Source organism: Streptomyces tanashiensis (assembly GCF_014648895.1).
GTDB lineage: Bacteria > Actinomycetota > Actinomycetes > Streptomycetales > Streptomycetaceae > Streptomyces > Streptomyces tanashiensis.
The window spans coordinates 173,014-285,779 of sequence record NZ_BMRZ01000010.1 but is presented as its reverse complement, the minus strand read 5'-3'; the positions used below and the strand labels follow the sequence as shown (position 1 = coordinate 285,779).

The following is a 112,766-nucleotide window of genomic DNA, read 5'->3' as shown; positions in this document are numbered from 1 at the left end:
TTTCAGCGCCGATGGTACTGCAGGGGGGACCCTGTGGGAGAGTAGGACGCCGCCGAACACCCGCCCTTTTAGCTCAGTCGGTAGAGCGTCTCCATGGTAAGGAGAAGGTCAACGGTTCGATTCCGTTAAAGGGCTCCGAAATGAAAAGGCCCCCGCCTCTTGGCGGGGGCCTTTTCGCGTTTCCGGAGTGTGTGCGGAACAGTGGCCGGCGCCCCCCAGAGGGGGCGCCGGTGGGGGTCAGCTGGGGTCCGGTTCGCGGAGGCGCATCGCCAGGATGGCCATGTCGTCGGAGGCGGGGGCCTGGGCGAAGCGCTCGACCGCGCGGAGGACACGGGAGGCGACCGCGCCGGCCGTCAGGCCCGTACAGGTCCTGAGGACTTCGGCCAGGCCGTCGTCGCCGAGCATGCGGGTGCCTTCGCGGCGCTCCGTCACGCCGTCCGTGACGCAGAGGAGGACGTCGCCCGGGTCGAGCGTGACCGTCTGCTCGTACAGCTCCAGGTCCTCCATGACGCCCAGGAGCGGCTGCGGTTCGGCCGCGGGCTCCACCGTGCCGTCCGGGCGGAGGCGCAGCGGGAGGGGGTGGCCGGCGCAGACGACCTTGAGGATCGCCGAGCCGTCCTCCTGCGGGCGCATCTCGCCGTAGAGGAGGGTCAGGAAGCGGCTGCGGGCGCCCTCGTCGAGGATCGCCGCGTTCAGTCGCTCCAGGACGGCCGGGCCGCCGAAGCCCTCGCGGGCCAGGAGGCGCAGGGCGTGGCGGGCCAGGCCGGTGACGGCGGCCGCCTCCGGTCCCGTACCGCAGACGTCGCCGATGGCGAATCCGTACGCGCCGTCCCGGATGGGGAAGAGGTCGTAGAAGTCGCCTCCGACCTCGTTGCCCTCGCCGGCCGCGCGGTAGATGACGTCGACCTCGACGCCCGGGATCGTGGGGAGGCCGGGCGGGAGGAGGCTGCGCTGGAGGGACTGGCTGATCGCCACGCGCTCCGAGTACAGGCGGGCGTTGTCCAGGGCCAGGGCGGCCCGGCGCGAGAGGTCCTCGGCGAGTTCCAGGATCTCCTGGCGGAAGTGGTCCTCCGAGGGCCTGCCGAGGGTCAGCATGCCGATGACCCGGTTGCGGGCGACCAGCGGCAGGACGACCGTCTCGCCGGCGACCGCGCTCGCGGTGGCCAGCGTGGTGTCGATGCCGGAGGAGAGCGGGCTCGTCGGGTGGTCGAGGGCGCGGACCGAGGCGGTCAGCGCGGCGCGGTGCGCGGCGTCGCCCGGGGCGGACCAGACGCGGGCGCCGAGGGTCGGCACCGGGTCGGGCGGGGCGATGGAGGAGAGCAGTTCCTTGAGGCCGTCGATGCGGTCCTCGTCCTCGTGGAGCACGTAGGAGAGGTACGGGTCGGAGGCCTGGTCGGCGATCGTGTAGACCGCGCACCAGGTGGCGAGGGTGGGGACCGTCATCTGGGCCATGAGGGCCAGGGTCTGGTCGCGGTCGAGGGTGCCGGCCAGGAGGTCGGAGGCCTCGACGAGGAAGCTGAGGGAGCCGCGGCGGAGCCGTTCGAGTTCGCCGAGGCGGGCGGATTCGACGGCCAGGGCGATGCGGTCGGCGGCGAACTGGAGGCGCAGGGCCTCCTCGTTGGAGTAGCGGTTCGCGGACTCGGCGGCCACGCCGAGGGAGCCGGTGAGCCGGCCCTCGACCTTGAGGGGGACGGTGACGACCGAGCGCATGCCGGTGCCTTCGAGGAGGGGGACGGCGCCGGGGACGGCGGCCAGATCCTCGTGGACGGCGGGCATACGGGCGGAGCCGTAACGGCTGGCGCCGGTCTCCACGGGCACGCGGGCGAAGCGCTGGCGGGCGGCCGGGAGTCCGGTGGTGGCCCGCACCTCCAGTTCCGTCTCGTCGTCGGTGGCGAGCAGCAGGAAGGCGGCGTCGCCGTCGAGCATGTCGCGGGCGCGCTCGACGGTGCGCTGGAGGAGGCCGTCGAGGTCGTCGGGGGCCGGGGAGCCGATGAAGACCTCGAAGGGGTCGGCGGCGGTGCGGCTCTCGGCGCCCGGCTCGGCGACGGGGCGCTGGGGGGGTCTGGAGGACGGCGCGCTCGTGCTCCCGTACCAGGAGGCAGACCGTGGAGGGTTCGCCCTGGGCGTCGCGGACCCGGAGGTGGGAGGCGTAGACGGGGATCACCCGGCCGTCGGCGCAGCGGATGCCGTAGCTGCCCTCCCAGCGGGAGAGGCGGAGGGCCTCGGCGAGGCCGGTGCCGATGCCGGGGGTGTGGGGCCAGGCGGCGAGGTCGCCGAGGGGTTTGCCGGTGACCTGCTCGGAGCCGTAGCCGAAGAGTTCCTCGGCGTCCTCGTTCCACGCGGTGATCGTGCCGCCGCGGTCGATCTGGGCGACGGCGACGCGGACGCGGGTCTCGGCGACCGGGAGGAGGGCGTCGGGGAGGACGGGCCCGGCGGAGCGGGTGCCGACGGGGCGCTGGGGGAGGTCGAGGTGGAACCAGACGTGCTTGCGGGTGGGGGAGTAGTCGACGCCCCAGCGGTGGGCGAGGGCGGCGCAGAGCAGCAGTCCGCGGCCGTTCTCGCGGTCCGGGCTGCCGAACGAGCGGCCGCTCTGGACGGGGATCTCGCGCTCGGGGTAGCGGTCGGCGACCTCGACGCGGACGCTGTCGTCGGAGCGGAGGCAGAGGACCTCCGCGGCGGTGCCGGCGTGGATGACGGCATTGGTGACGAGCTCGCTGGTGAGGACGACGGCGTCGTCGACGAGTTCGGGGTGTCCCCAGCCCTGGAGGGTGTCCCGGACGAAGGCGCGGGCGGCCGCGACGGACCGCCCGACGGGCTCGAAGCTGGCAGTCGCCCGCGCGGTGATCACAGCACTCCTCGTACGCGTCTCGACGCCCGGCTCTGCCATGCTCGGTCTGTCCCTCCCGCTGCCCGGTGGTCGTGCGCGCACCACGCCGCCCCCGCCGGGCGGACCGGGGCGGTTGGACAGCCGGATGCCAGGTTACTTACCTTCGCTGTCCGAGCGGATGCCGGTCACCGCTGATTCCGTCCCCCGGGGGTAGGGACGCTGTGTGAAGCTGCCGAACTGTTATCGCCTGGTTCGGTCGCGGTGAAACACTGGGCAGGCTGACGGCGAGAGCCGGAGCGGTACGGTCGACCCCTTTCGGGAGGGACACGGTGGAGTCTGGCACGGCGGCGCGGCGCGGCGGAGGCAGTGGCACGCGCGCGAGGGGCGGGCGTTCCCGTGGGGGGACGGTCCAGGTGGACGCGGCGGCACTGGAGCGGCTGTTGGCCGCGCTGGTGTCGATGCGGGACGGGAACTTCCGCAGACGGCTGACGGTGTCCGGTGACGGGGTCATGGCGGAGATCTCCGCCGTGTTCAACGAGGTCGCCGACCGGCAGATGCATGTGACGGGTGAGCTGTCGCGGGTCCGGCGGGTGGTCGGCCGCGAGGGCAAGCTCTCCGAGCGTCTTGAGGCGGGGGCCAGTGAGGGGGCGTGGGCTGCGGCGATCGAGGCCGCGAACGCGCTCGTCGACGATCTGGCCCGGCCGGTGTCCGAGGTGGGGCGGGTCCTGTCGGCGGTGGCCGAGGGTGACCTGGACCAGCGGATGGACCTGCGTTCGGAGGGTGCGGACGGGACCGTCCGGCCGCTGCGAGGGGAGTTCCTGAAGGTCGCTCGTACCGCCAACAACCTGGTCGACCAGCTGTCGGTGTTCGCCTCCGAGGTGACCAGGGTCGCCGTCGAGGTGGGTACGGACGGCAAGCTGGGCGGTCAGGCGCAGGTGCGCGGGGTGTCCGGTTCGTGGAAGGACCTCACGGACTCCGTCAACACCATGGCGAACCGGCTGACGGCCCAGGTGCGGGACATCGCGCTCGTGACGACGGCGGTCGCGGACGGCGATCTGTCTCAGAAGGTCACGGCGAACGTGGCCGGCGAGATGCTGGAGCTGAAGAACACCGTCAACCGGATGGTGGACCAGCTGTCGTCGTTCTCCTCCGAGGTGACCCGCGTCGCGCGTGAGGTGGGTACGGAGGGTGAGCTCGGCGGTCAGGCCGAGGTGGCCGGGGTCGCCGGTGTGTGGAAGGACCTCACGGACTCCGTCAACACGATGGCGGGCAATCTCACCAATCAGGTGAGAGGGATCGCCGAGGTGACGACGGCGGTCGCCAACGGTGACCTGTCGCAGAAGGTTCGGGTCTCCGCGCGCGGTGAGATCGCCCAACTCGCCGACACCATCAACCAGATGACCGAGACGCTCCGGACCTTCGCCGACGAGGTGACCCGTGTGTCGGGTGAGGTCGGCGCGCAGGGTCTGCTCGGTGGTCAGGCGCAGGTGCCGGGTGCGGCGGGGACGTGGAAGGACCTCACGGACTCCGTCAACACGGTCTTCCGGAACATCACCACGCAGGTGCGGGACATCGCGCAGGTGACGACGGCGGTCGCCAACGGTGATCTGTCGCAGAAGGTCACGGTGGACGTGGCCGGCGAGATGCTGGAGCTGAAGAACACCGTCAACACGATGGTGGACCAGCTCTCGGCGTTCGGTTCCGAGGTGACCCGGGTGGCCCGGGAGGTCGGCGTCGAGGGTCTGCTCGGCGGCCAGGCCGAGGTGCCGGGTGCGGCGGGCACGTGGAAGGACCTCACCGACTCGGTGAACACGGCCTTCCGCAACCTGACCGGTCAGGTGCGGGACATCGCGCAGGTGACGACGGCGGTCGCCAACGGTGATCTGTCGCAGAAGGTCACGGTGGACGTGGCCGGCGAGATGCTGGAGCTGAAGAACACCGTCAACACGATGGTGTCGCAGCTGTCGTCCTTCGCGGACCAGGTGACCCGGATGGCCCGGGACGTGGGCACGGAGGGCCGGCTCGGCGGTCAGGCGCGGGTCGACGGGGTGTCCGGGCGCTGGCGGGAGCTCACGGACTCCGTGAACTTCATGGCCGGCAACCTGACCTCGCAGGTGCGGCAGATCGCGCAGGTGACGACGGCCGTGGCCCGTGGTGACCTGTCGCAGAAGATCGACGTGGACGCGCGGGGCGAGATCCTGGAGCTGAAGAACACCATCAACACGATGGTGGACCAGCTCTCCGCGTTCGCGGACCAGGTGACCCGGGTGGCCCGCGAGGTGGGCACGGACGGACGTCTCGGCGGTCAGGCGCAGGTGCCGGGTGTGGCCGGCGTGTGGCGCGACCTGACGGACTCGGTGAACGGCATGGCCGGCAACCTCACCACCCAGGTCCGCAACATCGCGCAGGTCGCCACCGCGGTGGCGCGCGGTGACCTGTCGCAGAAGATCGACGTGGACGCGCGGGGCGAGATCCTGGAGCTGAAGAACACCCTCAACACGATGGTGGACCAGCTCTCGAACTTCGCGGAGCAGGTGACCCGGGTGGCCCGCGAGGTGGGCACCGAGGGCATCCTGGGCGGTCAGGCCGAGGTGCAGGGGGTCTCCGGCACCTGGAAGGACCTCACCCAGTCGGTGAACTTCATGGCGAACAACCTCACCATCCAGGTGCGGAACATCGCCGAGGTCACGACGGCGGTCGCCATGGGCGACCTGTCGAAGAAGATCACGGTCGACGCCAAGGGCGAGATCCTGGAGCTGGTGACGACCGTCAACACCATGGTCGACCAGCTGTCGAACTTCGCCGACGAGGTGACGAGGGTGGCCCGCGAGGTGGGCACCGAGGGCATCCTCGGCGGCCAGGCCCGGGTGCGCGGGGTGACCGGCACCTGGAAGGACCTCAGCGACAACGTGAACCTGATGGCCAACAACCTGACCAGCCAGGTGCGCAACATCTCCCGGGTCTCCGCGGCCGTCGCCAACGGCGATCTGACGAAGAAGGTCACCGTCGAGGCGCGCGGCGAGGTCGCCGAGCTCGCCGACACCGTGAACACGATGGTGACGACCCTGTCCTCGTTCGCCGACGAGGTGACCCGGGTGGCCCGCGAGGTGGGCACGGACGGCATCCTGGGCGGCCAGGCGCGGGTGCCGGGGGTGTCGGGCACCTGGCGGGACCTGACGGACTCGGTGAACGGCATGGCCGACAACCTCACCGGTCAGGTGCGTCAGATCGCGGCCGTCACCACCGCCATCGCCAAGGGCGATCTCACCAAGAAGATCGACATCGACGCGCGCGGTGAGATCCAGGAGCTGAAGAGCACGATCAACACGATGGTCGACCAGCTGTCGAACTTCGCCGAGGAGGTCACCCGGGTCGCCCGTGAGGTGGGCACCGACGGCCAGCTGGGCGGTCAGGCCCGCGTCCGTGACGTGGACGGCACCTGGCGGGACCTGACGGAGTCCGTGAACGAGATGGCCGGGAACCTGACCCGTCAGGTGCGGGCGATCGCGGCCGTCGCCACGGCGGTGACCCGCGGCGATCTCAATCTCAAGATCGACGGTGTCGACGCGGCGGGCGAGATCCAGGCCCTCCAGGAGAACATCAACACCATGATCGCCAACCTGCGCGACACCACCCTCGCCAACGAGGAGCAGGACTGGCTCAAGGGCAACCTGGCCCGCATCTCCGGCCTCATGCAGGGCCGGCGGGACCTGGACGACGTGGCCTCGCTCATCATGAGCGAGCTGACCCCGGTGGTCTCGGCCCAGCACGGCGCCTTCTTCGTGGCCATGCCGACGGGCTCCGCCCACAGCGACGCCGAACTCGTCGGTGAGGGCGAAGGCTCGTACGAGCTGCGCATGCGCGGGAGTTACGGATACTCCAGCGGGTCCATGCCGACCTCGTTCCGGCCGGGCGAGACCCTGATCGGGACGGCGGCGGAGGAGAAGCGGACCATCCAGGTCAACGTGCCGCCGGGCTATCTGAAGATCTCGTCCGGGCTCGGCGAGGCCGCTCCGGCGCACGTGATCGTGCTGCCGGTCCTCTTCGAGGGGAAGGTCCTCGGTGTGATCGAGCTGGCGTCGTTCCAGCCGTTCACGCAGATCCAGCGCGACTTCCTCAACCAGCTCGCCGAGCTGATCGCGACCACGGTCAACACCATCAGCGTCAACACGAAGACCGAGGTGCTGCTCCAGCAGTCGCAGGAGCTCACCGAGCAGCTCAAGGAGCGGTCGGCCGAGCTGGAGCACCGGCAGAAGGAGCTGCAGGGATCCAACCTGGAGCTGGAGGAGAAGGCGGAGCTCCTCGCCCGGCAGAACCGCGACATCGAGGTGAAGAACACGGAGATCGAGGAGGCCCGGCAGGTCCTGGAGGAGCGGGCGGAACAGCTCGCCGTCTCCATGCGGTACAAGTCGGAGTTCCTCGCCAACATGTCGCACGAGCTGCGCACCCCGCTCAACTCGCTGCTGATCCTGGCCAAGTTGCTCGCGGACAACGCCGAGACCAACCTGACGCCGAAGCAGGTCGAGTTCGCGGAGACCATCCACGGCGCGGGGTCGGATCTGCTCCAGCTGATCAACGACATCCTCGACCTGTCGAAGGTCGAGGCGGGCAAGATGGACGTCTCGCCGACCCGTATCGCTCTCGTCCAGCTCGTCGACTACGTGGAGGCGACGTTCCGGCCGCTCACGGCGGAGAAGGGGCTCGACTTCTCGGTGCGGGTCTCGCCCGAGCTGCCGGCCACGCTCCACACCGACGAGCAGCGGTTGCTCCAGGTCCTGCGCAACCTGCTGTCCAACGCGGTGAAGTTCACCGACACGGGCGCGGTGGAGCTGGTGATCCGGCCGGCCGGCGCGGACGTGCCGCAGTCGATCAGGGAGCAGCTCCTGGAGGCCGGCTCGCTGCGCGATCCGGAGGCCGACCTGATCGCGTTCTCGGTCACGGACACCGGCATCGGGATCGCGGCGAGCAAGATGCGGGTCATCTTCGAGGCGTTCAAGCAGGCCGACGGCACGACCAGCCGGAAGTACGGCGGTACGGGTCTGGGGCTCTCGATCAGCCGGGAGATCGCGCGGCTGCTCGGCGGCGAGATCTTCGCCGCGAGCGAGCCCGGCCGCGGTTCGACGTTCACGCTCTATCTGCCGCTGAGCCCGACGGAGCTGCCGTCGGGCGGCTACGGGCAGGGCGCGCAGGACGCCGACGATCCGCATCAGGGGACCGAGGAGGGTGCGGCCGGGGCCATGCACCCGTTCCCGCACTTCCCGCCGCCGCCCGTGCGGACGGAGGCGCGGTCCGGGGCCGGGGCGCTGTTCCGGCACCGGCGGAAGGCCGCGGCGGAGGCGACCGGGGTGCGCGGGGCGGTTCCCGGGCAGTTCGGCCAGCAGACCGCGGCCGAGCGGGAGGAGCCGGAGGCCGAGCCGCGCCGTACCTTCGGCTTCTCGGGCGAGAAGGTGCTCATCGTCGACGACGACATCCGCAACGTCTTCGCGCTCACCAGCGTCCTGGAGCAGCACGGGCTCGCGGTGCTCTACGCCGAGAACGGGCGGGAGGGCATCGAGGTCCTGGAGCAGCACGACGACGTGACGGTCGTGCTGATGGACATCATGATGCCGGAGATGGACGGGTACGCGACGACGACCGCGATCCGGCGCATGCCGCAGTTCGCGGGGCTGCCGATCATCGCGCTGACGGCGAAGGCGATGAAGGGCGACCGGGAGAAGGCGATCGAGTCCGGTGCCTCGGACTACGTGACGAAGCCGGTCGACCCCGATCACCTGCTGTCGGTCATGGAGCAGTGGATGCGGGGGCAGTGACTCCGTGCCGGGGGTCCGCGCCGGTCGCGGCCGGACCCCCGGGCTCCGCCGGCGCGCACTGACGGACTGTCGCCAGGGGCGTGTGAGAGGCCGGGATACGGGGAACCTTCTGGTCTCCCACCGCGTTTCCGGTACGTGCACAGTGACATCGCGGTGACAGGGTGTGGCGACGGGCGGGGTGCGGCTACGATGACCGGCACAAGGACGGACGGCGCTAGGGAGTCGTCTTCTGGGGCGGCGCCCGGTGCTTCCCCCGGTTCGGGGGTCCGGGGAGAGCCGTTGCCGGGACGAGGAGGACGGGGCATGGTGCAGAAGGCCAAGATCCTCCTGGTCGATGACAGGCCGGAGAATCTGCTGGCGCTGGAGGCCATTCTCTCCGCGCTCGATCAGACGCTGGTGCGGGCATCGTCCGGGGAGGAAGCGCTCAAGGCGCTGTTGACGGACGACTTCGCGGTCATCCTGCTCGACGTCCAGATGCCGGGCATGGACGGTTTCGAGACCGCCGCCCACATCAAGAGGCGCGAGCGGACACGGGACATCCCGATCATCTTCCTCACCGCCATCAACCACGGCCCCCACCACACCTTCCGGGGGTACGCGGCGGGAGCGGTCGACTACATCTCCAAGCCGTTCGACCCGTGGGTGCTGCGCGCCAAGGTCTCCGTCTTCGTCGAGCTCTACATGAAGAACTGCAAGCTGCGCGAGCAGGCCGCCCTGCTGCGGCTGCAGTTGGAGGGCGGCGGCGAGGCCGGTCACGGCAAGGAGTCCGCCGGGCTGCTCGCCGAGCTCTCCGCGCGGCTCGCGGCCGTCGAGGAGCAGGCCGAGGCCCTGTCGAAGCAGCTCGACGACGACTCCGCCGACGCGGCGGCCGTGGCCACCGCCGCGCACCTGGAGCGCAAGCTCACCGGGCTGCGGCGGGCGCTCGACGCGCTGGAGCCGGGTACGGGCGCCGCGCCGACGCTGCCCGCCCAGAGCTGACGCAGGGGCTGTCCCGAGCCGGCGTACCGGGCGCGCCCGGAGCAGGCGTTCCGCCCCGCCCGGCCGCCGTATCGGCCCCTCCGGAGCTGACGTGCCGTCATGGCCTGTTCCGTGCGGCGCGGGTCGTCGTGAGGGGGCGTCAGCATCGCGCCCCGGCACGGACGACACGAACGGGTGAGGCGGACAGCCGGTCTCCACACCGGTAACCTCGGCATCATGGCTTCACGTACGTCCGGCAAGGGGTCCCAGGGCACGGCGAACACCGCAAAGCCGCGCGCCGGCCGGACGACGGGCGCCGCGAAGAAAGCGGCACCCGCGAAGTCCCCCGCCAAGCCGCCCGCGAAGAAGGCACCGGCCAAGAAGGCCGCGCCCGCCAAGCGCGCGCCCGCGCGGAAGACCGCGGCCAAGAAGGCCGCGCCCCGGCCCGCACCGTCCCCGACCGGGGGCGTCTACCGGCTCGCGCGCGGGGCCTGGCTCGGCCTCGCCCACGGGATCGGGGCGATGTTCCGGGGGATAGGGCGCGGCGCCAAGGGGCTCGACCCCGCCCACCGCAAGGACGGGCTCGCGCTGCTCCTCCTCGGCCTCGCACTGATCGTCGCCGCCGGAACCTGGTCCAACCTGCGCGGCCCGGTCGGCGACCTCGTCGAGATGCTCGTGACCGGGTCCTTCGGCCGGCTCGACCTGCTCGTGCCGCTGCTCCTCGGCGCGATCGGCATCCGGCTGATCCTCTACCCGGAGAAGCCCGAGGCCAACGGCCGCATCAGCATCGGCCTCTCCGCACTCGTCATCGGCGTCCTCGGCCAGGTGCACATCGCCTGCGGCTCCCCGGGGCGCGGCGACGGCAGCGCGGCCATGCAGGACGCCGGCGGGCTCATCGGCTGGGCCGCGTCCCAGCCCCTCGTCTTCATGATGGGCGAGGTCCTCGCCGTACCGATGCTGGTGCTGCTCACCGTCTTCGGGCTGCTCGTGGTCACGGCCACCCCGGTCAACGCGATCCCGCAGCGACTGCGCGCGCTCGGCGCGAAGCTGGGCATCATCGAGCTCCCGTACGACCCGGCCGAGGCCGAGGGGCACCAGGGCGGGCCGGACCGCGAGGGGTACGACGAGGAGTGGCGGGACGCGGGACCGCGCCCGGCCCGGCCCGTCCGGCGCCGCGCGTCCGGGCCCGCGGAGCCGTACGACGTCGAGCGGGCCGAGGCGGAGATGCTGGAGCGGCGCGGCCGCCCGGCCCGCCGGACCTCCGGGCGGGACGACTTCGACTCCGGTCTCGACCCGGTGGACGTCGCCGCGGCGGCCGCCGCCGCGCTCGACGGCGCCGTGCTGAACGGCATGCCGCCCTCGCCGATCGTCGCCGACCTGACCAAGGACGTCACCGCCGAGCGGAACGCCGCCGTGGCCGCCTCCGCCGCGGCCGCCGCCGAGGCCGGTGCCGCCAAGGCGGGGCCGGCCGCTCCCGTACCGCCGGCCCGTGGGGGAGCCCGCCCCGGTGGCGGCGTACCCGATCTGACGAAGCCGGCGCCCGAGCCGACCGACCTGCCGCCCCGGGCCGAGCAGCTCCAGCTCGCGGGCGACATCACGTACTCCCTGCCCTCGCTCGACCTCCTCGAGCGCGGTGGCCCCGGCAAGACCCGCAGCGCCGCCAACGACGCCGTCGTCGACGCGCTCACCAACGTCTTCACCGAGTTCAAGGTCGACGCGGCCGTCACCGGCTTCACACGCGGCCCCACGGTCACGCGGTACGAGGTCGAGCTCGGCCCGGCCGTGAAGGTCGAGAAGATCACGGCCCTGACCAAGAACATCGCCTACGCCGTGGCCTCGCCCGACGTGCGGATCATCTCGCCGATCCCCGGCAAGTCCGCGGTCGGCATCGAGATCCCGAACAGCGACCGCGAGATGGTCAACCTCGGGGACGTGCTGCGGCTCGCGGCCGCGGCGGAGGACGACCATCCGATGCTGGTCGCGCTCGGCAAGAACGTCGAGGGCGGCTACGAGATGGCCAACCTGGCGAAGATGCCGCACGTCCTGGTCGCCGGTGCCACGGGCTCCGGAAAGTCCTCGTGCATCAACTGCCTGATCACGTCGATCATGATAAGAGCGACCCCCGAGGACGTCCGGATGGTGCTCGTCGACCCCAAGCGGGTCGAGCTCACCGCCTACGAGGGCATCCCGCACCTGATCACCCCGATCATCACCAACCCCAAGAAGGCCGCCGAGGCGCTCCAGTGGGTCGTCCGCGAGATGGACCTGCGCTACGACGACCTGGCCGCCTTCGGCTACCGGCACATCGACGACTTCAACCAGGCCATCCGGGACGGCAAGATCAAGCTGCCCGAGGGCAGCGAGCGCGAGCTCAACCCGTACCCGTACCTCCTGGTGATCGTCGACGAGCTGGCCGACCTGATGATGGTCGCGCCGCGTGACGTCGAGGACTCGATCGTCCGGATCACCCAGCTGGCGCGCGCCGCCGGCATCCACCTCGTGCTCGCCACCCAGCGGCCGTCCGTGGACGTCGTCACCGGCCTGATCAAGGCGAACGTGCCCTCGCGGCTCGCCTTCGCCACCTCCTCGCTCGCCGACAGCCGGGTCATCCTCGACCAGCCGGGCGCCGAGAAGCTGATCGGCAAGGGTGACGGTCTCTTCCTGCCGATGGGTGCCAACAAGCCCGTCCGCATGCAGGGCGCCTTCGTCACCGAGGACGAGGTCGCGGCCGTCGTGCAGCACTGCAAGGACCAGATGACGCCCGTCTTCCGGGACGACGTCACCGTCGGCACCAAGCAGAAGAAGGAGATCGACGAGGACATCGGCGACGACCTCGACCTGCTGTGCCAGGCCGCCGAGCTCGTCGTCTCGACGCAGTTCGGTTCCACCTCGATGCTCCAGCGGAAGCTGCGCGTGGGTTTCGCGAAGGCCGGCCGGCTGATGGACCTCATGGAGTCGCGGAACATCGTCGGGCCGAGCGAGGGCTCCAAGGCGCGGGACGTGCTCGTGAAGCCCGACGAGCTGGACGGGGTCCTCGCGGTGATCCGGGGGGAGTCGGGGGAGTAGGACTCCGGGCGGTGCGGAGTGGCCGGCGCGAGGCGGGGTACCCGGTTCGAGACCGGGCCGAGACTCACTCGTAAGGGAACGGTGGGCAACCGTTTCCCCTGGCCGTACGTCAAGTTGGAGGGAGGGACAGAAGGATGTCCCAGCCTCATGGCGTACAAACAGCACCCGCCCGGTTGCCCCACCCTTTCGTACCACCCATAGACTGAACGTCCAGCAGGTGGCTACACGCTCGAAAGGCGCTCTCGTGTCCATCGGCAACTCCCCCGAAGACGACCGGACCTTCCCGGCAGACGACCGGGATTCGATCGGTCGCGCTCTCCAGCAGGCCCGTATCGCCGCCGGTCTCACCGTCGAAGAGGTCAGTGCCTCCACCCGTGTCCGGATTCCGATCGTGCAGGCGATCGAGGAGGACGACTTCTCGCGCTGTGGCGGCGACGTCTACGCCCGCGGCCACATCCGTACCCTCGCGCGCGCCGTCGGTCTCGATCCTGCCGCGCTGATCGAGCAGTACGACGCCGAGCACGGTGGCCGTCCCGCGCCCACCCCCGCCGCCCCGCTCTTCGAGGCGGAACGTATCCGCCCCGAGCCGCGCAGGCCCAACTGGACCGCCGCGATGGTCGCGGCCATCGTCGCCGTCGTCGGTTTCGTCGGCTTCACGATGTTCAACGGGAACGAGGCCCCGAAGGGGACCGCCGTGGCCGACGGCGGCCCGGCCCCCGCCCCGGAGAAGGCGAGCTCCGCCGCCAAGCCGAAGCCGGTCAAGCCCGCCGCGCCCAAGCCCACCGAGAGCGCGATCGCCGCGGTCCCGCAGGACAAGGTCACGGTCAAGCTCTCCGCGGTCGACGACAAGAGCTGGATCTCGGCCAAGGCCCACGACGGAAAGCTCCTCTTCGACGGGCTCCTCCTCAAGGGCGAGTCCAAGACCTTCCAGGACGACGAGCGCGTCGACCTCGTCCTCGGCAACGCCGGCGCGATCGAGCTCTACGTGAACGGCAAGAAGCTCGATGACAAGTTCGAATCCGGCCAGGTCGAGCGGCTCAGCTACACCAAGGGCGACCCCGAGGCCGGCTGAGCCCCGCTGTGAGGCGGGCCCCGCGGCCCCCGATGTGACCTCTGTCGCGCAGGTGAACCCTGCGCGACGGGGGAACGGCCGGGACGAAGTAGTCTTGAGTCCATGCCCGAACGCCGTACCGTCGCCCTTGTCACTCTTGGCTGCGCCCGTAACGAGGTGGACTCGGAGGAGCTCGCAGGCCGCTTGGCAGCGGACGGCTGGGAGCTCGTCGAGAACGCCGAAGAAGCGGACGTCGCCGTCGTCAACACCTGCGGATTCGTCGAAGCCGCCAAGAAGGACTCCGTCGACGCCCTGCTCGAAGCCAATGATCTGAAGGACCACGGCAGGACCCAGGCCGTCGTCGCCGTCGGCTGCATGGCCGAGCGGTACGGCAAGGAGCTCGCCGAGGCCCTCCCGGAGGCCGACGGCGTCCTCGGCTTCGACGACTACGCCGACATCTCCAACCGCCTCCAGACCATCCTCAACGGTGGCAGTGTCGAGGCCCACACCCCGCGTGACCGGCGCAAGCTGCTGCCGCTGTCGCCCGTGGAGCGCCAGGAGGCCGCCGCGACCGTGGCCCTGCCGGGACACGGCTCCGTGGACGCCCCCGAGAACGTGCCCAGCGACCTTCCCGAGGGCCTCGCGCCCGCCTCCGGGCCGCGCGCGCCGCTCCGCCGCCGCCTGGACACCAGCCCCGTCGCCTCCGTGAAGCTGGCCTCCGGCTGCGACCGCCGCTGCTCCTTCTGCGCCATCCCCTCCTTCCGAGGCTCCTTCGTCTCGCGCCGTCCCTCGGACGTGCTGAACGAGACGCGCTGGCTCGCCGAGCAGGGCGTCAAGGAGGTCATGCTGGTCTCCGAGAACAACACCTCCTACGGCAAGGACCTCGGCGACATCCGGCTCCTGGAGAGCCTGCTGCCCGAGCTGGCCTCGGTGGACGGCATCGAGCGCGTCCGCGTCAGCTACCTCCAGCCCGCCGAGATGCGCCCCGGCCTGATCGACGTCCTCACGTCGACCGAGAAGGTCGTGCCCTACTTCGACCTGTCCTTCCAGCACAGCGCCCCGGACGTGCTGCGCGCCATGCGCCGCTTCGGTGACACCGACCGCTTCCTGGAGCTTCTGGAGACCATCCGCTCCAAGGCCCCCACGGCCGGTGCCCGGTCCAACTTCATCGTCGGCTTCCCCGGCGAGACCGAGGCGGACTTCGCCGAGCTGGAACGCTTCATCACCCACGCGCGCCTCGACGCCATCGGCGTCTTCGGCTACTCCGACGAGGACGGCACCGAGGCCGCCACGTACGAGCACAAGCTCGACCAGGACGTCGTCGACGAGCGGCTCGCCCACCTCTCCCGGCTCGCCGAGGAGCTCACCGCGCAGCGCGCGGAGGAGCGGATCGGAGAGACCCTGGAGGTACTCGTCGAGTCCGAGTCGGACGACGAGGACGAGGAGGGCGGCTGGATCGGCCGCGCGGCCCACCAGGCGCCCGAGACCGACGGACAGGTGCTGCTGCTCACCACGGACGGCGGTGCGGGCCCCGGCCTCGCCCCGGGCCGTATGGTCAGGGCGAAGGTCGTCGGCACGGAGGGCGTCGACCTCGTGGCCGAGTGTCTTTTCGAGGAGGCGGGCAGATGACCGGAGTCCCGGCATCCGCGACGGGCGGGACCGGTAGGCCGGCGCCCCGCGGCAAGCTGGGCACGGCGGCCGTCAACCAGGCCAGCCTGTGGAACATCGCGAACATCCTCACCATGATCCGGCTCGTCCTCGTGCCGGGCTTCGTGGTGCTGCTGCTCCAGGACGGCGGGCACGACCCCGTGTGGCGGGCCTGGGCCTGGGCGGCGTTCGCGGTGGCCATGATCACGGACGTCTTCGACGGGCACCTCGCCCGTGCGTACAACCTGGTCACCGACTTCGGGAAGATCGCCGACCCCATCGCCGACAAGGCGATCATGGCGGCCGGACTCATCTCGCTGTCCGCGCTCGGCGACCTGCCCTGGTGGGTGACCTCGGTCATCCTGGCCCGCGAGCTCGGCGTCACCCTGATGCGGTTCTGGGTCATCCGGCACGGGGTCATCCCGGCCAGCCGCGGCGGCAAGATGAAGACGCTCGCCCAGGGCACCGCCGTGGGCATGTACGTCCTCGTGCTCACCGGCCCGCTGGCCACCCTCCGCTTCTGGGTGATGGCGGTGGCCGTCGTGCTGACGGTCGTCACCGGTCTGGACTACGTACGGCAGGCGGTCGTCCTGCGGCGCCAGGGGCTCGCGGCGGAGCGGGCGGCGGCGCGGTCGGAGACGGCGACGCGATGACCGAGGCCGCCCGGGTGCTGGCGCTGCTCGCGGAGCGTGATCAGACGCTGGCCGCCGCGGAGTCGCTCACGGGTGGTCTGGTGGCCGCCGAGCTCACCGGGGTGCCCGGCGCCTCGGTCTCCTTCCTGGGGTCGGTCACGGCGTACGCCACGGCCCTGAAGCGCGAGCTCCTCGGCGTCGACGGGGCCCTGCTCGCGGAGCGCGGAGCGGTCGATCCCGAGGTCGCGCTGCAGATGGCGGCCGGTGTACGGGACCGGCTCGGCGCCGACTGGGGGGTCTCGACGACCGGGGTCGCGGGGCCCACACCACAGGACGGCCAGCCCGTCGGGACCGTCTACGTGGCGATCGCCGGACCGGCGGCGACGAGCGCCCGCGCCGGGAAAGTGGTGTCGTTGAGGTTGAACGGCGATCGTACGGAAATCCGTAGAGAGAGCGTACGGAGCGTGCTGGAGCTGCTCCATGAGGAACTCTCGGGAAATGCGCGGGCACAGGATACGGAACACAACGGGGGGAATTGATGTTTGCAGCCCTGAGTGAACACGACATCGCTCCCCGCACGGCCGCAGCGCGAGGCGGTACGGTGGGGCGTGAAGGATGCGGCTACGCGGTCCGAGGAGGGAGCCACCGATGATTCTGCTCCGTCGCCTGCTGGGTGACGTGCTGCGTCGGCAGCGCCAGCGCCAGGGCCGTACTCTGCGCGAAGTCTCCTCGTCGGCCCGAGTCTCGCTCGGCTATCTCTCCGAGGTGGAGCGGGGGCAGAAGGAGGCTTCCTCCGAGCTGCTCTCCGCGATCTGCGACGCGCTGGACGTACGGATGTCCGAGCTCATGCGCGAAGTGAGCGACGAGCTGTCGCTGGCCGAACTGGCCGAGTCGGCAGCGGCGAGCGAACCGGTGCCGACGCCGGTACGCCCGATGCTCAATTCGGTGTCGGTGACGTCGGTGGCCGGTGTGCCCACCGGGCGGGTGACCATCAAGGCGCCCGCGGAAGCGGTGGACGTCGTCGCTGCCTGAACCGAAGTGGGGCGAGGCCCCGGTCGGTGCCCTGTTCACGGGGCGCTGACCGGGGCTTCTCTCATGCCGGGGGGTCCGGGCCGTTCGGCTGGAGATGCCGGGTTCCGGTGCGGCTGCCATGGTGGGAGGGACGTACGACTGGGCCGTGTGCGCCGGGTTTGCCTCCGGTGCGCCCTCCCGCAGGGTGATCCTGCCGGTCTAGCGTCGACCGCAGGAGGCGGCCATGGTACGGCGACGGGTTCCGCTGGTGACGCTCGCGCTGCTCGTGTGCGGCCTCGCCGCCGGAGGGCTCTGGTGGTGGGCGGTGCTGCGCCTGCTCCTCGTGCCGGCGGAGACCGGGCCGGTCGAGGGAGCGGTGGCCGCGGGCGGCTGGGGCTTGAGCCTGCTGCCGGTGCATGTGGCGGCTTCGTCGCGGCGGCGGGGCGCGGTCCCGGCCTCCGGACGGCCGGGAGCGCTGGTCGTCGCGTCGGGGCTTCCGGGGGAGGTCGCCCGAAGGGTCACCAGGGCATCGCGACGCCGCCGTTGGGGCGGAGGATCTGGCCGGTCGTGAACGCGGAGGCGTCGGAGGCCAGGTGCAGGACCGCGTGCGCGATGTCCTCGGCCTCGCCGACCCGGCCCAGCGGCGAGTGACGGACCATCGCCGCCTCGGCCTGCTGCTGTGCGGCCGGCTCGTGCCGGTCCGTCATCGGGGTGCGGATCCAGCCCGGGGCGATCGCGTTGACCCGGATGCCGTGCGGGCCCGCCTCCGTCGCCAGCGTCTTCGTCAGCTGGACGACGGCCGCCTTGGTGACGCTGTAGCAGAGCAGGCCCGGGCTCGCGGTGTCCATCGCGCCCGAGGCCATCGTCACGATCGAACCGGGCACGCCGGAGGCGATCATCGAGCGGGCCGCTTCCTGGCACGCGTACAGGACGCCCTTGAAGTTGACGGCGAGGACGCGGTCGAGGTCCTCGTCCCGGGTCTCCAGAACCGTGCTCGTGTGCATGATCCCGGCGATGGCGGCCATGACGTGGAGCGGGCCGGCGGCGCTGACGGCCGCGGCCAGCGCGAGCCGGTCGGTGACGTCCAGGGCGTGGGTGTGCGCGGTGCCGCCCTGTCGGGCGACGAGGGCCGCGGTCTCCTTCAGGCCGTCCTCGTCGCGGTCGGCGCAGTGGACGGTGGCACCGGCCCGGGCCAGGAGCGCCGCGGTGGCGCGGCCGATGCCGCTCGCGGCGCCGGTGACGAACGCGGTGCGGCCGGTCAGGTCGTACGCCGGAAGAGTCGTGGTCGTCATGTCCGGACCGTACGACTGGATCTGACGGGTCGTCAATTGTCGTGGGAGTTTCCGTCTTCTCCGTCCAGGCCCCGTTGGCAGCCCGGGCACCAGTACGTGACGCGGTCGGCGAGCTCCGCCCTGCGGATCGCGGTCCCGCAGCGGAGGCAGGGACGGCCCTCCCGGCCGTAGACGTGGAGCGGGGTGCCCGGGCGGCGCGTGGTCGTGGTGCGCCGGTCGGGACGGTCTTTGTTCGCGTCCAGCAGGCGGTGGGCGGTGGCGACCAGGCGGGCAGGGACCTCCTGGGCGAGCTCGCCGACCGGGAGCCAGGGGGTGACGGCGGCGAGGAAGGCCAGCTCCGACTTGTACACATTGCCGATGCCGGCCAGGTTGCGCTGGTCGAGGAGGGCCTCGCCGAGGGGGCGCGCGGGATCGGCGACGAGCCGCCGTACGGCCTCCTCGGGATCCCAGTCGGGGCCGAGCAGGTCCGGGCCCAGATGTCCCACCGCGTGGGACTCCTCGGCGGTACGGATGAGCTCCAGGACGGGGAGACGGTAGCCGTACGCGGTGGACTCGGCGTTCCCGAGGATCGCCCGGATCTGGTGCTCGGGGCCGCCGCGCGGACGCTCCCCGGTGGCGTACACCCGCCAGGCTCCGTCCATCCGCAGATGCGAGTGGAGGGTGAGCCCGCCCTCGATCCGGGCGAGCAGGTGCTTGCCGCGCGGGGTGACGTCGAGGAGCGTGCGGCCGGTGAGGTCGGCGGTCGCGAAGCGGGGCACGCGGAGGTCCGCGCGGGTGAGGACCTGACCGGCGAGTGCGGTGTGCAGACGATGGGCGGTCTGCCAGACGGTGTCTCCTTCGGGCACGGGTCCATTGTGCGGGGCCCGGACCCCGCACGCGGGTGCTCTAGGGGTGTCCCGTCGATCAGGCCAGGCGCCGCGAGCCCGGCCTGATCGACAAGACACCTCCTAGGGCCGCAGGCGGAGGCCTCGGGGGGTGGCCAGGAAGCCGGAGGCTTCCAGGGGGCGGGACAGGGGGGACGTCAGGGACGTGGCGCCGTTGATCCGTTCCACCGTGACCGTGCCCAGCGCGCCCGCCTTGGCCGACGCCGCCAGCTCCTCCGCCGCCGCTCTCAGCGCCGGATCGTCCGGGTCCGTCGGCCAGGAGAGGAGCGTCTTGCCGCCGCGCTCCATGTAGAGCGTGAGCTCGCCGTCGACCAGGACCACCATCGCGCCCGCCTTGCGGCCCGGCTTGTGCCCGGCGCCCGTCGGCGGTTCCGGCCAGGGCAGGGCCGCGCCGTAGGCGTTCGCGGGGTCGGCGGCGGCGAGGACGACGGCGCGGGGGCCGGCGGCGGCCTCGGCGCCGCGATCGCGGGCCGTCGCCGCCGCCCGCAGCCGGTCCACCGCCCCGTCCATCGCGAACTGGGCCGCGCCGAGCCCCTCCACCACGTACCCGCGCCGGGCCTGCCCACTGTCCTCGAAGGCGGCCAGGATCCGGTACGTGGCCGAGAAACCGCCCTCCACGCCCTCGGCGGCCACCGCGCCCCGGGTGACCACCCCGTGCCGGTCCAGGAGGGTGCGGGCCAGGGCGTGCGCCCGGTGCGTCGGCTCCGGTTCGGGGGGCGGGAGGAGGGACCAGCGGCCGGACACCGTCGGCGGGCCCGTGCGGGACACCGGGCGGGCCGACGCCGTCAGCGTGCCGTACCGGCCGCGCGGGACCGTGCGCCGCGCGCGGTGGGCGGTGGAGCCCGCCGTGCGGCCCGAACCGAGGAGCGCGCGCAGCGGGGCCAGGGTGTCGTTGGTGAGCCGGCCCGACCAGGCCAGGTCCCAGAGGGCGTCGGCGAGCTGCGGGTCGGTGGCGTCCGGGTGGGTGGTGGCCCGGATCTGGTCGGCGATCTGCCGGAAGAACAGGCCGTACCCGCCGGAGAGGACCGTGAGGACGGACTCGTGCAGCGCGGACAGTTCCAGGGGGTGCGGGGGCGGGAGCAGCAGGGGGGCCGCGTCCGCCAGATAGAGCGAGACCCAGCCGTCCTTGCCGGGCAGCGAACCCGCACCCGCCCAGACGACCTCGCCGGTGGTCGTCAGCTCGTCCAGGAGCGCCGGGGAGTAGTCGCGGACCCGGGACGGCAGGATCAGCTTCTCCAGGGCCGAGGCCGGGACCGGTGCGCCCTGGAGCTGCTCGATCGCGCGCGCGAGGCCGTCGATGCCGCGCAGGCTGCTGCTTCCCAGGTGCTGCCACTGCGGCAGGAAGGTGGCAAGGGCCGCCGGCGGCACCGGCTCCAGCTCGTGGCGCAGGGCCGCCAGGGAACGGCGCCGCAGCCGGCGCAGGACCGTCGCGTCGCACCACTCCTGGCCGATGCCGGAGGGGTGGAACTCGCCCTGGACGACCCTGCCCGAGGCGGAGAGGCGCTGGAGGGCGCCGTCGGTGACGGCCGCGCCGAGACCGAAACGGGCGGCGGCCTGGGAGGAGGTGAACGGGCCGTGCGTGCGGGAGAAGCGCGCGAGCAGGTCGCCCAGCGGATCCTTGACCGGCTCGGTGAAGGCCTCGGGCACGCCGACCGGCAGGGCCGTGCCCAGGGCGTCCCGGAGCCGGCCCGCGTCCTCGATCGCGGCCCAGTGGTCCCGGCCGCCGATCCGCACCCGGATCGCGCGGCGGGCCGCCCCCAGCTCGGGCGCCCAGCCCGGCTCGGCGCCGCGCTCGGCCAGCTCCGCGTCCGTCAGCGGGCCCAGGACCCGCAGCAGGTCGGCGACGCCCTCCACGTCCTTGATCCGGCGGTCCTCGGTCAGCCACTGGAGCTCCCGCTCCAGCTCCGTGAGGACCTCGGGGTCGAGGAGCTCGCGCAGCTCGGCCTGGCCGAGGAGCTCCGCGAGCAGCCGGGAGTCCAGGGACAGCGCGGCCGCCCGCCGCTCGGCGAGCGGGGAGTCGCCCTCGTACAGGAACTGCGCCACGTACCCGAAGAGCAGCGAGCGGGCGAAGGGCGACGGCTCGGGGGTGGTGACCTCGACGAGCCGGACCCGGCGGGCCTCGATGTCCCCCATCAGCTCCGTCAGGCCGGGGAGGTCGAAGACGTCCTGGAGGCACTCGCGGACGGCCTCCAGGACGATCGGGAACGAGCCGAACTCGCTCGCCACCTGGAGGAGCTGGGCCGCGCGCTGCCGCTGCTGCCACAGCGGGGTGCGCTTGCCGGGATTGCGCTTGGGCAGCAGCAGGGCGCGGGCGGCGCACTCGCGGAAGCGGGAGGCGAACAACGCGGAGCCGCCCACCTGGTCGGTGACGATCTGCCCGATCTCGCCCTTGTCGAAGAGGGCGTCGGCCGCGCCGACGGGCGCCTGGTCCGCGTCGTACGCCGTGTCCAGGTGCCGGCCCGGGTCGACCGGCTCGTGGTCGAGGAGGTCCAGGCCCATGTCCAGGCCCATCAGGTCGGCGTCCGGCAGGCGCAGCACGATGCCGTCGTCCGCGTGCATCACCTGCGCGTCCATGCCGTACCGCTCGGCGAGCCGCGCGCCGAGCGCCAGCGCCCACGGGGCGTGCACCTGCGCGCCGAACGGCGAGTGGATGACGACCCGCCAGTCCCCGAGCTCGTCGCGGAACCGCTCGACCAGGATCGTCCGGTCGTCCGGCACGTGCCCGCAGGCCTCGCGCTGCTCCTTGAGGTACGCGAGGACGTTCTCCGCGGCCCAGGCGTCCAGGCCCGCGGCGAGCAGCCGCAGGCGCGCGTCCTCGTCGCCGAGGGCGCCGACCTCGCGCAGGAACGCGCCCACCGCCCGTCCCAGTTCGAGCGGGCGGCCCAGCTGGTCGCCCTTCCAGAACGGCAGCCGGCCGGGCACGCCGGGCGCGGGGGAGACGAGCACGCGGTCCCGGGTGATGTCCTCGATGCGCCAGGAGGTGGTGCCGAGCGTGAAGACGTCGCCGACCCGCGACTCGTACACCATCTCCTCGTCGAGCTCGCCGACCCGGCCCCCGCCCTTCTTGGGGTCCGAGCCCGCGAGGAAGACTCCGAACAGACCGCGGTCGGGGATCGTGCCGCCCGAGGTGACGGCGAGCCGCTGCGCACCCGGCCGTCCCGTCACCGTCCCGGCGACCCGGTCCCAGACCACGCGCGGGCGCAGCTCGGCGAAGGCGTCCGACGGATAGCGGCCGGCCAGCATGTCCAGTACGCCGGTGAACGCCGACTCCGGCAGTGACGAGAACGGGGCCGCGCGGCGCACCACCGCGAGCAGGTCGTCCACCTGCCAGGTGTCGAGCGCGACCATCGCGACCAGCTGCTGAGCGAGGACGTCCAGCGGGTTCGCCGGGATCCGCATGGACTCGATCGCACCGGAACGCATCCGCTCGGTGACGACCGCCGCCTGGACGAGGTCACCCCGGTACTTGGGGAAGACCACGCCCGTGGAGACCGCTCCCACCTGGTGGCCCGCGCGGCCCACGCGCTGGAGGCCGGAGGCCACCGAGGGCGGCGACTCGACCTGGACGACCAGGTCGACCGCGCCCATGTCGATGCCCAGCTCCAGGCTGGAGGTGGCCACCACGGCGGGCAGCCGGCCCGCCTTCAGGTCCTCCTCCACCTGGGCGCGCTGCTCCTTCGACACCGAACCGTGGTGGGCCCGGGCGAGGAGCGGCGGGGCGCCCTGAGCCGCCCCGGACTGGGCCATGACCTGGGCCGGGGGAGCCCCCTCGGGGAGCGGCTCGCCGGTGGCCCGCTCGTACGCGATCTCGTTGAGCCGGTTGCACAGGCGCTCGGCGAGCCGCCGCGAGTTCGCGAAGACGATCGTGGAGCGGTGGGACTGGACGAGGTCGGCGATCCGCTCCTCGACGTGCGGCCAGATCGACGGCTTGTCCCCGCCGTCCTTGCCCTCGGACGCGGGGGAGCCGCCCAGCTCGCCCATGTCCTCGACGGGGACGACGACGGAGAGGTCGAACTCCTTGCCCGACGGCGGCTGCACGATCTCCACGGCCCGACCCGGGGAGAGATAGCGGGCCACCTCGTCGACCGGGCGGACCGTGGCCGACAGGCCGATCCGGCGCGCCGGGCGGGGCAGCAGCTCGTCGAGCCGCTCCAGGGAGAGCGCCAGGTGCGCGCCCCGCTTCGTGCCCGCGACCGCGTGCACCTCGTCCAGGATGACCGTCTCCACGCCCGACAGGGCCTCGCGCGTGGCGGAGGTCAGCATCAGGAACAGGGACTCGGGGGTGGTGATCAGGATGTCCGGCGGCCGCGTCGCGAGCGCCCGGCGCTCGGCCGGCGGGGTGTCCCCGGACCGGATCCCGACCCGGACGTCCGGCTCGGGCAGGCCGAGCCGCACCGACTCCTGCCGGATGCCGGTCAGCGGCGAGCGCAGGTTCCGCTCGACGTCCACGGCGAGGGCCTTCAGCGGCGACACGTACAGCACGCGGCAGCGCTTCTTCGCCTCGGCGGGCGGCGGAGAGGACGCGAGCCGGTCCAGGGAGGCGAGGAAGGCCGCCAGGGTCTTGCCCGAGCCGGTCGGCGCGACGACGAGCACGTCGGAGCCCGCGCCGATGGCCTTCCAGGCGCCCTCCTGCGCCGCCGTGGGCGCGGTGAAGGCCCCGGTGAACCAACCACGGGTCGCGGGGGAGAACGAGTCGAGCGCGGACCTGACCATGCCCCCCATCGTGCACCCGACCACTGACAACCGTCCGGACCTGGGGAATCCCGATCGTCGTGGGGCGGCGACGGAGCGCAGAATGGGGGAATGGCGAGGGGAACGGCGAGGCACGGAGAGAGCGGGGAGCGGGCACACTACTGGCAGTACGCCGAGCTGCCCGGGGTCGACCTGCTGCACGCCCACTACATCCGCAAGGCCTTCGCCCGGCACACCCACGAGACCTTCGTCTTCGCCGCGATCACCGAGGGCGTCGAGGCCTTCCACTACCGCGACCAGCTCGTCCAGGCCGGGCCCGGACAGATCGCCCTGGTCAACCCGGACACCCCGCACACCGGGCACGCGGGCGTGCCCGAGGGCTGGACCTACCGGACGATCTACCCGGACGCGGAGATCGTCCGGTCGATCGCCGCCGACACCCTCTCCCTGCGCGGCGCCGCCGGCTTCACCTCGCCCGTCGTCGACGACCCCTACGCCGCGCGGCTCGTCATCGGTGTCCACCGGGCCGCCGAGGAGGGGAACGCGCTCGCCGCGGACAGCCTCCTGCGCCTGGTCACCGCCCGGATGCTGCGCAGCCACGGCGGTCTCGTCACCCCGCTCCCGCCCCGCTCGGCCGGCGCACGGAACGCGGCACGCGCGCGGGACGTCCTGGAGTCCGGGATGGCCGAGCCGCCGACCCTGGAGCGGCTCGCCTCCGACCTCGGCACCAGCCCGTTCGCCCTGCTCCGCGCCTTCCGCGACGCGTACGGGATGCCGCCGCACACCTGGCTGACCGACGCGCGCGTGCGTCGGGCCCGGCAGCTCCTCGACGCGGGGACGCCCCCTGCGGAGGCGGCCGCCGCCGTCGGCTTCACCGACCAGTCGCACCTCAGCCGGCACTTCACCCGCAGCGTCGGGGTGCCGCCGGGGGCCTATCAGCGCGCGCGGGGCGCGGGACGGCCGCGGTAGAAGCGCCCACAGGGCGGCGCAAGAACGTACAAGACCGGACCGGAACCCACCCCGTAACGTCTCTGACGTGGCAGAACAGACAGCACCTCCCGTCATACGCGACGGCACCCCGGCCAAGCCCGACGCGGCCGTCGTCCGCGACGCGCTCGGCGTCGGCGTCGCCGTCGGTCTATCCGGCTTCGCCTTCGGCGTGACCTCGGCGGGCTCCGGCCTCAGCATCCTGCAGACCTGCGTCCTCAGCCTGCTCGTCTTCACCGGCGCCTCGCAGTTCGCGCTCGTCGGCGCGCTCGCCGCGGGCGGCAACCCCTTCACGGCCGCCGCGGGCGCCTTCTTCCTGGGCACCCGCAACGCCTTCTACGGGCTGCGGCTCTCCCAGCTCCTCGCCCTGCCGAAGGCCGTCCGGCCCTTCGCCGCCCACTGGGTGATCGACGAGACCACGGCCGTCGCGCTGGCCCAGCCCTCCCGCCGGGCCGCCCGGATCGGCTTCACCGCCACCGGCCTCACCCTGTACGTCCTGTGGAACCTGACGACGTTCCTCGGGGCGCTCGGTGCCGAGGCCATCGGTGACACCGCGGCCTGGGGGCTCGACGCCGCGGGACCGGCCGTCTTCCTGGCCCTGCTCGCCCCCATGCTGAAGTCGGCGACCGAGCGCGCCACCGCCGGGATCGCCGTCCTGCTCGGCCTCGGGCTGCTGCCCGTCCTGCCCGCCGGCGTCCCGGTCCTGGCAGCCGCCCTCGCCGCCCCCGCCGTGCTCTGGGCCCAGGGCAGGCGCACGGCCCCCACCGGACGAGAGAAGGACTCCCGATGAACGTCTGGATCGCGATCGCCCTCACCGCGGGCGGGTGCTACCTCGTCAAACTGGCCGGCCTGCTCGTGCCCGCCGGAGCGCTGGAACGCCCGCTCGTCCAGCGGCTCGCCGCCCTGCTCCCCGTCGCCCTGCTCGCCGCGCTCACCGCGCAGCAGACCTTCAGCGCGGGTGACGCCCTCGTCCTGGACGCCCGGGCCGCCGGGCTCGCCGCGGCCGCCGTCGCGCTCGTCCTGCGCGCGCCGTTCCTGGTCGTGGTGGGCGCGGCCGTCGCCGTCACGGCGGGGGTCCGGGCCCTGGGCTGGTGAGGCCAGGGCGGCCGTACGAGGTCGGTGCCGGCGGCGGGCGGGCCTGTACTGGGCGGGTGCCGGGTGCCGGGTGCCGGGTGCCGGTGGCGAGAGCCGTGCACGGGGCCGGTGTGCTCACCGGCCCCGTACCGTCACCCCTCAGTGCGCCACCGGCACCCCCACCGGCGGGGTCTCCGGGACGCCCAGGCGCTCCGCGTCCCGTTCCGGGCGCAGGAACAGGGTCGTCAGGGCGCCCGCGACCGCCAGCAGACCGGCCGTGAACAGCCAACCGTTCTCGTACCCCCGGGCCGCCGTCGCGCCCGCGTCCACGATGCCCCCGAGGACGAGCGGCGCGAGCACCCCGCCCAGGGCGAAGACGCAGACCACAGCCCCCAGCACCACCCCGCGCTGCGCGGGCGGGGTGATCCGGGCGACCGCCGTCTGGCCCACCGTCATCATCGGCAGGGCCAGCGCCATCGGGCCGAACATCATCGGCACCCGCAGCCAGTCCGCCCCCGCCGTCGCGAAGACCGTCACGGCCGCCGCGGAGAGCAGGAGCAGCACCCCCGCGCCCGCGCCCGCCGGCAGCCGTCCCGGCCTGCCGCGCCGGGCCGCCCGCTGGGCGACCACGCCGTGGACCAGCAGGACCACGCCGTTGGCGACGGCCCCCGCGCCGACCATCAGGCCGGCCCGGTGCGCGTCCCAGCCGAGGACCGTCTCCAGATAGTCCGGCAGCCAGGTCAGCTTCGAGCTCATCAGCCAGTACGCGGCGAACGAGCCCGCGCACGCCGTCAGGAACGTGCCGCTCAGCAGGACCCGGCGCAGCGGGACCTCCGGTACCTCCGCGTCCTCCCGGCCCCGCGCCCCGCCCACCGGGGGTGCGAGCGGGCCCTCGGAGCCGTACCGGCGCCAGACGGCCGCCCACACCAGGCCGATCATGCCGACCGCGCCGAAGGCCCAGCGCCAGCCCCACCCCGCTATCACCGCGGACAGGGCGGGTGCGGCGACCGCGACCCCGGCCGCGGCGCCGACCATCAGGACCGCCGTCGGCAGATTCCGGTCGCGCTGGCCGAACCAGCCGTGCAGGTGGTGGACGGCGACCGGGGCCGCCGGGCCCTCGGCCGCGCCGAGCAGCACCCGGGTGAGGACCAGCGTCCCGAACCCGGCGGCGGCCCACACCATCGGCAGCTGGGCCACCGACCACAGCAGCGCCATCCCGAGCAGCAGGACGGACGTCCGTACCTTCCGGGTCAGGGCGGACACGGCGAGCGCCGACACCGAGAACAGGGCGAAGAACGCCGCCTGCGCCACCCCGAACTCCTGCCGGGAGATGCCGAACTCACGCATGATGTCCGGCCCGGCGAGGCCGAGGACGGCCTTGTCCGCGAAGTTGACCAGCATGAACGCGAGCAGCAGCCAGGTCGTCCCCCAGGCGCCGTGCCTCCCGGCCGTACGGACCGTCGCCGTGCTCAGGGCCCCGGCTTCCGGCCCGCCCCCCGCCCCGCTCATCCGCAGCACGAGTCCTCGTCGGCGACGACGCCCACGCTGATCGCCCCGGCGGCCCGCTCGCGGCCCGCGGCGGAGCGGGTCAGCTCCGTGGTGAGGTCCGTGCCCTCCGCCACCGCCGCGGACTCCGCCGCCGCCCAGTGGAAGACCCCGCGCGCCATCGTCGACGTCTCGCGGCCGGCCCGCGTCTCGTACACCCGGGCCCGGATCCGGGCCACCTCGGCGTCCGCCGGGGCGGCGAGGGCCGCCGTCTCCGCCAGGTGCGAGGCCAGACGCAGATCGCCCTCGTCGAGGAGCCTGGCCGCCCGCCCGGCGAGGACGAGCGCGCCGCCCGCCGCGTCCGCGAGCTCCGCCGCGACGGCCGTCTCCGGCGCCGGCTTCAGGTGGGCCGGGTTCTGGTCGTACCAGCCGCCCCACAGCCGCCACAGGTTCCGGACGACGAACTCCGGCTCGTCGTAGGCCGGGTGGAGGTACGGCTTCGCGAGCAGCTCCTCCGGGACCTTCACCCCGTGGATGACGGCGTCGAGACGCAGCCCCGCGTTCATCAGCTCCCGGGTCTGCGCGCACAGGGACTCCAGCAGGGCCGCCGTGTCGTCGAGCGCGCGAGCCGCCCGGTCCGCGCCGACGATCGGGATGCCGTGGCCGGGCAGCAGGACCTCGGCGCCCAGCTCGCCCATGGCGCGCAGCGCCCGCGCCCACTCCTCCGGGTACCGCTGCACCTTCTGCGGGTTGCCCGCGTTGGGGGAGTTCCAGATGAAGAGGTCGCCCGTGCAGAGGGTCTTGAGCTCCGGCACCCACACGTACGTGTGGTCGTCCGTCTCCCCGCGCGCGTGGAACAGCTCGAACGTCAATTCGCCGTGACGGACCGTCAACCGGTCGCGGTACGTCGTGTCCGGGCGGCGGTACTCGGTGGGCCACTCCAGACCCGGCACGCCGAACTGGCGCCGGTTGATCCAGGCGTTGTAGCCGGCGGTCTCCACGTACCGGTCGAAGCGGGCGGCCACCGCCTCGTGTGCGATCACCTCCGGGCGGACCGGTTCGGCGTCGAAGGGCGCCACCCCGAAGACGTGGTCGACATGGCCGTGCGTGAAGACGACCGACCGCACCGGGTCCTGGCTGAAGGAGCGGACGGCCGAGTGCAGCAGCCCCGCCGTGCGCACGTCGCCGGAGTCCACCAGGACGAGCCCCGCGCCGCTGTCGAAGACGGCCACGTTGGCGAAGGCGGGGAAGAAGCCGATCCGGTCACGGATCCGGACCAGCTCGTCCGAGGTGAACGCCCCCGTGAGATGCGGCAGCAGGGTCTCCTCGCCCCGCCACACCCGGTCGGTGTAGTCGAGATACGTCAGAGGGGTGTGCTCGGTCATACCAGCGGCTCCTTCGGTGCGGTGCGGCGGAACGCCTGGGCACCGAGTTTCGGCCCGTCACGTGCGGCACGACATCCCGCGGCGTCACATCCTTCGGCGGTCGGTACTGTGACCCGTCACAGTCCTGGCATGTGGAGGAGAGGAGCGGCCGTGCAGGAGGTCTCCGAGGCGGCCCGGGCGCTCGCACTGCGCTGCGAGGCCCGGGTCAACGAGCTCGCGCGCCGGATGACCAGGGACTCCTTCGCCCGGCTGCCCGGCTACGACCGGCTGCCCGACGAGATGAAGGACGTCGAGATCGCGGCGACCGTACGCCACGGGGTACGGCTCTTCCTCCGCAGCGCCCTCGCGCCCGGGGCGCGGGAAGCCGGCGACATGCGGCTGTTCCGCGAGCGGGCCGCGCAGCGCGCCGAGGAGGGGATGCCGCTCCACCTGCTCCTCCGCAGCCACAGCCTCGGCGCGCACATGCTCTGGCGGGCGCTGCGCGAGGCGGCCCTGCCCGGGGAGGAGGCGGCCCTCGTCGAGCTCGCCGATCTGCTCTTCGCGTCCCAGCCGGGCATCGTCGGCGCCGTCGCCGAGACCTATCTCGACGAGCGGTCCGCCCTGGAGACCGAGCGGCGGGCCCAGCGCCGCTCCCTGCTGCGCGGGCTCCTCGACGGGACCCTGCCCCCGGCCCGGCTCGCGGCGGCCCCGTTCGGCCTCGACGGTCCCTGTCTCGTGCTCGCCGTCGGCGCCGTCGCCCCGCCCGACGAGGGCGAGGTGGCGGCCCGGCGGCGGCTGCGCCGCGTGCAGACGGCGCTCGACCACAGCTTCGGCGCGGAGGTGCCCGCCCTCATCGACACGGGTACGGAGCCGGGGCGCGCGCTCGTACCCGGTGCCGCCGAGCCGCCCGAGGACCTGGCGGAGCGGCTCTCCCGCGCCGCGGGCACCACGCTGCGGGTCGCCGTCGTGCCCGCCGGGGGACCGGAGGAGGTGCCGGAGGCCTCCCGGACCGCCGGAGAGGTCCTGCGGGTCGCCGCCGGGTGCGGGCTGCCGCCGGGACTGCACCGGCTCGACGACGTGCTCCTGGAGTACCACCTGTCCCGCCCCGGGGAGAGCGGCCGGCGGATCGCGGCCCTCCTCGACCCCGTCGCCGGCCGGCCGGAGCTCCTGGAGACCCTCCGCGTCCACCTCGCGCACGGCCAGGACCGGCGTGCCACGGCCGCCGCGCTCGGGCTGCACCCCAACACCGTCGACAACCGGCTCGCCCGCACCGCGGAGCGGACCGGCATCGACCTGGCGACACCGAGGGGCACGGCCACCGCCCTCGCGGCGCTGCTGCTGCGCGAGGCCCCGGAGGCGTAGGAAGGCCGCCGGGTGCGCGAGGCCCCCGAGGCACAGGGAGCAGCCGGGTGCGGGTCAGTCGATGGCGCGGCCGTGCGCGCGGAGGGTCCGCAGCGCCTCCACGGTGACGATCGGGCGCCACTCCAGGGCCGAGCCGGGCGCCCAGGCGCGCCACCGGATCGGCCAGCCGCCGTCCTCCTGCTGGTCGGCCTCGAGCCGGTCGAGCGAGCGCGCCATCTCCTCGTGCGTGAACCAGCGCCCGGCCAGCGAGTCCGGCACGCGCGCGTAGTCGTGCGGAAAGTGGTGCTCACCGGGCGCGTACCCGTCCGCGACCGGGTGGCCGTCCGGCCCGCCGGGATCCAGCACGACGAGCCCCTGCTCACGGACGAGCCGTCCCAGCCGGTCGGCGGCCGCCTCCGCGCGCGACCGGTCGGGAGCCCCGTCGAGGAAGGCGACGGCCGCCTGGATCTCGTACGGATGGGACTTCTCCAGCGACTCCACGGCCGTCCAGCAGAACTCGGTGGCCCGGAAGAGCCACGCGTGCCACACCTGGTTCCGGTGCAGCACGCCGACCACCGGGCCGGTCGAGAGCAGCGCGCTCGGCGGGGAGTCGTCGACCGGGACGAAGGGCGCCGAGGGGTAGCCGCGCTGGGACGGGTGGATCGCCGGGAGGGCTCCCTCGTGCGTGGACACCTCCGTGAGGTAGCGGCAGATCCGCTCCACGCGCATGCCGCCGCAGCGGCCGATGGAGTCCAGGACCCGCAGCCCGTGCGCGGTGTGCAGCGGCTGGCTCACCGGGCCGCGCAGGTCCGGTTCCAGCGCGTGTCCGTAGCCGCCGTCCTCGTTGAGGTACGCCATGAGGGCCGTCTCGACCTGGTCCGCGCCACCGCGCAGGAAGTGGTAGGCGAACCGGCGCTGTTCGAGGACGCGGGCCGTCAGCCAGATGAAACGCTCGGCGCGCGCCAGGGGAGTCGTGGGCGCGGAGGGGAGGGGTTTTTCGGCCATGGTCCGACCGTAGGGCGGAAAAGCGCGGTGACAAGGTCTGCGGGGCGGGCTGCACTCTTGGGAGCGGGATACTGGGGTCATGCGGTTGACGATTTTCTGGGAACGGATGGCCGACCACTTCGGTGCGTCCTACGCCGAGTCCTTCGCGCGCGATCATGTGATGGCGGAGCTCGGGGGCCGGACGGTGCGGGAGGCGCTGGACGCCGGCTGGGAGGCGAAGGACGTGTGGCGTGCCGTCTGCGCCGCCGTCGACGTACCGGCCGACAAGCGGTGACCGGAAGGCGTACCGCGGGGTGACTGGCGGGGATGTGCGGGGTCCCGGGTGGAATGTCCGGGCGGTGCGCGAGACTGGCGGGGTGGCCCCGACTGACGACACCGACAAGCCCGAACCGAACGATGTGCCCGACGAGCCCGACACGACGGCTTCCGCGGCTCCGGCTCCGCCGGCCGGACCGGAAGCGGGTTCCCCGGCCCAGGCCCCGGTGCCGGCTCAGGCTCCGGTCCCGGCCGCCGGACCGGGCGAGGGGGCCGCAGGGAGCGTCACGGCGGCCGAGCCCGCCGCTCCGGCAGCCGCGCCCTCGGACGCGCCGGCCCGGCCGGACCCTGCCGTCGGCACGCCCGCCGGGGCCGCGCGGATGCCGCGCTGGCTGCCCCGCGCGCTCGTGCTCGCCCTCGCGCTCTACGCCGTCTTCCAACTGGGCAACTGGGCCTTCCACCAGCTCGTCGGCCTCCTCGTCAACATCCTGCTCGCCTTCTTCCTCGCCCTCGCGATCGAGCCGGCGGTCGGGCGCATGGCGGCGCGCGGGATGCGCCGCGGCCTCGCCACGTTCCTCGTCTTCTTCGCCGTCACCGTCTTCGGCGTCGGCTTCGTCGTCCTCCTCGGCTCGATGCTGGCCGGGCAGATCGTGGACATGGTCGAGAACTTCCCGAAGTACCTCGACTCACTGATCAACTGGATCAACCAGAACTTCCACACGGACCTCTCGCGCGTCGAGGTCCAGGACAGCGTCCTGAGCTCGGACTGGCTGCAGAAGTACGTGCAGAACAGCGCCTCCGGCGTCCTCGACGTCTCCGCCACCGTCCTCGGCGGACTCTTCCGGCTCCTCACGATCTTCCTGTTCTCGTTCTACTTCGCGGCCGACGGCCCCCGGCTGCGGCGCTCGCTGTGCTCCGTCCTGCCGCCGGCCCGCCAGACCGAGGTCCTGCGGGCGTGGGAGATCGCCGTCGACAAGACCGGCGGCTACCTCTACTCGCGCGGCCTGATGGCCCTCATCTCGGGCATCGCGCACTTCGTGCTCTTCGAGATCCTGGGCGTGCCGTACGCCCCGGCGCTCGCCGTGTGGGTCGGCCTGGTCTCGCAGTTCATCCCGACCATCGGCACCTACCTGGCCGGCGCCCTGCCGATGCTGATCGCCTTCACGGTCAACCCCTGGTACGCGCTGTGGGTGCTCGGTTTCGTCGTGGTGTACCAGCAGTTCGAGAACTACGTGCTCCAGCCGAAGCTCACCTCGAAGACCGTGGACATCCACCCGGCGGTGGCCTTCGGCTCGGTCATCGCGGGCACCGCGCTGCTCGGGGCCGTCGGCGCGCTGATCGCGATTCCGGCCGTCGCCACCCTCCAGGCCTTCCTCGGCGCGTACGTGAAGCGGTACGACGTGACGGACGACCCGCGCGTCCACGGCCACCGGAGGTACGGCGAGGCGGTCGTGGCCCGGCTGCAGAAGGCGCTGCACCACAAGAAGGAGTCCTGACCGGACCTCGCAGGGGAGCCTGGTGAGCCGGGCCGGTCGGAGATACGAGGCCGGTCAGAGGTACGAAGGGCCGGTCACCCGGTGCCGGAAGGCGTGCCAGATCCATGCCTGGACGGCCACGAGCGGCGGGGTGACGACGAGCAGGGCCGGCACCAGCAGGCCGAGCGTGGCCGGCGAGGCCGTCCGCCCCGCCAGCGGCAGCGCGCTGCCCGCCCAGAGCGGCAGCGCCGCGAGCAGGACGCCGGTGAGCGCGAAGGACTGCCAGGGGCGCCCGGCGCGCCCCACGAGCCGGCGGGCCCGCTCGTACGGCACACCCGTGAGGCGCAGCGCGGCGAACCCGAGCCCGTGCGCGGCGAACAGCGCGGCCACGGCGAGCGCGGTGAGCACCGCCGTGGGGCCCGTCGCCGGGGCGTACGGGCGCCCGGTCAGCGGGGCCGCGAGCAGCCACCCCCAGGAGAGCGCGACGATCCAGCTGCCGCCAGCCACGGCGGCGTCGCAGCCCGCCCGCCAGCGGGACCCGGGGCCCCGGCCGCGCGACCACAGTCCGGCGTCCCGGAGGATCCAGCCGGTGAGGAGGGCCACGAGAACCGGGAGCCGGCCGCTCAGGAGCTCCCCTTCGAGGGCGGGGAAGCAGCCGACGAGGACACCCGCCGCGGCGACCAGCCAGACCTCGTTGCCCAGGAAGAAGGGGGCGAAGGAGGCGAGGACGAGGCGCCGCTCACGGTCGTTCCGGCCGAGCCAGAGGGCGAGCATGCCGGTGCCGATGTCCGCGCCGGCGAGGACGAACCAGCCCACGGTGAAGAAGGCGAGCAGGGCGATGGCCAGGGTCTCCACGGAGGCTCCTCGGGCTTGGTCGGTACGGGCGGTTCAGTAGCGGGGAGCGGGCAGCGCGTCCGCCGGGTCCGCCGGCGGGGCTCCTCCCTCCCCGCCGGCGGCGGCGTCCGGACGTTCGTCGTGGCCGAGGCCGGACTCGACGGGGCCGCGGCGGGCGTGCCGGGCGAGGAGCCAGGCGTTGAGGAGGGCGAGCAGCGCGAAGACCGTGGTGAAGACGGTGAGGGAGAGACGCATGGTGCCGGGGGAGAGGTCCGAGACCGCGTCCTCCGTCCTGAGGAGGCCGTAGACCACCCACGGCTGCCGTCCCGCCTCCCGGAAGACCCAGCCGCCGATCATCGCGAGGTACGGCAGCGGCACGGCCGCCATCAGGACGAGGTGCCAGAGCCGGAACCGGAACACGACCTTCTTGAAGCAGGCCAGGATCACCCCGGCGAAGCACAGGTACATCATCAGCGCGAAGCTGATGAGCATCACCAGACCGCCGCCCCGGGTCCACGCCTCCGAGGGCACGTAGTCGCCCGGCCCGAAGCGGTCCGTCATCTCCGCCTGGATCCGCGCGATCTCGGCCGCCTTTCCGCTGAAGACGGCCGACTTCATGGGCTGGAAGGTGGTGAGGGTGCCGAACTGGAGTCCGCCGAAGACGGCCGCGGCCATCAGCGCGGGCGCCGACAGGAAGATCCCGATGCGCAGGCTGCGGCCGAAGAACTCCCACTCCGGGGTGCGCCGGAACAGGTGGTACGCGCTCACCCCGGCCATGAAGAAGCCGGCGGTCAGCAGCGCGCCCGCCAGGACGTGGCCGAAGGCGAGCAGCGCGGAGGGGTTGGTGAGGACGGCGACCGGGTCGTCGAGGACCAGCTCGCCGCCCTCGGAGGCGTACCCCACGGGATGGTTGAGGAAGCCGTTGGAGACGAGGATCCAATACGCCGAGACGTAGGCGGTCAGGACCACGATCCAGATCGCGGCCAGGTGGGCCCAGCGGTTGAGCCGGTTCCAGCCGAAGATCCACAGACCGAGGAAGGTCGACTCGACGAAGAAGGCCACGATCGTCTCGACGGCGAGCGAGGCCCCGAGGATGTTGCCCGCCTCGTGGGTGAGCCCGCTCCACGCCATGCCGAACTGGAACTCCATCACGAGGCCGGTGACGATCCCGACCGCGTAGTTGATCACGTACAGCTGGCCCCAGAACCGCACCATGCGCGCGTGCAGCGGCTCACGGCTGAACGTCGCCCTGGTCTGGAGCACGGCCACGACGGTCGCGAGCCCCAGGGTGAGGGCGACGAAGAGGAAGTGGCCGCCCGCGGTGAGGGCGAACTGCAGCCGCGCGAGATCGAGTACGTCCTGATTCACCCGGTCAGCGTCGGCGTACGGTCACGGGCCCGGCGTCCCCCCGGGGTGGACACCGGCCGTACCCCGGCGGTTGCGCCGCCCCACGCGCGCGTACCCCCTGAGTTGTCGTCGAGGCGTGCCGTCCCCTAGGGGACGTCAGGCCAGCCATCCCGGGGTGATCATCCCGGACTCGTACGCCAGGATCACCAGCTGCGCCCGGTCGCGGACGGCCAGCTTGGTCATGATGCGGCTGACGTGGGTCTTGGCGGTGGCGGGGGAGAGGACGAGCCGGCCGGCGATCTCGTCGTTGGAGAGCCCGGCGCCCACCAGGCCCAGCACCTCGCGCTCCCGCTCGGTGAGGGCGTTCAGGCGGGGGCTCGGGTCCGGCTGCCGGCCCGCGAGACCGGCGAACTCGGCGATCAGACGGCGCGTCACCGCCGGGGAGATCAGCGCGTCGCCGCGCGCCACGACCCGTACCGCGTGCAGCAGTTCCATCGGCTCGGTGTCCTTGACGAGGAAGCCCGAGGCCCCGGCGCGCAGCGCGCCGTAGACGTGGTCGTCCGCGTCGAAGGTGGTCAGGATGACCACCCGCACCCCTTCGAGCCGGGCGTCGGCGGTGATGCGGCGGGTGGCTTCGAGGCCGTCGAGCACCGGCATGCGGATGTCCATCAGGACGACGTCCGGGCGGAGTTCGCGGGCGAGCCCGATCGCCTGCTCCCCGTCCCCGGCCTCGCCGACGACCTCGATGTCGTCCTCGTCGGAGAGGATCGACCGGAAGCCGGCCCGGACCAGGGTCTGGTCGTCGGCGAGCACGACACGGATCATCGGGAGTCCCTCTCGGACGCGGTGGGTTCGGCGGACGTCGTGGGTTCGGTGGGCGTGCCGGCCGACACGGGTGCGGCGGCCGACACGGGTGCGGTCAGGGGCAGGCGGGCGTCCACCAGGAAGCCGCCGTCGACGTTCCGCGCGGTGAGCTCCCCGCCGAACGCGCGGGCCCGCTCGGCCATGCCCCGGATCCCGCTGCCCGGCGGCCGGCCCTCCGGAGCGCCCCCGCCGTCGTCCGCGATCCGCAGCCGCACGGTCTCGGCGCCCCAGTCCAGGGTGATCGACACGGTCCGCGCGCCCGCGTGGCGGGCGACGTTCGTCAGCGACTCCTGGACGATCCGGTACGCGGCGAGGTCGACGGGCGGCGGCAGCGGTACGGGCGTGCCCGTGGTGTGCGTACGGACGTCGAGGCCGGCGCTCCGGGCGCGCGCGGCGAGGTCGCCGAGCAGCGCCAGTCCGGAGGACGGCGTCGTCGGGGTGGCCTCGTCGGCCCGGCGCAGCACCCCGAGGGTCGCCCGCAGCTCGCGCAGCGCGTCCTTGCTGGTCGCCTTCACGGCCTCCAGGGCCTCGGTGGCGGTCACGAGCCCGGCCTCGGGGGCGGGCTTCTTGCCGAGCCGGTGCAGCGCCGCACCGGACTGGACGTTGATCAGCGAGATGCTGTGCCCGAGCACGTCGTGGACCTCACGGGCGATCCGCAGTCGCTCCTCGGTGGCGGACTGCCGGGCGCGGGCCTCCTGCTCCCGCTCGGCGGCGAGCGCCCGCTGCTCCACCTCGTGGAGGTAGGCGATCCGGGTGCGCTGGGCGCGGCCCACGGCGAGCAAACTGATCAGCCAGCCGGCCAGCATGGCGAGCGAGGTGTCGTCGATCTGCCGGTGCCCGGGCTGCTGCCGGATCTCGCCGAACCCGACCGCGAGCAGCGTGACGGCCGCGAGCGCGACGGCGGCGGCGAACCGGCCCTCGGCGGCGGTCGTGTACAGCGCGAGGGCGAAGGCGATCATGAGCGGGCCGTCCTGGGCGGACAGCGGGTAGTAGACGACGCAGGCGAGCAGCGTGACCACGGCCACGGCGACCGGCTGCAGCCGCCGGAAGTACAGCGCTCCGCAGCCGGTGAGGATCAGCGCCCAGCCGAGCGCCGTGCGGAGCGCGGGCTCGCTCGTGTACTGCGCCGAGACGAGGGTCCAGACCGCCACGACGAGCAGGACGACTCCCGCCACGAGGGCGTCGGCGGCCCTGGGTGACAGACGGCCGCCGCCGGGGGCGCGGAGGGGGAGGGGCATGCGTCGAAGGATAGGCCGGAGGGGAGTTCCGGAACGTGCTGGCCGAGTTGCTTAGTAAAAGAAGTGATTATGATGAAGTGGCGGGTGCGCTGGTGGTCGAGGAAGGCGGGGTCCATGTCGGACGGCACGTTTCTGCGGTACGTCGCCCTGGGGGACAGTCAGACGGAAGGGGTCGGCGACGGTGACGACACCGTCGGGCTGCGCGGATGGGCGGACCGGCTCGCGGAGTCGCTCGCCCGCGAGCGGACCGACGTGCTCTACGCCAACCTGGCCGTACGGGGGCGTCTCGCCGGCCAGGTCCGCGCCGAGCAGCTCGGGCCCGCCCTCGCCCTCCGGCCGGACCTCGCCACGGTCGTCGCCGGCGTCAACGACCTGCTGCGGCCCCGCTTCGACGTCGACGCGACGGCCGGGCACCTAGAGGCGATGTTCGCCGCGCTGACCGGCCAGGGGGCCCACGTCGCCACCCTCACCTTCCCCGACGTCGGCCGGATCACCCCGCTCGCCCGCCCGCTCGGACCCCGCGTCGAGGCCCTCAACGAGCGGATCCGCGCGGCCGCGCGCCGGCACGGCGTCACCCTCGTCGAGGCCTCCGCCCATCCCGTCGTCACCGACCCCCGGCTGTGGAGCCCCGACCGGCTGCACGCCGGCCCGATCGGCCACGCGCGCATCGCCGCCGCCGTCGCCCACGCGCTCGCGCTGCCCGGCTCCGACGACTCCTGGACCCGCCCCCTGCCCCCGCAGGTCCTCCCCTCGGGTCTGGCCGCCGTGACCGCCGAACTCCGCTGGGCCGGGTCCTTCCTCGGTCCCTGGCTCGGCCGGCGCCTGCGCGGCCGCTCCTCCGGCGACGACCGCCGCGCCAAGCGGCCGGAACTGCTGCCGGTGGCCGCCGGCCCCCAGTAGGTTCGTGGCTTCGCGCCGTTGAGGCTTCCTGTCGCCGAAGGGCGCGTCGGAGGGCCGGGATGGGGGAGAAGCCGTGATCGAGACCGACCTGGAGCTGCCCGACGGGCGCAGGCTGCACGTCTACGACACCGGAGCGGTCGGATCGGCGGGCGACGGCGGAGCGGACGGAGGGCCGGGGGGACGCTCCTCCCGGCTCACCGTCTTCTGGCTGCACGGGACACCGAACATCGGCGCGCCCCCGGGGCCCCTCCTCGCGCTCTCCGCCCGGCTCGGGATCCGCTGGGTGTCGTACGACCGTCCCGGGTACGGCGGATCGACTCCCCGCCCCGGCCGCGACATCGCGTCGGCGGCCTCCGACGTCGGGGCCGTCGCCGACGCCCTGGGGATCGCCCGGTTCGCCGTCATGGGGCACTCCGGCGGGGGGCCGCACGCCCTGGCCTGCGGGGCCCTCCTGCCGGAACGGGTGCTCGCCGTGGTCGTGGCGGCGGGGCTCGCCCCGTTCGGTGCCGAGGGGCTCGACTGGTTCGCGGGCATGACGGCGTCCGGCGCGGCGGGCCTGCGCGCCGCCGCCGAGGGGCGTGCGGCGAAGGAGGCGTACGAGGCGGACGCCGCGTACGACCCGGAGATGTTCACCCCCGCCGACCACACCGCGCTCGCCGGGGAGTGGTCCTGGTTCGGCGAGGTCGTCGGTCCGGCCGTGAAGGACGGGCCGGGCGGACTGATCGACGACGACCTCGCCTACGTCGCCCCGTGGGGCTGTGATCCCGCCCGGGTCGTGGCGCCGGTCCTCCTGCTGCACGGCGGCGAGGACAGGATCGTGCCGAGCGCGCACGGCCGGTGGCTGGCCGGCCGGTGCCCCGGCGCGGAGCTGCGGCTCGCCCCGGCCGACGGGCACATCTCCGTCCTCGGGGCAGGCCCCGCGGCTCTGGAGTGGCTCGTGGAGCGGGCCGCCTGATGGCCGCGTGGCGCGCTTGACACTAAAATCGAACATCCATTCTCATGGAAGCCCGACCCTTGGAATCACGGGCTTGTCGCCGAGTTGTCCACAGGTCGGAGGGGACGCCGGGGCCCATTGTCAGTGGCAGGGGTTAGCGTCTTTCACATGAAGCGATCGACTCAAGCAAACCGGGTGGAACCCATGGCAGGAACCGACCGCGAGAAGGCGCTCGACGCCGCGCTCGCACAGATTGAACGCCAATTCGGCAAGGGCGCCGTGATGCGCATGGGCGACCGCACCCAGGAGCCGATCGAGGTGATCTCCACCGGATCGACCGCCCTCGACGTCGCCCTCGGCGTCGGCGGCCTGCCGCGCGGCCGTGTCGTGGAGATCTACGGACCGGAATCCTCCGGTAAGACGACCCTGACCCTGCACGCCGTGGCCAACGCCCAGAAGGCCGGCGGCCAGGTCGCCTTCGTGGACGCCGAGCACGCCCTCGACCCCGAGTACGCCAAGAAGCTCGGCGTCGACATCGACAACCTCATCCTGTCCCAGCCGGACAACGGCGAGCAGGCCCTCGAGATCGTCGACATGCTGGTCCGCTCCGGCGCCCTCGACCTGATCGTCATCGACTCCGTCGCCGCGCTCGTCCCGCGTGCGGAGATCGAGGGCGAGATGGGTGACTCGCACGTGGGTCTCCAGGCCCGTCTGATGAGCCAGGCGCTCCGGAAGATCACCAGCGCGCTCAACCAGTCCAAGACCACCGCGATCTTCATCAACCAGCTCCGCGAGAAGATCGGCGTGATGTTCGGCTCGCCGGAGACCACGACCGGTGGTCGCGCCCTGAAGTTCTACGCCTCGGTGCGCCTCGACATCCGTCGCATCGAGACCCTCAAGGACGGCACGGAGGCGGTCGGCAACCGCACCCGCGTCAAGGTCGTCAAGAACAAGGTCGCGCCCCCGTTCAAGCAGGCCGAGTTCGACATCCTCTACGGCCAGGGCATCAGCCGCGAGGGCGGCCTGATCGACATGGGCGTGGAGCACGGCTTCGTGCGCAAGGCGGGCGCCTGGTACACGTACGAGGGCGACCAGCTCGGCCAGGGCAAGGAGAACGCCCGTAACTTCCTGAAGGACAACCCCGACCTCGCCAACGAGATCGAGAAGAAGATCAAGGAGAAGCTGGGCGTCGGTGTCCGGCCCGAGGCTCCGTCGGCCGAGCCGGGTGCGGACGCGGCGGGTGCCGGCGACGCGGCCGGCACGGACGACGCCAAGAGCGTCCCGGCTCCCGCGAGCAAGACCGCGAAGGCGACCAAGGCCACCGCGGTCAAGAGCTGAACCGGTGACCGGGCGCACCGAATGGCCGGGTGACAGCCCCGACTCGTCGAGGGCCGAGAAGGAGCTGTCACCCCAGGATCCGGCTGAGCGGGCGCGGGCGATCTGCCTGCGCCTGCTCACCGGAAGCCCCCGCACGCGCAAGCAGCTCGCCGACGCGCTGCGCAAGCGGGAGATCCCGGACGAGGTGGCGGAGGAGGTGCTCTCCCGCTTCGAGGACGTCGGTCTCATCGACGACGCCGCCTTCGCGGGGGCCTGGGTGGAGTCCCGCCACCATGGCCGCGGCCTCGCCCGCCGGGCCCTCGCCCGGGAGCTGCGCACCAAGGGCGTCGAGCCCACACTCATCCAGGAGGCGGTGGAGCAGCTCGACTCCGAGCGGGAGGAGGCCACGGCGCGCGAGCTCGTGGACCGCAAGCTCCGCTCCACCCGCGGCCTCGACCGCGACCGGCGTCTGAGACGGCTCGCCGGGATGCTCGCCCGCAAGGGGTACCCCGAGGGCATGGCCCTCCGCGTCGTCCGCCAGGCACTGGAGGCCGAGGGCGAGGACACGGACGGGCTGGACGAGTCCTTCTGACGCGGGGGGACAGAAGGACTCGTCCGGACCGTGCCGGACCGTGCCGGACCGGGCGGGGCCGGACCGGACCGGGGGATTGTCCGGCCGGGTTGCGCCGGCCGGAGTGCGGCGTCCGGGTTGTGCGGGCCGGAGTGCGGCGTCCGGGTTGCGCCGGCCGGAGTGCGGCGTCCGGGTCAGGTGCGGGTGGCGGGGAGGAGGACCGGGAGGCCGGCGGCCTTCCAGGCCTGGAAGCCGCCGATGAGGTCCGTCGCCCGGTGCAGGCCCAGGCGGCGCAGGGACTCGGCCGCGAGGGAGGAGGCGTAGCCCTCGTTGCAGAGGACCACCACCCGCAGGTCGTGGCTGTCGGCCTCCGCCGCGCGGTGGCTGCCCAGGGGGTCGAGCCGCCACTCCAGTTCGTTGCGCTCCACGATCAGCGCGCCCGGGATCAGACCGTCCCGTTCCCGCAGGGCCGCGTAGCGCGTGTCCACCAGGAGCGCGTCACCCGCCTCGTACGCCTCATAGGCGGCCCGGGGCTCGATCCGGTCGAGGCCCGACCTGACCCGCTCCAGGAGCTCGTCGATGCCCACTCGTTCCTCGCTCACTGCCAGTCCTCCGGACGCTCGACCTGCTCCAGACGGAGCACCGCGCCCGTCCGGCTGAACCGCCGGATCAACGGGAGCGGCGGGTAGTAGGCGTGCACCGACACCGCGTGGGTGTCCGGGGACTCGTTGAGCACCTCGTGCACATGGTGGCGGTTGAAGGCCCGGCCGGTGCCCTCCGACAGCCGCCGTGAGCGGTCGAGGCCGTCGGCCAGCTCCAGGGTCTTCCAGCCGCTCGCCGGCAGCCGGACGGCGAGCGCGTTCTCGGTCAGCGTGCCGCGCGCGGTCGCGAAGGCGCCCAGGGACTCGGCGTGGTCGTGCCAGCCGGTGCCGGTGCCGGGCGGCCAGCCGATGAGTCAGGCCTCGCTGCCACCGGGGCCGTCGAGCCGTACCCAGGTGCGGCCCTCCGGGTCGAGGGGCAGGGAGTCGACGAGTTCCTGGTCGGCGGCCGTACGCCGGACGAAGTCCAGCAGCTGGGCCGAGGTCGGCGCGGAGGTGGAGGCGGGGGCGGGGGAAGGGGAGGGCGAGGGGGAGAGGGCAGGGGGAAGGGGGGTGACGTGCTGGGGCACGGGTGACCGTCCTGAGGTTCGCGAAAGGGCGCGCGACGGCTCACGGCACACGGACGTGCGTCAGTGGCGGGTCGCGCGCGGGGAAAAGGCGAGATCAGCAGGACGGGCGACACACGCAGCCCGCATAGCGGAGGAGGTCCATATGGACCCTCCGCCACAGGCGCACATCGGTGTCGGTCACGCTCCGGAGTACACCATGCGCGCCTGCGGGAATCAATGGATGTCCGCCGTGCGGTCGCCCGGCACGGACACCGCGGGGGTCTCCTCGGCCGGCGCCTCGTCGGTGGCCGAGCCGCCGCGGGTCGCGTCCGCCGCCGCGTACAGCTCCTCCGGACGGACCCCGGAGAAGGAGGCGACGAGGTGCCCGTCGGGCCGTACGAGCAGGACGGCGTGGGCCGGGGCCCCCGGGTAGGCCTCCGTCACCAGGACCTCCGCCTTGACCGGCAGCGCCTCCACGGCCTCTTCGAGCCGGGGCATCACCCCCGCGCTCCGCCAGTGGCGCCGGTCCCACACCCCGGTGCCGGGGGCGACGAGGAGGACCAGGAGGCGGCCCTGACCCAGCCGGTCCCGGAGCCGTACGGTCGTGCCGTCGGGGGCGGTCACGCGGACGTCCTCGACCGGGGCGCCCGGCGGGGTGCCGACGGGCGTCTGCCCCTCGGTGTACGGAGGCGCGAGGGGGGAGTGGGGGTACGCCGGGGGCGCGCCGAGCGGGCCGCGCCCCACGTGGCCGTCGGTCAGCAGGGCGTCGTGGCCGCGCGTGGCCCCGGGGAGGTACGTCCGCAGGCCTCCGCCGCCGCGCAGCACCGGCAGCGACTGGTCCGCCGCGCGGAGCCGCGTCGCGACGGCCGTGCGCCGCTCGCTCTGGTAGCTGTCGAGCAGCCGCTCCGAGCCGCCGTGGTGCCAGGTGTGGGCGAGCTTCCACGCGAGGTTGTCCACGTCCCGCAGCCCCTCGTCGAGGCCCTGGGTGCCGACCGCGCCGAGCAGGTGCGCCGCGTCCCCGGCGAGGAGGACCCGGTCCACCCGCCAGCGGCGGGCGAGCCGGTGGTGCAGGGTGTGGACGCCGGTGTCGATCAGTTCGTACGGGGGCGTCACGCCGTCGCACCAGCCGGCCAGGGTCTCGCGGATACGGGCGACCAGGGCGTCCGGGGTGACCAGGTCGCCGCGGGGCGGCAGCAGCCAGTCGATCCGCCACACCCCGTCGGGCAGCGGCCGCGCGGTGATCTCCTCGGGCGCGCCGCGCCACGGGGGCTGACGGTGCAGCAGGGCCTCGCCGGGCCAGGGGAGTTCGGTGCGCAGCGCGGCGACGGCGTGCCGCTCCACGGCCGTGCGGCCGGGGAAGCGGATCCCGAGCAGCTTGCGCACGGTCGAACGGGCCCCGTCGCAGCCGACGAGGTGGCTGCCGCGCCACCAGGTGCCCTCCGGGCCCCGGGTGTGGGCGACGACCCCGTCCCGGTCCTGCTCGATGGTGTCGAGCCGGGATTCGGTGACGAGCCGGATCAGCTTCTGGCGGGAGATGGCGTCGCGCAGTCCGCGGGCCAGGGCGTGCTGGGGGATGTGCAGCGGGGCGGCCGGGGAGGCGGGAGCGTCCGGGTCCTCGGACCATTCCTCGGTGCCGCCGAGTCCCAGGTCGAGCGTGAGGCGGCGCACCTCCTGGCGGCGGCGCATGCCGCGCCAGCCGATCCAGCGGACGCCCTCGTCACGGAGGGTCGTGCAGCCGAGGCGCTCGACCATCGCGGCCATGTCGGCGCGCAGGACGACGCTGCGCGCCGGGCGGGACTCCTCCTTGCCGGCGCCCTCGTCGAGGACGACGCTGGGCACGCCCTGCGCGGCGAGCGCGAGGGAGAGCGCGAGGCCGACGGGCCCCGCGCCCACGATGATCACCGGGTCCACGGCGCGGCTCCTGAAGGCCGGACGGTCATGGGGGCAGCACAGCTGAGTGTGGCACGAGCCCGGTGGTTGATCACAGACCGTATGCAACCCACTGAGGGTGCTTGCGTCAAGCGACGGGGTGGGCGCGGTGCGGCTGACCTGAAGTCAGTACCGATCCGGCCCACCCCTGTTGTCCCACGGACCCCTGCGGGGTCAGGCGTCGCTGACGACCCCGGTCTTCACCTCGGCGGCTTCCCCCTGGGCCGGGATGGTGACCGCGGCGGACTTCCGTCCCTGCCGCAGGCGCCGCTCCAGGCGACCGGCGAGATGGGTGAGGATCGCGTTGATGACGATGTAGATCAGCGCGATGACCGTGAAGGTGGCGATCGTGTTGGCGCCGTAGTTGGCGGTGATCTGCCGGTTCTGGCTGAGCAGCTCCGCGAAGCCGAGCAAGGCGCCGCCGAGGGCGGTGTCCTTGACGATGACGACGAGCTGGCTGACCAGGGCCGGGAGCATGACGGTCACGGCCTGCGGCAGCAGGATGTACAGCATCGTCTGCCCCTTGCGCAGGCCGAGCGCGACGGCCGCGTCGCCCTGGCCGCGGGGCAGGGAGAGAACACCGGCCCGGACGACTTCGGCGATGACGGAGGCGTTGTAGAGCACCAGGCCGGTGACGACCGCGTACAGCGGGCGGAAGTCGGAGCTGACGGTGGTGAACTCCGCGTACACGGCGCTGGCGAACATCATCAGGAGCAGCACCGGGATGGCGCGGAAGAACTCCACGACCACGCCGACGGGAACCCGTACCCAGCGGTGGTCGGAGAGCCGGCCGATGCCGAGGGCGGCGCCGAGGGGCAGCGCGATCACGATGGAGAGCGCGGCGGCCTTGAGCGTCTCGGTGAGACCCGGCAGAAGGTACGTCGTCCAGACCCGGGAGTCGGTGACGAAGGGGCTCCACTTGTCGGCGTCCAGCTGGTGCTTCTCGTCCAGGGCGGAGAGCACGAACCAGGCCCCCACGGCGAGGACCGCGAGGAAGACGATCGTGTAGAGGACGTTGCGCCGCTTGGCGCGCGGTCCCGGGGTGTCGTACAGGACGGAGCTCATCGCTTCACCGCCAGTCGCTTGGCCGCCCAGCCCAGGATCAGGCCGGTGGGGAGGGTGAGGACGATGAAGCCGAAGGCGAAGACCGCGAAGACCGCGAAGAGCGAGTCCGCCTCGTTCTCGATCATCTCCTTCATCAGGACCGCCGCCTCCGCGGCGCTGATGGCCGCCGCCACGGTGGTGTTCTTCGTGAGGGCGATGAGGACGTTGGCCAGCGGGGCGATCACGGCGCGGAAGGCCTGCGGGAGCACCACCAGCGTGAGGACCTGGGTGAAGCTCAGGCCCAGCGCGCGGGCGGCCTCGGCCTGGCCCGGCGGGACGGTGTTGATGCCGGAGCGCAGCGCCTCGCAGACGAAGGTGCCGGTGTAGGCGACGAGGCCGAGGATGGCGAGGCGGAAGCCGATGTCCTCGGAGCGGCCCCCACCGAGGGTGATGCCGAGGGTCTGGTCGAGGCCGAACGAGCAGGCGACGATGACCACCGTCAGCGGAGTGTTCCGGACGATGTTGACGTACGTGGTGCCGAAGGCCCGCATGAGCGGGACCGGGCTGACGCGCATGGCGGCCAGGGCGGTGCCCCAGACCAGCGAGCCGATCGCCGAGTAGAAGGCGAGTTTCGCCGTCACCCAGAAGGCGCCGAGCAGGTCGTACTGCCCGGAATCAAGAAAGTCGAACACGATGCCCCGCGCTCTCCCCTGGTGGTCGGTCGGTGTGGAGGCCGCCGCGTGGGCGGTGGCCGGTGCCGGTGTGACGGCCGCCCGAGTACGGGGCGGCCGTCACGGCGGAGGCGCTGGTTACTTCTGGATCGCCGGCGCGGGCTCGTACTTGTAGCCCGAGGGGCCGAAGTGCTGCTTGACGAGCTTCTCCCAGGTGCCGTCGGAGACCATCTTCTCCAGCGCCTTGTTGATCTTGCCGCGGAGGTCGTCGTCGCCCTTCTTGAGGCCGATGCCGTAGTTCTCGTCGCTCATCTTCAGTCCGGCGAGCTTGAACTTGCCCTGGTGCTCCTTCTGCGAGGCGTAGCCCGCGAGGATCGAGGCGTCCGTGGTCAGGGCGTCGACCCGCTTGTTCTCGAGGCCGGTGAGGCACTCGGAGTAGCCGCCGAGCTGCTGGAGGTCGGCCTTGGGGGCCAGCTTCTCCTTGACGTTCTGCGCGGAGGTCGAGCCGGTGACCGAGCAGAGCTTCTTGGAGTTGAGGTCGTCGACCTTGGTGATCGAGTTGTCGTCGGCGCGGACGAGGAGGTCCTGGTGGGTCAGGAAGTACGGACCCGCGAAGTCGACCTCCTTCTTGCGCTTGTCGTTGATCGAGTAGCTGGCGACGACGAACTTCACGTCACCGTTCTTGATCAGGTTCTCGCGCTCGGCGCTCGGCGCCTGCTTCCAGTTGATCTTGTCCTCGGAGTAACCGAGCTCCTTGGCCACGTACTTGGCGACATCGACGTCGAAACCGGCGTACGTGCCGTCCGGGGTCTTCAGGCCGAGGCCCGGCTGGTCGAACTTGATGCCGACGTTGATCTTGTCGCCGTTGCTGCCGGAGTCGGAGCCGCTGCCACAGGCGGTGGCGGTCAGGGCGAGGACGACGGCGGCCGCCGCGGCGGCGGAGACGTTGCGAAGCTTCATGGAGGAAAGTCCCTTGAGTAGGCGTGAGTTGGGAAGAATAGGTCCGAACTCGCTCAGTGGTGAAGGATCTTGGAGAGGAAGTCCTTGGCCCGGTCGCTGCGCGGGTTGCTGAAGAACTCCTCGGGGGTCGCCTGCTCGACGATCTTTCCGTCGGCCATGAAGACGACGCGGTTGGCGGCGGAGCGGGCGAAACCCATCTCGTGGGTGACGACCACCATCGTCATGCCGTCCCGGGCCAGTTGCTGCATGACCTCCAGGACCTCGTTGATCATCTCCGGGTCCAGGGCCGAGGTCGGCTCGTCGAAGAGCATGACCTTCGGGCCCATCGCGAGCGCGCGGGCGATCGCCACGCGCTGCTGCTGGCCACCGGAGAGCTGAGCGGGGTACTTGTCCGCCTGGGTGCCGACCCCGACCCGGTCGAGCAGGGCCCGGGCCTTGGTCTCGGCGGCCTGCTTCTCCGTCTTGCGGACCTTGATCTGGCCCAGCATCACGTTCTCGAGCACCGTCTTGTGCGCGAAGAGATTGAAGGACTGGAAGACCATGCCGACGTCGGAACGCAGCCTGGCGAGCTCCTTGCCCTCCTCCGGCAGCGGCTTGCCGTCGATGGTGATGGTGCCGGAGTCGATGCTCTCCAGCCGGTTGATCGTGCGGCACAGCGTCGACTTGCCGGACCCGGACGGTCCGATGACGACCACGACCTCGCCGCGGGTGATCGTCAGATCGATGTCCTGGAGGACATGCAGTGCGCCGAAGTGCTTGTTCACGTCGGACAGTACGACCAGGTCGTCCGCCGCACGCGGGGTGTCCTCGGGCCCCCTGGGCACAGACTTGGACACTGACTCTCCGCTCATCGGCCTCTTGCTCCGTCCTCCTCGGTTGGGGAGGACACTAGAGACCCGATGTGACGAGCGTCATCACATCTGAGCGGAAATTGAGGATAACGATACGGCCGCAACCGGACACAGTGGGTGAAGGCGACGCCCTGGGCCGTACCGGGTCCATAACGGAAACGGCCGCGTAACGGGGGGACACTTGACTGTGACACCCATGTTCGGTGTTCATGCCCTGGTACCACCTGGTACACAGAGAGCCGCCGTCGACTGACCGCGACGGCATCACGACCGCTTTCACCACGGCAGCCACCACGGCAATTCATCACGGCATCATCACGGAGGAGGTACGCATGCGACTGCTGCTCGTCGAGGACGACGACCACGTCGCCGCCGCTCTCTCCGCGATCCTCGCGAAGCACGGCTTCACGGTCACGCACGCCCGCAACGGCGAGGAGGCCCTCCAGGCCGTCCTGCCCACCGCCCAGGGCGAGCGGCCCTCGTTCGGCGTGATCCTGCTCGACCTCGGTCTGCCCGACCAGGACGGCTACCAGGTCTGCGGCCGCATCCGGAAGCTCACCACCACCCCGGTGATCATGGTGACCGCGCGCGGCGACGTGCGCTCCCGGATCCACGGGCTCAACCTCGGCGCCGACGACTACGTCGTCAAGCCCTACGACCCCGGTGAGCTTCTCGCCCGCATCCACGCCGTCAGTCGGCGCAACGCCGGAGCCGAGGAGACCACGGGGGCCGTCGGCGCCGCCGAAGGGGCCCTGCTGCGGCTCGGCTCCGTCACCATCGAGCTGCCCACCCGCCGGGTCAGCGTCGAGGGCGAGAGCGTCCCGCTCACCCGCAAGGAGTTCGACCTGCTCGCCCTCCTCGCCCAGCGGCCCGGCGTCGTCTTCCGCCGCGAGCAGATCATCAGCGAGGTCTGGCACACCAGTTGGGAAGGGACCGGCCGCACCCTGGAGGTGCACGTCGCCTCCCTGCGCTCCAAGCTGCGGATGCCCGCCCTGATCGAGACCGTACGGGGCGTCGGCTACCGCCTCGTCGCCCCCGCCGCGTAACCCCGGACGGCTCCTCACGTGCGCACCCGACTCCTCCCGCTGCTCATCGTGCTGATGGCCGGCGTGCTGCTCGCCCTCGGCTTCCCGCTGGCCGCCAGCCTCGCCGCGTCCGAGCAGCAGCGGGTCGTCGTCGACCGGCTCGACGACGCCGCGCGCTTCGCCGCCCTCGCCCAGTTCGTCAGCGAGAGCAGCCCCGGCACGGACGAGCGGCAGGCCACCCTCGGCGGCGAACTCGCCAGCTACCACGATGTGTACGGCATCCGCGCCGGGATCTTCTACCGCAACAACGGCGCCATGGCCGCCGCCCCCGAGGACTGGGTCGTCCCGTACGCGGGGGAGGGCCGTCGCGCCTTCAACGAGGCACTGCTCGGACGCCGCAGCCACGACCCGCCCCAGGTCTGGCCCTGGCAGCGGGACGCACGGCTCAGCATCGCCTCCCCGGTCGTCCGCGACGGGGACGTCGTCGCCGTCGTCGTCACCGACTCGCCCACCGGGCAGCTCCGCTCCCGCATCCTGCGCGGCTGGCTGCTGATCTTCGCGGGCGAGGCCGCCGCGATGCTGCTCGCCGTCGGCGCCGCCTTCCGGCTCACCGGCTGGGTGCTGCGACCGGTCCGCGTCCTCGACGCCGTCACCCACGACATCGCCACCGGGCGGATGAACTCCCGCGTCGCCGCCACCGGCGGCCCGCCCGAGCTGCGGCGCCTCGCCCGCTCGTTCAACGAGATGGCCGACAACGTCGAGGACGCGCTGGAACAGCAGCGGGCCTTCGTCGCCGACGCCTCCCACCAGCTGCGCAACCCGCTGGCCGCGCTGCTCCTGCGGATCGAGCTCCTCGCCCTGGAGCTCCCCGAGGGCAACGAGGAGATCGCCTCGGTACGGACCGAGGGCAAGCGTCTCGCGCAGGTCCTCGACGACCTCCTCGACCTGGCGCTCGCCGAGCACGCGGCCGCCGAGCTGCGGCTCACCGACGTCGGCGCGCTCAGCGCCGAGCGGGTCGCGTCCTGGCGTCCGGTCGCCGAGGACAAGGGCGTCACGCTCACCGCGGAGTGCGGGGCGGTCACCGTCTGGGCGGACCCGGTGGCCCTCTCCAGCGCCCTCGACGCGGTGATCGACAACGCGCTGAAGTTCACCCCCGCCGGGGAGGAGGTCACGGTCACGGTCGTCCCCGACCGGTCGACCGTCGCCGTCGTCGTCGCCGACCAGGGGCCCGGACTCACCGACGAGGAGCTGGGCCGCGTCGGCGACCGCTTCTGGCGCTCCGGCCGGCACCAGAACGTCAAGGGATCGGGCCTCGGCCTCTCCATCGCGCGCGTGCTGCTCACGGCGGGCGGCGGAGGCGTGTCCTTCGCCCCGAACGAGCCGCACGGCCTGCGGGTCACCGTCACCGTCCCCCGGCACGCCCCCGCGGAGCGGGACCCGGGTCAGGGCTTCACGGAGCGGTAGCCGTACGGGGCCGCCGTGCGGGGCTCCGCGTCAGGGCTTCACCGAGCGGTAGTAGCGGCGGGCGCCGTCGTGGAGGGTCAGGGGCTCGGTGTAGATGGCGGTGCGCAGGTCCACCAGCTGGGCCGGGTGGACCCGGCGGCCGATCCCGTCCCGGCTCCTGATCACCGTACGGGTGATGCCCTCCACCAGGTCCTCGTCGGCGTCCGCCGTGGTGACCAGCAGGTTCGCCACCGCCAGGGTCTCGGTCCGCTGCCCGTCCTGCGCCTTCGCGTACGCGTCCGCCGGGATCACCGCCGACCGGTAGTGCCGGGTCGACTCCCCGACGTCGTGCAGCCGGTCGACCAGACGGGCGTCCAGCGGGATCAGCCGGATCGGGGAGCGCTCGGACAGCGTCTGCACCGCCTGGGTCGGCAGCCCGCCCGACCAGAAGAAGGCGTCGAGCCTGCCTTTCTCCAGGAGCTCCGGCATCGTGTCGATGCCCGCCGAGACCGGTTCGATGTCCCTGACGGGGGCCAGACCGGCCGCCGCGAGCACCCGGTCGGCGATCAGCCGTACGCCGGACCCGTCCTGGCCCACGCCGACCCGGAGCCCGCGCAGGTCCTGGACATTCTGCACCGTGGATCCCTTGCGCACGACGAGCTGCACGTAGTCGTCGTAGAGCCGTGCGCAGCCGCGCAGCCGCTCGAAGCCGGGCCGGCGCTCGCGCTGGTACTGGGCCACCGCGTCGGCCGTCGCGACGGTGAAGTCGGCCTTGCCCGTGGCGACCCGGGCCAGGTTCTGCTGGGAGCCCTCGCTGTCCTGGAGCGTTATCGACACCTCGGGCAGGTCCTGAGCCAGGGCGTTCTTGAGGAGCAGCCCGTACCGCTGGTAGACGCCGGTGGGGACACCGGTACTGAAGGTGACCGAGCCGCTCGGGACCGGGGAGCCGAACGGAATCAGCCACCAGGCCAGCACCCCGCACAGCGCGAGCAGCGCGGCCGAGACCGCCAGGACACGGCGGCGGGCGGCGCGGGAGAGCGAGGCGAACATGCCCGCGATCCTGCCAGGTCGCCGGCGTGTCTGGCCAGGCTCGGCGGTGTGGGGACCCGGCGGGTGGTCTGCGCGGTCCCCGGCGGGGGGCCTGCGTGGGGCCGTCGGTCGGCTTGCGCGGACCTTCTCGACGGGCCTACGCGGGCCCGTCGAGAGGCCTCCGCACGGCCGGGAGGTGCCGTCGTCAGTAGGCGAAGGCGGACTTGCCCGTCATCGTCGTCGTGACGTGGGTGATCCCGCTCCCCGGCGGGAGCGCCGTCACCGTCGACGTCCCGGTCGGCGCGGTCGTGGTGCCGTCGCCGAGCTGGGCGGCCGCGTTGGCGCCCCAGCCGATCACCGAGCCGTCGTCGAGCGCGGCCACGGTGAAGTCGGCGCCGCCCGCGATGCTCTGGACGCCCTTGAGGGTGTCCAGGACGACGGGGGTGGTGCGGTTGGCGTTGGTGCCGTCGCCGAGCTGCCGGTCGGTGTTCTTGCCCCAGCCGGCCAGGCTGCCGTCGTCGAGGACGGCGAAGCCGGACGCGGAGGTGGCGAAGATCCTCGCGACGGCGTCGAGGTAGGCGACGTCGACGGGCTTGTTGCTGTCCGTGGTGGAGTCGTTGCCGAGCTGGCCCTCGGCGCCCTTGCCCCAGGCCTTGACGATGCCGTCGGCGGTGAGCGCGAGGACGTGGTCGCAGCCCACGGCGACGGATTCGACGTCGACGAGGTCGGGGACCTTCTGCGGGGTCTCGCGGGTGGTGTTGTTGCCCGTGCCCAGGCGCCCGTTGTCGCCCTTGCCCCAGGTCCAGACGGTGCCGTCCTGCCGGAGCGCCACGCTGAAGTCGCAGCCCGCTCCGACGTCCTTGACCTTGTCCAGGCTCTGCACGGGGATCGGGTTCTTGTACGGGTTGGTGGTGTCCTGGCCGGTGCCCAGCTGCTTGGAGGCGTTGCTGCCCCAGGCGAGGACCCGGCCGCCCTTGACGGCGAGCGCGTGGTTGAGGCCGGCGGAGACCTCGCTCACGCCGGAGAGCCCGGCGACGGTCGCGGGGAAGGACTGGGCGGTGAGCGTGCCGTTGCCGAGCTGGCCGGTGGCGTTGTTGCCCCAGCTCTTCACGGTGCCGTCCTTGAGGAGGGCGACGGCGAAGGGGTTGGCGGCCGCGGCCGCGCCGCCGCCTCCGCCGGAGAGCTCACGGACGTCGTCGCGGGTGATGCCGGTGACGGCCGCGGGGGTCTGCTGGGCGAGGACGCTGCCGTTGCCGAGCTGGCCCTGGGCGTTCTCGCCCCAGGCGCGGACCCAGGGGTCGGTGCCGGCGGCGTGGGCGGAGAGGCAGGGGGCGGCGAGGGCGGTGACCGCCGTGAGCGTGGTGAGCAGCAGGGTGCTTCGTGATCGGGACATGATCATGGGGACCTTTCGGGTCAGTAGGCGTAGCTGGACTTCCAGACGGTGGAGGTCGCCACGCGGGTCGTGCCGCTGCCCGGAGGCAGGGCGACCACGGGGAGCGGGGAGTCGGTGGTGGAGGCGTCGCCGAGCTGGCCGGCCGTGTTCTCGCCCCAGGCGAGGACGGAGCCGTCGGCGAGGACGGCGAGGGTGTGGCGCCAGCCTCCGGCCAGGCCGCGGACGTCTGCCACGCCCTGGACGGGGACGGGAGTGGTACGGGAGACGGTGCTGCCGTCGCCCAGCTGGCCGAAGTTGTTCGAGCCCCAGGCGCGTACGGCTCCGTCGTCGAGGACGGCGAAGCTGTGGTAGCCGCAGGCGAAGACCCGGGCGACGCCGTCGAGGTGCTGGACGTCGACCGGGGCGGAGCTGTTCTGGGTGCTGTCGTTCCCGAGCTGTCCGTTGGCGTTGTAGCCCCAGGCCTTCACCGTGCCGTCCGCCGTGCGGGCCAGCGAGTGGTGACAGCCGGCGGCGACCTCCACCACGTCCGTGAGTCCGGGGACCCGTTGCGGGGTGTTCCGGTCGTCGTTGGCGGCGAGGCCGAGCTGGCCGTTGTTGCTCCGGCCCCAGGTCCAGACGGTGCCGTCCTCGCGCAGGGCGACGGCGTGGTAGCAGCCGGCGGCGATGTCGGTGACTCTGCTCAGGCTCTGGACGGCGAGGGGGCGGGTGGTCCCCGTCGTGGACCCGTCGCCGAGCTGCCCGAAGGCGTTGTCGCCCCAGGCGAGGACCCGGCCGCCGCGGACGGCGTATCCGAAGTGGATTCCGGCGGCGACCTGGGACACCCCGGAGAGTCCGGTGACGGCGGCGGGGAAGGGCCGCCCGGTGGTGGTTCCGTCGCCGAGCTGGCCGTTGGTGTTTCCGCCCCAGGCCTGGACCGTACCGTCGTCGAGGAGGGCGAGGGCGAAGGAGTTGGCGTCGTTCCCGCCGCCTCCCGCGAGTTCGCGGACGTCGCCCCGGGCCAGGCCCTGGACGGCGGCCGGGGTCTGCTGGACGAGGGTCGTGCCGTTCCCGAGCTGCCCGGCGGTGTTCGCGCCCCACGCCCGCACCCAGGGGTCACGGGGCTCGGCGTGCGCCGGGGAGACGGCGAGGCCGAGGAGCGCGAGGCAGACGGCGGCACCGCGCGCGTACGCGTACGTCATGGGAGCACGCTCCCGCTCAGTACGCGTACGTCGTGTTGCCGCCCAGGGAGACGGCCACCGCCTTGATCGCCGAGCCCTCGTTGAGGATCTTCACCGACTCGTAGCGGGCGACCGTCGTGCCGTTGCCGAGCTGGCCCTCGCCGTTGTGGCCCCAGGTGAAGACCTCGTCCGCCGTGACGGCGACGCCGTGCCGGGCGCCGGCGGCGAGGTGCTGGACGCCTTCGAGGCGCGGGATCTCGACGGGGGCGGTGCGGTTGGTGCGGGAGACGTTGGAGTCGAAGGCCTCGTCGCCCTCCAGGAGCTGGCCGTACTGGTTGTTGCCCCAGCCCCAGACGTGGCTGTCGCTCGTCTTCACGTAGTTGTGGAAGGCGCCCGCCTCGATGTCGGAGACGCCCTCGATCCAGTCCACGTCGACGGGGAGCGTGGCGGACTTGGTGGAGGAGTTGCCGAGCTGGCCGTAGAGGTTGTAGCCCCAGGACTTGACCGTGTCGTCGGCGGTCAGCGCGAGGGCGTGGTGGCAGCCGGCGTCGATCTCGACGATGTTCTCCAGGCCCTGCACCTGCCGGGGCACGGAGCTGGTGGCGCGGCTGCCGTTGCCGAGCTGGCCGTGGATGCCGCGGCCCCAGGCGTACACCTTGCCGTTCTCCAGGAGGGCGAGGCTGAAGTCGCAGCCGGCCGAGATCTGCTTGACCTTGGGCATGCCCTGGACGCGGTCGGGGACCGTGCGGCTGTCGCCGGTGCGGTTGTTGCCGAGCTGGCCGTAGGCGTTGTCGCCCCAGGAGTAGACCTGGCCGCTGGTGTCGAGGGCGAGGGCGTGCTTCCCGCCCGCGGCGATGTCCTTGATGTTGGTCAGGCGCGGGACGGTGGTGGGCACGGTCTGGTTGGTGTTGCCGCCGTTGCCGAGCTGGCCGGAGGAGTTGTGGCCCCAGGACTTGACCGTCTTGTCGGTGCGGGCGAGGACGAACGAGTCGGCCGAGGACGTGCCGCCGGCCGAGACCTGGTCGACGTCGCCGCGGAAGAGGCTGGTGACCGAGGTCGGGCTGAGGCTGTCGGCGAGGGTGCCGTTGCCGAGTTGGCCGGTGCGGCCGGCGCCCCAGCTCAGCACGGTCGGGTTGCCCTCGTTGGCGAGCGCGTGGGTGGCCGGTACGGCGGTGAGGGCTGCGGCCGCCGTGAGCGCGGCCGCCGCGAACGGTAGACCGCGGAAGGGGGTACGCAGGGGACTGCGGCGTGTACGGGACATGGCTCTGCTCTCCTTCGATGGGGACATACGGGAGCGCTGCGCCCGGTCGGACGGTGGCCCCGCGGGGGTCGGCGGAGGCGCGTGCGTGGCGGGCGCGGGTCATGCGGACAGGCCGTGCCGGGCCCTTGGGCATGGGGTGCCCAGGGGCCGGGTGCGACGGCCGGGACGGGCCGTCGGGCACATGAGCAGACTGACCGAGAATGATCACCGAGGCGAGCCGGAACCGCTGAAACACCCGTCTGACGGACGCCCGTTCGGGGAGGTGTTCCCGGGGGCGCGTTCGCGTCTCCGGAGCGCCTCGCGGGGGCCCTCGGGGTCGCCGCCGGCGGGCCGCCGAACGGCGGCGGCCGGGGGAGTGAGGGCCCCCGCCGCGTACGGCCGACCGCCCTCTCGCCGGCGCCTTGGATTCCCTACGAACGGGTGGACCCGCGGGCCCGGGAGGCCGCTCGTGAGGACCCCGGATCCCGGCCCTCGCGGCGGCCCCGAGTGCGCTCCGCCGAAGTGGTGAGCGGGCCCGTCGGCGCGCGCCGCACCGTGTGTCCTGCCGGGGCGTCGGGGGCCCGGCGGCTAGCGTCGGAATGCGCTCGGTGATCTTGAGGACAGTCCCCTGTCCGCCCCTGGCGTCCCCGGCCGAGCCATTCAACTCACCCCTGTCCCAAGGGAGTTCCCATGCCCGTATGGAAGACATCGGCACGTCGTGTGCTGACCGCCGCCGTCCTTGCCGCCGCTCTCGGCCTGCCCCTGGCCCCCGTCGCGTACGCCGAGGAGTGCAAGCCCGACGACCAGGCCTGCCTGGACAAGGAGGCCAATGCCAAGGAGGCCAAGGAGATCGAGGAGCAGCAGAAGAAGACCGAGGAGGCGGCCGGCCAGGCGGACAAGGACATCAAGGCCGTCGGCAAGAAGCTCGACGAGTGCCCGCCCAGCTCGGATTCCTGCATGGGCAAGCTCACCTCGGGCAAGGGAGCCGCGGAGGAGAAGGGGGTCAAGGACATGACCGACACCATCTCCACCTATCAGCCGGAGCCCGCCGACAACGCGCAGTCCGCCGTGACCTCCACCTGCGCCGACTTCCCCGGCTCCCTGCCGCAGGGATCCACCGACCCGGGACAGTCCCCCTTCCCGGTCTCGCAGCTCTGCTCCCTGCTCGGTTCCTGACCTCAGCCGTCCCCCCCCCACGTCCCGAAGGGTTGCTCCGTCATGTCTCCGCGCCGTCCCCGCGCCGTCCTTCCCGTGCTCGTCCTCGGCCTCACCGCGCCGCTCACCCTGCTCGCCCCGCCCGCCGCCACCGCCGAGGAGGGGCCGGGCGAGACCCCCGCCCCCCGCGCCGTCACCGCCGACGGCCGCCCCGCGAAGATCGCCGACGTCCTGGAGTACTGCGGGACGAAGCGCACGGCCTGCACCTTCGCGATCGACCCCAAGCAGGACAGGGAGTATGCCACCGCCGTCAAGTCCCTGGGCAACGCGGTGGTCAACTGCACCCAGAGCGACATGAGCGTCGACCGGACCGTCACGCTGCGGACCAGCAGCACGGACAACATCGGCGGCGAGATCTCCGGGAAGATCGCCGCCGAGGGCACAGTCAGCGCCTCGGGCGAGGTCACCACCAACCTCGTCAACGACATCACCAGCGAGAACAAGACGCCCAACCTCAAGGACGGCCCGACCTCGACGAACGGCACCAAGACCAGCGTCGCCGCCGGGGGCAAGGTGGCCGGGTCGCTGAGCGCCAAGCTCGCCTTCGAGGCCGCCTTCAAGGCCACGTACTCGAAGTCCTGGACGATCGACAACACCGAGGCGACCACCTACAAGACCACCGTCAAGCCCTACGACATGCTGGTCTTCGGGGCGAGCGCGGCGATGAAGCGCGTGGTCGGCAACCTCGTCACCGACAACGGGCAGAGGATCCTCGGCATTCGCGTCGACAGCCCCTCCATGGTCAACAGCAGCACCTTCGTCGCCCAGACGTACGCCGTCCCCGACATGCTCTGCGGCCGCAAGCGCCCCGCCGCCGACACCCAGCCCGACAACGACAACAACGGCCTCCGGAACTCCGCCCGCGAGGTGCCGGCCGCCCGGGCCGTACCGCCGGGCACCGACCCGAAGCGCGAAGTCGTCCTCTCGTCCCACGCCCACTGACCCGGAGGAGTCCCCGCCATGAACCGAACCCTCTCCGCGCTGGCCGTCCTCGGGGCCACCGGACTGCTGCTGCCCGTCGTCCCCGTCTCGCACGCGGCACAGGCCGCCCCCGCCGAGCAGGCCGTCCCCGTCCTCAACGGCGACTTCGCCGACCCGGTCATGAAGGGCGACGGGCCCACGACCGTCGGCATCGACTTCTGGACCGGCCTCAACCAGCGCTACTCGCCCACCGCCTCCGGCCGCACCGACGCCTCCCACGGCGTCGCCCTCCAGAAGGACGGCAACACCCTCCGCCAGCGGCTGCGCGGGGTCCGGGCGGGGGCCAGGGTCACCGTGACCTACGAGGACAGCCCCGCCGTCTCCAAGGAGTGCACCGGCGAACAGGTCGTCGACGGCCAGCCGTACGCGGTCGGCGGATCCGGCGGCGCGGTCCAGGAGGTCACCACCGCCGGCGACCCCGACCGGGTGAAGGGCACGCCCGGAAAGGGCCGTTGGACCGGCCGCGCCTATGTGTTCACCGCGGGTGAGAACGATCCGGTGCTCACCTTCACCTCACGCGTCACCGACTCCCGCACCCATGTGACCTGTTCGCCGATGATCGCCCGCATCCGCGCGGCCGAGGTGCCGCCCGCCGTCGACAAGACCGTCGGCAAGGCGAGCCTGGGCACCTCGGAGGCGTACAAGGGCAACGAAAAGGAGAGCTCCCTCCACAACGCGGCCGCCGCCTGCAACGGCGAGAACGCCTGCACCTTCCGGCCGGACACCCGGACGTCCTTCCGCTACTACGACACGGCGCGGGTGGTCGGCGAGGCCTACGTCAACTGCACCCGCAACACCCTGGAGCACAGCCGGCTCCTCTCGTACTCCGAGCGCAGCCACGACAGCATCGCCCAGACGTACACCGAGGCCGGCCTCGCACTCCCCGAGGTGGCCCGGCTGCCCACGAGCGGCGACCGCGTGGAGGACGAGAAGCGGATCAAGGAGCGGCCGATGGCCACCCAGTTCTCTCTGGCCTACGAGAAGGGCTGGCAGCGAGCCTGGCAGTGGTTCAGCAGCGACCAGCGGACCGTCGTGGAGCGGATCCAGCCCGGCGAGGTCAGCTGGGTCGAGCTGCAGCCGAGCCGCGAGCGGGTCGAGGGCTGGTTCGTCAGCAAGAAGGACGACTACCGGCTGCACGCCGTCGTCGACGGGCCCTCCCGCGCCGTGCCCGACCGGCTCCTCCAGCGCACCGGGCCCATGTCCGAGGCCGAGAAGCAGCGCTGCGCCGCCTCCCGTCCCATGACCACCACCCCGGTGGGCGCGGACGCGCCCGCGAGCGCCAGCGACAAGGGCCTCGTCAGGACGCCGGCGCCGGCCGCGCCGGGCGTCCGCTCCTCGGCCCGGACCCTGACGCTGGAGTAGCCGCCGGAACGCGCCGCCTCACCCCGCCACGGCGGTGAGGCGGCGCACCACCTCGTCCCGGCCCAGGGCACCGGCCACGGCGGCCAGGTCCGGGCTGCGGGTGGCACCCGTGAGCGCGACCCGGACCACGTTCGCGACCTGCCTCGGCGGTCCCGCCCAGCGGTCCGGGTCCCGGCGCCAGGAGGCCGTGTCCGGGGCGAAACCGTGCCGTACGGCGAGCTCCCCGAGCCGTGCGAACCACCGGTCGGGGGAGACGGCGGCGAAGTCGGCGGCGATCCGCCGCACCAGCTCCGGGGCGAGGCCGCCGTACCGGTCGTCGCCGGGGGCGGGCACAGGGCCGAAGAGCTCCGTGAAGAAGAAGCCGTACCGGTCGCGGAAGCACGACCAGCGCTCCAGGTCCTTGCGGGCGGGCGCGCCCTCGGGCCGGCCCGTGGCCACCGCGGCCAGGGCGAGGTCCTCGTGGCGGCCGAGGACGGAGGCGAGCTCGGGGTCGTACTCCTCCGCCCAGGCGAGGAGCTGCGCGTACAGCTCGCCCGGGGTGAGCGAGGCGATGAACTCCCGGCTCAGGGAGTGCAGTTTCGGCAGGTCGAGCAGGGGCCCCGAGGGGCGCATGCCGTCGAGCCGGACCTCGGAGGCGAGCGCCTCGGCGGTGGGGACGTCCATGAGCCGGATGTTGGCGAGGCCCCGCAGGTAGTGCTGGACGGCGGCCGGCGGATACCCGGCGGACAGGTAGTAGTCCACCGACGCCTCGGGGTCCTTGCGCTTGCTGAGCTTGCGGCGCGAGGGCCCCTCCGCCTTCATCAGCGGGGCCAGGTGCGCGTACGCCGGCGGCTCGAAGCCCAGCGCCGCGTGCAGCTGCAGATGGACCGGGGTCGAGGAGAGCCACTCCTCGCCGCGCACCACCAGCGTCACCCGCATCAGGTGGTCGTCCACGACGTGCGCGAAGTGGTACGTGGGCAGCGGCGGTTCCTCCTGGGAGGACTTGAGGAGGACGATGTCGTTGCCGTTGTCCTGCATGGTGACGGAGGCCCGGATCCGGTCCGTGAACCGGACCCGGCCGGGAAACTCGTACGGGCAGCGGAACCGCACCACGTACGGCTCGCCCGCCGCGAGCCGGCGGGCCCCTTCCTCCGGCGCCAGCGTCCGGCAGGGCGCCCAGCGCCCGTAGTAGCCCAGCGGCGAGCGGCCCGCGCGCTGCTCCTCCGCGCTCCGGGCGAGCAGCTCCTTGCCGCAGAAGCAGGGGTACGCGCGGTCGCGGCGCAGCAGGTCCCGCACATGGCTGAGGTAGACCTCCCGGCGCTCCGACTGGAGGTACGGCCCCCACGCCCCGTCCCCGGCGACACCGCCCTCGTCGGGGGCGAGCCCGAAGGCCCCGAGCAGCCGGGAGAACTCCTCGGCGGCGCCCGCCACCTGCCGGGACCGGTCGGTGTCCTCGACGCGCAGCACGTGCGTGCCGCCCGACTGGCGGGCGAGCGCCCGGGCCACGGCCGCCGTGTACAGGCCGCCGATGTGCAGGTGTCCGGTGGGGCTCGGGGCGAAGCGCGTCACCTCGGCGCCGTCCGGCAGGGCGCGCGGCCCGAACCGCCGCTCCCAGTCGGCCGGTTCGGGGAGATCGGGCGGGAACATCGCGTTGATGACGGACAGATCGAGCACGGTGGACTCCCTCCTGGGGTTCCTGGAGAGCCAGGGTCCTGGAGGGATCCACCGTAGGCCGGTGACCGGCCGGTTCGAGCGTCCCGAGGGCGCGAGGCTGCGGAACTCCGAACCCTCTTCGGCGTTGTGGGCTGCGAGCGGCATGCCCGGTCAGTAGCGTCCCGAGGACCGTTCCGTACGACGACCACAAGGGGGTGTGATGGGCGGCACGCGCGCGGTGGGCCTGCTCGCACTCGGCTCCTTCGCCATGGGGACCGACGCCTACGCGATGGCGGGACTGCTCCCGGACATGGGCGCCGACCTGGGCGTCTCCGTCTCCCTCGCCGGCCAGTCCGTCACCGCCTTCACCCTCTGCTACGCCCTGGCCGCGCCGCTCCTCTCGGCCGTCCTCGCCCGCTGGGGCACCCGCACGGTCCTGGTCGCCGCGCTCGTCGTCTTCGTCCTCGCCAACACCGGTACGGCGCTGGCCGGTTCGTACGCCGGGCTGCTCGGCACCCGGGCCCTCGCCGGCGCCGGAGCGGGCCTCTTCACCCCGGCGGCCGCCACCGCGGCCGTCGCGCTCGTCCCGCCCGAGCGGCGCGGCCGCGCCCTCGGTCTGGTCCTCGGCGGGATGAGCGCGGGCACCGTGCTCGGCGTGCCGCTCGGGCTGCTCGTCGCGGCCGGCTCCGGCTGGCGGGCGGCCCTGTGGCTGATCACCGCGCTCGGAGTCGCCGCGCTGCTCGGCGTCGCGACGGCGCTGCCGCCCGTGCGGGGAGCCGCCGCGCCCTCGCTGCGGGCCCGGTTCGGCGCCCTCGCCCGGCCCAGGGTCGCCGTGGTCGTCGCCGTCACCTTCACCCAGACCGTGGCCAGCCTCGGGCTCTACACCTACCTCGAACCGGTCCTGCACCGCGTCGCCGACGTGGGCAGCGCCGTGCCGTACCTCTGGGTCTGGGGCATCGGCGGGGTCTGCGGCAGCTTCCTCGCCGGAACCCTCGTCGACCGGACGGGGCGGCCCGCCCGCCTCGCGGTCGTGCTCCTCGCCATCCTCGGCGGCGCCCTGGCCCTGCTGCCGTGGACCGGCGCCGTACCCGGCCTCGTCCTGCTGCCCCTGCTCGTCTGGGGCGCGGTCGGCTGGGCCTTCGTCGTCCCCCAGCAGCACCGGCTCCTCACGCGGGACGGCGGGGCCGCCGCCGTCGGCCTCAACAGCTCCGCCACCTACCTCGGCGGCGCCGTCGGCTCCGCGCTCGGCGGCCTCGCCCTCGCCCGCGGGCTCGACGCCCGCCTGCTCCCGCTCCTCGCCGCAGGGGTCGCGCTCGCGGGAGTCCTCTTCCACCTCACCGTGGCCCGGGGGGTCGCCCGGCGCGACGCCCGCACCACGAACCATGCCCACGGGGCCGGAGCCGCCGGCGCGACCGCGGCCGAGGCCCCCGAAAGGAACGCCTCATGAAGTTCGGCGTCAATCTGCCCAACTACGGGCCCGAAGCCACTCCCGACGCCCTCGCCGACTGGGCGCTGCGGGTCGAGGCGATGGGTTACCACTACGCCATGGTCTCCGACCACGTCGCGCTCACCCCGGACGTCCAGCACCTCTTCCCCGCCCCGTTCTACGACCCCTTCGCGACCCTCGCCTGGCTCGCCGGGGTCACCAGGACGGTGGGGCTCGGCACGACGGTGACGATCCTGCCGTACCGGCATCCCGTGCACACCGCCCGCGTCGCCGCCAACATCGACCGCTTCAGCAACGGCCGCCTGGTCTTCGGCGCGGCGGCGGGCTGGGCCGCCCGGGAGTTCGCCGTCCTCGACGTGCCGTACCGCAAGCGCGGCGCGATCAGCGACGAGTACCTCGCCGCGATCAAGGCCTGCTGGGCCGACGAGGTCGCCTCCTTCGACGGCGCCCACGTCTCCTTCCGCGAGGTCCACACCGGGCCGCTGCCCGTGCAGCGGCCCGGCCCGCCCGTCTGGGTCGGCGGCCACAGCTACGGAGCGCTGCGCCGGGCCGTCCGCCTCGGCGACGCCTGGCACCCCACCTCCGTCTCCGGCGACTGGCTCCTCGGCGTGGGACTCCCCACGCTCCGTCAGGTCGCCGAGGAGCAGGAACGGCCCGTGCCCGACCTCGCTCCCCGGATCAAACTGCGCGTCACCCCCCGCCCGCTGGGCCCCGGCCGGCTGCTCGGCGAGGGCACCCAGGCGCAGATCGCCGACGACCTCGGACTGCTCCAGGACCTGGGGGCGAGCGCCGTCGTCCTGGATCCCACCTACCCGGGCGACCGGCGGGAGGCGGGCCGCACCGCGCGCGACCTCGACGTCCTGGAGACACTGGTCAAGGAGGTCATCGACGTGGACGCCGGCTGCGTACGATGACGAAGGGCTGACGGAGAGAGGGGGAGGGAGTGCGGGACGTGACCGATCTGGACCTGCGGAAGCTGCGCGTGCTCAGGGAGCTCAGCGAGCGCGGCACCGTCAGCGCGGCCGCCCAGGCGCTCCACCTCACCCCGCAGGCCGTCTCCCAGCAGATCAGCGCCTTGGGACGGGAGTTGGGCGTCCCGCTCACCGAACCGTCCGGGCGCCGGCTGCGCCTCACCGGCGCGGCGCGGATCGTGCTCCGGCACGCCGACGCCGTCTTCACCCAGGTCGAGCAGATGCGGGCGGAACTCGCCGCGCACGGGAGCGGCGAGCGCGGCGAGGTGGCGGTGGCCGGCTTCTCCACCACCCTCTCGGCGCTGATCCTGCCCGCCGTGGCCCGGCTGCGGGAGAGCCGGCCGCTCCTGCGGACCTCGCTCGCCGAGGTCGACCCGCCGGAGAGCTTCTCCATGCTGCACCGCGGGGAGACGGACGTCGTCATCTCCGCCGACACCACGCACCGGCCGGGACCGGCGGGCGAGGACGGGCGCCTCGACGCGCGGTTCCACCGGGTCGCGCTCTGCGACGACCCCTTCGACATCGCCCTGCCGGAGGGCCACCGGCTCCTCGACAGCCCCCGGCTGCTCCTCGCCGACCTCGCCGAGGAGACCTGGATCTTCGCGACGACGGGCATGTGTCACGACATCGGCGTCGCCGCCTGTACGGCCGCCGGGTTCACCCCGCAGGCCTCCCACGCCATCGGCGACTGGGACGCCACGCTCGCGGCGGTGCGGCTCGGCCTCGGGGTCGCGCTCGTCCCGCGGATGGCCAAGCCGGCGCCGCGGCCCGAGGTGACGATCCGCGCGTTCAGCGAGCGGGCCCCGTCCCGCACGGTCTTCGCGGCCGTGCGGGAGGGCAGCCAGACCTCCCCGGAGATCGCCGCCGTCCTGGACGCGCTGCGCACGGTGGCCAGGGCGGCCGTCGCCGCCTGACCTGGCGGAACACGCTTCGCCAAGGCCGCGGAACACGATCCACCGCGGCCGCGGAACACGCTTCGCCGCGGCCCGGGACCACGATTCGCCACGGCTCGTGGAAGGTACCGTCCACGAGCCGTTGCTGGACCCGCCCGGCCGCCGCTGCGAGGCTCGTTCCCATACCGCGGACCACTCGCGCGTCCCCTTCTTCCCCCTTCTCTTTCCCCCTCTTTCTCCCCATGCCTTCTCCTGGAGCAGGAACACCCATGTCCAAAGCCACGTACACGCGGCTGGCCGCGCTGAGCCTCATCTGGGGCTCCGTCTTCCTGTGGATCAAGATCGCCGGCTACGGCTTCTCCCCCGTGCAGATGGTGCTCATCCGGCTCGCCCTCGGCGCCGTCGTCATCCTCGCCATCGGCTACGCGAAGGGGCTCCGGCTGCCCAAGGAGCGCGCCACCTGGGGTCATCTGTCGGTGGCCGCGCTGCTCGGCAACGCCATCCCCTGGACCCTGTACGCCGAGGGCGAGATCGCCGGCTCCAGCAGCGTCGCCGCCGTCGTCAACGGCAGCGCGCCGATCTGGACCCTGGCCGCCGCGCTGCTCCTCGGCCAGGAGAAGCGGGTCTCCGGCTACAAGGCGGGCGGTGTACTGCTCGGCCTCGGCGGCACCGCGCTCATCGCCTCCCCCTGGAACTCGGCCTCTGCGGGCACCGGTTGGAGCATCCTCTGCTTCGTCCTCGGCTCGATCAGCTTCGGCGCCAGCTTCGCGTACATGGGCAAGTTCCTCGTGGGCAAGGGCATCCCGCCGCTGATGCTCGCGGGCGGACAGCTCAGCGCGGCGACCGTGCTGCTCCTCGCCGCCTTCCCGTTCCTGGGCCTCCAGGCCGTGACCTGGCGCGCCGACTCGGTGATCTCGGTCCTCGTCCTCGGCGTGGTCTGCACCGGCTTCGCCGCGCTCCTCAACTTCGAACTGATCATCAAGGACGGGCCCACGGTGGCCTCGACCGTCACCTACCTGATGACCGCGGTGGCCGTGGTGCTCGGAGCCGTGGTGCTGCGCGAGCCGCTCGGCTGGACCGTGTGGCTCGGCGCGGTGGCCGTGCTCGCCGCCACCGGTCTGCTCCGCCGCAAGCCCCGCCCGGCCGCCGAACCGGCTCCCGAGGCCGCTCCCGTACCGGCGCCGGCGGCAGCGGACCGTACATAGCGACGTCGAAATTCGGCAGCGCAAGGCGAAACCCGGCCGTTCTCGGCGGCCGGGTGGAAGCCGTTCCCGCACGGCCGTAACCCATGAAATGCCGGGCCGCCGTCCGCAACATTGTGTTCATTCAATGGGCGGGTGGTGGATGGTAGCGTCACAAGTGGAAACACCCGGCCTTTATGGGGGAGTCGCACGTGGCTTTTGTGGTCGAACTCGTTTTCCGTGGCAATGAGACGGACCGGTTGAGTTTCGGAGAGGCGCACCGGGCCTACTGGAAAAGAATGGCCGCGCGCGGCATCCTGCTCGGCGGCGGACCCTGGCGGGACGGCACCGGGGAGTTCCTGGTCTGTGAGGCACCCGACCGCCGCACCCTCTTACGGATCCTCTACGCCGACCCGTACGCGCAGGCGCAGGTCATCGGCGAACTGAGGGTCCGGGAATGGAACGCCGTCATGGGCCACGTGGTGCTCGCCGGCCTGGAGCGGTCCACCGGCGGGGCCGGGACCCACGAGCGAATACGCGGGGGCGGACCGGCCCCCGTCGCGCCGCTCGCGCCGCCGAGCGCCCGAGAGGAGCCGACCGCCCCGCCGAGCGCCCGTGAGGAGCTGACCGCCCACGAGCGGCGCATCGCCACGATGATGCTCGACGGCCTGACCAACAAGCAGATCGCCGAGTCCTTCACGGTCTCCACCCGGGCCGTGGAGCTGCACATCACCCGGATCTACCGGAAGCTCGACATCCGCAGGCGCGCCCAACTGGCCGCTGCCATCGACCGGTTCGAAGCCGCGCTGGCCTGCTGATCCACACCTTCGCACGCAGACGCAGTCGACCTGACGCACACACCGATGATGGGAGTCACCATGCCGCTCGTCGAGATAACCGTTCCCGAGGGCACCCTCTCCGAGGCCGCCGCGGAGGTCCTGCAGCAGCGGGTCGCCGACTCCGTGCTGACGGCCATGGAACTGCCCCTCACCGAGTTCTTCGCCGCCGCCACCTGGGTGTACGTCCGCGAGGCCGCCAAGGGGCTCGCGACCACCGGCGCCGGCCGGCCCCCCGGCGTCCTGGTCGTGGTCACGCCCCTGGAGGGCTTCCTCACCCCCGAGCGGAACGAGGCGCTGTCCGTCGAGGTGACCCGGCACGTGCACGAGGCGACGGGACCCGACACCGTCGTCTGGCTCGTCGTGAACGAGATCCCGGAAGGCAACTGGGCCGTCAACGGCGGACTGACCCGCCGCGCGAAGATCGACGAACTCGTCGCCGAGGCGACCGTCGGCAGCTGAATTCCGCATTCCTCCCGGCCGCGGCGCCGCACCGTATTCACGGTGCGGCGCCGTTCGCATTTCCGGGAGCCGGCGTCCCGAAAAGGAGTGCGGATTCCCGTATCGATGTACGGGTCACCCGCCCCGTACGGTGATGTCAATGGCACCGACGGATGGGAGAGACTCGTTCATGGCTCTGCAATCGGCGCCGCGACTCGGTGTGGTGGTTCCGTCAGGAAACGCCGCCGCCGAACCCGAGATCGGCAGCCTCGTCACCCCCGCATTCAATGTTCACACCTCACGATTCCCGGTACTCCCCGGAAAAGACCTGCGCGGTCGTCTCGAGAAGTACAACGACGTGCTCCCCGAAGTGCTGGGGAATTTCGGTGGACTGCGTCTCGACGCGGCCGTCGTCTCCTGCACCGGCTCGCACTACCTCCTCACGCCCGAAGGCGACCGCGCGCTCTGCGCGGAGCTCTCCGAGCGCGCCGGGGCGCCCGTGCGGTCCGCCGCCCTGGCCATCCTCGACACCGCCCGCGCCGTGGGCGCCGAGCGGCTGGTCCTCGTCTCGCCGTACGAGCCCTGGCTCACCGAACTCTCGCACGCCTACTGGGAGTCGGCCGGACTCACGGTCGACCGGATCGTCAAGATCCGGGCCGGCGCGCGCTTCTCCCCGTACGACGTGACCACCGAGGAACTCGTCGCCCAGGTACGGGAGGCCGAGCTCCCCGAGGACGCCACGCTGCTCTTCACCGGCACCGGCATGTTCACCTTCGACGCGCTCGCCGAACTCGGCCGGGACAGCGGGCGCGTCCTGCTCACCTCCAACCTGGCGAGCGCCTGGTGGGCCCGGGACACCCTCGGCCTCCCGGCCGACGGACCGGACGCGCACCCGCTGCTGCGCCGGCTCGCCGAAAGGACCGGCGCCCGCGGCAGGACAAGCGACCGCGACGGGACCGGCGGCGCCGGGCGCACCGGTGGCGCCGCGAGCGGCCGGGACGGCGCACCCGGGCCCGCCGCCGTGGCCGTGCCGTGAGCGGCCGTACCGCGCCGCCCGGGCCGGTCGCCGTCGTCGGGGCCGGGCCGGTGGGCCTGACCGCCGCGCTCGTCCTCGCCCGCTCCGGGGTCCCCGTGACCGTCCTGGAGTCCCGGAACGAACTGGCCACCGAGTCCCGCGCCTCCACCTTCCACCCCGCCACCCTCGACCTCCTCGACGAACTCGGCGTGGCGGCCGCCCTGCGGCGCCGGGGCCGCACCGTCGACCGCCTCCAGTGGCGGGACCTGGACGGCGGAGTCCACGCCGAGCTGAACTACTCCCTGCTCGCCGGACACACCCGCCACCCCTACCGGCTCCACGTCGAACAGGCCCGGCTCACCCCGCTGCTGCTCGACGCGCTGACCGCGACCGGTCTCGCCGACGTACGGTTCGGGGCCACCGTCACCGGCGCCGCCGAGACCGGCGGCGGGGTGCGGCTGCGCACCGAGGAAGCGGCGGGCCGGGCCACCGTCGGCCACCATCCGTACGTCCTGGCGGCCGACGGCAGCCGGAGCCGGCTGCGGGAGATCGCCGGGCTGCCCGGCACGGCCGAGGAGTACCCCGACTACGCGCTGCGCGTGGTCACCGACTCCCCGCTCGACGAACTGGTCCCGGGGCTCGCCCCGCTGGCGTACGTCCGCGACCCCCGGGGCTCGTTCAGCGCGCTGGGGATGCCCGACCACTGGCGGCTCATCTTCCGGATCCGGCGCGGGACGCCCCGCGCCGAGGTGCTCGCACCCGAGGCCGTACGGGCCAGGGTCGAGCGGGCGCTCCCGGGCGCCGCCGGACGGGCCGTGCGGATCACGGACGCGCACACCTACCGGCTCGCGCGGTTCCTGCTGCCGCGCTACCGGGCCGGCCGGGTGCTCTTCGCCGGGGACGCGGCCCACCTCACCTCCACCGCCGGCGGCCTGAACATGAACTGCGGGCTGCACGACGCCGTGGAGACCGGCCGGGCCCTCGCCACCGTGCTGCAGACAGGCACGGGCGACGAGGCACCCCTCGACACGGCCCTCGGCCGGCGCCGCTGCGTCGTCGAGACGGCGGTCCTCCCGCGCAGCGAGGCCCGCACGGCCGGCCTCGACAGCCCCGCGGAACTCCTCGCCCGGATCGCCGACCTGCGGCGCACCGCGGCGGATCCCCGCGCGGCCACCGACTACCTGCTCAAGGCATCACTTCTCGACGTCGCACCACGACCCCTGAAAGGTGACGCACATGCGGATCTGGTTTCACAAGCACACCGTTGAGGGACGGCTGCCCCTGCTCGACCAGTGGTATCGCGAGCACCTCGACGCGATCGCCGCACCCGGCACCACCGTCGACATCAAGACCCTGCCGGCCGACACGTACCCCGACCGCACCCCCTTCGGCCTCGTCGGCCACCACTCCGCCCAGGTGCTCTTCAGCCGGCACTTCTCCGAGTCCGCGCTCGTCGCGGAGCGGGAGGGCTACGACGCCTGGGTGATCGCCGCCGGCCAGGACCCCGGCCTGCGCGACGCCCGCCACCTCGCCTCCATCCCCACCCTCGGCTACGGCGAGACGGCCTTCTTCCTCTCGGCCCTCACCGGCCAGCGCTTCGGCGTCCTCGGCTTCATGCCGCCCCTGGAGGAGCCCATCAGGGCCAACATCCGCCAGTACCGGCTGGAGTCCTCGCTCAGCTCGTACGAGGTCGTGCCCGGCGGCTGGGACTCCGTGCACCGCTCCCTGGAGGGCGACTTCGACGAGTTCGTCGAGATCTACTCGGCGGCCGCCCTGCGCGCCGCCGAGGCAGGGGCCGAGGTCATCATCCCCGCCGAGGGCATCCCCAACGAGATCCTCTGGCACCTCGGCATCCACGAACTGCACGGCCTGCCCGTCATCGACCCCGCCGGACTCGCCGTGAAGCTCGCGGAGACCCTCGTCCAGCTCGGCGAGCTGAAGCTCTTCCAGCGCAGCGGCCACGGCTACTGGTTCAGCCGCCCCGACGAGCCCGTCGCCAAGCACCTGGAGCAGGTCTTCCTGGGCTCGGCCCTCTAGGAGATGCCGTGTCCGGCTCCATCGCCCCGCACCCCGCCCCGCGCCCGTACCCCCACCGTCATGCACCGCACGCCGCCACGCCTTCGAGGGAGTCACGCCCATGACGTACGACGCCTACGGCCGCAACACCGCGGCCACCGACCCCGCCGCCCCCTACTACCGCCCCCGCCGGCTGCGCCGCACGCCCGCCCTGCGACGCTTCGCCGCCGAGACCCGCGTCGGCCCCGCCAACCTCGTCCAGCCCCTCTTCCTCCGCGAGGGCCTCACCGAACCGCGCGAGATCCCCTCCATGCCGGGCGTCTTCCAGCACACCCGCGACACCCTCCGCAAGGCCGCCGCCGAGGCCGTCGCCAACGGGGTCGGCGGACTCATCCTCTTCGGCATCCCCGAGCACAAGGACCCCACCGGCACCGGCGCCGTCGACCCCGACGGCATCCTCCAGGTCGCCCTGCGCGACGTCGCCGCCGAGGTCGGCGACTCCACCGTGATCATCGGCGACATCAACCTCGACGAGTACACCGACCACGGCCACACCGGTGTCCTGGACGCCGACGGCGACGTCGACAACGACGCCAGCATCGAGCTGTACGCCCAGGCGGCCGTCGTCCAGGCCGACGCGGGCGCCCAGATCGTCGCCCCCAGCGGCATGATGGACGGCCAGGTGCGCCGCATCCGCGAGGCCCTCGACCTGGCCGGGCACCAGTCCGTCGCCATCCTCGGCTACTCCGCCAAGTACGCCTCGCACTTCTACGGCCCCTTCCGCGACGCCGTCGAGTCCACCCTGCGCGGCGACCGCAAGGGCTACCAGCAGTTCCCCGGCAACATCCGCGAATCCCTCCTGGAGGTCTCGCTCGACGTCGCCGAGGGCGCCGACCTCGTCATGGTCAAGCCCGCCCTCGCCTACCTCGACATCGTCCGGCTCATCGCCGACCACGTGCAGGTCCCCGTCGCCGCCTACCAGGTCTCCGGCGAGTACTCCATGGTCGAGGCGGCCGCCGCCAAGGGCTGGATCGACCGCGACCAGGTCGTCCGGGAGAGCCTCGCCTCCATCCACCGCGCCGGCGCCACCCAGATCATCACCTACTGGGCCTCCGAGTTCGCCCAGACCCTGGACCGGTGACCCGGTGACCCCGTCCTCCACCATGCTGGTCCTCGGCATCAGTCATGCCAGCGCCCCGCTCGACCTCCTGGAGAGACTCGCCGGCACCGACCGGCCCGCCGAGGACCTCGTCTCCGACGTGACCTCCGTCGACGGCATCGACGCCGCCGTCGTCGTCTCCACCTGCAACCGCCTGGAGATCTACGCCGAGACCCGCGGCGGCACCGACGGCGCCGGCGATCCGGGCGGACTCACGGGCCTGGGCGAGCTGTTCGCCCAGCACACCGGGGTGGACCACGAGGAGATCGCCCCGCACCTCTACAGCCACCACGCCGACGGAGCGGTACGCCACCTCTTCGCCGTGGCCTCCGGACTCGAATCGGTCGTCGTCGGCGAGGACCAGATCCTCGGCCAGGTGAAGCTCGGGCTCGAACGGTCCCAGCGGCTCGACCGCACCGGCCGGGTCCTCGCCAAGGCCGTCCAGACCGCCCTGCGGGTCGGCAAGCGGGCCCGCAACGAGACCGGGCTCAACGAGGCCGGCCGCTCGCTCGCCACCGCCGGGCTCGGCTTCTTCGAGCGCCGGGTCGGCTCCCTGCACGGCAAGACCGCCCTCGTCATCGGCGCCGGCGCCTTCGCCGGCGTCGTCGTCGCCGCGCTGCGCCGCTCCGGCCTCGACCGGGTGCACGTCGCCAACCGCACCCCGGAGAAGGCCCAGCGGCTCGCCGAGACCACCGGGGGAGTGGGGTACGACCTGGCGGACGTGCCCCGGCTGCTCACCGAGGTGGACGTCGTCGTCGGCGCCACCGCCGCCACCGGCCACCTCGTCACCGCCCGGCAGGTCGAGGAGGCGCTCGCCGCCCGGGACGGCCGGGAGCTGTTCCTGCTCGACCTGTCCCTGCCCCACAACATCGCGCCCGGCGCGGCGGAGCTGCCCGGCGTCACCTTCGTCGACCTGCGCCGGATCGCGGAGGAGGGGCAGGAGGACGAGATCTCCGCCGCCAGCGTCCAGGCCGCGCACGAGCTCATCGACGCCGAGGTCGAGCAGTTCCGCACCGGCCTCCGGCTCGCCGGAGCCAAGCCCGTCCTCACCGCCCTGCGCACCGCCGCCACCGAGGCCGCCGAGGCCGAACTCGACCGGCTCGCCCGCCGGTTGGAGGGCCTCGACGGGGCCGCCCGCCAGGAGATCGGCCGCAGCGTGCGCCGGATCGTCGACAAGGCGCTGCACCAGCCGACCGTCCTCGTACGGGAACTGGCCGCCGACCCGGACGGGGCCCGGCACATCGCCGCCTTCACCCGCCTCTTCGCCGCGGCGGAATCCGCCCATGACAGCGACACGAACGACCCGAACGAGAAGAAGATCGAGGCCATCGCATGAGTGACATCTCGGCCCTCTGGGAAGCCGAATCCATCGCCGTCATCGGGGCCAGCGAGCGCCCCGGCGCCCTGGGCCGCAAGCCGCTCGACTACCTCCTCCGGTACGGCTACAAGGGCCGCATCCTGCCGGTCAACCCGCGCTCCCCGGAGATCCTCGGCGTCCCCGCGTACCCCAGCGTCAAGGACGCCCCGGGCCCCGTCGACCTGGCCCTGATCATGGTCTCCGCCGAGCGGGTCCCCGGCGCCGTCGACGACTGCGTGGCCGCCGGCGTCAAGCTCGCCGTCATCGCCTCCTCCGGCTTCGCCGAGACCGGCGAGGAGGGCGCCCGCCTCCAGGCGGAGGTCGTCGCCAAGGCCCGCGCCGGAGGCCTGCGGATCATCGGCCCCAACTGCATCGGGGCCGTCGGCTACGAGAACCGCGTCCTCGCCACCTTCAGCCCGCTCTTCGGCGCCGAGTCCGTGCCCTTCGAGCCCGGCACCCTCGCCTTCGTCAGCCAGAGCGGCGCCCTCGGCTTCGGCGCCGCCAGCCTCGCCCTTGAGCGGGGCCTGCGCCCCGGCTGGGTGGTCAGCACCGGCAACGACGCCGACGTCACCGCCCTGGAGGTGCTCCGCGAGCTGGCCGCCGTCCCCGAGGTCACGGGCCTCCTCGGCTACCTGGAGGACACCCCGGACATCGGGACCCTCCGCGAGCTGGCCGGCTCCGGCAAGCCCGTCGCCCTCCTCAAGTCCGGCCGTACGGAGGCGGGCGGCCGCGCCGCCGCCTCGCACACCGGCGCCCTCGCCACCGACGACCGGGTCCTGGACGCGGCCCTGCGCGGCCTCGGCATCGTCCGCGTCGACGACATCGACGAACTCCTCGACGTGGCCCGGGTCTTCGAGTCCGAGCGACGCCCCACCGGCAACCGCGTCGCCGTCGTCACCACCTCCGGCGGCTCCGGCATCCTCGCCGCCGACGCCGTCGAGGCACACGGTCTGGAGCTCAGCACCCTGGAACCGCGCAGCAAGGAGGCGCTCGCCGAGATCGTCCCCGCCTTCGGGGCCATCGACAACCCGGTCGACATCACGGCCACCGTCCTCAGCGACCCGTCCCTCTTCGACCGCTCCCTCGACGTCCTGATCGCCGACGAGACCGTCGACATCATCGTCGCCGCGTTCTGCGTGATGGCCGGACCCGACGTAGAGAAGGCCGTCAACGCCCTCTCCCGGGCCGCCGAGAAGGGCGGCAAGCCCATCCTCGTCGCCCGCACCGGAGCCGACTTCCTCGCCCCCGACGCCCCGCGCGACCTGCGCGAGGCCGGCCTGCCCGAGTATCCGACCCCGGCCCGCGCCCTGCGCGCCGCCGCCGCCCTGTGGGAGGTCAGCCGTCCCCGCACGCTGCCGGAGGCCCCGCGCCCCGGCACCGTGCCCGGCCCCGGCGCCGACGCCACGGAGCCGCGGCTGAAGGCCCTCCTCGCTGAGGCCGGGATCGCCGTGCCCCAGGGCCGGATCGCCAAGAGCGCCCAGGACGCGGCGGCCGCCGTGACCGAGGTGGGGGGTACGGCGGTGCTCAAGGCCGTGGTCCCCGGCCTGCTGCACAAGACGGAGGCCGGCGGCGTCGAGGTCGGCGTCACCGCCGACGCCGCGCCCGAGGCGTACGACCGGCTCGCCGCACTCGGCGGCCAGGTCCTCGTCGAGGAACTCGTCGGAGAGGGCGTCGAGTTGATCGTCGGCGTCCACACCACCGACCTGGGCCCGGTGCTCACCGCCGGTCTGGGCGGCATCTTCACCGAGGTGCTGGACGACGTCGGCCACCGGCTCCTGCCGCTCGCCCCGGGCGAGGGCGCCGAGCTCCTCGCCGGGCTGCGCGGCGCGAAGATACTCGCCGGCACCCGCGGCCGGGGCGCCGTGGACGTCGAGGCCGCCGCCGCACTCCTCCACAAGGTCGGCGCACTGGTCCAGGACTGGCCCGCGGGCTTCGCCCTCGACCTCAACCCGGTGCGGGTCCTCACGAAGGGCGCCGTCGTCCTGGACGCCGCGCTGAGCCACGACACGTCCGAGGAGGCCGGCCGATGAGCGGCGCCGAGACGAACAGCAAGGCGCTCTTCGAGCGCGCCCGCAAGGTCACGCCCGGCGGCGTCAACTCGCCGGTCCGTGCCTTCGGCGCCGTCGGCGGCACCCCCCGCTTCATCGCCTCCGCCGAGGGCCCGTACCTCACCGACAGCGACGGCAACGAGTACGTCGACCTCATCTGCTCCTGGGGCCCGATGATCCTCGGCCACCGGCACCCCGCCGTCGTCGAGGCGGTCACCCGGGCCCTGGAGCGGGGCACCTCCTTCGGGGCGCCGTCCACCGGAGAGGTCGAACTCGCCGAGGAGATCGTCGACCGGGTCGCCCCGGTCGAGCAGGTGCGCCTGGTCAGCTCCGGCACCGAGGCGACGATGTCGGCGATCCGCCTCGCGCGCGGCTTCACGGGCCGCAGCAAGATCGTGAAGTTCGCCGGCTGCTACCACGGCCACGTGGACGCGCTGCTCGCCTCGGCCGGCTCCGGCCTCGCGACCTTCGCGCTGCCCGACACCCCGGGCGTCACCGGCGCCCAGGCCGGCGACACGATCGTGCTGCCGTACAACGACCTGGCGGCCGTCGAGAAGGTCTTCGCCGAGATCGGCCCCGAGATCGCCGCCGTCATCACCGAGGCGGCCCCCGGCAACATGGGCGCCGTCCCCCCGCTGCCCGGCTTCAACGCCGGCCTCAAGGAGATCACCGCCCGCCACGGCGCGCTGTTCATCTCCGACGAGGTCATGACCGGCTTCCGCGCCAGCCGCTCCGGCTGGTACGGCCGGGACGGCGTCGCCCCCGACCTGCTGACCTTCGGCAAGGTCATGGGCGGCGGCTTCCCGGCGGCGGCCTTCGGCGGACGCGCGGACGTCATGGCCCACCTCGCCCCGGCCGGCCCCGTCTACCAGGCGGGCACCCTCTCCGGGAACCCGGTCGCCACCGCCGCAGGACTCGCCACCCTGCGGCACAGCACGCCCGAGGTGTACGAACGCCTCGACCAGGTCTCGGCCACCATCGGCGCCGAGGTCTCCGCCGCCCTCACCAAGGAGGGCGTCGCACACCGGCTGCAGTACTCCGGCACCATGTTCTCGGTCTTCTTCGGCGAGGACGAGGTGGTGGACTTCGACGGGGTCCGCGCCACCGAGGCGTACCGCTACACCCCGTTCTTCCACGAGCTGCTGCGACGCGGCGTCTACCTGCCGCCCTCGCCCTTCGAGGCCTGGTTCATCTCGGCCTCGCACGACGACCGGGCCGTGAGCCGGGTGGTCGAGGCGCTCCCGGCCGCCGCGGCGGCAGCGGCCGCGGCGAAGCGCTGACGGCGGACGGAAAGGGAAGAGCCCCCGTGGACCACGGGGGCTCTTCCCTTTCCGGTTCCGCGCGTCAGGCGGCGAGATCGATCCGCACCTCGACGTTCCCCCGGACCGCCTTCGAGTACGGGCAGCGCCCGTGGGCGGCGTCGGCGAGCCGCCGCGCCTCCGCGGCGTCGAGGCCGGGCAGTTCGACGGTGAGCACCACCGACAGGTGGAAGCCGCCGTCCTCCTTGTGCAGGGCCACCTCGGCGGTCACGGTGTCGTCCGTGAGCACGGTCCTGGACTCGCGCGCCGACACCCGGAGCGCGCTGTGGAAGCACGCGGCGTAGCCGGCGGCGAAGAGCTGCTCGGGGTTGGTCGCGGTGCCGGAGCCGCCGACGGCCTTGGGGCTCGACAGCGGCAGGTCGAGGAGCCCGTCGGAGGAGAGCACGGCGCCGTTGCGCCCGTCTCCGGTGGAAGCGACCTCAGCGGTGTAGACGACGGCCATTTCATGCCTCTCGAAAGGGGAGAAGGGGAATTCCCCCAGTCTCCGGCGCCGCCGAATTCCCGGCGCTACGGATCTCCGCAGTCCTTTCCGGGAGGTCGCCGAATAGCGTGGGAAGCACCACCGATCCATGAATTCAAGGGAGTTGGCCATGGCCGGACCGCTGACCGGAGTACGCGTACTGGAATTCGCGGGCTCGGCGCCCACCGCGTTCGTCGGCACCGTCCTGTCCGGTCTCGGCGCCGATGTCGTACGCGTCGACAGGGCGCCCGCCGCCGCGCCCGCCCACGACGCCGGGCGCCCCGCGGAGAACCCGCTGTCCCGCGGCCGCCGTTCGGTCGCCCTGGACCTCAAGAGCCCCGAGGGGATCGAGCGGGCGCTCCGGCTCGCCGAGCACGCCGACATCCTCGTCGAGGGCTTCCGCCCCGGCGTCGCCGACCGCCTGGGCATCGGCCCCGAGACGGCCCTCGCCCGCAACCCGCGCCTGGTCTACGGGCGCCTCAGCGGCTGGGGCGCCCAGGGCGAATGGGCCGGGCGCGCCGCCCACGACCTCGCGGTCCTCGCCCTGACCGGCGCCCTGGACACCGACCCGGAGACCGGGGCGCCGGTGCCGCCCCCGACCGCGTACCTCTCCAGCTTCGCCGGCGGCGCCAACGCCCATGTGCACGGGCTGCTCGCCGCGCTCCACGAGCGGGAGCGCTCCGGCAGGGGCCAGGTCGTCGACACCGCCCTCGCGGACGGCGCCGCCCTGATCGCGACCCTGATCCACCAGTGGCGCGCGGTCCCCGGCAACCACACCGTCACCGACGCCCCGCACTACACCTTCTACGCGGCCGCCGACGGCCTCCACCTCGCCGTCGCCGCCATCGAACCCCGGCTCTACCAGAACCTCCTGGACCAGCTGGGCCTCGCCGAGGACGCCACCGCGGCCCTCCCCGACCGCGCCGACCCGGCCGCGTGGCCCGAGCTGCGCGCCCTGATCGCCGCCCGCTTCGCTACCCGGGACCGCGCGCACTGGGTCAAGGCCTTCGACGCCGTGGACGCCGGAGTGGCCCCGGTCCTGACCGCCGCCGAGGCGGCCGAGCACCACCAGCTGGCCGCGCGCGGAGCCTTCACGGCGGTGGGCGACAGCCTCCAGCCGGCCCCCGCCTCCCGCTTCGGCCGCACCCCGGCCGGGGCCCCGGGCCGTGCCCCGCTGCCCGGCGAGCACACCGACGAGGTGCTGACCGAATGGGCTCAGGCCTCCAGGTAGCGCAGCACCGCCAGGATCCGGCGGCTGTAGCCGTCGGTCCGGTGGAGCTCCAGCTTGTCGAAGACGGCGTTGAGGTACTTCTCCACCGCGCTCAGCGACAGGTGCAGCTGCCGCGCGATGGCCGCGTTCGTGTACCCCTGGGCCAGCACCTCCAGGACCTCCCGCTCGCGCGGGGTGAGCCGGGCCAGGGGATCGGCGTGGGTGCTGCGCACGACGAGCTGGTGCACGACCTCCGGGTCGATCGCCGCCCCGCCCGCGTGGATCCGGTCCAGCGCGTCGAGGAACTCCTCGACCTGGGCCACCCGGTCCTTGAGGAGGTAGCCGACCCGTTCCGCGCCGCCGGCGAGCAGCCGGGCCGCGTAGCTGCGCTCGACGTACTGGGAGAGCACCAGCACCCCCGTCTCCGGCAGCCGCTCGCGGATCTCCACGGCGGCCCGCAGCCCCTCGTCGGTGTGGGTCGGCGGCATCCGGATGTCCGCGACCACGACGTCCGGGCGCCGCGCCTCCACCTCGGCGACGAGGGTCTGCGCGTCGCCGAACGCGGCGAGCACCTCGTGGCCCTCCTCGACGAGCAGCCGCACCAGGCCCTCCCGCAGCAGGGTCGAGTCCTCGGCCAGGATCACGCGCACGGCAGCTCCGCGACAAGAGTGGTGGGTCCCCCGAGGGGGCTGTCGACGTGCAGGGTCCCGTCGAGCGCGGAGACCCGGCTGCGCAGCCCGGTGAGCCCGCTGCCGGCCGGGTCCGCGCCGCCCCGGCCGTCGTCCTCGACCCGCACGGTGAGCAGCGGGCCGACGCGCGTCACGCGCACGGAGACGGCGGAGGCGGAGGAATGCTTGGCGGCGTTCGTGACCGCCTCCGAGACCACGAAGTACGCGGCGGTCTCCACCGCCGGGGGGAGCGGCGCGTCCCCCGCCTCGAAGCGGACGCGCAGCGGGATCCCGCACCGCTGCGCCACCCCGCCGAGCGCCTCCTCCAGCCCGAGGCTGTCGAGGGCGGCGGGGTACACCCGCCAGGCCACGTCCCGCAGCTCGGACAGCACGTCCTGGGCCTCGCCGTGCGCCTGCCGCAGCAGGGCGTCGGCCTGCTCCGGGTCGCGCTCGCGGCCCCGGCGAGCCCGGCCGAGCAGCATGGCCAGGGCCACGAGCCGCTGCTGGACGCCGTCGTGGAGGTCGCGCTCGATGCGCCGGCGCTCGGTGTCCACGGCCTGGACCACGGCGGCCCGGCTGAGGGCGAGTTCGTCGATGCGCCGCCGCAGCAGCTCCTGCTCGGAGGGGCCGAAGCACGCGCGCGCGAGGCGGGCGTCGAGCGCGCTCAGCGCGTACAGGCCCTGGACGTCGAGGAAGAGCAGGACGCCGCCGAGCAGGAGTTGGGTGAGGAGTTCCGTCCAGCCGAGCGAGCCCCGCAGGACACCACGGACGAGCAGCACCGCCAGGACCTCGCCGAAGACGAGGAGCCCGAGGACGATCCCGGACACCAGGCCCGTCCCGACGCGGGCCGCGAGGTACCGCAGGACCCGCCGGTCGGGAATCTCGTACGGGCCGGGGAAGCGGTCGCCGAAGAAGACCGAGCGGCGGCTCCGCTCCAGGGCCACGAGCCGCCGGGCCCCGGCCATCAGCTTCCGCCGCGCGCGGGCCCGGGTGCGGGGCCACAGCAGGAAGGGTCCGAGCAGGGCTCCGGCGACCAGGAAGAAGAGGGCGCCGAGGAGGGCGCTCAGGCAGCCGAGCAGCACACCGGCGAGCCGCCGCCCGGCCCCGGTCTCCTCCTCGTCCCCTCGCACGGTCCCGGAGCCTAGTTCGGGCCCCGGTCCCGGACAAGATCGTCCGTACGGCACGGGCGCCCGCTCCCCGCTCACGGGGTACGGCGGTGCTGGGCGCGGCCCCTGGAGTGCTCAACGGCCCGCCCGCGTCCCCGGCCCTGCCCGGCGCCCCGCCCGCGCCCCCGGAGCCGTACGGCGAGGAACGCGGCCAGGGCCACGAGGACGAGCACCAGGACGGCCTTGGACAGCACGCCCACGTACCCCTCGACCAGGTCCCAGCGGTCCCCGAGCCAGTAACCGGCCATGACGAGGACGCTGTTCCAGATGAGGCTGCCGAGCGTCGTGAGCGTGACGAAGACGTGCAGCGGCATCCGCTCGACGCCCGCGGGGACGGAGATGAGGCTGCGGAAGATCGGCACCATGCGGCCCAGGAACACCGCCTTGGTGCCGTGCCGGGCGAACCACCGCTCGGTGCGCTCCAGATCGGAGACCTTCACCAGCGGCAGCCGGGCCCAGAGCGCGTGCATCCGCTCCCGGCCGAACAGGGCGCCGATCCAGTAAAGGGCCACCGCCCCGACCACCGAACCCAGCGTCGTCCAGAACAGCGCCGAGGCGAGGCTGAGGACGCCCTGCCCGGCGGCGAAGCCGGTCAGGGGCAGGATCACCTCGCTGGGCAGCGGCGGGAAGAGGTTCTCCAGCGCGATGGCGAGCCCCGCGCCGGGTCCGCCCATCGTGTCGACGAGCCCGGCCGCCCACCCGGCGAATCCGTCGGCGGGCTCCCCGGCCAGGGCCAGGGGCAGGGGCGGACGAGAGACGAGCGCGGCGATCGGCACGGTGGGTCTCCAAATGGGCGAACGGCTTCCCGGGGCGCTCGCCCCGGCACCCCTTCACGCTAGAAATCCCGGCGCGCGCCCGGTACGCGGCTTCCCGCCCGCCTCCCCTGCGGAAAACCGCAGGGGAGGCGCGTGCGGTCGAGGATCAGGCATCCGCCCGGAACGGGCCGTCGAGGGCGGCCCACTGGAGCAGCATGACGGTCTTCGCGTCGGCGATCCGGCCGTCGCGGATCATCGCGAGCGCCTCCGTGAAGGGGAGCTCCACGGTGGTGATGTCCTCGCCCTCGGCGGCGACCCCGTGGGTCTCGCCGGGGGAGTGCGCCGTGTCGTACGGAGCGGCGAAGAAGTGCAGGCGCTCGGTGACCGAGCCGGGACTCATGTAGACCTCGAAGACCCGCTCGGGGACGCCGATGACGTGCCCGGTCTCCTCCTCGGCCTCGCGGCGGATCGCCTCCTCGGGGCTCTCGCCGTCGAGGAGTCCGGCCGCGGTTTCGAGCAGCATGCCGTCGGGGTGCCCGTTGACGTAGGCGGGGAGGCGGAACTGGCGGACCAGCAGCACGGTGCGGCGGTCGGTGTTGTGGAGCAGGACGGTCGCCCCGTCACCGCGGTCGTAGGTCTCGCGCTGTTCGCGGCTCCAGTGCCCGTCGCGGTGCCGCTGGTCGAAGGTGGTCTTCCGCAGGACGTACCAGTCGCAGGACAGCACCTCCACGTCGTGGATCCGCACGTCCGGGTTGCCGGCCAGATCGCGGCCCTGCCGGTCGAGACCGGTCCGGCCGCGGCGGTCGGGGGTGTCGATGCCGGCGGTCATCGGGCGGCCGTCCGGGAAGGGCCGGAGACGAGGATCGTCAGGGGGCGGGGTGCGGGGATCACGGCCGCATCACTCCTTGCTCAGGGGTACGGGTACGGGCACGGGTACGGATGGGGACTCAGGCGAGCACCGTCTCGACACCCGCCTCCCGCAGGGCGTCGAGGGTCCGGGGACCGCCGGGATGCGTGGCGGAGTCCTCGGCGGCCCGGTCGGTCACGAAACGGTCCACCGCGTCGAGGGGGGCGACCCGGCTGAACGCGCGCACGCCCAGCTTGGTCGCGTCCGCGACCGCGACCGTACGGGCGGCCCGGGCGAGCCCGGCCTGCTTGACGGCCGCGTCGTCGAGGGAGAACTCCGACCAGCCGTGCTCGGCGTGCACGCCGCCGATGGACATGACGAAGCAGTCGAAGGCCAGCGCCTCGATCGTGCGCTGCGCGAGCGGACCGACGAGGGAGCGCTCGCCCGGCCGGGAGCGGCCGCCCACGACCAGGAGTTCGATCCCGGGCCGGTCGGCCAGGACCACGGCGGCCTGGATGCTGAGCACGGCGACCGTCAGCGGGCCACGGGCGGCCAGGTGCTCGGCGACGTGCACGGTGGTCGTCCCGGCGTCGAGGAGGACCCGCGAACCGGGCTCCACGAGCGCGGCCACGGCCGCGCCGATCCGGTCCTTGGTCGCGGTCTGCCAGGGCTCCCGTGCGGCGAACCCCGCCTGTTCCTCACGCGTGCGCGTGGCGACGGCGCCGCCGTGCACCCGGCGCACCAGTCCCTGGCGCTCCAGCGCGTCGAGGTCCCTGCGGACGGTCATCTCCGAGACGCCCAGGCGGAGGGAGAGCTCCGACACGGAAACCCGGTCGGAGCCCTGCACCGATCGCAGGGTCAGGTCCAGACGATCGGCGACTCCCATGGCCACTTTCTATCACCTGATTGTTCGAGTGAACATCATCTTGTGCGAAACGAGGGTGGGGGAGGGTTCGCCGTCCGGCGGGCGGAGGGACGGGGGCCGTCCCCGGACCGCCTACCCTTGGACGCATGACGAGCAGCAGCGACCGGAGCACCGCAGTGAGCGTTGACGGCACCAAGACCTACGAGATCCGCACCTACGGGTGCCAGATGAACGTCCACGACTCCGAGCGGCTCTCCGGTCTGCTGGAAGAGGCGGGTTACGTCCGGGCCCCCAAGGGCGCGGACGGCGACGCCGACGTCGTCGTCTTCAACACCTGCGCGGTCCGCGAGAACGCCGACAACAAGCTGTACGGCAACCTCGGCCGGCTCGCCCCCATGAAGACCACCCGCCCCGGCATGCAGATCGCCGTCGGCGGCTGTCTCGCCCAGAAGGACCGCGACACCATCGTCAAGAAGGCCCCCTGGGTCGACGTGGTCTTCGGCACGCACAACATCGGCAAGCTGCCGGTCCTCCTGGAGCGCGCCCGCGTGCAGGAGGAGGCGCAGATCGAGATCGCCGAGTCCCTGGAGGCCTTCCCCTCCACGCTGCCGACCCGCCGCGAGTCCGCGTACGCCGCCTGGGTCTCGATCTCCGTCGGCTGCAACAACACCTGCACCTTCTGCATCGTCCCCGCCCTGCGCGGCAAGGAGGAGGACCGCCGGCCCGGCGACATCCTCGCCGAGATCGAGGCGCTGGTCGCCGAGGGCGTCTCCGAGATCACCCTCCTCGGCCAGAACGTCAACGCGTACGGCTCCGACCTGGGCGACCGCGAGGCCTTCTCCAAGCTGCTGCGCGCCTGCGGGCAGATCGAGGGCCTGGAGCGCGTCCGCTTCACCTCGCCGCACCCCCGCGACTTCACCGACGACGTCATCGCGGCCATGGCCGAGACGCCGAACGTCATGCCGCAGCTGCACATGCCGATGCAGTCCGGCTCGGACTCGATCCTCCGCGCGATGCGCCGCTCCTACCGGCAGGAGCGTTTCCTCGGAATCATCGAGAAGGTCCGCGCCGCCATCCCGCACGCGGCCATCTCCACCGACATCATCGTGGGCTTCCCCGGCGAGACCGAGGAGGACTTCGAGCAGACCATGCACGCCGTCCGCGAGGCCCGCTTCGCGAACGCCTTCACCTTCCAGTACTCCAAGCGCCCCGGGACCCCGGCCGCCGACATGGAGGGGCAGATCCCCAAGGAGGTCGTGCAGGAGCGCTACATGCGCCTCGTCGCCCTCCAGGAGGAGATCTCCTGGGAGGAGAACAAGAAGCAGGTCGGCCGCACCCTGGAGGTCATGGTCGCCGAGGGCGAGGGCCGCAAGGACGGCGCCACCGACCGCCTCTCGGGCCGCGCCCCCGACAACCGGCTCGTCCACTTCACCAAGCCGGACGAGGACGTCCGCCCCGGCGACGTGGTGACCGTCGAGATCACCTACGCCGCACCCCACCACCTGCTCGCGGAGGGCCCCGTCGCGGCGGTACGCCGGACGCGCGCCGGTGACGCCTGGGAGAAGCGCACGGCGACCAAGCCCCAGGGCGTCCTCCTGGGCCTCCCGAAGATCGGCGTCCCGGCCCCCCTCCCGGCGGCGGACGCCCCGGCCTGCGGCAGCCACTGACCCGCGCGTGGGCGGTGCCCCCGCCCACAACGGACGGCGTAGGCTGCGGATCATGCTTGTCGCCGCAGCCGTCTGCCCCTGCCCGCCCCTCCTCGTCCCCGAGGTCGCGACCGGCGCCGCCCCCGAGCTGGACGGGGCGCGGACGGCCTGCGCGGACGCCGTCGGGCTGCTCGCCGCCGCCCGCCCGGACCGGCTGTACGTCGTCGGGCCCGCCGACGGGGGCGCGCACGGCGTGTACCCGGCCGGCGCGACGGGCTCCTTCGCGGGATTCGGCGTCGACCTCTCCGTACGCCTCGGCGAGGGCGACGGTCCGGCCGGCGACGGCCGCCGTCCCCTGCCCGCCTCCCTCGCCGTCGGCGCCTGGCTCCTGGCCCGCGCCGGCTGGGCCGACGCGCCCATCGAGGGCCTGGGCGTGGACGCGTCGACGCCGGCGGACGACTGCGCCGCGACCGGCCGTGAGCTCGCCGCCACGGCCGGCCGGGTCGCCCTCCTGGTCATGGGCGACGGCAGCGCCTGCCGGACCGTGAAGGCCCCCGGCTACCTGGACGAGCGGGCCGCCGGCTTCGACGCGGAGGCCGCCCGGGCGCTCGGCACGGCGGACGTGCCCGCGCTGCTCGCGCTGGACGGCGGGCTGGCGTCCGAGCTGCTGGTGGCCGGCCGCGCCCCCTGGCAGGTCCTCGCCGGCGCCGCCGAGGGCGCCGGGCTCGACGGCCGGCTGCTCTTCGAGGACGCCCCGTACGGCGTGGGGTACTTCGTCGCCGCCTGGTCCTGAGGGGCCGCGGGCACGAGAACGGCGGACGGCCGCGGAGCGTGATGCTCCGCGGCCGTCCGCCGTGCGGAGGGACTGTCGGGTGACGCAGGTCGTCAGGCGGCCGGCGGCGGCGTCGTGCCACCGCTCCCGGGCGTGCCGTCGTCCTTGTGACCCATCCGGTCGATGGCGCCCTTGGCCTTCCCCGTACCGGACTGGATCTTGTCGCTGTACTTGCCCTTGGTCTTCTCGTCGACCAGCTTCGCGGCCTTGTCCAGGCCATGGTCGATCTTCTCCCCGTGCTGCTGCGCGAGGTCGGCGACCTTGTCCTTGGCCGGGGCGAGCTTGGCCTTCAGCGAATCCAGGAGACCCATGGGGCACCTTCCCTCCGCGGACCTCGGGGGTCCGTGTATCCGTGTCGTGCGTTCCCTGTCCTGCCCCCAGGACCCCGGGGGCCTACCTGCGGGCGCCTTCGCCCGTCCCGTTGTCGGCGGCGGCCTCGGCCGACTGCTGCTTCGGGATCTCCACGACCTCGGCGGCGGCTCCGGCCGGCACCTCGTCCGTCTCGACGTCCTCCGCACCGTCCGCGCCGCCGGTCCCGTCCTCCGCCGGAGCCGTCAGGGCCTCCGCCGTGACGTCCTCCCCGGTGTCCGTTCCGGCCCCGGTCTCCTCGACGGTGGCCTCGGCCGTGTCCTGCTTCTTGCGGCGAAACATTGCAAAAACGCCCATATTCACTCCATAGCGTACTCGGATGGGAGGGGCTCCGTAGCGATCGGCGGCCGGAGTCCGCGGTGACCGACGGTCGGAACCTCCCCACAGGCAACGAAGCCCGGACGGGGCCCGTCACGTAGCTCGTTCGGGGACCGGGCCCGACGTTTGCGAGACTGGGACAGTGAGAAGCGCAGCTCCCGCCCCGCGGGTCATCGCCGTCGTCGGCCCCACGGCGGCCGGAAAGTCCGATCTGGGTGTATTCCTGGCGCAGCAGCTCGGCGGCGAGGTCGTCAACGCCGACTCGATGCAGTTGTACCGGGGGATGGACATCGGGACCGCCAAGCTGACGCCGGAGGAACGCGGCGGCATCCCGCACCACCTCCTCGACATCTGGGACGTGACCGAGGCCGCCAGCGTCGCCGAGTACCAGCGCCTCGCCCGCGCCGAGATCGACCGGCTGCTCGCCGCCGGCCGCACCCCGGTCCTCGTCGGCGGTTCCGGCCTGTACGTGCGGGGGGCCGTCGACGCCCTCGAGTTCCCCGGCACCGACCCCGCCGTCCGAGCCCGGCTGGAGGCCGAGCTCGAGGAGCGCGGTTCCGGCGTCCTGCACGCCCGCCTCGTGGTGGCGGACCCCGAGGCGGCCCGCGCGATCCTGCCCAGCAACGGCCGTCGCATCGTCCGGGCGCTCGAGGTGATCGAGATCACCGGCAAGCCCTTCACCGCCAACCTTCCCGGTCCCGACTCCGTCTACGACACCGTCCAGATCGGCGTCGACGTGGCCCGTCCCGAGCTCGACGAACGGATCACCACGCGCGTGGACCGGATGTGGGAGGCCGGACTCGTCGACGAGGTGCGCGCCCTGGAGGCGCGGGGCCTGCGCGAGGGGCGCACGGCGGCCCGTGCCCTCGGCTACCAGCAGGTCCTCGCGGCGCTCGCGGGGGAGTGCACCGAGGACGAGGCGCGCGCGGAGACCGTGCGGGCCACGAAGCGCTTCGCCCGCCGCCAGGACTCGTGGTTCCGGCGCGACCCGCGCGTGCACTGGCTCAGCGGAGCCGCCGATCACCGCGGGGAACTCCCGCGGGAGGCGCTGTCGTTGGTCGAACGAGCGGTTACAGCCTGATCACGTGATGGCATCGGGACGCACTGCCCGTCATTTCGGCGGTCACGAGCGTGCCATCATCGAGCATCGATCGACCAAGTGAAGTCCGAGTGGGGAGGGCGCGTGGCGATGGAGGCCGGCCCTCGCGACAGAGAACAGCACGAGGCGGCCCTGGGTGACCCGACGGCGGATCCGTCGGGCGACACGCCGGGCCACCCGACGGACGACGCCCCCGTCGGGGCCCCGGGGCTGACCCCGGACGGTCCCGACGACGCCGTGGGCACCGCGGTCGAGGTCGACGCCGACGAGGTCGAGGTCGAGCTGCGGCCCCAGCGCCGGCTGCGGATCTGGCAGCTCGCCCCGATCGTGGGCCTGGCCGCCGTCGGCTCGCTGATGTTCGCCTTCCCGCTCGCCTTCGGTTCCGGGGACGGCGGCGCCGTCGTCGCCATGCTCGGACTGCTCATCAGCTCCTGCGCGGCGGGCTGGGGCATGATGGCCGCCCGCAAGGTCGGCTACACCTGGCCGGGCCTCCCGCAGCGCGGCTCGGGCGAGCGCCCGAACTGGCGCGTCCTCGCCCTGTACGTGTCGACCATCGCGGCCCTCGTCGCCCTCGCCGTCTGGCGCGTCGCCCGCCTCCGCTGAGGCCGGCCCCTCCCGTACGGAGCGGGGCCCTCGTCCGTACGGCCCGCGCCCGGACGGGGCCCGGCCCGGGCCCGTGCGGGACGGGGCTCGTGGCGAAGGGGCCCGGGCGCGCCCGCACCGGCGGGCCCGCCCTGTGGACAGGTCGGGCCGGTGCCGGACCCGCCCCGTACAGTTGATCGCGTGACCAGCACGCAGACCTCGCCGCTCCCCTTCCTCAAGGGCCACGGCACCGAGAACGACTTCGTGATCGTCCCCGACGCGGAGAACGCCGTCGACCTGCCGCCCGCCGTCGTGGCGCGGCTCTGCGACCGGCGGGCCGGCATCGGGGGCGACGGGCTGCTGCACGTCGTGCGCAGCGCCGCCCACCCGGACGCGCGCCACCTGGCCGACGAGGCCGAGTGGTTCATGGACTACCGCAACGCCGACGGCTCGGTCGCCGAGATGTGCGGGAACGGGGTCCGGGTCTTCGCCCGGTACCTGGAGCACGCGGGGCACGTCACCGCGGGCGAGGTCCCGGTCGCCACCCGCGGCGGGGTCAAGCACGTCCACCTGGACAAGGACGGCTCCGTCACCGTCGCCATGGGCCGCGCCGTGCTCCCCGAGGCCGGGGTCACCGTCTCCGTCGACGGCCGCAGCTGGCCCGCCCGCAACGTGAACATGGGCAACCCGCACGCCGTCGCCTTCGTCGAGGACCTCGACCACGCCGGGAACCTGTTCACCGAGCCGCCGTACGAGCCCGCCGCGGTCTACCCGGACGGGGTGAACATCGAGTTCGTCGCCGACCGGGGCCCCCGCCACGTCGCGATGCGGGTCCACGAGCGCGGCGCCGCCGAGACGCGCTCCTGCGGCACCGGCGCCTGCGCCGTCGCCGTCGCCACCGCCCGCCGGGACGGCGTCGACCCCGCCGAGAGCGGCACTCCCGTCACGTACACCGTCGACGTGCTCGGCGGGACCCTGGTCATCACCGAGCACCCCGACGGCCGGATCGACATGACCGGACCTGCGGTCATCGTCGCCGAGGGCACCGTCGACCCCGCATGGCTGGGATCGGGCGATGTGACCGCGCGCGACGGAATCGAAACTGTCAACGACTGATCTGTCGCTCGAATGGGTGATCCGATTCACGCTGAGCGAGAGCGTGACTGCGCCGCGTGGTGGGGTCGGTAGCATCAAGCACCGGCCCCCCGGGCACGCCTGGCCCGCCCACCGCCGGTCGACGTTGCCGGAGGTGCCCCATGAGTGCAGAGGCCACCAACCCCGTGAGTGCGGCCGAGGCCGCGACCACCGACGTGGCCGTCCGCAGACGCGGACGTGCCCGGATCGACCTGCGCCGCCTCGGCCGTGCCGCCCTGCTCGGCGCCACCGCCGGACCGGCGCCCCGTGACCGACTGCCCGACGCCATCGGCCATGTGGCGGAGGCGCACCGCGCCCACCACCCCGAGGCCGACCTGTCGGTGCTCGGCCGGGCGTACGTCCTCGCCGAGTCCTCGCACCGCGGCCAGTTCCGCAAGAGCGGCGAGGCGTACATCACCCACCCGCTCGCGGTCACCCTCATCCTCGCCGAACTCGGCGCGGAGACCACCACCCTGACCGCCTCCCTCCTCCACGACACCGTCGAGGACACCGAGGTGACGCTCGACCAGGTGCGCCGGGAGTTCGGCGACGAGGTCGCCTACCTCGTCGACGGTGTCACCAAGGTCGAGAAGATCGACTACGGCGCGGCCGCCGAGCCAGAGACCTTCCGGAAGATGCTCGTCGCCACCGGCAGCGACGTCCGCGTCATGTCGATCAAGCTCGCCGACCGGCTGCACAACATGCGCACCCTCGGCGTCATGCGCCCCGAGAAACAGGCGAGGATCGCCAAGGTCACCCGCGACGTCCTCATCCCGCTCGCCGAGCGGCTCGGCGTCCAGGCCCTCAAGACCGAGCTGGAGGACCTGGTCTTCGCGATCCTGCACCCCGAGGAGTACGAGACCACCCGCGCCCTCGTCGCGGATCACCCCGGCGCCGCCGACGAACTCGGCGCCTTCGCCGAACAGGTCACCGCCGTCCTGCGCGAGGCGGACGTCGGCGCCGAAGTCCTCGTCCGCCCCCGCCACTTCGTCTCCGTGCACCGGATCCGCCTCAAGCGCGGCGAGCTGCGCGGCTGCGACTTCGGGCGGCTCCTCGTCCTCGTCGCCGAGGACGCCGACTGCTACGCGGTCCTGGGCGAGCTCCACACCTGTTTCACCCCGGTGATCTCCGAGTTCAAGGACTTCATCGCCGCCCCCAAGTTCAACCTGTACCAGTCGCTGCACACCGCGATCGCGGCCCCCGACGGCGCCGTCGCCGAGGTCCTCATCCGGACCCACCGCATGCACAAGGTCGCCGAAGCCGGAGTCGTCGCCCTCGGCAACCCCCACGTGGGGCAGGAGCCGGACACCGCCGTCCCGCAGACCGACGACGGGGAGCGCGTCGACCCCACCCGCCCCGGCTGGCTCTCCCGGCTCCTCGACTGGCAGCAGTCCGCCCCCGACCCCGACACCTTCTGGACCTCGCTCCGCGCCGACCTCGCCGAGGACGACGAGATCACCGTCTTCCGTGCCGACGGCAGCGCCCCCGGCACGATCAGCCTCCCCGCCGGCGCCAGCTGCGTCGACGCCGCCTACGCCCAGCACGGCGAGGCCGCCCACGCCTGCCTCGGCGCCCGCGTCAACGGCCGCCTCGCGCCGCTGAGCACCGTCCTCGGCGACGGGGACACCGTCCAGCTGCTGCTCGCCCAGGACACCGTCTCCGGGCCGTCCCCGGAGTGGCTGGACCACGCCCGCACCCCCGCCGCGCGGATCGCGATCACCGGCTGGCTCCGGGCCCACCCCGAGAGCGCCCCGCCGCCCGCCGCCCCCAGCGACCCCCGGCCGCAGGTCAGCGTCCCCGCCGAGCGCCGCTCCGGCCCCGAGCTCCACGCCGACCTGGACGGCGAGCCGCCCGCGGCCGTCCGCCCGGCGGGCTGCTGCACCCCCGTACCCCCCGACGAGATCACCGGCTTCCTGGTGCGCGGCGGAACGGTCACCGTGCACCGCGCCCGCTGCTCGGCCGTCGAGGCCATGCGCGGTCTGGGCCGCGAGCCCGTCACCGTCCGCTGGGGCGACACCCCGCAGGGCCGGGTCACCCTCGTCGCCGAGTCCTTCGGGCGGCCCGGGCTGCTCGCCGACCTCACCGAGGCGATCGCCACCTTCGGGGCCGCCGTCGTCTCCGCGAACGTCGAGCCGCCCAGCGAGCAGCGGGTCCGCCACACGTACACGCTCCACCTCCCCGACGCCGCCGGCCTCGCCGCCCTCATGCGAGCCATGCGGGACGTCCCCGGGGTGTACGACGTCAGCCGCGCCCGCCACTCACGCGGCCTGAGCTGACGGCGCTGCTTCGGGTGGCTGCCGGTCGGGTGGCTTGCGCTGACGGCGCTGCTTCGGGGCTGCCGCTCGGGGTGGCTTGAGCTGACGGTGCTGCTTCGGGTGGCTGCCGCTCGGGTGGCTTGCGCTGACGGTGCTGCTTCGGGTGGCTGCCGCTCGGGGGCTTGAGCTGACGGCGCCGCTCTGGGAGGCCGCTCGGGGGGGCTTGAACCGACGGCGCTGCTTCGGCCGGGCGCCACTGAGAGGGCCTGAGCCGACGGCGGGTGCCTGCCGTGCGCGCGGCCCGAGCCGACGGCGCCGCTCCGGGAGGCCGGCCGCCACTCGCGCGGCCCGAGCCGACGACCCCCTTCGGGTGGCCGGCGCGCGCGCCGCCCCGGTGCGCGGCGGCAGCCCTGGTAGCCGTAGGGCCATTCCTCCGGAAAGGCCCTGGCCCATGCCGCTCGTCCGAACCCCCCTGCCCCGCGCGCGGTGGCTCCGCTCCGCCGTCCTGGTCGCCGCCTCGGCCGGGCTCGTCGCCGCCGCGCTGCCCGCCCCGCCGCCGCTCGGCATCGGGGACCCGCTCTTCCCGCACCTCGGCAACCCCGGCTACGACGTCCTCGCCTACACGCTCGACCTCACCTACCCCGGCGTCAACACGAAGCCGCTCGCCGCCGTCACCCGCATCGACGCGCGCGCCACCGAGGACCTGGAGCGGCTCAACCTCGACTTCACCCACGGCAAGGTCTCCGCCGTCACCGTCGACGGACTGCCCGCCGAGCACACCGGCAGCGGCGAGGACCTGGTCGTCACCCCGATCGTGCCGATCGACGCGGGCGAGGAGGTCGAGATCACCGTCACCCACACCAGCGACCCCACCGGCCCCGCCGACACCGGCGGCTGGGTCCGCACCGGCGACGGGCTCGCCATGGCCAACCAGGCCGACGCCGCCCACCGGGTCTTCCCCTCCAACGACCACCCCTCGGACAAGGCCTGGTTCACCTTCCGGATCACCGCCCCCAGCGAGTTCACCGTCGTCGCCAACGGGCTCCCCGAGGGCCGCGTCGAGCACGGCGCCACCACCACCTGGACGTACCGCACCCGGCACCCCATGGCCACCGAGCTCGCCCAGGTCTCCATCGGCCGCTCCACCGTCGTCCACCGCGCGGGCCCCCACGGGCTGCCCGTACGGGACGTGGTCGCCACCGCCGACCGGCAGCTCATGGAGCCCTGGCTGCGCCGCACCCCCGGGCACCTGGAGTGGATGGAGCGGCAGGTCGGCCCGTACCCCTTCGAGACGTACGGCGTGCTCATCGCCGACGCGGACACCGGCTTCGAGCTGGAGACCCAGACCCTCTCCCTCTTCGAGCGCGGACTCTTCACCGAGCCCGCCTACCCGGAGTGGTACGTCGACTCCGTCATGGTCCACGAGCTGGCCCACCAGTGGTTCGGCGACAGCGTCTCGCCCCGCGCCTGGTCCGACCTGTGGCTCAACGAGGGACACGCCAGCTGGTACGAGGCGCTGTACGCCGAGGACACCGCCGGCAAGTCCCTGGAGCGGCGCATGAAGGCCGCCTACGCCGCCTCCGACGGCTGGCGGGCCGACGGCGGTCCGCCGGCCGCCCCGGAACCCCCCTCGCCCGACCACAAGATCAGCCTCTTCCGGCCCGTCGTGTACGACGGCAGCGCCCTCGTCCTCTACGCGCTCCGCCAGGAGATCGGCACCGAGGCCTTCCAGCGCCTGGAACGCCGCTGGGTCACCGAACACCGGGACGGCACCGCCACCACCGCCGACTTCACGGCCCTCGCCGGCGAGGTCGCGGGCAAGGACCTCACCGCCTTCTTCCGCGGCTGGCTGTACGAGGCGAAGACCCCGGCGATGCCCGGGCACCCGGACTGGCGCAGCCGTCCCGTCGAGGCCGCGAGGACCGCGCCGAAACCCGGGTGACGGGCCCGGCGGGGCCGTGTCACCATCTTCAGGTCGGCGACGCGGCCGAGACCGGGAATCTTCCGGCGCCCGCAGGCGTTGTGACCGGCACAGACACACATCACCTCATCGACGTAAGGATCCAATGACCTCCTCTTCTTCCCCTTCCCAGGACGAGCAGAGCTTCGCGGAGACGAGCCGTACCGAGAGCCTTCGGGCCGATGCCCTGATGGAAGAGGACGTCGCCTGGAGCCACGAGATCGACGGAGAGCGGGACGGCGACCAGTTCGACCGCTCCGAGCGTGCGGCGCTGCGCCGCGTCGCGGGCCTCTCCACCGAGCTCGAGGACGTCACCGAGGTCGAGTACCGCCAGCTGCGCCTGGAGCGCGTCGTGCTGGTCGGTGTCTGGACCTCCGGGACCGTCCAGGACGCGGAGAACTCCCTCGCGGAGCTCGCGGCCCTCGCCGAGACGGCGGGCGCCCTCGTACTCGACGGCGTGATCCAGCGCCGTGACAAGCCGGACCCGGCCACCTTCATCGGCTCGGGCAAGGCGCGCGAGCTGCGCGACATCGTGCTCGAGACCGGCGCCGACACCGTCGTCTGCGACGGCGAGCTCAGCCCCGGCCAGCTCATCGCCCTCGAAGACGTCGTCAAGGTGAAGGTGGTCGACCGGACCGCCCTCATCCTCGACATCTTCGCCCAGCACGCCAAGTCCCGAGAGGGCAAGGCGCAGGTCGCGCTCGCGCAGATGCAGTACATGCTGCCGCGACTGCGCGGCTGGGGTCAGTCGCTCTCCCGTCAGATGGGTGGCGGCGGCGGTGGCGGCATGGCCACCCGTGGTCCCGGTGAGACCAAGATCGAGACCGACCGGCGCCGCATCCGCGAGAAGATGGCGAAGATGCGCCGGGAGATCGCGGAGATGAAGACCGGCCGTGACATCAAGCGGCAGGAGCGCCGGCGGAACAAGGTGCCCTCGGTCGCCATCGCCGGATACACCAACGCCGGCAAGTCCTCCCTGCTCAACCGGCTCACGGGCGCGGGCGTCCTCGTGGAGAACGCGCTGTTCGCCACCCTCGACCCGACCGTCCGCCGGGCCGAGACGCCCACCGGCCGGATCTACACGCTGGCCGACACCGTCGGCTTCGTCCGGCACCTGCCGCACCACCTGGTCGAGGCGTTCCGCTCCACCATGGAGGAGGTCGCCGAGTCCGACCTCATCCTGCACGTGGTGGACGGCTCGCACCCGGCCCCGGAGGAGCAGCTGGCCGCTGTGCGCGAGGTCTTCCGCGACGTCGGCGCGGTGAACGTGCCGGAGATCGTCGTCGTCAACAAGGCGGACGCGGCCGACCCGCTGGTGCTCCAGCGTCTGCTGCGGATGGAGAAGCACTCCATCGTGGTCTCGGCCCGCTCGGGCCAGGGCATCGAGGAGCTCCTCGCGCTCATCGACTCCGAGCTGCCGCGCCCGGAGGTCGAGCTGGAGGTCCTCGTGCCGTACACGCAGGGCGGTCTGGTCTCGCGGGTGCACGCCGAGGGCGAGGTGGAGTCCGAGGAGCACACCCCGGAGGGCACCCTGCTCAAGGCCCGGGTCCACGAGGAGCTGGCGGCGATGCTCGCGCCGTACGTTCCGGCCGCGCACTGATCCACGTCAGTACGACCGAAGGGCGCTGCCCCTCCCCGTCGGGGGAGGGGCAGCGCCCTCCTTCGTGGTCCGGTTCAGCGGACTTTCGTGGTCCGGTTCAGCGGACTTTCGTGATCCGGGTCAGCGCGCGAACTTCTTGCTGACCATCTCGTGCACGGCCTTGCCGCCGCGCCCCAGCTGCGGTCCGGCGAGCCAGCCGTTGCCGCCGGCCGGGCCGATCGAGGTGTTCGACACGAGCGCCGTCTTGCCGTTCGGCAGCACGCGGAACCAGCCGCCGCCCGAGGAACCACCGGTCATCGTGCAGCCGATCCGGTACATCGTCGGCGTGGCCGGAGCCGTGGTGAGCCGCGTCGCACGGTCGAGGCACTTGTGCATGATCATGCCGTTGTACGGCGGCGCCGCCGGGTAGCCCCAGGCGCCCATCGTCCCGGACTGCGCGGCCGTCGGCGCGGAGAAGTCGACCGGCAGGGCGACGCCGACGGTCTCCTCCAGGGACTTCCCGCCGCGCTCCGGCTGGACGTGCAGCACGGCGTAGTCGTACGGCCAGGCCTGGTTCGTGCCGCCCGCGTTGATCCACTCGCCCGAGGTCACGGCCCAGTCGGCCCAGAACTGGCCGTAGGGGTACACCTCGTGCGGCTGCGCGTTCTGCAGGGCGGCGGGGGACTTGCCCAGGTCGTTGAAGGCCGGGACGAAGGTGATGTTGCGGTACCAGCCGCCCTTCTTGCCCGCGTGGACGCAGTGGCCGGCCGTCCAGACCAGGTTCGACTTCCCGGGACGGCGCGGGTCCTTCACGATCGTGCCGGAGCAGACCATGGAGCCCTGGGGCGAGTCGAAGAAGATCTTGCCGACCGGGGCCGCGTTGCGGTGGTACGGCGTCTTCTCGCGCTGCGCCTTGACGGGCCGGGGCGTCGGGTCGCTGCCGCTGGAGCCGGCCTGCGCGGTGATCGTCTGGTCCGGGCTCTTCGCCGACTGCATGCGCGCCGGGTCCCAGAGTCCGTCGATCACCGGGTTGACGAAGTCCTCGGCCTCACGGAGCCAGGTGTCCTGGTCCCAGTTCTTCCACTCGCCGTCCTTCCACTTGTCCAGGTCGACGCCGTGCTTCTTGAGCTTGTCGGCGAGGTCCTTGGTGAGGTCGGCGCCGGCGTCGCCGCCGTCGGCGGGTGCGGAGCTGCTCGCCCCGGCGGACGGCTTGCTGTCGGCCGGGGTCTCGGTGGGCCCGCAGGCGGTGGCGGTCAGCGCGAGCGCGGTGACCAGACCGAGGGTGGCGGGTAGGAGTCGTACGGAACGCATGTGTGTCTTCCCCGTTGGTATTGCCATGGACGTGTCATGAGCGGTGCACAGTATGCCGGTCGGGCCGGACATGGGGGGAGGCGGGACCCCGCGGCCCCGCCTCCGTGCCGTGCCTACTGGCCGGCGTACTTCTTGCTGACCTCGTCGAAGACCGCCTTGGCCTCCGGACCGAAGCGCGGACCCGCGAGCCAGCCGGCCGTCGACGGGCCGATCGAGGTGTTCGACACCAGCGCCGGCTTGCCGTCACTGCCCTGGGCGACCCAGCCGCCGCCGGACGAACCACCGGTCATCGTGCAGCCGATCCGGTACATCGTCGGCTGCTCGGCCTTCAGGGACAGCCGACCCGGCTTGTCCTGGCACTGGAACGCCTTCTGGCCGTCGAACGGCGGCGCCGCCGGGTAGCCCGTCGCCGTCATGCTCGCGATCTTCGGCACGGCCGGGGCGTTGAAGTCCACCGGGAGCGCCGAACCGACCGTCTCCTCCAGCGACTTGCCCGAAGAGCCCTTCTCCGGAGTCACCTTGATGACCGCGAAGTCGTACGGAGCACCGGCACCGCCGGTGGACGCGCCCTCGGAGATCCACTGGTCGGAGGTCTTGACCCAGTCCGCCCACCACACGCCGTACGGCGCGATCTGCGCCCGCGTCGCCTTCTCCAGCTGGGCGGTCTCCATCGCCGAGTCGTTGTACGAGGGCACGAAGGCGATGTTGCGGTACCAGCCGCCCTGCTTGCCCTTGTGCACGCAGTGCCCGGCCGTCCAGACCAGGTTGGACTTGCCCGGGTGCGCCGGGTCCTTCACGACCGTGGCCGAGCAGACCATCGAGCCCTCGGGGCCGTCGAAGAAGACCTTGCCGGACTCGGGGGCGTTGTCGTGGTACTTCGCCGCCACGGCCTTCGCGCGCACCGGGTCCGGAGTCGGGTCGGTGACACCCTTGTCGCCCGAGATGTCCTCCTCCTCGACCGGCTTGTCGGGGCGCTCGGCCTCACGCATCCGGTCCGGGTCCCAGAGGTCCTCGATGATCGGGTTGACGAAGTCCTTGGCCTCACGCAGCCACTTGTCGCGGTCCCAGTTCTTCCACTCGCCGTCGCGCCACTTGTCGAGGTCGATCCCGTGTTCCTTGAGGCGCTCCTTCAGGTCCTCCGGAATCTTGATCTTGTCCGGGTCCAGGCTGACGGGCGCGACGGGCTTGTCCCCTCCCGCGTTCTCCTCGCTCGGACCGCAGGCCGTGACGGTGAGCGTCAGCGCCGCGACGGCGGAAGCCGCCATCAGCAGCGGACGAATCGATCGCATCTCGTGATCCCCCTGGGACTACGTCTACTTGTGCATGGACGAACAGCGGCCGGGCCCTCGCGGACTCGGCCGACGGCTCCACTATGCCGGTGCCGGAGGGGACGGTACGCGCCCCGCCCACGGTTCCGGGCACCCTTCGGTCGTTGCCGTGCCGTGATCCGGGACACGCCAAGTTCCTGCCTTCCGGCCCGTGATCCCCGGCAGTTCCCGTCGTTGGTACGTACGGGGGACACAACGATGGCGCGCGGGGCGGCCCTTGCGGCTGCTTCACGACGCCCCGATGTGCAACGCAACTGTTACAGCGGGAGGACACCGATCCGTGGCCGTGACCGAATCAGCGCCGGCCGTCCCACCGGCCGCGCGCACGCAGAACCGGCCGACGGGCCAGACGGACCGAGGGGGTGAGTACGAGGGCATCCTGCGCCGCCAGTCCCAACGCGAGTCCGCCGCCCGCACCTACGCCCGCTCCCTGCCGATCGTCCCCGTACGGGCCAGGGGGCTCACCATCGAGGGCGCCGACGGCCGCCGCTACCTGGACTGCCTGTCCGGCGCCGGGACGCTCGCCCTCGGCCACAACCACCCCGTGGTCCTGGAAGCCATCAGGAAGGTCCTCGACTCGGGGGCTCCCCTCCACGTCCTCGACCTCGCCACCCCCGTCAAGGACGCCTTCACCTCCGAACTGTTCGCCACCCTCCCCGCAGAACTCGCCGCCGACGCCCGCATCCAGTTCTGCGGACCCGCGGGCACGGACGCCGTCGAGGCGGCCCTCAAGCTCGTCCGGACGGCCACCGGCCGCAGCGGGCTCCTCGCCTTCACCGGTGCCTACCACGGCATGACCGCCGGAGCCCTCGACGCCTCCGGAGGAGCCACCGACGTCCGTGTGACCCGACTGCCCTACCCCCAGCAGTACCGCTGCCCCTTCGGCGTCGGCGGCGAGCGCGGCGCCGAACTGGCCGCCCGCTGGACCGAGAACCTCCTCGACGACCCCAAGAGCGGTGTCACCACCCCGGCCGGCATGATCGTCGAAGCCGTCCAGGGCGAGGGCGGAGTCATCCCCGCCCCCGACGACTGGATGCGCCGGATGCGCCGCGTCACCGCCGACCGCTCCGTCCCCCTGATCGTCGACGAGGTCCAGACCGGAGTCGGCCGCACCGGCACCTTCTGGGCCGTCGAGCACAGCGGCGTCGTGCCGGACGTGATGGTCCTCTCGAAGGCCATCGGCGGCTCCCTCCCCCTCGCGGTCATCGTCTACAGGTCGGAACTCGACGCCTGGGAACCAGGCGCCCACGCCGGCACCTTCCGCGGCAACCAACTCGCCATGGCCGCCGGCACGGCCACCCTCGCGTACGTCCGCGAGAACAGGCTCGCCGAACGGGCCGGCACCCTCGGCGCCCGCATCCTCGGCCGACTCCAGGGCCTCGCCGCCGCCCACCCCTGCGTCGGCGACGTCCGCGGCCGGGGCCTGATGATCGGCGTCGAACTCGTCGACCCCGACGCGGCCGGACCGGACGACCCCGTCCCGCCCCCCGCCCCCGGCCTGGCCCTCGCCGTCCAGCAGGAGTGCCTCGCCCGCGGACTCATCGTCGAACTCGGCGGCCGCCACTCCGCGGTGGTCCGGCTCCTGCCCCCGCTCACCCTCACCGACGAGCAGGCCACGGCCGTCCTGGACCGCTTCGCCGACGCCCTGGCCGCGGCCGAACGGGCCCACACCCCCCACCCGCCCGCCTCACACCGGGCCGCGGCCCCCCGGAACGCCTCCGGACCGTCCCACTGACCCCGGACCGCCCCTGCCCCCACCCCCAAGGAAGCCCCCGTGAACGCCACCCCCACCACCCCGGCCCCCACCACCCAGCCACCCCACACCACCACCCCCCTCCACCCGGACCCCGTCCACCCGGACCCTCTCCACACCGAGGCCCTCCACACGGACGCTGCCCACGCGGGCCCCCTGCACTCAGAGGACCTCCGCCCCGAGGCCCTCTGCTCGGAGGCCGTCCGCGCCGAGGCCCTCCCCATTGAGCGCCGGAGCGGTCAAGGGCTCCTCTCGGGGGCGCTCAGGTCCGGGGAGCTCGGTCCGGCGGCTCCGCTCGGTACCGGGGAGCCGGACCTGGATCCGTTCGGCCCGGCGCAGTCCACCGCGCAGCCCACCGTGCCGCGCCAGCACCTCGGACCGTACGAGCCCCGGCCCCTTCGCCCCGCCGGCAGCCCTGACCCGCTGGACGACCCCGACCCGCAGCGCGCCGCCGACGCCGCCGCCGTCGAGAACCTCCTCCGCTGCTGGGTCAGGGAGAAGAACCTCCCGGCGCCCGTATCCCCCACCCTGCGCATCCCGCTCGACGCCAGCGGCACCGCCCTCCTCGTCCCCGTCCGCTACTGGTCGCCCACCGGGTGGCACCGTTTCGGAGCCCCCGTCCTCGAAGGAATCCCGGCCTCGGCGCCGGCCACCGACGCCGTCACGGTGGCCGCCCTGCTCAGCCGCGAGACCGGCCGCTCCGAGGGCACCGAGCTCGTCGGCCGCGTCGCCGACTCCGCCCGCCGCACCGCCGACTTCCTCACCGAGCGCCGCCGCCGGCCCGAGCCGCACCCGGACGCCGATCTCTTCCTCGCCGCCGAACAGTCCCTGCTCCTCGGCCACCCGCTCCACCCCACCCCGAAGAGCCGCGAAGGACTCTCCGAGGCCGAGGGCCGGCTCTACTCACCCGAACTGCACGGCTCCTTCCCCCTCCACTGGATCGGCGTCGACCACACCCTCCTCGCCTCCGACTCCGCCTGGACCGAACAGGGCCGGCCCGTCACCGCCGAACAACTCGCCTCCGGTCTCGCCGAAGGGCTCACGCTCCCCGCCGGCACCGCACCACTGCCCCTGCACCCCTGGCAGGCCCGCGAACTCCTGCACCGCCCCGACGTCCGGGCCCTCCTCGACGCGGGCCTCCTCCACGACCTCGGCCTCCACGGCAGCCCCTGGCACCCCACCTCCTCCGTCCGCACCGTGCACCGCCCCGGCGCCCGGGCCATGCTCAAGCTCTCGCTCGGCCTGCGCATCACCAACTCCCGCCGCGAGAACCTCCGCAAGGAACTCCACCGGGGCGTCGAGGTCCACCGGCTGCTCCGTACCGGCCTCGTCGACGAGTGGCAGGCCGCCCACCCGGGGTTCGACATCGTGCGCGACCCCGCCTGGCTCGCCGTCGACGCCCCCGACGGAACCCCCGTCCCCGGCCTCGACGTCATGGTCCGCCACAACCCCTTCGGACCCGGCGACGACGCCGTCTGCATCGCCTCCCTCACAGCACCCCGCCCGTGGCCCGGGGCCACCGCCATGCGCTCCCGGCTCGCCGACGTCATCGGACGGCTCGCCGCACGCACCGGCCGCCCCACGACCGCCGTCGCCGCCGAGTGGTTCCTCCGCTACCTCGACCAGGTCGTCCGCCCCGTCCTCTGGCTCGACGGCCACGCCGGCATCGCCCTGGAGGCCCACCAGCAGAACACCCTGGTGCTCCTGGACCCGGACGGCTGGCCGATCGGCGGCCGCTACCGCGACAACCAGGGCTACTACTTCCGCGAGTCCCACCGGGGCGAGCTGGAGAGCCGCCTCCCCGGCATCGGAGCCGACAGCGACACCTTCGTCTCCGACCAGGTCACCGACGAGCGCTTCGCCTACTACCTCGGCATCAACAACGTCCTCGGTCTGATCGGCGCCTTCGGCGCCCAGCACCTCGCCGACGAACGCGTCCTGCTCGCCGCCTTCCGCAGCTTCCTCACCTCCGCCACCAGCCTGGGCTCACCCCTTCCGCACCGACTCCTGGAAGCCGCGACCCTGCGTAGCAAGGCCAACCTCCTCACCCGCCTGCACGGCCTGGACGAGCTCGTCGGACCCGTCGACACCCAGTCCGTCTACGTCACCATCACCAACCCCCTCCGTACCTGAACACGCGACCCGCCGGCGCTCAGCGCCCCGACCACACCGCCGAGAGGAGAGCGACACCGTGTCACCCACCCGCCCACCGGAACCGCCCGGGGACGACACCCTGGACCTGAGAGTCGAGGACCTCGTCGCCCTCCTCGACGGCGATCTGCTGGACTCCGTCGCAGCCTGGGGGCCCGCCGACACCCCTGTGGGCTCCTTCGGGCTCGTCCCCGTACGACTCGAACGGGATCTGCCCCTGCTGGCCCGATGGATGAACGACCCGGCCGTCGCCGCCTTCTGGGAGCTCGCAGGACCCGACACCGTCACCGCCGAGCACGTCCGGGCCCAGCTCGAGGGCGACGGCCGGAGCGTCCCCTGCCTCGGCGTCCTCGACGGCACCCCCATGAGCTACTTCGAGATCTACCGTGCCGATCTCGACCCGCTCGCGCGGTACTACCCGGCGCGTCCCCACGACACGGGTATCCACCTGCTGATCGGAGGCGACACGGACCGGGGCCGCGGCGTCGGCACCACGCTGCTGCGTGCCGTCGCGGATCTGGTCCTCGACCACCGTCCCCGCTGCACCCGAGTCGTCGCCGAACCCGACATCCTCAACACCCCCTCCGTCTCCGCGTTCCTCAGCGGCGGCTTCCGCTACGCGGCGGAAGTCGACCTCCCCGACAAAAGAGCCGTGCTCATGATCCGTGACCGGGCCCTCCGTCACGTTCTGTGAACGCCTCTGCCTTACATACACCGCTCGACCCCCAGCGGTTCCCACTCCGAGGAGTCCTCGTGTCGACGTCCCCTGCACCTCACGACTCCGCACGACCCACCCCGCCCGCTCCGGCTCCCGCCACCGGTCCCGCCCCGGCGCCCGAGCTGCTCGCGCCCCCCGAACTGAACGCCGACGCCTGGACCCGGGCCTCCTCCCGCCTCCTCGCCAAGGCCCTCTCCGAGTTCGCCTACGAGGAGATCGTCGAACCCGTACCCCTGGACGACGGCGAGCCCGACCGTCACGCACTGCGGCTCGACGACGGCACCACGCTCACCTTCCGTGCCCGCCGCGGCGCCTACGGCAGCTGGCAGGTCACCGCCGGCTCGATCACCCACGAGGGCCGGCCGCTCACCGACCCCTTCGACTTCCTGGTCCGCGCCCGCCGACTCCTCCGGCTCGACGGCGCCACCCTCGGCCACCTGATCCGCGAACTCTCCGCCACCCTCGCCGCCGACGCCCGCCTCGACCACACCGCCCTCACCGCAGCCCGCCTCGCCGAGCTCTCCTACGCGGAACTCGAAGGCCACCAGACCGGCCACCCCTGGCTCGTCCTCAACAAGGGCCGCATCGGCTTCTCCGCCACCGACGCCGCCCACTGGGCCCCCGAGGCGCGCCGCGCGACCCGGCTGCCGTGGATCGCCGTCAGCAACCGCCTCGCCGCCTACCGGGGCGTGGCCGGCCTCGACACCCCCGACCTGCTGTACGCCAAGGAGCTCGACCCCGAGGTGCACGCCGCCTTCCGCGCCGCGCTGACCGCCCGCGGCCACGAACCCGACGGCTACCTCCTGCTGCCCGTCCACCCCTGGCAGTGGGACGAGATCCTGCTGCCGCTCTACGCCCCGGCCATCGCCGCCGGGACCGTCGTCCCGCTCCCCGCGGACGGCGATCTCCGCCTGCCGCAGCAGTCCGTCCGTACCTTCCTCAACACCAGCCGTCCCGACCGGCACACCGTCAAGCTGCCGCTCTCGGTGCTCAACACCCTGGTCTGGCGCGGACTGCCCACCGAACGGACCCTCGCCGCGCCCGCCGTGACCGCCTGGGTCCACGGGCTGCGCGAAGGCGACCCGTTCCTGCGGGACGAGTGCGGAGTGATCCTCCTCGGCGAGGTCGCCTCCGTCACCGTCGAGCACCCGCTGTACGACCGGCTGCCCGAAGTCCCGTACCAGTACAAGGAACTGCTCGGGGCGATCTGGCGCGAACCGCTGCGACTGCCCCCGGGCGAGCGGGCCCGCACCCTCGCCTCGCTGCTCCACACCGACCCGGAGGGCCGGGCGTTCGTCGCCGAGCTCGTCGAGCGCTCCGGGCTCGCCCCCGCCGTCTGGCTCCAGCGCCTCTTCGCCGCTCTGCTGCCGCCGCTGCTGCACTTCCTCTACCGCTACGGCACGGTCTTCTCCCCGCACGGCGAGAACGCCATCGTCGTCTACGACGGCGACGACGTCCCCGTCCGCCTCGCGATCAAGGACTTCGTCGACGACGTGAACATCAGCGCGCAGCCGCTGCCCGAGCACGACACGCTGCCCGACGACGTCCGCGCCGTCCTCCTCACCGAGGAACCCGAATTCCTGATCCAATTCATCCATTCGGGGCTCTTCGTCGGCGTCTTCCGCTATCTGGCGCCGCTCTGCGAGGAACAACTCGGCGTGCCCGAGGAGGACTTCTGGGGCCTCGTCCGCGCGGAGATCCTGCGCCACCAGGCGCGCTTCCCCGAGCTGAAGGAACGCTTCGAGCTCTTCGACCTCCTGACCCCGCGCATCGAGCGGCTCTGTCTCAACCGCAACCGTCTGCACCTGGACGGCTACCGGGACCGGCCCGAGCGTCCGCACGCCGCCGTCCACGGGACCGTCCCCAACCCGCTCGCGTGAGGTGCTCGCGTGACCCGGCTGTCAGTGCCGCCCCGTAGGGTGGAAGGGCTATGACGAAGCCATCCCTCCCCGACCTCCTCCACGCCGCCGTCTCCGCCGTCGGCGGCACGGAGCGGCCCGGCCAGGTCACCATGGCCGAGGCCGTGGCCGAGGCCATCGACGACAACTCCCACCTCCTAGTCCAGGCCGGTACCGGCACGGGCAAGTCGCTCGGCTACCTGGTGCCGGCGCTGGCCCAGGGCGAGCGGGTGGTGGTGGCCACGGCCACCCTGGCGCTCCAGCGCCAGCTCGTCGAGCGCGATCTTCCCCGGACGGTCGACGCGCTGCATCCGCAGCTGCGCCGCCGCCCGAATTTCGCCATGCTCAAGGGCCGGTCGAACTACCTCTGCCTGCACCGGCTCCACGAGGGGGTTCCGCAGGACGAGGAGGACGGCCTCTTCGACCCGTTCGAGGCGGCCGCGCCCACGAGCAAGCTGGGCCAGGACCTGCTGCGGCTGCGTGACTGGTCGGACGAGACGGAGACCGGCGACCGGGACGACCTGACGCCGGGCGTCTCCGACAAGGCCTGGGCCCAGGTCTCGGTCTCCTCCCGGGAGTGCCTCGGGGCCAGCAAGTGCGCGTACGGACCGGAGTGCTTCGCCGAGGCGGCACGCGAGCGCGCCAAGCTCGCGGACGTCGTCGTCACCAACCACGCCCTGCTCGCCATCGACGCCATCGAGGGCGCGCCGGTGCTCCCGCAGCACGAGGTGCTGATCGTCGACGAGGCCCATGAGCTGGTCTCCCGGGTCACGGGTGTCGCCACCGGCGAGCTCACGCCCGGCCAGGTCAACCGTGCCGTGCGCCGGGCCGCGAAGCTCGTGGACGAGAAGACGGCCGACCAGCTGCAGACCGCCGCGGAGGGCTTCGAGCGGGTCATGGAGCTGGCGCTGCCGGGCCGCCTGGAGGAGATCCCTGAGGACCTCGCGTACGCGTTGATGGCGTTGCGGGACGCGGCCCGCGCGGTGATCACGGCCCTGGGCAACACCCGGGACCGGGCCGTGCAGGACGAGGACGCGGTGCGCAAGCAGGCCATGGCCTCGGTGGAGACCGTGCACGGTGTCGCGGAGCGCATCACCCACGGTTCGGAGTACGACGTCGTCTGGTACGAGCGTCATGACCGTTTCGGGGCCTCGCTGCGGGTCGCGCCGCTGACCGTCTCGGGCCTGCTCCGCGAGAAGCTCTTCACCGAGCGGTCCGTGGTGCTCGCCTCGGCCACGCTCAAGCTGGGCGGCGACTTCAACGGCGTCGGGGCCTCCCTCGGACTGGCCCCCGAGGGGACCAAGGGCGACGACCTGCCCGTCTGGAAGGGCATCGACGTCGGCTCCCCGTTCGACTATCCGAAGCAGGGCATCCTGTACGTCGCCAAGCACCTCTCGCGCCCCGCGCGCGACGGGGAGCGGGGCGACATGCTCGACGAGCTGACCGAGCTGATGCAGGCGGCCGGCGGGCGGACCCTCGGCCTGTTCTCCTCCATGCGTGCCGCGCAGCAGGCGGCGGAGGAGCTGCGGACCCGGATCCCGGAGCTTCCGATCCTGCTCCAGGGCGAGGACACGCTGGGCGAGCTGATCAAGAACTTCGCGGCCGACCCGAAGACCTGCCTCTTCGGCACGCTCTCGCTCTGGCAGGGCGTGGACGTCCCGGGACCCAGCTGCCAGCTGGTCGTCATGGACAAGATCCCGTTCCCGCGCCCGGACGACCCGCTGATGAGCGCGCGGCAGAAGGCCGTCGAGGAGGCCGGGGGGAACGGCTTCATGGCGGTCGCGGCGACCCACGCGGCCCTGCTGATGGCGCAGGGCGCCGGCCGGCTGGTGCGGGCCACCGGTGACCGGGGCGTCGTGGCGATCCTCGATCCCCGGCTGGCCACCGCCCGCTACGGCAGCTATCTGAAGGCCTCGCTGCCTGATTTCTGGTACACGACGGACCGCAACCAGGTGCGGAAGTCGCTCGCGGCCATCGACGCCGCGTCGAGGACGGCCGACGCCTAGGCCGCTGTCTTTCGGATCAGCCCTGATCCGAAAGACAGCGGCCCAGGGCCTGCTCCTGAGGACACGGCAGGGCCCCGGGACCGGCGCAGTGGGTCCCGGGGCCCGGTCAGAGCCGGCGGGGAGTGTCACACCCGCCGCAGCACCGCCACGACCTTGCCGAGGATGGTGGCCTCGTCGCCGGGGATGGGCTGGTACGCCGCGTTGTGCGGGAGCAGCCAGACGTGGCCGTCCTCGCGCTTGAAGCGCTTGACGGTGGCTTCGCCGTCGAGCATGGCGGCGACGATGTCGCCGTTCTCCGCGACGGGCTGACGGCGGACGGTGACCCAGTCACCGTCACAGATGGCGGCTTCGATCATGGAGTCGCCGACGACCTTCAGGACGAACAGCTCGCCGTCGCCGACCAGCTGCCGGGGGAGGGGGAAGACGTCCTCGACGGACTCCTCGGCCAGGATCGGGCCACCGGCGGCGATGCGGCCGACCAGCGGGACGTACGACGCGGCCGGCTTGCCGGTGGTGTCCGTCGGCTGGGTGCTCGGCTGGTCGGAGCCGCGGACCTCGTAGGCGCGGGGCCGGTGCGGGTCGCGGCGGAGGAAGCCCTTGCGCTCCAGCGCCATGAGCTGGTGCGCGACCGAGGAGGTGCTGGAGAGGCCGACCGCCTGCCCGATCTCCCTCATCGACGGCGGGTAGCCGCGCCGCTGGACCGAGTCGCGAATGACTTCGATGACCCTGCGCTGCCGGTCGGTGAGTCCGGAGCTGTCGGCGCGGATGCCTGGAGGTCGCCCGGGGAGGGCGCGGGCGGGTCGCCCGGGCTCCTCGCCGTTCATGCTTGCTTCATTCATGGCGTGCACCGGCTCGAGTCGGCCCTGGGAGCGGTCCTGGGCGGTGATGGTGGCACTGTCTGCGGTGGTGGTCACGTCGTCGGCCCCTCTCGAATGGTCTCCCTGGCTGGCACAACGGTAGTGGCTTTCGAAAGGTTGCGCCAAACACACGTTCGAGTGAAAATTCGCAGATTGCCTTACGCGCGTATGTGCGGAGGTGTATGAGCCCGCCCACTCCGCCGCCCCAAATCGGTCGTTACGGTAGCCTTCGCCGCTGGGTCGCGAGCGACCGGTGCACCGTCCCAGTGTCGCACCCGCGGGCGTGGATCCGCGGGAGCGCCCGCGCCGCGACACGCTGGGGGCTCCGAATGGCCCGCAACCCAAGATCTAGTGGTTGGATGGCATCGACCACCCAGGGGTAGTGGTCCCCGGTCTGCCGGGGGTGCGCGCATCGCCTATGCTGGAGGTCGCTTCGCAGGGCCTTGACGGGCCGGTGAGGCTCGTCAGTCGTGCCGTGAGAAGGGTCGGAACCAGTGCATTGCCCCTTCTGCAGGCACCCCGACAGCCGTGTCGTCGACAGTCGCACCACCGACGACGGGACGTCGATCCGACGTCGTCGCCAGTGCCCCGACTGCTCCCGTCGTTTCACGACGGTGGAGACCTGCTCGCTCATGGTGGTGAAGCGCTCCGGCGTCACCGAGCCCTTCAGCCGTAACAAGGTCATCTCCGGCGTCCGCAAGGCGTGCCAGGGGCGACCGGTCACCGAGGACGCCCTCGCCAAGCTCGGCCAGCGGGTCGAGGAGGCGGTGCGCGCCACGGGCAGTGCCGAGCTGACCACCCACGACGTGGGCCTGGCCATCCTCGGCCCCCTGCAGGAGCTCGACCTCGTCGCGTACCTGCGCTTCGCGTCCGTGTACAAGGCTTTCGACAGCCTCGAAGACTTCGAGGCCGCCATCGCGGAACTCCGCGTGCGGCCTCCCGCTGAGAACAACGGGACCGGTGTGACCCCTGAGGTCCCCGTTCCCGCCACCGCCGCCGACTGATCGGCGGTCCGGGCCGACGCAGGCCCGGCGACCGGCCGCCGTGCGGCCCTGCAGACGTGCCCCGGGCGACCCCTGTGGTCCCTGTGGCAGCAGTACAGAACGACGTACAGAAGACGGTGCCCTGGGACTATCTGGGCGCCAAAGTGTGTTTTGCCCGTATATGGGAGGCGGCATGACAGAGACGGCGAGCGGCCCGGCACGTGGTTCCCGCACCAAGGGAGCCAAGTCGGCGAGCAAGGGCCTGCGTATCGAGCGCATCCACACCACCCCCGGCGTGCATCCGTACGACGAGGTGGCGTGGGAGCGCCGTGACGTCGTCATGACCAACTGGCGCGACGGCTCGATCAACTTCGAGCAGCGTGGCGTCGAGTTCCCCGACTTCTGGTCGGTGAACGCGGTCAACATCGTCACCAGCAAGTACTTCCGGGGCGCCGTCGGCACCCCGCAGCGCGAGACCGGTCTCAAGCAGCTCATCGACCGGATCGTGAAGACGTACACGAAGGCCGGCGAGGACTACGGCTACTTCGCCTCGCCCGCCGACGCCGAGATCTTCGAGCACGAGCTGGCCTACGCCCTCCTGCACCAGATCTTCAGCTTCAACTCGCCGGTCTGGTTCAACGTCGGCACGCCGCAGCCCCAGCAGGTCTCCGCCTGCTTCATCCTGTCCGTCGACGACTCCATGGAGTCCATCCTCGACTGGTACAAGGAAGAGGGCATGATCTTCAAGGGCGGCTCCGGCGCCGGCCTGAACCTCTCCCGTATCCGCTCCTCCAAGGAGCTGCTCTCCTCCGGCGGCAACGCCTCCGGCCCGGTCTCCTTCATGCGCGGCGCCGACGCCTCCGCGGGAACGATCAAGTCGGGCGGCGCCACCCGCCGCGCGGCCAAGATGGTCATCCTCGACGTCGACCACCCCGACATCGAGGACTTCATCGAGACCAAGGTCAAGGAGGAGGAGAAGATCCGCGCCCTCCGTGACGCGGGCTTCGACATGGACCTGGGCGGCGACGACATCACGTCCGTCCAGTACCAGAACGCCAACAACTCCGTCCGCGTGAACGACACGTTCATGAAGGCCGTCGAGTCCGGCGGGAAGTTCGGCCTCACCTCGCGCATGACCGGCGAGGTCATCGAGGAGGTCGACGCCAAGTCGCTCTTCCGCAAGATGGCCGAGGCCGCGTGGGCCTGCGCCGACCCGGGCATCCAGTACGACGACACGATCAACCACTGGCACACCTGCCCGGAGTCCGGCCGCATCAACGGCTCGAACCCGTGCAGCGAGTACATGCACCTGGACAACACGTCCTGCAACCTCGCCTCGCTGAACCTCATGAAGTTCCTCAAGGACGACGGCAAGGGCAACCAGTCCTTCGACGTCGAGCGCTTCGCCAAGGTCGTCGAGCTCGTCATCACCGCGATGGACATCTCCATCTGCTTCGCCGACTTCCCCACCCAGAAGATCGGCGAGAACACCCGCGCCTTCCGCCAGCTCGGCATCGGCTACGCCAACCTCGGCGCCCTGCTGATGGCGACCGGCCACGCGTACGACTCCGACGGCGGCCGCGCCCTCGCCGGCGCCATCACCTCCCTGATGACGGGCACCTCGTACAAGCGTTCCGCCGAGCTCGCCGCGGTCGTCGGCGCGTACGACGGCTACGCCCTCAACGCCGAGCCGCACCAGCGCGTCATGCAGCAGCACGCCGACGAGAACACCAAGGCCGTCCGCATGGACGACCTGGACTCGCCGATCTGGGCCGCCGCCACGGAGGCCTGGCAGGACGTGATCCGCCTCGGCGCCAAGAACGGCTTCCGCAACGCCCAGGCCTCGGTCATCGCCCCCACCGGCACCATCGGCCTCGCGATGTCCTGCGACACCACCGGCCTCGAGCCCGACCTCGCCCTGGTCAAGTTCAAGAAGCTCGTCGGCGGCGGCTCGATGCAGATCGTCAACGGCACCGTCCCGCAGGCCCTGCGCCGCCTGGGCTACCAGGAGGAGCAGATCGAGGCGATCGTCGCCCACATCGCCGAGCACGGCAATGTGATCGACGCGCCCGGCCTGAAGACCGAGCACTACGAGGTCTTCGACTGCGCCATGGGCGAGCGTTCCATCTCCGCGATGGGCCACGTCCGCATGATGGCCGCCATCCAGCCGTGGATCTCGGGCGCCCTCTCCAAGACCGTGAACCTGCCGGAGACGGCCACGGTCGAGGACGTCGAGGAGGTCTACTTCGAGGCCTGGAAGATGGGCGTCAAGGCGCTCGCGATCTACCGCGACAACTGCAAGGTCGGCCAGCCGCTCTCCGCCAAGAAGAAGGAGGACGAGAAGGCCGAGGTCACCGCGAAGTCCGAGGCGACGATCCGCGAGGCCGTCGAGAAGGTCGTCGAGTACCGTCCGGTCCGCAAGCGTCTGCCCAAGGGCCGTCCGGGGATCACCACCTCCTTCACCGTCGGTGGCGCCGAGGGCTACATGACCGCCAACTCCTACCCGGACGACGGTCTCGGCGAGGTCTTCCTGAAGATGTCCAAGCAGGGTTCCACCCTCGCCGGCATGATGGACGCCTTCTCCATCGCCGTCTCCGTCGGCCTGCAGTACGGCGTCCCGCTCGAGACCTACGTCTCGAAGTTCACCAACATGCGCTTCGAGCCGGCCGGCATGACGGACGACCCGGACGTGCGGATGGCGCAGTCGATCGTCGACTACATCTTCCGCCGCCTGGCGCTGGACTTCCTGCCCTTCGAGACGCGCTCCGCCCTCGGCATCCACTCGGCCGAGGAGCGCCAGCGTCACCTGGACACCGGCTCGTACGAGCAGCCCGAGGACGAGGACCTCGACGTCGAGGCGCTGGCCCAGTCCGCGCCCCGCACCCAGGAGCTGAAGGCCGTCGCGGTCCCGGCCCCCAAGGTCGAGGTCCCGGCCCCCAAGCAGGCCCACACCTCCGCGGAGCTCGTCGAGATGCAGCTCGGCATCAGCGCCGACGCCCCGCTCTGCTTCTCCTGCGGTACGAAGATGCAGCGGGCCGGCTCCTGCTACATCTGCGAGGGCTGCGGCTCGACCAGCGGCTGCAGCTGACACCGGTCGGTGCGCTGAGCGGAGGAATCCGCTGAGCGCACCGGATGGCCCGTGAGGGGCGCCGACCACCGGTCGGCGCCCCTTTGCCATGCGCGGGCGGGCGTCAGGACACGGGGGAACCCAGGAGCGTGCCGAAGTCCTGCGGATCGGCGTCGAAGCCGCGGCTGATCGGGCGGTACGACCAGCCGTCCGCACCGGCACGGGTGAATTCGACGACCGTCGCCGCACGGGCCCCGGAGACGTCCGCGAAGTCGTGGGTCAGCAGGTCGGTGTAGCCCTCGCGGACCCGTATGCCCGTGTTCGCTATGTCGCCGAAGGTCAGCCGCCCGCCGCCCTGCTGTATGGCGACGCCCACCACCACGCGCGCGTACCGCGCGTCCAGCCGGTCCAGCTCCAGGGTCATGGCCTCGTCGTATCCGAACCCCTGGCCCGTGCGGCTGTCGCGGTGGAGCGTGATCGTGCCGTCCGGGGAGCGGCTGCCGAAGTGCACCAGATGGGCCGGTGCGCCGTGCGGATCGGCCGTGGCGAAGACCCCGGCGACGAGATCCAGGTCGTGGGCCGGGGCCCCGGCCGGGGCGGGGTCCCACTTGAGCGTGACCTCGACGCGTCCCACTCCTTTGTTGAGTCCGCTCATGGTGCTTCCCCTCTCCGCGCACGCCCCCGCGCACGCCTCGCCTCGTACCGTCGACCCGCTCAAAAGCCCGTGGTCGTGGGCCGATTGCTCATGGTGTCATGTGCCTACGACAGAGGACCCGGCGCTTGAGGGGGAGAGCGGTTTGTGGAGCGGTGACGAGCTGGATCTCGACGCATATCTGGCTCGAATCGGATACGACATCGGACGGGACGGGGAACTCGCCCCCGATGTCAGGACCTTGACGGCCCTTCACCGGGCACATGTCGCAGCCATTCCGTTCGAGAACCTCGACGTCGCCCTCGGAAGGCAGGTCCCCCTGGACCTGAAGAGCCTTCAGGGCAAGCTCGTCGACCGGCGCCGGGGAGGCTACTGCTACGAGCAGAACTCCCTCCTCGCGGCGGCCCTCGAACGCATCGGCTTCCAGGTGGCCGGGCGCGGCGCGCGCAACCGCTCGCGGGGAGCGACGCTGCCGCCGGTCACGCACGCCGTCCTGGCCGTCACGATCGACGGCGAACAGTGGCTCGCCGACGCCGGGTTCGGCTGGCAGGGGGTGCTGGAGCCCGTGCCGCTGCGGGCCGGCGTGACCGTGGAGCAGAGCGGCTGGACGTTCGGCATCGGCGTCGAGGACGAGGGCATCCACGTACTGCGCTCGCTGCGGCCGGAGGGCTGGACCGATCTGTACGCGTTCTCGCCCCAGACCCTCTACCCCGGTGACTTCACCGTCATGAACCACTACAGCTCCAGCCATCCGCAGTCACGATTCCTCGGCCAGGTCGTGGCCCAGCGACCCGGTGCGGACGTGCGCAGGGCCCTGGTGCGCGAGACCCTCTCGTCGGTGCGCGCGGACGGTTCCGCCGAGGAACGGATCGTGGACACCGCCGAGTTGGCGGCCACCCTGGAGACCGAGTTCGGGATCGAACTGGACTCCGAGGAACGCGCGGGTCTGGAGCGGTTGCACGCGGCGGGTGTCTGACGGGGTCTGCCGGGGTGCTCTCCGGGCCCGTACGATGGCGCGGTGCTGGTCAAGTGGATTCGCTGCACCGTGGTGGACCGTCGAGGGTTCGAGCGGGGACAGCGGAAATGGGCGGGGCTGCTCGGTGAGCCGGGATTCCGGGGACAGGGCGGCGGGTGGAGCCGGGGTCGCCCGGACGTCGCCCACATCTTCGCGTTCTGGGAGAGCCGGGCCTTCTACGACTCGTTCATGGCGCGGTCGCACGACCGTCTGGCGGCCGCTCAGGTGGGCACGTACAAGGACATCCAGGTCAAGCTGTTCGACCACCGCTTCGACGTGAAGACGGGGTTCGAGCCGCGGTTCGCCGACGCCGACGTGGCGAGGGTCGCGCACTGCCGGGTCCACGAGGACCGCGCCGAGCACTTCGCGCTCATGCAGGAGAAGGTGTGGAACCCGGCCATGGCCGGGTCTCCCGGCATGCTGAGGGGCCTGTTCGGCGAGGCCCCCGGCAGCGAGTTCCTCGTGCTCTCGATGTGGCAGTCGGCCGCCGAGCACGGAAAGTACCGGGTCGAGCGCGTGGAGCGGCTCGGGCTGCGGGCCCGTACCGCGGCCGACGTGGCGGCACTGAACGGCGACGTGGTGCAGCTCGAATCGTCCTGGACGGTCTGAGCCCGTCGGCGTTTGGGGGCCGGGCACCTCCCCCGGATGGACTCCGGGCACGGCCTCGGCTGAGCCTGCCGCAGAGCGGCGTTCTAGGGTCGGGGTATGGCACGACCGCGGCGCATCGTTCTCGTACGGCACGGAGAGTCCGAGGGCAATGTCGATGACACGGTGTACGAGCGCGAGCCCGACCACGCCCTGAGGCTGACCGAGACCGGGTGGCGGCAGGCGGAGGCGACGGGGGAACGGCTGCGGGAGCTCTTCGGGGACGAGCCGGTCAGCGTCTACGTCTCGCCGTACCGCCGCACCCATGAGACCCTCCGGGCCTTCCGGCTCCCCGCCGAGCAGGTCAGGGTGCGGGAGGAACCGAGGCTGCGGGAGCAGGACTGGGGCAACTGGCAGGAACGGGAGGACGTACGTCTGCAGAAGGCCTACCGGGACGCGTACGGACACTTCTTCTACCGCTTCGCCCAGGGCGAGTCCGGTGCCGACGTCTACGACCGCGTCGGTGCCTTCCTGGAGAGCCTGTACCGCAGCTTCGAGGCCCCCGACCACCCGCCCAACGTCCTGCTGGTCACCCACGGGCTGACCATGCGGCTGTTCTGCATGCGCTGGTTCCACTGGACGGTCGCGGACTTCGAGTCGCTGTCGAATCCCGGCAACGCCGAGACCCGCACGCTCCTGCTCGGAGAGGACGGCCGATACCGCCTGGACCGGCCGTTCGAACGCTGGCGTACCCCGGAACCGTACGGCCCCACCGGATAGAGTGGCAGACCGATGACCGCTGACTCCTCACCCGACCGGCGCTTCGACCGCGCCCTGGCCAGCCTGCGCGGGCTGTCCGTGGGAGACGCCCTGGGCTCCCAGTTCTTCGTACCCGCCCACTATCCCCTGCTGAAGCGGCGCGAGCTGCCCGCCGGCCCCTGGCAGTGGACCGACGACACCGAGATGGCCTGCTCCGTCCTGGCCGTCCTCGTCCACCACGACCGGATCGACCAGGACGCGCTGGCACAGTCCTTCGCACAGCACCACGACTTCGACCGGGGCTACGGCCCGGCGGTCAACCGCATGCTCCGGCTCATCCGGGAGGGTGGCGACTGGCGGGAACTGGCCGCCGCGCTCTTCAACGGGCAGGGGTCCTGGGGCAACGGCGCCGCCATGCGGATCGCCCCGCTGGGAGCCTGGTACGCCGACGACCCCGAGCAGGCCACACACCAGGCCGAGATCTCGGCGTACACCACCCACCAGCACCGGGAGGCCGTGGTGGGAGCCATGGCGGTCGCCGCCGCGGCCGCCATCGCCGCCGACCCCGCCGGGCCGCCCACGCCCGAGGCGCTGCTCGACGGAGTGATCGCCCTGGTGCCGCGCAGCGCGGTCGGGGCCGGCCTGCGCAGGGCCCGCGACATGCTCGACTACGGCGACGCGAGCACGGTCGCCGCAGTGCTAGGCAGCGGACGGCGGACGAGCGCCCACGACACGGTCCCCTTCGCGCTCTGGTCGGCCGCGCGCGGGCTCGGCGACTTCGAGCGGGTGTTCTGGACGACCGCGCAGGTCGGCGGCGACGTCGACACGACCTGCGCCATCGCCGGGGGAGTGGTCGCCTCCACGGCGGCCGGAGCGCCGCCGGCGGAGTGGCTGCGGCAGACCGAGGAGCTTCCGGGGTGGATCCCGGAGGGGAAGGTCTGACGCGGCGCGGCGTCCCCACGGCCCGACACGCCACGATGTCCCCGGACCCCATAGGGGCAGAGGGGACATCGTGGCGTGGGATCAGACCTGACCAGAGCTGAGTGGGCGTGATCGGCGTGACTAGGTCGCCCGGCGCTCCGGCCTGCGATCAGGCCACCGGGCCTGCGGCCTCAGCGCGCCCGCTCAGCGCTTCCAGGTCGCTCTTGCGGACCCGGATCACCAGGACGGCCGTGACCAGCGCGATCAGCACCATGCCGACGGCGGCCGTGAAGGCCGAGGAGATGCCCGAGGTCAGCACCTCGTGGCCCCAGGGCGCGGGCAGTTCCTTCGCCTTCATCGCCTCGGCCTGCTGCTCGGGCGTGGAGTGCGCGAGG

Annotated in this window: 92 protein-coding genes, 1 tRNA gene and 2 pseudogenes (1 of these 95 running past the window's edge); 58 read left to right on the top strand and 37 right to left on the bottom strand. The window is 72.8% G+C overall.

The genetic code is table 11. The features are described 5' to 3' along the window. The first annotated feature begins 62 nt into the window (after positions 1-62). Positions 63-135: transfer RNA gene (locus tag IE237_RS27175), tRNA-Thr, on the top strand. A 102-nt stretch (positions 136-237) separates the two neighbouring features. Here the strand turns inward: IE237_RS27175 and IE237_RS27170 are convergent. Continuing rightward, positions 238-2,887: pseudogene (locus IE237_RS27170) on the bottom strand (SpoIIE family protein phosphatase). 269 nt (positions 2,888-3,156) lie between these two features. Between IE237_RS27170 and IE237_RS27165 the strand changes: the two are divergent. The 9 genes from IE237_RS27165 to IE237_RS40905 all read left to right on the top strand — a co-directional run bounded on the left by IE237_RS27165 (position 3,157) and on the right by IE237_RS40905 (position 17,572). After that, positions 3,157-8,637: a HAMP domain-containing protein gene (locus IE237_RS27165; protein ID WP_189804746.1), complete on the top strand. Its 5,481-nt coding sequence runs from the start codon at positions 3,157-3,159 to the stop codon at positions 8,635-8,637. Positions 8,638-8,940: 303 nt separating this feature from the next. Next, complete coding sequence (locus IE237_RS27160; protein WP_189804745.1) at positions 8,941-9,615, top strand: response regulator; 675 nt, start codon at positions 8,941-8,943, stop codon at positions 9,613-9,615. A gap of 216 nt (positions 9,616-9,831) precedes the next feature. After that, positions 9,832-12,660, top strand: a complete 2,829-nt coding sequence (locus tag IE237_RS27155) for a DNA translocase FtsK (RefSeq protein ID WP_189804744.1) — start codon at positions 9,832-9,834, stop codon at positions 12,658-12,660. 244 nt (positions 12,661-12,904) lie between these two features. Beyond that, positions 12,905-13,732: a helix-turn-helix domain-containing protein gene (locus IE237_RS27150; RefSeq protein WP_189804743.1), complete on the top strand. Its 828-nt coding sequence runs from the start codon at positions 12,905-12,907 to the stop codon at positions 13,730-13,732. Between the two features lie 102 nt (positions 13,733-13,834). Beyond that, positions 13,835-15,340, top strand: a complete 1,506-nt coding sequence (rimO, locus tag IE237_RS27145; RefSeq protein ID WP_189804742.1) for a 30S ribosomal protein S12 methylthiotransferase RimO — start codon at positions 13,835-13,837, stop codon at positions 15,338-15,340. Beyond that, positions 15,337-16,011 carry a CDP-diacylglycerol--glycerol-3-phosphate 3-phosphatidyltransferase gene (pgsA, locus tag IE237_RS27140; RefSeq protein WP_189804741.1) on the top strand — a complete coding sequence of 225 codons (675 nt, stop codon included), beginning with the start codon at positions 15,337-15,339 and terminating at the stop codon, positions 16,009-16,011. Before rimO ends, pgsA begins: the two co-directional genes overlap by 4 nt. Continuing rightward, a complete protein-coding gene (locus IE237_RS27135) occupies positions 16,008-16,529 on the top strand; it encodes a CinA family protein (protein WP_189804740.1) in 522 nt (173 codons plus the stop codon). The genes pgsA and IE237_RS27135 overlap by 4 nt, the downstream gene beginning before the upstream one ends. Before the next feature lie 109 nt (positions 16,530-16,638). Beyond that, on the top strand, positions 16,639-17,022 hold the full coding sequence (locus IE237_RS27130) for a helix-turn-helix domain-containing protein (RefSeq protein ID WP_024758922.1): 384 nt from the start codon (positions 16,639-16,641) through the stop codon (positions 17,020-17,022). 223 nt (positions 17,023-17,245) lie between these two features. Beyond that, on the top strand, positions 17,246-17,572 hold the full coding sequence (locus tag IE237_RS40905; RefSeq protein ID WP_229842918.1) for a hypothetical protein: 327 nt from the start codon (positions 17,246-17,248) through the stop codon (positions 17,570-17,572). Here the strand turns inward: IE237_RS40905 and IE237_RS27125 are convergent. The 3 genes from IE237_RS27125 to IE237_RS27115 form a co-directional block, all read right to left on the bottom strand. Continuing rightward, positions 17,520-18,293, bottom strand: a complete 774-nt coding sequence (locus IE237_RS27125; RefSeq protein WP_189804739.1) for an SDR family NAD(P)-dependent oxidoreductase — start codon at positions 18,291-18,293, stop codon at positions 17,520-17,522. The genes IE237_RS40905 and IE237_RS27125 overlap by 53 nt on opposite strands. A gap of 32 nt (positions 18,294-18,325) precedes the next feature. Further along, complete coding sequence (locus IE237_RS27120) at positions 18,326-19,138, bottom strand: DNA-formamidopyrimidine glycosylase family protein (protein ID WP_189804738.1); 813 nt, start codon at positions 19,136-19,138, stop codon at positions 18,326-18,328. Between the two features lie 102 nt (positions 19,139-19,240). Next, positions 19,241-23,890, bottom strand: coding sequence for an Lhr family ATP-dependent helicase (locus IE237_RS27115; protein ID WP_189804737.1), 4,650 nt, complete (start codon positions 23,888-23,890; stop codon positions 19,241-19,243). Positions 23,891-23,980: 90 nt separating this feature from the next. Between IE237_RS27115 and IE237_RS27110 the strand changes: the two genes are divergently transcribed. From IE237_RS27110 to IE237_RS27100, 3 genes are all read left to right on the top strand, one after another. Then, positions 23,981-24,838 carry an AraC family transcriptional regulator gene (locus IE237_RS27110; protein ID WP_189804736.1) on the top strand — a complete coding sequence of 286 codons (858 nt, stop codon included), beginning with the start codon at positions 23,981-23,983 and terminating at the stop codon, positions 24,836-24,838. A gap of 67 nt (positions 24,839-24,905) precedes the next feature. Beyond that, positions 24,906-25,646 (top strand): AzlC family ABC transporter permease, encoded by a 741-nt coding sequence (locus IE237_RS27105; protein ID WP_189804735.1) that lies wholly within the window; start codon positions 24,906-24,908, stop codon positions 25,644-25,646. Beyond that, the gene (locus tag IE237_RS27100) at positions 25,643-25,951 is read left to right on the top strand and encodes an AzlD domain-containing protein (RefSeq protein ID WP_189804734.1); all 309 of its coding nucleotides are present in this window, start codon (positions 25,643-25,645) and stop codon (positions 25,949-25,951) included. Before IE237_RS27105 ends, IE237_RS27100 begins: the two co-directional genes overlap by 4 nt. A 138-nt stretch (positions 25,952-26,089) precedes the next feature. Here IE237_RS27100 and IE237_RS27095 read toward each other — a convergent pair whose 3' ends face one another. Then, the gene (locus IE237_RS27095) at positions 26,090-27,439 is read right to left on the bottom strand and encodes an MFS transporter (protein WP_189804733.1); all 1,350 of its coding nucleotides are present in this window, start codon (positions 27,437-27,439) and stop codon (positions 26,090-26,092) included. Beyond that, a complete protein-coding gene (locus IE237_RS27090; protein ID WP_189804732.1) occupies positions 27,436-28,800 on the bottom strand; it encodes an alkyl sulfatase dimerization domain-containing protein in 1,365 nt (454 codons plus the stop codon). The genes IE237_RS27095 and IE237_RS27090 overlap by 4 nt, the downstream gene beginning before the upstream one ends. A gap of 150 nt (positions 28,801-28,950) precedes the next feature. Here IE237_RS27090 and IE237_RS27085 point away from each other — a divergent pair, with 150 nt between their 5' ends. Then, positions 28,951-30,141 carry a PucR family transcriptional regulator gene (locus tag IE237_RS27085; protein WP_229842917.1) on the top strand — a complete coding sequence of 397 codons (1,191 nt, stop codon included), beginning with the start codon at positions 28,951-28,953 and terminating at the stop codon, positions 30,139-30,141. Between the two features lie 54 nt (positions 30,142-30,195). Here IE237_RS27085 and IE237_RS27080 read toward each other — a convergent pair whose 3' ends face one another. Then, complete coding sequence (locus IE237_RS27080; protein WP_189804730.1) at positions 30,196-31,125, bottom strand: hypothetical protein; 930 nt, start codon at positions 31,123-31,125, stop codon at positions 30,196-30,198. Positions 31,126-31,204: 79 nt separating this feature from the next. Between IE237_RS27080 and IE237_RS27075 the strand changes: the two genes are divergently transcribed. Both IE237_RS27075 and IE237_RS27070 read left to right on the top strand, forming a co-directional pair. Further along, entirely contained in the window at positions 31,205-31,399 is a 195-nt protein-coding gene (locus IE237_RS27075) for a DUF3046 domain-containing protein (protein ID WP_041662943.1), read from the top strand. Between the two features lie 361 nt (positions 31,400-31,760). Further along, on the top strand, positions 31,761-32,876 hold the full coding sequence (locus tag IE237_RS27070; protein ID WP_189804765.1) for an AI-2E family transporter: 1,116 nt from the start codon (positions 31,761-31,763) through the stop codon (positions 32,874-32,876). Positions 32,877-32,930: 54 nt separating this feature from the next. Here IE237_RS27070 and IE237_RS27065 read toward each other — a convergent pair whose 3' ends face one another. The 4 genes from IE237_RS27065 to IE237_RS27050 form a co-directional block, all read right to left on the bottom strand. After that, a complete protein-coding gene (locus IE237_RS27065) occupies positions 32,931-33,710 on the bottom strand; it encodes a cytochrome d ubiquinol oxidase subunit II (protein WP_189804729.1) in 780 nt (259 codons plus the stop codon). 33 nt (positions 33,711-33,743) lie between these two features. Then, positions 33,744-35,057 carry a cytochrome ubiquinol oxidase subunit I gene (locus IE237_RS27060; protein ID WP_189804728.1) on the bottom strand — a complete coding sequence of 438 codons (1,314 nt, stop codon included), beginning with the start codon at positions 35,055-35,057 and terminating at the stop codon, positions 33,744-33,746. A gap of 135 nt (positions 35,058-35,192) precedes the next feature. Next, positions 35,193-35,861: a response regulator gene (locus IE237_RS27055; protein WP_189804727.1), complete on the bottom strand. Its 669-nt coding sequence runs from the start codon at positions 35,859-35,861 to the stop codon at positions 35,193-35,195. Further along, positions 35,858-37,138 (bottom strand): sensor histidine kinase, encoded by a 1,281-nt coding sequence (locus tag IE237_RS27050; RefSeq protein ID WP_229842915.1) that lies wholly within the window; start codon positions 37,136-37,138, stop codon positions 35,858-35,860. Before IE237_RS27050 ends, IE237_RS27055 begins: the two co-directional genes overlap by 4 nt. Positions 37,139-37,252: 114 nt before the next feature. Here IE237_RS27050 and IE237_RS27045 point away from each other — a divergent pair, with 114 nt between their 5' ends. The 4 genes from IE237_RS27045 (at position 37,253) to recX (ending at position 40,881) form a co-directional block, all read left to right on the top strand. Next, positions 37,253-38,038 carry an SGNH/GDSL hydrolase family protein gene (locus IE237_RS27045; RefSeq protein ID WP_189804726.1) on the top strand — a complete coding sequence of 262 codons (786 nt, stop codon included), beginning with the start codon at positions 37,253-37,255 and terminating at the stop codon, positions 38,036-38,038. 73 nt (positions 38,039-38,111) lie between these two features. Further along, complete coding sequence (locus tag IE237_RS27040; RefSeq protein ID WP_189804725.1) at positions 38,112-38,993, top strand: alpha/beta fold hydrolase; 882 nt, start codon at positions 38,112-38,114, stop codon at positions 38,991-38,993. A 183-nt stretch (positions 38,994-39,176) separates the two neighbouring features. Beyond that, positions 39,177-40,310 (top strand): recombinase RecA, encoded by a 1,134-nt coding sequence (gene recA / locus IE237_RS27035; protein WP_189804724.1) that lies wholly within the window; start codon positions 39,177-39,179, stop codon positions 40,308-40,310. 4 nt (positions 40,311-40,314) lie between these two features. Further along, positions 40,315-40,881 (top strand): recombination regulator RecX, encoded by a 567-nt coding sequence (gene recX, locus IE237_RS27030; RefSeq protein ID WP_229842914.1) that lies wholly within the window; start codon positions 40,315-40,317, stop codon positions 40,879-40,881. A gap of 173 nt (positions 40,882-41,054) precedes the next feature. Here the strand turns inward: recX and IE237_RS27025 are convergent, their stop codons facing one another. From IE237_RS27025 to IE237_RS26995, 8 genes and pseudogenes are all read right to left on the bottom strand, one after another. Next, complete coding sequence (locus IE237_RS27025) at positions 41,055-41,462, bottom strand: rhodanese-like domain-containing protein (protein ID WP_189804722.1); 408 nt, start codon at positions 41,460-41,462, stop codon at positions 41,055-41,057. Next, positions 41,459-42,028 (bottom strand): annotated as a pseudogene (locus tag IE237_RS27020) (cupin domain-containing protein). Before IE237_RS27020 ends, IE237_RS27025 begins: the two are co-directional and overlap by 4 nt. A gap of 94 nt (positions 42,029-42,122) precedes the next feature. Beyond that, complete coding sequence (locus tag IE237_RS41635) at positions 42,123-42,194, bottom strand: putative leader peptide (protein WP_310851512.1); 72 nt, start codon at positions 42,192-42,194, stop codon at positions 42,123-42,125. 47 nt (positions 42,195-42,241) lie between these two features. After that, positions 42,242-43,918, bottom strand: a complete 1,677-nt coding sequence (locus IE237_RS27015) for an FAD-dependent monooxygenase (RefSeq protein WP_189804721.1) — start codon at positions 43,916-43,918, stop codon at positions 42,242-42,244. 192 nt (positions 43,919-44,110) lie between these two features. Continuing rightward, the gene (locus IE237_RS27010) at positions 44,111-45,001 is read right to left on the bottom strand and encodes an amino acid ABC transporter permease (RefSeq protein ID WP_189804720.1); all 891 of its coding nucleotides are present in this window, start codon (positions 44,999-45,001) and stop codon (positions 44,111-44,113) included. Beyond that, positions 44,998-45,672, bottom strand: coding sequence for an amino acid ABC transporter permease (locus IE237_RS27005; protein WP_189804719.1), 675 nt, complete (start codon positions 45,670-45,672; stop codon positions 44,998-45,000). The genes IE237_RS27010 and IE237_RS27005 overlap by 4 nt, the downstream gene beginning before the upstream one ends. A 117-nt stretch (positions 45,673-45,789) precedes the next feature. Further along, positions 45,790-46,611: a glutamate ABC transporter substrate-binding protein gene (locus IE237_RS27000; protein WP_189804718.1), complete on the bottom strand. Its 822-nt coding sequence runs from the start codon at positions 46,609-46,611 to the stop codon at positions 45,790-45,792. Positions 46,612-46,664: 53 nt separating this feature from the next. After that, positions 46,665-47,462 (bottom strand): amino acid ABC transporter ATP-binding protein, encoded by a 798-nt coding sequence (locus IE237_RS26995; protein WP_370468283.1) that lies wholly within the window; start codon positions 47,460-47,462, stop codon positions 46,665-46,667. A 332-nt stretch (positions 47,463-47,794) separates the two neighbouring features. Between IE237_RS26995 and IE237_RS26990 the strand changes: the two genes are divergently transcribed. Continuing rightward, positions 47,795-48,508, top strand: coding sequence for a response regulator transcription factor (locus IE237_RS26990; protein ID WP_189804717.1), 714 nt, complete (start codon positions 47,795-47,797; stop codon positions 48,506-48,508). An 18-nt stretch (positions 48,509-48,526) separates the two neighbouring features. After that, on the top strand, positions 48,527-49,951 hold the full coding sequence (locus tag IE237_RS26985) for a sensor histidine kinase (RefSeq protein ID WP_189804716.1): 1,425 nt from the start codon (positions 48,527-48,529) through the stop codon (positions 49,949-49,951). A 30-nt stretch (positions 49,952-49,981) separates the two neighbouring features. On the opposite strand, the gene IE237_RS26980 is transcribed toward IE237_RS26985, so the two are convergent. The 4 genes from IE237_RS26980 to IE237_RS26965 all read right to left on the bottom strand — a co-directional run bounded on the left by IE237_RS26980 (position 49,982) and on the right by IE237_RS26965 (position 54,770). Further along, complete coding sequence (locus tag IE237_RS26980) at positions 49,982-50,980, bottom strand: TAXI family TRAP transporter solute-binding subunit (RefSeq protein WP_189804715.1); 999 nt, start codon at positions 50,978-50,980, stop codon at positions 49,982-49,984. Positions 50,981-51,164: 184 nt separating this feature from the next. After that, on the bottom strand, positions 51,165-52,352 hold the full coding sequence (locus tag IE237_RS26975; protein WP_189804714.1) for an RCC1 domain-containing protein: 1,188 nt from the start codon (positions 52,350-52,352) through the stop codon (positions 51,165-51,167). A gap of 20 nt (positions 52,353-52,372) precedes the next feature. Continuing rightward, positions 52,373-53,530 carry an RCC1 domain-containing protein gene (locus IE237_RS26970; RefSeq protein WP_189804713.1) on the bottom strand — a complete coding sequence of 386 codons (1,158 nt, stop codon included), beginning with the start codon at positions 53,528-53,530 and terminating at the stop codon, positions 52,373-52,375. Between the two features lie 16 nt (positions 53,531-53,546). Beyond that, positions 53,547-54,770, bottom strand: a complete 1,224-nt coding sequence (locus IE237_RS26965) for an RCC1-like domain-containing protein (RefSeq protein ID WP_189804712.1) — start codon at positions 54,768-54,770, stop codon at positions 53,547-53,549. Positions 54,771-55,439: 669 nt separating this feature from the next. On the opposite strand from IE237_RS26965, the gene IE237_RS26960 reads away from it, so the two are divergent. From IE237_RS26960 to IE237_RS26950, 3 genes are read left to right on the top strand one after another with little or no spacing between them, the layout of a single operon-like run. Further along, positions 55,440-55,925 (top strand): hypothetical protein, encoded by a 486-nt coding sequence (locus IE237_RS26960; protein ID WP_189804711.1) that lies wholly within the window; start codon positions 55,440-55,442, stop codon positions 55,923-55,925. 42 nt (positions 55,926-55,967) lie between these two features. Then, a complete protein-coding gene (locus IE237_RS26955) occupies positions 55,968-56,906 on the top strand; it encodes a hypothetical protein (RefSeq protein WP_189804710.1) in 939 nt (312 codons plus the stop codon). Positions 56,907-56,924: 18 nt separating this feature from the next. Beyond that, on the top strand, positions 56,925-58,307 hold the full coding sequence (locus tag IE237_RS26950) for a hypothetical protein (protein ID WP_189804709.1): 1,383 nt from the start codon (positions 56,925-56,927) through the stop codon (positions 58,305-58,307). Positions 58,308-58,325: 18 nt separating this feature from the next. Here IE237_RS26950 and IE237_RS26945 read toward each other — a convergent pair whose 3' ends face one another. Next, the gene (locus IE237_RS26945) at positions 58,326-59,960 is read right to left on the bottom strand and encodes a glutamate--tRNA ligase (protein ID WP_189804708.1); all 1,635 of its coding nucleotides are present in this window, start codon (positions 59,958-59,960) and stop codon (positions 58,326-58,328) included. A 199-nt stretch (positions 59,961-60,159) separates the two neighbouring features. Between IE237_RS26945 and IE237_RS26940 the strand changes: the two genes are divergently transcribed. The 13 genes from IE237_RS26940 to hemL all read left to right on the top strand — a co-directional run bounded on the left by IE237_RS26940 (position 60,160) and on the right by hemL (position 74,583). Next, positions 60,160-61,386, top strand: coding sequence for an MFS transporter (locus tag IE237_RS26940; RefSeq protein ID WP_189804707.1), 1,227 nt, complete (start codon positions 60,160-60,162; stop codon positions 61,384-61,386). Continuing rightward, positions 61,383-62,300, top strand: coding sequence for a TIGR03619 family F420-dependent LLM class oxidoreductase (locus IE237_RS26935; RefSeq protein ID WP_189804706.1), 918 nt, complete (start codon positions 61,383-61,385; stop codon positions 62,298-62,300). Before IE237_RS26940 ends, IE237_RS26935 begins: the two co-directional genes overlap by 4 nt. 29 nt (positions 62,301-62,329) lie before the next feature. Then, positions 62,330-63,271 carry a LysR family transcriptional regulator gene (locus tag IE237_RS26930; RefSeq protein ID WP_189804705.1) on the top strand — a complete coding sequence of 314 codons (942 nt, stop codon included), beginning with the start codon at positions 62,330-62,332 and terminating at the stop codon, positions 63,269-63,271. A gap of 248 nt (positions 63,272-63,519) precedes the next feature. Continuing rightward, on the top strand, positions 63,520-64,455 hold the full coding sequence (locus IE237_RS26925; protein ID WP_189804704.1) for a DMT family transporter: 936 nt from the start codon (positions 63,520-63,522) through the stop codon (positions 64,453-64,455). Positions 64,456-64,691: 236 nt separating this feature from the next. Beyond that, positions 64,692-65,249 carry a LuxR C-terminal-related transcriptional regulator gene (locus IE237_RS26920; RefSeq protein ID WP_229842913.1) on the top strand — a complete coding sequence of 186 codons (558 nt, stop codon included), beginning with the start codon at positions 64,692-64,694 and terminating at the stop codon, positions 65,247-65,249. Positions 65,250-65,294: 45 nt separating this feature from the next. Continuing rightward, complete coding sequence (locus IE237_RS26915) at positions 65,295-65,729, top strand: tautomerase family protein (RefSeq protein WP_229842912.1); 435 nt, start codon at positions 65,295-65,297, stop codon at positions 65,727-65,729. Positions 65,730-66,066: 337 nt separating this feature from the next. Next, positions 66,067-66,744: an aspartate racemase/maleate isomerase family protein gene (locus IE237_RS26910; RefSeq protein ID WP_308433119.1), complete on the top strand. Its 678-nt coding sequence runs from the start codon at positions 66,067-66,069 to the stop codon at positions 66,742-66,744. Then, positions 66,741-67,991, top strand: coding sequence for an FAD-dependent oxidoreductase (locus IE237_RS26905; RefSeq protein ID WP_189804702.1), 1,251 nt, complete (start codon positions 66,741-66,743; stop codon positions 67,989-67,991). Before IE237_RS26910 ends, IE237_RS26905 begins: the two co-directional genes overlap by 4 nt. Continuing rightward, positions 67,960-68,760 (top strand): aspartate/glutamate racemase family protein, encoded by an 801-nt coding sequence (locus IE237_RS26900; RefSeq protein ID WP_189804701.1) that lies wholly within the window; start codon positions 67,960-67,962, stop codon positions 68,758-68,760. The genes IE237_RS26905 and IE237_RS26900 overlap by 32 nt, the downstream gene beginning before the upstream one ends. Positions 68,761-68,860: 100 nt before the next feature. Continuing rightward, entirely contained in the window at positions 68,861-69,880 is a 1,020-nt protein-coding gene (gene hemB, locus IE237_RS26895; RefSeq protein ID WP_189804700.1) for a porphobilinogen synthase, read from the top strand. Positions 69,881-69,884: 4 nt separating this feature from the next. Beyond that, entirely contained in the window at positions 69,885-71,234 is a 1,350-nt protein-coding gene (gene hemA / locus IE237_RS26890) for a glutamyl-tRNA reductase (protein ID WP_189804699.1), read from the top strand. After that, positions 71,231-73,285, top strand: coding sequence for an acetate--CoA ligase family protein (locus tag IE237_RS26885; RefSeq protein ID WP_189804698.1), 2,055 nt, complete (start codon positions 71,231-71,233; stop codon positions 73,283-73,285). The genes hemA and IE237_RS26885 overlap by 4 nt, the downstream gene beginning before the upstream one ends. Continuing rightward, entirely contained in the window at positions 73,282-74,583 is a 1,302-nt protein-coding gene (gene hemL / locus IE237_RS26880) for a glutamate-1-semialdehyde 2,1-aminomutase (RefSeq protein ID WP_189804697.1), read from the top strand. The genes IE237_RS26885 and hemL overlap by 4 nt, the downstream gene beginning before the upstream one ends. A 64-nt stretch (positions 74,584-74,647) precedes the next feature. Here the strand turns inward: hemL and IE237_RS26875 are convergent, their stop codons facing one another. Then, a complete protein-coding gene (locus IE237_RS26875; RefSeq protein WP_189804696.1) occupies positions 74,648-75,064 on the bottom strand; it encodes an organic hydroperoxide resistance protein in 417 nt (138 codons plus the stop codon). Positions 75,065-75,212: 148 nt separating this feature from the next. Here IE237_RS26875 and IE237_RS26870 point away from each other — a divergent pair, with 148 nt between their 5' ends. Beyond that, positions 75,213-76,313, top strand: coding sequence for a CaiB/BaiF CoA transferase family protein (locus tag IE237_RS26870; protein WP_189804695.1), 1,101 nt, complete (start codon positions 75,213-75,215; stop codon positions 76,311-76,313). On the opposite strand, the gene IE237_RS26865 is transcribed toward IE237_RS26870, so the two are convergent. The 5 genes from IE237_RS26865 to IE237_RS26845 form a co-directional block, all read right to left on the bottom strand. After that, the gene (locus IE237_RS26865) at positions 76,298-76,942 is read right to left on the bottom strand and encodes a response regulator transcription factor (RefSeq protein WP_189804694.1); all 645 of its coding nucleotides are present in this window, start codon (positions 76,940-76,942) and stop codon (positions 76,298-76,300) included. The genes IE237_RS26870 and IE237_RS26865 overlap by 16 nt on opposite strands. Beyond that, a complete protein-coding gene (locus tag IE237_RS26860) occupies positions 76,933-78,090 on the bottom strand; it encodes a sensor histidine kinase (protein WP_189804693.1) in 1,158 nt (385 codons plus the stop codon). Before IE237_RS26860 ends, IE237_RS26865 begins: the two co-directional genes overlap by 10 nt. Before the next feature lie 71 nt (positions 78,091-78,161). Continuing rightward, positions 78,162-78,800 (bottom strand): DedA family protein, encoded by a 639-nt coding sequence (locus IE237_RS26855; RefSeq protein WP_229842920.1) that lies wholly within the window; start codon positions 78,798-78,800, stop codon positions 78,162-78,164. 247 nt (positions 78,801-79,047) lie between these two features. Further along, on the bottom strand, positions 79,048-79,710 hold the full coding sequence (locus IE237_RS26850) for an NUDIX domain-containing protein (protein WP_189804692.1): 663 nt from the start codon (positions 79,708-79,710) through the stop codon (positions 79,048-79,050). A gap of 118 nt (positions 79,711-79,828) precedes the next feature. Then, positions 79,829-80,614 (bottom strand): DeoR/GlpR family DNA-binding transcription regulator, encoded by a 786-nt coding sequence (locus tag IE237_RS26845; RefSeq protein ID WP_189804691.1) that lies wholly within the window; start codon positions 80,612-80,614, stop codon positions 79,829-79,831. 125 nt (positions 80,615-80,739) lie between these two features. On the opposite strand from IE237_RS26845, the gene miaB reads away from it, so the two are divergent. Together miaB and IE237_RS26835 are read left to right on the top strand one after the other, a co-directional pair. Beyond that, positions 80,740-82,260, top strand: coding sequence for a tRNA (N6-isopentenyl adenosine(37)-C2)-methylthiotransferase MiaB (miaB, locus tag IE237_RS26840; protein ID WP_189804690.1), 1,521 nt, complete (start codon positions 80,740-80,742; stop codon positions 82,258-82,260). A 52-nt stretch (positions 82,261-82,312) separates the two neighbouring features. Beyond that, on the top strand, positions 82,313-83,032 hold the full coding sequence (locus IE237_RS26835; protein ID WP_189804689.1) for a class III extradiol dioxygenase subunit B-like domain-containing protein: 720 nt from the start codon (positions 82,313-82,315) through the stop codon (positions 83,030-83,032). Between the two features lie 92 nt (positions 83,033-83,124). Here the strand turns inward: IE237_RS26835 and IE237_RS26830 are convergent, their stop codons facing one another. Together IE237_RS26830 and IE237_RS26825 are read right to left on the bottom strand one after the other, a co-directional pair. Continuing rightward, positions 83,125-83,382, bottom strand: coding sequence for an antitoxin (locus tag IE237_RS26830; protein ID WP_189804688.1), 258 nt, complete (start codon positions 83,380-83,382; stop codon positions 83,125-83,127). Positions 83,383-83,464: 82 nt separating this feature from the next. Continuing rightward, positions 83,465-83,737 carry a hypothetical protein gene (locus IE237_RS26825; protein WP_189804687.1) on the bottom strand — a complete coding sequence of 91 codons (273 nt, stop codon included), beginning with the start codon at positions 83,735-83,737 and terminating at the stop codon, positions 83,465-83,467. A 163-nt stretch (positions 83,738-83,900) separates the two neighbouring features. Between IE237_RS26825 and miaA the strand changes: the two genes are divergently transcribed. The 6 genes from miaA (at position 83,901) to hflX (ending at position 92,388) form a co-directional block, all read left to right on the top strand. After that, entirely contained in the window at positions 83,901-84,839 is a 939-nt protein-coding gene (miaA, locus tag IE237_RS26820) for a tRNA (adenosine(37)-N6)-dimethylallyltransferase MiaA (protein WP_189804686.1), read from the top strand. A 108-nt stretch (positions 84,840-84,947) separates the two neighbouring features. Continuing rightward, positions 84,948-85,460 carry a hypothetical protein gene (locus IE237_RS26815; RefSeq protein WP_189804761.1) on the top strand — a complete coding sequence of 171 codons (513 nt, stop codon included), beginning with the start codon at positions 84,948-84,950 and terminating at the stop codon, positions 85,458-85,460. A gap of 180 nt (positions 85,461-85,640) precedes the next feature. Beyond that, on the top strand, positions 85,641-86,555 hold the full coding sequence (dapF, locus tag IE237_RS26810) for a diaminopimelate epimerase (protein WP_189804685.1): 915 nt from the start codon (positions 85,641-85,643) through the stop codon (positions 86,553-86,555). Between the two features lie 140 nt (positions 86,556-86,695). Then, positions 86,696-88,849: a RelA/SpoT family protein gene (locus IE237_RS26805; RefSeq protein ID WP_189804684.1), complete on the top strand. Its 2,154-nt coding sequence runs from the start codon at positions 86,696-86,698 to the stop codon at positions 88,847-88,849. 430 nt (positions 88,850-89,279) lie between these two features. After that, complete coding sequence (locus IE237_RS26800; RefSeq protein ID WP_189804683.1) at positions 89,280-90,770, top strand: M1 family metallopeptidase; 1,491 nt, start codon at positions 89,280-89,282, stop codon at positions 90,768-90,770. 124 nt (positions 90,771-90,894) lie between these two features. Further along, positions 90,895-92,388 (top strand): GTPase HflX, encoded by a 1,494-nt coding sequence (gene hflX / locus IE237_RS26795; RefSeq protein ID WP_189804682.1) that lies wholly within the window; start codon positions 90,895-90,897, stop codon positions 92,386-92,388. A gap of 120 nt (positions 92,389-92,508) precedes the next feature. Here the strand turns inward: hflX and IE237_RS26790 are convergent, their stop codons facing one another. Both IE237_RS26790 and IE237_RS26785 read right to left on the bottom strand, forming a co-directional pair. Beyond that, entirely contained in the window at positions 92,509-93,678 is a 1,170-nt protein-coding gene (locus IE237_RS26790; protein ID WP_189804680.1) for a trypsin-like serine peptidase, read from the bottom strand. Between the two features lie 113 nt (positions 93,679-93,791). Continuing rightward, complete coding sequence (locus IE237_RS26785; protein WP_189804679.1) at positions 93,792-94,967, bottom strand: trypsin-like serine peptidase; 1,176 nt, start codon at positions 94,965-94,967, stop codon at positions 93,792-93,794. Between the two features lie 319 nt (positions 94,968-95,286). Between IE237_RS26785 and IE237_RS26780 the strand changes: the two genes are divergently transcribed. The 5 genes from IE237_RS26780 (at position 95,287) to IE237_RS26760 (ending at position 103,532) form a co-directional block, all read left to right on the top strand. Then, positions 95,287-96,741: a diaminobutyrate--2-oxoglutarate transaminase family protein gene (locus IE237_RS26780; RefSeq protein WP_189804678.1), complete on the top strand. Its 1,455-nt coding sequence runs from the start codon at positions 95,287-95,289 to the stop codon at positions 96,739-96,741. A gap of 333 nt (positions 96,742-97,074) precedes the next feature. Further along, positions 97,075-98,892 carry an IucA/IucC family protein gene (locus tag IE237_RS26775; protein ID WP_189804760.1) on the top strand — a complete coding sequence of 606 codons (1,818 nt, stop codon included), beginning with the start codon at positions 97,075-97,077 and terminating at the stop codon, positions 98,890-98,892. A gap of 58 nt (positions 98,893-98,950) precedes the next feature. Then, on the top strand, positions 98,951-99,604 hold the full coding sequence (locus IE237_RS26770; protein ID WP_189804677.1) for a GNAT family N-acetyltransferase: 654 nt from the start codon (positions 98,951-98,953) through the stop codon (positions 99,602-99,604). A gap of 59 nt (positions 99,605-99,663) precedes the next feature. Next, a complete protein-coding gene (locus IE237_RS26765; protein WP_370468279.1) occupies positions 99,664-101,508 on the top strand; it encodes an IucA/IucC family protein in 1,845 nt (614 codons plus the stop codon). 50 nt (positions 101,509-101,558) lie between these two features. After that, the gene (locus tag IE237_RS26760) at positions 101,559-103,532 is read left to right on the top strand and encodes an ATP-dependent DNA helicase (RefSeq protein ID WP_189804676.1); all 1,974 of its coding nucleotides are present in this window, start codon (positions 101,559-101,561) and stop codon (positions 103,530-103,532) included. Positions 103,533-103,657: 125 nt separating this feature from the next. On the opposite strand, the gene lexA is transcribed toward IE237_RS26760, so the two are convergent. Further along, positions 103,658-104,446, bottom strand: coding sequence for a transcriptional repressor LexA (gene lexA, locus IE237_RS26755; protein WP_189804675.1), 789 nt, complete (start codon positions 104,444-104,446; stop codon positions 103,658-103,660). A 437-nt stretch (positions 104,447-104,883) separates the two neighbouring features. On the opposite strand from lexA, the gene nrdR reads away from it, so the two are divergent. Then, on the top strand, positions 104,884-105,393 hold the full coding sequence (gene nrdR, locus IE237_RS26750; protein WP_189804674.1) for a transcriptional regulator NrdR: 510 nt from the start codon (positions 104,884-104,886) through the stop codon (positions 105,391-105,393). Between the two features lie 172 nt (positions 105,394-105,565). Next, on the top strand, positions 105,566-108,460 hold the full coding sequence (locus tag IE237_RS26745; protein WP_189804673.1) for a vitamin B12-dependent ribonucleotide reductase: 2,895 nt from the start codon (positions 105,566-105,568) through the stop codon (positions 108,458-108,460). A gap of 103 nt (positions 108,461-108,563) precedes the next feature. Here the strand turns inward: IE237_RS26745 and IE237_RS26740 are convergent, their stop codons facing one another. Beyond that, positions 108,564-109,094 (bottom strand): TerD family protein, encoded by a 531-nt coding sequence (locus IE237_RS26740; RefSeq protein WP_189804672.1) that lies wholly within the window; start codon positions 109,092-109,094, stop codon positions 108,564-108,566. 238 nt (positions 109,095-109,332) lie between these two features. On the opposite strand from IE237_RS26740, the gene IE237_RS26735 reads away from it, so the two are divergent. From IE237_RS26735 to IE237_RS26720, 4 genes are all read left to right on the top strand, one after another. After that, positions 109,333-110,067, top strand: coding sequence for an arylamine N-acetyltransferase family protein (locus IE237_RS26735; protein ID WP_308433118.1), 735 nt, complete (start codon positions 109,333-109,335; stop codon positions 110,065-110,067). Positions 110,068-110,109: 42 nt separating this feature from the next. Continuing rightward, positions 110,110-110,715, top strand: coding sequence for a YdbC family protein (locus tag IE237_RS26730; protein WP_189804670.1), 606 nt, complete (start codon positions 110,110-110,112; stop codon positions 110,713-110,715). Positions 110,716-110,811: 96 nt separating this feature from the next. Beyond that, on the top strand, positions 110,812-111,471 hold the full coding sequence (locus tag IE237_RS26725; RefSeq protein WP_189804669.1) for a histidine phosphatase family protein: 660 nt from the start codon (positions 110,812-110,814) through the stop codon (positions 111,469-111,471). Positions 111,472-111,483: 12 nt separating this feature from the next. Then, a complete protein-coding gene (locus IE237_RS26720) occupies positions 111,484-112,392 on the top strand; it encodes an ADP-ribosylglycohydrolase family protein (RefSeq protein WP_189804668.1) in 909 nt (302 codons plus the stop codon). A 148-nt stretch (positions 112,393-112,540) separates the two neighbouring features. Here the strand turns inward: IE237_RS26720 and IE237_RS26715 are convergent, their stop codons facing one another. After that, positions 112,541-112,766 carry the 3' portion of an MFS transporter gene (locus tag IE237_RS26715; RefSeq protein ID WP_189804667.1) on the bottom strand. Its footprint extends 1,328 nt past the window's final position, so only the last 226 of its 1,554 coding nucleotides appear in the window; its start codon lies beyond the right edge, outside the window; its stop codon occupies positions 112,541-112,543.

Excerpts from the sequence above, each read along its gene's own strand:
- IE237_RS27095 (WP_189804733.1), bottom strand. The coding sequence starts at position 27,439 with ATGAGCGGGGCGGGGGGCGGGCCGGAAGCCGGGGCCCTGAGCACGGCG.
- IE237_RS26980 (WP_189804715.1), bottom strand. The coding sequence starts at position 50,980 with ATGTTCGCCTCGCTCTCCCGCGCCGCCCGCCGCCGTGTCCTGGCGGTC.
- IE237_RS26915 (WP_229842912.1), top strand. The coding sequence starts at position 65,295 with ATGATGGGAGTCACCATGCCGCTCGTCGAGATAACCGTTCCCGAGGGC.
- IE237_RS26940 (WP_189804707.1), top strand. The coding sequence starts at position 60,160 with ATGGGCGGCACGCGCGCGGTGGGCCTGCTCGCACTCGGCTCCTTCGCC.
- pgsA (WP_189804741.1), top strand. The coding sequence starts at position 15,337 with ATGACCGGAGTCCCGGCATCCGCGACGGGCGGGACCGGTAGGCCGGCG.
- IE237_RS26870 (WP_189804695.1), top strand. The coding sequence starts at position 75,213 with ATGGCCGGACCGCTGACCGGAGTACGCGTACTGGAATTCGCGGGCTCG.
- IE237_RS26950 (WP_189804709.1), top strand. The coding sequence starts at position 56,925 with ATGAACCGAACCCTCTCCGCGCTGGCCGTCCTCGGGGCCACCGGACTG.
- hemL (WP_189804697.1), top strand. The coding sequence starts at position 73,282 with ATGAGCGGCGCCGAGACGAACAGCAAGGCGCTCTTCGAGCGCGCCCGC.
- IE237_RS26740 (WP_189804672.1), bottom strand. The coding sequence starts at position 109,094 with ATGAGCGGACTCAACAAAGGAGTGGGACGCGTCGAGGTCACGCTCAAG.
- IE237_RS27155 (WP_189804744.1), top strand. The coding sequence starts at position 9,832 with ATGGCTTCACGTACGTCCGGCAAGGGGTCCCAGGGCACGGCGAACACC.
- IE237_RS26955 (WP_189804710.1), top strand. The coding sequence starts at position 55,968 with ATGTCTCCGCGCCGTCCCCGCGCCGTCCTTCCCGTGCTCGTCCTCGGC.
- IE237_RS26830 (WP_189804688.1), bottom strand. The coding sequence starts at position 83,382 with ATGGGTCTCCTGGATTCGCTGAAGGCCAAGCTCGCCCCGGCCAAGGAC.
- IE237_RS27100 (WP_189804734.1), top strand. The coding sequence starts at position 25,643 with ATGAACGTCTGGATCGCGATCGCCCTCACCGCGGGCGGGTGCTACCTC.
- IE237_RS26800 (WP_189804683.1), top strand. The coding sequence starts at position 89,280 with ATGCCGCTCGTCCGAACCCCCCTGCCCCGCGCGCGGTGGCTCCGCTCC.
- IE237_RS26825 (WP_189804687.1), bottom strand. The coding sequence starts at position 83,737 with ATGGGCGTTTTTGCAATGTTTCGCCGCAAGAAGCAGGACACGGCCGAG.
- IE237_RS27050 (WP_229842915.1), bottom strand. The coding sequence starts at position 37,138 with ATGCCCCTCCCCCTCCGCGCCCCCGGCGGCGGCCGTCTGTCACCCAGG.
- IE237_RS27080 (WP_189804730.1), bottom strand. The coding sequence starts at position 31,125 with ATGGCCGAAAAACCCCTCCCCTCCGCGCCCACGACTCCCCTGGCGCGC.
- miaB (WP_189804690.1), top strand. The coding sequence starts at position 80,740 with ATGACGAGCAGCAGCGACCGGAGCACCGCAGTGAGCGTTGACGGCACC.
- IE237_RS27070 (WP_189804765.1), top strand. The coding sequence starts at position 31,761 with ATGCCGCGCTGGCTGCCCCGCGCGCTCGTGCTCGCCCTCGCGCTCTAC.
- IE237_RS27135 (WP_189804740.1), top strand. The coding sequence starts at position 16,008 with ATGACCGAGGCCGCCCGGGTGCTGGCGCTGCTCGCGGAGCGTGATCAG.
- IE237_RS27130 (WP_024758922.1), top strand. The coding sequence starts at position 16,639 with ATGATTCTGCTCCGTCGCCTGCTGGGTGACGTGCTGCGTCGGCAGCGC.
- IE237_RS27110 (WP_189804736.1), top strand. The coding sequence starts at position 23,981 with ATGGCGAGGGGAACGGCGAGGCACGGAGAGAGCGGGGAGCGGGCACAC.
- IE237_RS27125 (WP_189804739.1), bottom strand. The coding sequence starts at position 18,293 with ATGACGACCACGACTCTTCCGGCGTACGACCTGACCGGCCGCACCGCG.
- IE237_RS26725 (WP_189804669.1), top strand. The coding sequence starts at position 110,812 with ATGGCACGACCGCGGCGCATCGTTCTCGTACGGCACGGAGAGTCCGAG.
- IE237_RS27075 (WP_041662943.1), top strand. The coding sequence starts at position 31,205 with ATGCGGTTGACGATTTTCTGGGAACGGATGGCCGACCACTTCGGTGCG.
- IE237_RS26990 (WP_189804717.1), top strand. The coding sequence starts at position 47,795 with ATGCGACTGCTGCTCGTCGAGGACGACGACCACGTCGCCGCCGCTCTC.
- IE237_RS26785 (WP_189804679.1), bottom strand. The coding sequence starts at position 94,967 with ATGCGATCGATTCGTCCGCTGCTGATGGCGGCTTCCGCCGTCGCGGCG.
- IE237_RS26790 (WP_189804680.1), bottom strand. The coding sequence starts at position 93,678 with ATGCGTTCCGTACGACTCCTACCCGCCACCCTCGGTCTGGTCACCGCG.
- hflX (WP_189804682.1), top strand. The coding sequence starts at position 90,895 with ATGACCTCCTCTTCTTCCCCTTCCCAGGACGAGCAGAGCTTCGCGGAG.
- recA (WP_189804724.1), top strand. The coding sequence starts at position 39,177 with ATGGCAGGAACCGACCGCGAGAAGGCGCTCGACGCCGCGCTCGCACAG.
- IE237_RS26885 (WP_189804698.1), top strand. The coding sequence starts at position 71,231 with ATGAGTGACATCTCGGCCCTCTGGGAAGCCGAATCCATCGCCGTCATC.
- IE237_RS27010 (WP_189804720.1), bottom strand. The coding sequence starts at position 45,001 with ATGAGCTCCGTCCTGTACGACACCCCGGGACCGCGCGCCAAGCGGCGC.
- IE237_RS26900 (WP_189804701.1), top strand. The coding sequence starts at position 67,960 with ATGCGGATCTGGTTTCACAAGCACACCGTTGAGGGACGGCTGCCCCTG.
- IE237_RS27160 (WP_189804745.1), top strand. The coding sequence starts at position 8,941 with ATGGTGCAGAAGGCCAAGATCCTCCTGGTCGATGACAGGCCGGAGAAT.
- IE237_RS26805 (WP_189804684.1), top strand. The coding sequence starts at position 86,696 with ATGAGTGCAGAGGCCACCAACCCCGTGAGTGCGGCCGAGGCCGCGACC.
- IE237_RS40905 (WP_229842918.1), top strand. The coding sequence starts at position 17,246 with ATGGTACGGCGACGGGTTCCGCTGGTGACGCTCGCGCTGCTCGTGTGC.
- IE237_RS26965 (WP_189804712.1), bottom strand. The coding sequence starts at position 54,770 with ATGTCCCGTACACGCCGCAGTCCCCTGCGTACCCCCTTCCGCGGTCTA.
- IE237_RS26760 (WP_189804676.1), top strand. The coding sequence starts at position 101,559 with ATGACGAAGCCATCCCTCCCCGACCTCCTCCACGCCGCCGTCTCCGCC.
- IE237_RS26745 (WP_189804673.1), top strand. The coding sequence starts at position 105,566 with ATGACAGAGACGGCGAGCGGCCCGGCACGTGGTTCCCGCACCAAGGGA.
- IE237_RS26875 (WP_189804696.1), bottom strand. The coding sequence starts at position 75,064 with ATGGCCGTCGTCTACACCGCTGAGGTCGCTTCCACCGGAGACGGGCGC.
- IE237_RS26960 (WP_189804711.1), top strand. The coding sequence starts at position 55,440 with ATGCCCGTATGGAAGACATCGGCACGTCGTGTGCTGACCGCCGCCGTC.
- IE237_RS26815 (WP_189804761.1), top strand. The coding sequence starts at position 84,948 with ATGGAGGCCGGCCCTCGCGACAGAGAACAGCACGAGGCGGCCCTGGGT.
- IE237_RS26720 (WP_189804668.1), top strand. The coding sequence starts at position 111,484 with ATGACCGCTGACTCCTCACCCGACCGGCGCTTCGACCGCGCCCTGGCC.
- IE237_RS26845 (WP_189804691.1), bottom strand. The coding sequence starts at position 80,614 with ATGGGAGTCGCCGATCGTCTGGACCTGACCCTGCGATCGGTGCAGGGC.
- rimO (WP_189804742.1), top strand. The coding sequence starts at position 13,835 with ATGCCCGAACGCCGTACCGTCGCCCTTGTCACTCTTGGCTGCGCCCGT.
- IE237_RS26995 (WP_370468283.1), bottom strand. The coding sequence starts at position 47,462 with ATGAGCGGAGAGTCAGTGTCCAAGTCTGTGCCCAGGGGGCCCGAGGAC.
- IE237_RS26975 (WP_189804714.1), bottom strand. The coding sequence starts at position 52,352 with ATGTCCCGATCACGAAGCACCCTGCTGCTCACCACGCTCACGGCGGTC.
- IE237_RS27115 (WP_189804737.1), bottom strand. The coding sequence starts at position 23,890 with ATGGTCAGGTCCGCGCTCGACTCGTTCTCCCCCGCGACCCGTGGTTGG.
- IE237_RS27000 (WP_189804718.1), bottom strand. The coding sequence starts at position 46,611 with ATGAAGCTTCGCAACGTCTCCGCCGCCGCGGCGGCCGCCGTCGTCCTC.
- IE237_RS26835 (WP_189804689.1), top strand. The coding sequence starts at position 82,313 with ATGCTTGTCGCCGCAGCCGTCTGCCCCTGCCCGCCCCTCCTCGTCCCC.
- IE237_RS27045 (WP_189804726.1), top strand. The coding sequence starts at position 37,253 with ATGTCGGACGGCACGTTTCTGCGGTACGTCGCCCTGGGGGACAGTCAG.
- IE237_RS26935 (WP_189804706.1), top strand. The coding sequence starts at position 61,383 with ATGAAGTTCGGCGTCAATCTGCCCAACTACGGGCCCGAAGCCACTCCC.
- hemB (WP_189804700.1), top strand. The coding sequence starts at position 68,861 with ATGACGTACGACGCCTACGGCCGCAACACCGCGGCCACCGACCCCGCC.
- IE237_RS26970 (WP_189804713.1), bottom strand. The coding sequence starts at position 53,530 with ATGACGTACGCGTACGCGCGCGGTGCCGCCGTCTGCCTCGCGCTCCTC.
- IE237_RS27090 (WP_189804732.1), bottom strand. The coding sequence starts at position 28,800 with ATGACCGAGCACACCCCTCTGACGTATCTCGACTACACCGACCGGGTG.
- IE237_RS27055 (WP_189804727.1), bottom strand. The coding sequence starts at position 35,861 with ATGATCCGTGTCGTGCTCGCCGACGACCAGACCCTGGTCCGGGCCGGC.
- IE237_RS26855 (WP_229842920.1), bottom strand. The coding sequence starts at position 78,800 with ATGGGCGGACCCGGCGCGGGGCTCGCCATCGCGCTGGAGAACCTCTTC.
- IE237_RS26925 (WP_189804704.1), top strand. The coding sequence starts at position 63,520 with ATGTCCAAAGCCACGTACACGCGGCTGGCCGCGCTGAGCCTCATCTGG.
- IE237_RS26850 (WP_189804692.1), bottom strand. The coding sequence starts at position 79,710 with ATGACCGCCGGCATCGACACCCCCGACCGCCGCGGCCGGACCGGTCTC.